Source organism: Taklimakanibacter albus, from assembly GCF_016595235.1.
Classification (GTDB): domain Bacteria; phylum Pseudomonadota; class Alphaproteobacteria; order Rhizobiales; family Aestuariivirgaceae; genus Taklimakanibacter; species Taklimakanibacter albus.
In genome coordinates, this window is the sequence record NZ_JAENHL010000004.1 from 483,867 (window position 1) to 598,559 (window position 114,693).

Annotated in this window: 107 protein-coding genes and 1 other RNA gene (2 of these 108 running past the window's edge); 41 read left to right on the forward strand and 67 right to left on the reverse strand. The window is 63.2% G+C overall.

All coding sequences use genetic code 11. The features are described 5' to 3' along the window. The 9 genes from ligA to JHL16_RS03715 form a co-directional block, all read right to left on the reverse strand. On the reverse strand, positions 1-2,080 hold the 5' portion of the coding sequence (ligA, locus tag JHL16_RS03675) for an NAD-dependent DNA ligase LigA (protein WP_200183528.1). It extends 20 nt beyond the left edge of the window; only the first 2,080 of its 2,100 coding nucleotides appear in the window; its start codon is at positions 2,078-2,080; its stop codon lies off the left edge, out of view. A gap of 116 nt (positions 2,081-2,196) precedes the next feature. Beyond that, positions 2,197-2,802: a PadR family transcriptional regulator gene (locus JHL16_RS03680; protein WP_200183529.1), complete on the reverse strand. Its 606-nt coding sequence runs from the start codon at positions 2,800-2,802 to the stop codon at positions 2,197-2,199. 184 nt (positions 2,803-2,986) lie between these two features. Beyond that, a complete protein-coding gene (locus JHL16_RS03685) occupies positions 2,987-3,994 on the reverse strand; it encodes an ABC transporter ATP-binding protein (RefSeq protein ID WP_200183530.1) in 1,008 nt (335 codons plus the stop codon). A gap of 5 nt (positions 3,995-3,999) precedes the next feature. Continuing rightward, positions 4,000-5,277 carry an amidohydrolase family protein gene (locus JHL16_RS03690; RefSeq protein WP_200183532.1) on the reverse strand — a complete coding sequence of 426 codons (1,278 nt, stop codon included), beginning with the start codon at positions 5,275-5,277 and terminating at the stop codon, positions 4,000-4,002. Further along, positions 5,267-6,094 carry a carbohydrate ABC transporter permease gene (locus JHL16_RS03695; protein WP_200183533.1) on the reverse strand — a complete coding sequence of 276 codons (828 nt, stop codon included), beginning with the start codon at positions 6,092-6,094 and terminating at the stop codon, positions 5,267-5,269. Before JHL16_RS03695 ends, JHL16_RS03690 begins: the two co-directional genes overlap by 11 nt. After that, on the reverse strand, positions 6,091-6,948 hold the full coding sequence (locus JHL16_RS03700) for a carbohydrate ABC transporter permease (RefSeq protein ID WP_200183534.1): 858 nt from the start codon (positions 6,946-6,948) through the stop codon (positions 6,091-6,093). Before JHL16_RS03700 ends, JHL16_RS03695 begins: the two co-directional genes overlap by 4 nt. Positions 6,949-7,005: 57 nt before the next feature. Next, positions 7,006-8,319 (reverse strand): ABC transporter substrate-binding protein, encoded by a 1,314-nt coding sequence (locus tag JHL16_RS03705; RefSeq protein ID WP_200183535.1) that lies wholly within the window; start codon positions 8,317-8,319, stop codon positions 7,006-7,008. A gap of 2 nt (positions 8,320-8,321) precedes the next feature. After that, positions 8,322-9,545, reverse strand: coding sequence for an adenosylhomocysteinase (locus JHL16_RS03710; protein WP_200183536.1), 1,224 nt, complete (start codon positions 9,543-9,545; stop codon positions 8,322-8,324). After that, on the reverse strand, positions 9,542-10,783 hold the full coding sequence (locus JHL16_RS03715; protein WP_200183537.1) for an adenosylhomocysteinase: 1,242 nt from the start codon (positions 10,781-10,783) through the stop codon (positions 9,542-9,544). Before JHL16_RS03715 ends, JHL16_RS03710 begins: the two co-directional genes overlap by 4 nt. Before the next feature lie 149 nt (positions 10,784-10,932). Here JHL16_RS03715 and JHL16_RS03720 point away from each other — a divergent pair, with 149 nt between their 5' ends. Next, on the forward strand, positions 10,933-11,916 hold the full coding sequence (locus JHL16_RS03720; RefSeq protein ID WP_200183538.1) for a LacI family DNA-binding transcriptional regulator: 984 nt from the start codon (positions 10,933-10,935) through the stop codon (positions 11,914-11,916). On the opposite strand, the gene JHL16_RS03725 is transcribed toward JHL16_RS03720, so the two are convergent. Then, positions 11,917-12,828, reverse strand: a complete 912-nt coding sequence (locus JHL16_RS03725) for a nucleoside hydrolase (RefSeq protein ID WP_200183539.1) — start codon at positions 12,826-12,828, stop codon at positions 11,917-11,919. Between the two features lie 98 nt (positions 12,829-12,926). On the opposite strand from JHL16_RS03725, the gene JHL16_RS03730 reads away from it, so the two are divergent. Next, positions 12,927-13,778: an MBL fold metallo-hydrolase gene (locus JHL16_RS03730; RefSeq protein WP_200183540.1), complete on the forward strand. Its 852-nt coding sequence runs from the start codon at positions 12,927-12,929 to the stop codon at positions 13,776-13,778. Between the two features lie 53 nt (positions 13,779-13,831). Here JHL16_RS03730 and JHL16_RS03735 read toward each other — a convergent pair whose 3' ends face one another. The 19 genes from JHL16_RS03735 to rnpB all read right to left on the reverse strand — a co-directional run bounded on the left by JHL16_RS03735 (position 13,832) and on the right by rnpB (position 36,055). Beyond that, complete coding sequence (locus JHL16_RS03735; protein WP_200183541.1) at positions 13,832-14,254, reverse strand: hypothetical protein; 423 nt, start codon at positions 14,252-14,254, stop codon at positions 13,832-13,834. A gap of 230 nt (positions 14,255-14,484) precedes the next feature. Further along, complete coding sequence (gene recN / locus JHL16_RS03740; protein WP_200183542.1) at positions 14,485-16,155, reverse strand: DNA repair protein RecN; 1,671 nt, start codon at positions 16,153-16,155, stop codon at positions 14,485-14,487. Between the two features lie 134 nt (positions 16,156-16,289). Further along, positions 16,290-17,171 carry an outer membrane protein assembly factor BamD gene (locus JHL16_RS03745; protein ID WP_246770752.1) on the reverse strand — a complete coding sequence of 294 codons (882 nt, stop codon included), beginning with the start codon at positions 17,169-17,171 and terminating at the stop codon, positions 16,290-16,292. Between the two features lie 190 nt (positions 17,172-17,361). Further along, the gene (ftsZ, locus tag JHL16_RS03750; RefSeq protein ID WP_200183544.1) at positions 17,362-18,930 is read right to left on the reverse strand and encodes a cell division protein FtsZ; all 1,569 of its coding nucleotides are present in this window, start codon (positions 18,928-18,930) and stop codon (positions 17,362-17,364) included. Between the two features lie 290 nt (positions 18,931-19,220). After that, the gene (gene ftsA / locus JHL16_RS03755; protein WP_200183545.1) at positions 19,221-20,543 is read right to left on the reverse strand and encodes a cell division protein FtsA; all 1,323 of its coding nucleotides are present in this window, start codon (positions 20,541-20,543) and stop codon (positions 19,221-19,223) included. Between the two features lie 31 nt (positions 20,544-20,574). Beyond that, positions 20,575-21,435: a cell division protein FtsQ/DivIB gene (locus JHL16_RS03760; protein ID WP_200183546.1), complete on the reverse strand. Its 861-nt coding sequence runs from the start codon at positions 21,433-21,435 to the stop codon at positions 20,575-20,577. After that, positions 21,432-22,370: a D-alanine--D-alanine ligase gene (locus JHL16_RS03765; RefSeq protein ID WP_137858352.1), complete on the reverse strand. Its 939-nt coding sequence runs from the start codon at positions 22,368-22,370 to the stop codon at positions 21,432-21,434. Before JHL16_RS03765 ends, JHL16_RS03760 begins: the two co-directional genes overlap by 4 nt. Further along, entirely contained in the window at positions 22,370-23,299 is a 930-nt protein-coding gene (murB, locus tag JHL16_RS03770; protein WP_420884510.1) for a UDP-N-acetylmuramate dehydrogenase, read from the reverse strand. The genes JHL16_RS03765 and murB overlap by 1 nt, the downstream gene beginning before the upstream one ends. Beyond that, a complete protein-coding gene (murC, locus tag JHL16_RS03775) occupies positions 23,296-24,717 on the reverse strand; it encodes a UDP-N-acetylmuramate--L-alanine ligase (RefSeq protein ID WP_200183547.1) in 1,422 nt (473 codons plus the stop codon). The genes murB and murC overlap by 4 nt, the downstream gene beginning before the upstream one ends. Continuing rightward, entirely contained in the window at positions 24,714-25,835 is a 1,122-nt protein-coding gene (murG, locus tag JHL16_RS03780; RefSeq protein WP_200183548.1) for an undecaprenyldiphospho-muramoylpentapeptide beta-N-acetylglucosaminyltransferase, read from the reverse strand. Before murG ends, murC begins: the two co-directional genes overlap by 4 nt. 8 nt (positions 25,836-25,843) lie before the next feature. Beyond that, positions 25,844-26,989: a putative lipid II flippase FtsW gene (ftsW, locus tag JHL16_RS03785; RefSeq protein ID WP_420884516.1), complete on the reverse strand. Its 1,146-nt coding sequence runs from the start codon at positions 26,987-26,989 to the stop codon at positions 25,844-25,846. Continuing rightward, entirely contained in the window at positions 26,973-28,394 is a 1,422-nt protein-coding gene (gene murD, locus JHL16_RS03790) for a UDP-N-acetylmuramoyl-L-alanine--D-glutamate ligase (RefSeq protein WP_200183550.1), read from the reverse strand. Before murD ends, ftsW begins: the two co-directional genes overlap by 17 nt. Before the next feature lie 7 nt (positions 28,395-28,401). Next, positions 28,402-29,490 (reverse strand): phospho-N-acetylmuramoyl-pentapeptide-transferase, encoded by a 1,089-nt coding sequence (mraY, locus tag JHL16_RS03795; protein WP_137858357.1) that lies wholly within the window; start codon positions 29,488-29,490, stop codon positions 28,402-28,404. Beyond that, complete coding sequence (locus JHL16_RS03800; protein ID WP_200183551.1) at positions 29,490-31,031, reverse strand: UDP-N-acetylmuramoylalanyl-D-glutamyl-2,6-diaminopimelate--D-alanyl-D-alanine ligase; 1,542 nt, start codon at positions 31,029-31,031, stop codon at positions 29,490-29,492. The genes mraY and JHL16_RS03800 overlap by 1 nt, the downstream gene beginning before the upstream one ends. Next, complete coding sequence (locus JHL16_RS03805; protein WP_200183552.1) at positions 31,024-32,490, reverse strand: UDP-N-acetylmuramoyl-L-alanyl-D-glutamate--2,6-diaminopimelate ligase; 1,467 nt, start codon at positions 32,488-32,490, stop codon at positions 31,024-31,026. The genes JHL16_RS03800 and JHL16_RS03805 overlap by 8 nt, the downstream gene beginning before the upstream one ends. Position 32,491: 1 nt before the next feature. Then, entirely contained in the window at positions 32,492-34,186 is a 1,695-nt protein-coding gene (locus JHL16_RS03810; protein WP_246770789.1) for a peptidoglycan D,D-transpeptidase FtsI family protein, read from the reverse strand. 6 nt (positions 34,187-34,192) lie between these two features. Then, the gene (gene ftsL / locus JHL16_RS03815; RefSeq protein WP_200183554.1) at positions 34,193-34,543 is read right to left on the reverse strand and encodes a cell division protein FtsL; all 351 of its coding nucleotides are present in this window, start codon (positions 34,541-34,543) and stop codon (positions 34,193-34,195) included. Next, entirely contained in the window at positions 34,543-35,559 is a 1,017-nt protein-coding gene (gene rsmH, locus JHL16_RS03820; protein ID WP_200183555.1) for a 16S rRNA (cytosine(1402)-N(4))-methyltransferase RsmH, read from the reverse strand. Before rsmH ends, ftsL begins: the two co-directional genes overlap by 1 nt. A 112-nt stretch (positions 35,560-35,671) precedes the next feature. Then, an RNA gene (gene rnpB / locus JHL16_RS03825) (RNase P RNA component class A) lies at positions 35,672-36,055 on the reverse strand. Between the two features lie 165 nt (positions 36,056-36,220). Between rnpB and JHL16_RS03830 the strand changes: the two genes are divergently transcribed. From JHL16_RS03830 to JHL16_RS03840, 3 genes are read left to right on the forward strand one after another with little or no spacing between them, the layout of a single operon-like run. Then, entirely contained in the window at positions 36,221-36,610 is a 390-nt protein-coding gene (locus JHL16_RS03830) for a DUF4112 domain-containing protein (protein WP_200183556.1), read from the forward strand. Then, a complete protein-coding gene (locus JHL16_RS03835) occupies positions 36,607-36,915 on the forward strand; it encodes a hypothetical protein (protein ID WP_200183557.1) in 309 nt (102 codons plus the stop codon). The genes JHL16_RS03830 and JHL16_RS03835 overlap by 4 nt, the downstream gene beginning before the upstream one ends. Before the next feature lie 58 nt (positions 36,916-36,973). Beyond that, complete coding sequence (locus JHL16_RS03840; protein WP_200183558.1) at positions 36,974-37,432, forward strand: hypothetical protein; 459 nt, start codon at positions 36,974-36,976, stop codon at positions 37,430-37,432. On the opposite strand, the gene JHL16_RS03845 is transcribed toward JHL16_RS03840, so the two are convergent. Then, positions 37,433-38,182 (reverse strand): N-acetylmuramoyl-L-alanine amidase, encoded by a 750-nt coding sequence (locus JHL16_RS03845; RefSeq protein WP_348647161.1) that lies wholly within the window; start codon positions 38,180-38,182, stop codon positions 37,433-37,435. Continuing rightward, a complete protein-coding gene (locus JHL16_RS03850) occupies positions 38,179-38,865 on the reverse strand; it encodes a molecular chaperone DjiA (RefSeq protein WP_200183559.1) in 687 nt (228 codons plus the stop codon). The genes JHL16_RS03845 and JHL16_RS03850 overlap by 4 nt, the downstream gene beginning before the upstream one ends. A gap of 244 nt (positions 38,866-39,109) precedes the next feature. Between JHL16_RS03850 and JHL16_RS03855 the strand changes: the two genes are divergently transcribed. Further along, positions 39,110-39,622 (forward strand): hypothetical protein, encoded by a 513-nt coding sequence (locus tag JHL16_RS03855; RefSeq protein ID WP_200183560.1) that lies wholly within the window; start codon positions 39,110-39,112, stop codon positions 39,620-39,622. Between the two features lie 117 nt (positions 39,623-39,739). On the opposite strand, the gene JHL16_RS03860 is transcribed toward JHL16_RS03855, so the two are convergent. Next, on the reverse strand, positions 39,740-41,731 hold the full coding sequence (locus JHL16_RS03860) for a BTAD domain-containing putative transcriptional regulator (protein ID WP_200183561.1): 1,992 nt from the start codon (positions 41,729-41,731) through the stop codon (positions 39,740-39,742). Between the two features lie 213 nt (positions 41,732-41,944). On the opposite strand from JHL16_RS03860, the gene JHL16_RS03865 reads away from it, so the two are divergent. From JHL16_RS03865 to JHL16_RS03875, 3 genes are read left to right on the forward strand one after another with little or no spacing between them, the layout of a single operon-like run. Further along, on the forward strand, positions 41,945-45,253 hold the full coding sequence (locus JHL16_RS03865; RefSeq protein WP_210345938.1) for a response regulator: 3,309 nt from the start codon (positions 41,945-41,947) through the stop codon (positions 45,251-45,253). Beyond that, the gene (locus JHL16_RS03870) at positions 45,250-45,615 is read left to right on the forward strand and encodes an Hpt domain-containing protein (protein ID WP_200183563.1); all 366 of its coding nucleotides are present in this window, start codon (positions 45,250-45,252) and stop codon (positions 45,613-45,615) included. Before JHL16_RS03865 ends, JHL16_RS03870 begins: the two co-directional genes overlap by 4 nt. Then, complete coding sequence (locus JHL16_RS03875) at positions 45,612-47,123, forward strand: response regulator (RefSeq protein WP_200183564.1); 1,512 nt, start codon at positions 45,612-45,614, stop codon at positions 47,121-47,123. Before JHL16_RS03870 ends, JHL16_RS03875 begins: the two co-directional genes overlap by 4 nt. Before the next feature lie 18 nt (positions 47,124-47,141). On the opposite strand, the gene JHL16_RS03880 is transcribed toward JHL16_RS03875, so the two are convergent. The 6 genes from JHL16_RS03880 to ybaL form a co-directional block, all read right to left on the reverse strand. Further along, positions 47,142-48,443 (reverse strand): HlyD family type I secretion periplasmic adaptor subunit, encoded by a 1,302-nt coding sequence (locus tag JHL16_RS03880; RefSeq protein ID WP_200183565.1) that lies wholly within the window; start codon positions 48,441-48,443, stop codon positions 47,142-47,144. Further along, positions 48,440-50,179 carry a type I secretion system permease/ATPase gene (locus tag JHL16_RS03885; protein WP_348647162.1) on the reverse strand — a complete coding sequence of 580 codons (1,740 nt, stop codon included), beginning with the start codon at positions 50,177-50,179 and terminating at the stop codon, positions 48,440-48,442. The genes JHL16_RS03880 and JHL16_RS03885 overlap by 4 nt, the downstream gene beginning before the upstream one ends. Before the next feature lie 3 nt (positions 50,180-50,182). Then, entirely contained in the window at positions 50,183-53,203 is a 3,021-nt protein-coding gene (locus JHL16_RS35200; RefSeq protein WP_200183567.1) for a choice-of-anchor Q domain-containing protein, read from the reverse strand. A gap of 162 nt (positions 53,204-53,365) precedes the next feature. Further along, entirely contained in the window at positions 53,366-53,782 is a 417-nt protein-coding gene (locus JHL16_RS03895; protein WP_348647163.1) for an HIT domain-containing protein, read from the reverse strand. Between the two features lie 10 nt (positions 53,783-53,792). Beyond that, entirely contained in the window at positions 53,793-54,125 is a 333-nt protein-coding gene (locus JHL16_RS03900; protein ID WP_200183569.1) for a hypothetical protein, read from the reverse strand. A gap of 37 nt (positions 54,126-54,162) precedes the next feature. Then, complete coding sequence (gene ybaL / locus JHL16_RS03905) at positions 54,163-55,893, reverse strand: YbaL family putative K(+) efflux transporter (protein WP_200183570.1); 1,731 nt, start codon at positions 55,891-55,893, stop codon at positions 54,163-54,165. Positions 55,894-56,071: 178 nt separating this feature from the next. Here ybaL and JHL16_RS03910 point away from each other — a divergent pair, with 178 nt between their 5' ends. Continuing rightward, the gene (locus tag JHL16_RS03910) at positions 56,072-56,572 is read left to right on the forward strand and encodes a hypothetical protein (protein WP_200183571.1); all 501 of its coding nucleotides are present in this window, start codon (positions 56,072-56,074) and stop codon (positions 56,570-56,572) included. 59 nt (positions 56,573-56,631) lie between these two features. Further along, on the forward strand, positions 56,632-57,249 hold the full coding sequence (locus JHL16_RS03915; protein ID WP_200183572.1) for a hypothetical protein: 618 nt from the start codon (positions 56,632-56,634) through the stop codon (positions 57,247-57,249). Positions 57,250-57,259: 10 nt separating this feature from the next. Here the strand turns inward: JHL16_RS03915 and JHL16_RS03920 are convergent, their stop codons facing one another. The 5 genes from JHL16_RS03920 to JHL16_RS03940 all read right to left on the reverse strand — a co-directional run bounded on the left by JHL16_RS03920 (position 57,260) and on the right by JHL16_RS03940 (position 61,008). Continuing rightward, positions 57,260-57,907, reverse strand: a complete 648-nt coding sequence (locus JHL16_RS03920) for an extensin-like domain-containing protein (RefSeq protein WP_246770754.1) — start codon at positions 57,905-57,907, stop codon at positions 57,260-57,262. A gap of 151 nt (positions 57,908-58,058) precedes the next feature. After that, positions 58,059-58,655: a Tgt2/MlaC family protein gene (locus JHL16_RS03925; RefSeq protein WP_200183573.1), complete on the reverse strand. Its 597-nt coding sequence runs from the start codon at positions 58,653-58,655 to the stop codon at positions 58,059-58,061. A 69-nt stretch (positions 58,656-58,724) separates the two neighbouring features. Continuing rightward, positions 58,725-59,336, reverse strand: coding sequence for a Tgt2/MlaC family protein (locus tag JHL16_RS03930; RefSeq protein WP_200183574.1), 612 nt, complete (start codon positions 59,334-59,336; stop codon positions 58,725-58,727). 100 nt (positions 59,337-59,436) lie between these two features. Beyond that, positions 59,437-60,015 carry an MlaC/ttg2D family ABC transporter substrate-binding protein gene (locus tag JHL16_RS03935; RefSeq protein ID WP_200183575.1) on the reverse strand — a complete coding sequence of 193 codons (579 nt, stop codon included), beginning with the start codon at positions 60,013-60,015 and terminating at the stop codon, positions 59,437-59,439. 12 nt (positions 60,016-60,027) lie between these two features. Then, a complete protein-coding gene (locus JHL16_RS03940) occupies positions 60,028-61,008 on the reverse strand; it encodes an MlaA family lipoprotein (protein ID WP_200183576.1) in 981 nt (326 codons plus the stop codon). Positions 61,009-61,217: 209 nt separating this feature from the next. Between JHL16_RS03940 and JHL16_RS03945 the strand changes: the two genes are divergently transcribed. Both JHL16_RS03945 and metF read left to right on the forward strand, forming a co-directional pair. Then, entirely contained in the window at positions 61,218-62,219 is a 1,002-nt protein-coding gene (locus JHL16_RS03945; protein WP_246770755.1) for an ArsR/SmtB family transcription factor, read from the forward strand. Beyond that, positions 62,219-63,085, forward strand: a complete 867-nt coding sequence (gene metF / locus JHL16_RS03950; RefSeq protein ID WP_200183577.1) for a methylenetetrahydrofolate reductase [NAD(P)H] — start codon at positions 62,219-62,221, stop codon at positions 63,083-63,085. Before JHL16_RS03945 ends, metF begins: the two co-directional genes overlap by 1 nt. Positions 63,086-63,098: 13 nt before the next feature. Here the strand turns inward: metF and JHL16_RS03955 are convergent, their stop codons facing one another. Beyond that, a complete protein-coding gene (locus JHL16_RS03955) occupies positions 63,099-63,737 on the reverse strand; it encodes a glutathione S-transferase family protein (protein ID WP_200183578.1) in 639 nt (212 codons plus the stop codon). A gap of 113 nt (positions 63,738-63,850) precedes the next feature. Here JHL16_RS03955 and JHL16_RS03960 point away from each other — a divergent pair, with 113 nt between their 5' ends. Further along, positions 63,851-64,333 carry a lysophospholipid acyltransferase family protein gene (locus tag JHL16_RS03960; protein ID WP_200183579.1) on the forward strand — a complete coding sequence of 161 codons (483 nt, stop codon included), beginning with the start codon at positions 63,851-63,853 and terminating at the stop codon, positions 64,331-64,333. On the opposite strand, the gene JHL16_RS03965 is transcribed toward JHL16_RS03960, so the two are convergent. Then, positions 64,330-64,578 carry a hypothetical protein gene (locus tag JHL16_RS03965; RefSeq protein ID WP_200183580.1) on the reverse strand — a complete coding sequence of 83 codons (249 nt, stop codon included), beginning with the start codon at positions 64,576-64,578 and terminating at the stop codon, positions 64,330-64,332. The genes JHL16_RS03960 and JHL16_RS03965 overlap by 4 nt on opposite strands. Positions 64,579-64,992: 414 nt before the next feature. Here JHL16_RS03965 and JHL16_RS03970 point away from each other — a divergent pair, with 414 nt between their 5' ends. Next, positions 64,993-65,730 (forward strand): YggS family pyridoxal phosphate-dependent enzyme, encoded by a 738-nt coding sequence (locus tag JHL16_RS03970; protein WP_200183581.1) that lies wholly within the window; start codon positions 64,993-64,995, stop codon positions 65,728-65,730. Here the strand turns inward: JHL16_RS03970 and tam are convergent. After that, positions 65,711-66,475, reverse strand: a complete 765-nt coding sequence (gene tam / locus JHL16_RS03975; RefSeq protein WP_200183582.1) for a trans-aconitate 2-methyltransferase — start codon at positions 66,473-66,475, stop codon at positions 65,711-65,713. The genes JHL16_RS03970 and tam overlap by 20 nt on opposite strands. 119 nt (positions 66,476-66,594) lie before the next feature. Beyond that, the gene (locus JHL16_RS03980) at positions 66,595-67,731 is read right to left on the reverse strand and encodes an acyl-CoA dehydrogenase family protein (protein ID WP_200183583.1); all 1,137 of its coding nucleotides are present in this window, start codon (positions 67,729-67,731) and stop codon (positions 66,595-66,597) included. A gap of 196 nt (positions 67,732-67,927) precedes the next feature. Here JHL16_RS03980 and JHL16_RS03985 point away from each other — a divergent pair, with 196 nt between their 5' ends. Beyond that, on the forward strand, positions 67,928-68,632 hold the full coding sequence (locus JHL16_RS03985; RefSeq protein ID WP_420884511.1) for a winged helix-turn-helix transcriptional regulator: 705 nt from the start codon (positions 67,928-67,930) through the stop codon (positions 68,630-68,632). On the opposite strand, the gene JHL16_RS03990 is transcribed toward JHL16_RS03985, so the two are convergent. Next, positions 68,633-69,262, reverse strand: a complete 630-nt coding sequence (locus JHL16_RS03990) for an FMN-binding negative transcriptional regulator (protein ID WP_200183584.1) — start codon at positions 69,260-69,262, stop codon at positions 68,633-68,635. 167 nt (positions 69,263-69,429) lie between these two features. Between JHL16_RS03990 and JHL16_RS03995 the strand changes: the two genes are divergently transcribed. The 4 genes from JHL16_RS03995 to cnbZ all read left to right on the forward strand — a co-directional run bounded on the left by JHL16_RS03995 (position 69,430) and on the right by cnbZ (position 74,043). Beyond that, the gene (locus JHL16_RS03995; protein ID WP_200183585.1) at positions 69,430-70,203 is read left to right on the forward strand and encodes a helix-turn-helix domain-containing protein; all 774 of its coding nucleotides are present in this window, start codon (positions 69,430-69,432) and stop codon (positions 70,201-70,203) included. Positions 70,204-70,306: 103 nt separating this feature from the next. Then, positions 70,307-72,244, forward strand: coding sequence for a 2Fe-2S iron-sulfur cluster-binding protein (locus JHL16_RS04000; RefSeq protein ID WP_200183586.1), 1,938 nt, complete (start codon positions 70,307-70,309; stop codon positions 72,242-72,244). A 21-nt stretch (positions 72,245-72,265) separates the two neighbouring features. Then, positions 72,266-73,291 (forward strand): histone deacetylase family protein, encoded by a 1,026-nt coding sequence (locus JHL16_RS04005; protein WP_200183587.1) that lies wholly within the window; start codon positions 72,266-72,268, stop codon positions 73,289-73,291. Then, on the forward strand, positions 73,288-74,043 hold the full coding sequence (gene cnbZ / locus JHL16_RS04010; RefSeq protein WP_200183588.1) for a 2-amino-5-chloromuconate deaminase CnbZ: 756 nt from the start codon (positions 73,288-73,290) through the stop codon (positions 74,041-74,043). The genes JHL16_RS04005 and cnbZ overlap by 4 nt, the downstream gene beginning before the upstream one ends. Positions 74,044-74,230: 187 nt before the next feature. On the opposite strand, the gene ettA is transcribed toward cnbZ, so the two are convergent. The 6 genes from ettA to JHL16_RS04040 all read right to left on the reverse strand — a co-directional run bounded on the left by ettA (position 74,231) and on the right by JHL16_RS04040 (position 80,612). Continuing rightward, complete coding sequence (gene ettA / locus JHL16_RS04015) at positions 74,231-75,886, reverse strand: energy-dependent translational throttle protein EttA (RefSeq protein WP_200183589.1); 1,656 nt, start codon at positions 75,884-75,886, stop codon at positions 74,231-74,233. Between the two features lie 154 nt (positions 75,887-76,040). Next, on the reverse strand, positions 76,041-76,826 hold the full coding sequence (locus JHL16_RS04020) for a TerC family protein (protein ID WP_200183590.1): 786 nt from the start codon (positions 76,824-76,826) through the stop codon (positions 76,041-76,043). Between the two features lie 66 nt (positions 76,827-76,892). Continuing rightward, entirely contained in the window at positions 76,893-77,273 is a 381-nt protein-coding gene (locus JHL16_RS04025) for a hypothetical protein (RefSeq protein ID WP_200183591.1), read from the reverse strand. An 80-nt stretch (positions 77,274-77,353) separates the two neighbouring features. Further along, complete coding sequence (locus JHL16_RS04030; RefSeq protein ID WP_200183592.1) at positions 77,354-77,491, reverse strand: hypothetical protein; 138 nt, start codon at positions 77,489-77,491, stop codon at positions 77,354-77,356. A gap of 156 nt (positions 77,492-77,647) precedes the next feature. Continuing rightward, the gene (locus tag JHL16_RS04035; RefSeq protein ID WP_200183593.1) at positions 77,648-78,547 is read right to left on the reverse strand and encodes a diacylglycerol kinase family protein; all 900 of its coding nucleotides are present in this window, start codon (positions 78,545-78,547) and stop codon (positions 77,648-77,650) included. A 64-nt stretch (positions 78,548-78,611) separates the two neighbouring features. Continuing rightward, entirely contained in the window at positions 78,612-80,612 is a 2,001-nt protein-coding gene (locus tag JHL16_RS04040; RefSeq protein WP_200183594.1) for a hydantoinase/oxoprolinase family protein, read from the reverse strand. 160 nt (positions 80,613-80,772) lie between these two features. Between JHL16_RS04040 and JHL16_RS04045 the strand changes: the two genes are divergently transcribed. Together JHL16_RS04045 and JHL16_RS04050 are read left to right on the forward strand one after the other, a co-directional pair. Continuing rightward, positions 80,773-81,366: a TetR/AcrR family transcriptional regulator gene (locus JHL16_RS04045; RefSeq protein WP_200183595.1), complete on the forward strand. Its 594-nt coding sequence runs from the start codon at positions 80,773-80,775 to the stop codon at positions 81,364-81,366. Positions 81,367-81,374: 8 nt separating this feature from the next. Further along, positions 81,375-82,067: a DUF4336 domain-containing protein gene (locus JHL16_RS04050; protein ID WP_200183596.1), complete on the forward strand. Its 693-nt coding sequence runs from the start codon at positions 81,375-81,377 to the stop codon at positions 82,065-82,067. Positions 82,068-82,258: 191 nt separating this feature from the next. Here JHL16_RS04050 and JHL16_RS04055 read toward each other — a convergent pair whose 3' ends face one another. Both JHL16_RS04055 and JHL16_RS04060 read right to left on the reverse strand, forming a co-directional pair. Further along, positions 82,259-82,906: a LysE family translocator gene (locus JHL16_RS04055; protein ID WP_200183597.1), complete on the reverse strand. Its 648-nt coding sequence runs from the start codon at positions 82,904-82,906 to the stop codon at positions 82,259-82,261. Continuing rightward, positions 82,906-84,444 carry a UxaA family hydrolase gene (locus JHL16_RS04060; RefSeq protein WP_200183598.1) on the reverse strand — a complete coding sequence of 513 codons (1,539 nt, stop codon included), beginning with the start codon at positions 84,442-84,444 and terminating at the stop codon, positions 82,906-82,908. The genes JHL16_RS04055 and JHL16_RS04060 overlap by 1 nt, the downstream gene beginning before the upstream one ends. 81 nt (positions 84,445-84,525) lie before the next feature. Here JHL16_RS04060 and JHL16_RS04065 point away from each other — a divergent pair, with 81 nt between their 5' ends. The 3 genes from JHL16_RS04065 (at position 84,526) to JHL16_RS04075 (ending at position 87,378) form a co-directional block, all read left to right on the forward strand. Beyond that, on the forward strand, positions 84,526-85,260 hold the full coding sequence (locus JHL16_RS04065) for a GntR family transcriptional regulator (protein WP_200183599.1): 735 nt from the start codon (positions 84,526-84,528) through the stop codon (positions 85,258-85,260). Then, positions 85,260-86,285: an aldo/keto reductase gene (locus tag JHL16_RS04070; protein WP_200183600.1), complete on the forward strand. Its 1,026-nt coding sequence runs from the start codon at positions 85,260-85,262 to the stop codon at positions 86,283-86,285. Before JHL16_RS04065 ends, JHL16_RS04070 begins: the two co-directional genes overlap by 1 nt. A gap of 268 nt (positions 86,286-86,553) precedes the next feature. Next, a complete protein-coding gene (locus tag JHL16_RS04075) occupies positions 86,554-87,378 on the forward strand; it encodes an amidohydrolase family protein (protein WP_200183601.1) in 825 nt (274 codons plus the stop codon). Between the two features lie 8 nt (positions 87,379-87,386). Here the strand turns inward: JHL16_RS04075 and JHL16_RS04080 are convergent, their stop codons facing one another. The 4 genes from JHL16_RS04080 to JHL16_RS04095 form a co-directional block, all read right to left on the reverse strand. Then, positions 87,387-87,917: a DedA family protein gene (locus JHL16_RS04080; RefSeq protein WP_200183602.1), complete on the reverse strand. Its 531-nt coding sequence runs from the start codon at positions 87,915-87,917 to the stop codon at positions 87,387-87,389. 92 nt (positions 87,918-88,009) lie between these two features. After that, positions 88,010-88,444, reverse strand: coding sequence for a hypothetical protein (locus JHL16_RS04085; RefSeq protein WP_200183603.1), 435 nt, complete (start codon positions 88,442-88,444; stop codon positions 88,010-88,012). Further along, on the reverse strand, positions 88,441-90,111 hold the full coding sequence (locus JHL16_RS04090; RefSeq protein ID WP_200183604.1) for a hydantoinase B/oxoprolinase family protein: 1,671 nt from the start codon (positions 90,109-90,111) through the stop codon (positions 88,441-88,443). Before JHL16_RS04090 ends, JHL16_RS04085 begins: the two co-directional genes overlap by 4 nt. After that, positions 90,111-92,201 (reverse strand): hydantoinase/oxoprolinase family protein, encoded by a 2,091-nt coding sequence (locus JHL16_RS04095; RefSeq protein WP_200183605.1) that lies wholly within the window; start codon positions 92,199-92,201, stop codon positions 90,111-90,113. The genes JHL16_RS04090 and JHL16_RS04095 overlap by 1 nt, the downstream gene beginning before the upstream one ends. An 84-nt stretch (positions 92,202-92,285) precedes the next feature. Here JHL16_RS04095 and JHL16_RS04100 point away from each other — a divergent pair, with 84 nt between their 5' ends. The 9 genes from JHL16_RS04100 (at position 92,286) to JHL16_RS04140 (ending at position 101,529) form a co-directional block, all read left to right on the forward strand. Further along, positions 92,286-93,527: an aminotransferase class V-fold PLP-dependent enzyme gene (locus tag JHL16_RS04100; protein WP_200183606.1), complete on the forward strand. Its 1,242-nt coding sequence runs from the start codon at positions 92,286-92,288 to the stop codon at positions 93,525-93,527. Next, positions 93,524-94,615: an LLM class flavin-dependent oxidoreductase gene (locus JHL16_RS04105; protein ID WP_200183607.1), complete on the forward strand. Its 1,092-nt coding sequence runs from the start codon at positions 93,524-93,526 to the stop codon at positions 94,613-94,615. Before JHL16_RS04100 ends, JHL16_RS04105 begins: the two co-directional genes overlap by 4 nt. A gap of 172 nt (positions 94,616-94,787) precedes the next feature. Beyond that, positions 94,788-95,873 carry a pyridoxal phosphate-dependent aminotransferase gene (locus JHL16_RS04110; protein WP_200183608.1) on the forward strand — a complete coding sequence of 362 codons (1,086 nt, stop codon included), beginning with the start codon at positions 94,788-94,790 and terminating at the stop codon, positions 95,871-95,873. A gap of 58 nt (positions 95,874-95,931) precedes the next feature. Next, on the forward strand, positions 95,932-97,134 hold the full coding sequence (locus tag JHL16_RS04115) for an ABC transporter substrate-binding protein (RefSeq protein ID WP_200183609.1): 1,203 nt from the start codon (positions 95,932-95,934) through the stop codon (positions 97,132-97,134). A 66-nt stretch (positions 97,135-97,200) separates the two neighbouring features. Continuing rightward, positions 97,201-97,974, forward strand: coding sequence for an ABC transporter ATP-binding protein (locus JHL16_RS04120; protein WP_348647164.1), 774 nt, complete (start codon positions 97,201-97,203; stop codon positions 97,972-97,974). Further along, positions 97,971-98,693 carry an ABC transporter ATP-binding protein gene (locus JHL16_RS04125; protein ID WP_200183610.1) on the forward strand — a complete coding sequence of 241 codons (723 nt, stop codon included), beginning with the start codon at positions 97,971-97,973 and terminating at the stop codon, positions 98,691-98,693. Before JHL16_RS04120 ends, JHL16_RS04125 begins: the two co-directional genes overlap by 4 nt. A gap of 214 nt (positions 98,694-98,907) precedes the next feature. Beyond that, entirely contained in the window at positions 98,908-99,798 is an 891-nt protein-coding gene (locus JHL16_RS04130; RefSeq protein ID WP_200183611.1) for a branched-chain amino acid ABC transporter permease, read from the forward strand. Beyond that, complete coding sequence (locus JHL16_RS04135) at positions 99,798-100,766, forward strand: branched-chain amino acid ABC transporter permease (RefSeq protein WP_200183612.1); 969 nt, start codon at positions 99,798-99,800, stop codon at positions 100,764-100,766. Before JHL16_RS04130 ends, JHL16_RS04135 begins: the two co-directional genes overlap by 1 nt. After that, entirely contained in the window at positions 100,759-101,529 is a 771-nt protein-coding gene (locus JHL16_RS04140; protein ID WP_200183613.1) for an SDR family NAD(P)-dependent oxidoreductase, read from the forward strand. The genes JHL16_RS04135 and JHL16_RS04140 overlap by 8 nt, the downstream gene beginning before the upstream one ends. Positions 101,530-101,577: 48 nt before the next feature. Here the strand turns inward: JHL16_RS04140 and JHL16_RS04145 are convergent, their stop codons facing one another. The 5 genes from JHL16_RS04145 to JHL16_RS04165 are packed head-to-tail and all read right to left on the reverse strand — an operon-like array spanning position 101,578 to position 106,348. After that, positions 101,578-102,048 carry a cyclophilin-like fold protein gene (locus JHL16_RS04145; protein ID WP_246770756.1) on the reverse strand — a complete coding sequence of 157 codons (471 nt, stop codon included), beginning with the start codon at positions 102,046-102,048 and terminating at the stop codon, positions 101,578-101,580. Next, complete coding sequence (locus JHL16_RS04150; protein ID WP_200183614.1) at positions 102,045-103,238, reverse strand: MFS transporter; 1,194 nt, start codon at positions 103,236-103,238, stop codon at positions 102,045-102,047. The genes JHL16_RS04145 and JHL16_RS04150 overlap by 4 nt, the downstream gene beginning before the upstream one ends. Positions 103,239-103,273: 35 nt before the next feature. Beyond that, positions 103,274-103,621, reverse strand: coding sequence for a c-type cytochrome (locus JHL16_RS04155; RefSeq protein ID WP_200183706.1), 348 nt, complete (start codon positions 103,619-103,621; stop codon positions 103,274-103,276). A 23-nt stretch (positions 103,622-103,644) separates the two neighbouring features. Next, on the reverse strand, positions 103,645-105,891 hold the full coding sequence (locus tag JHL16_RS04160; protein WP_200183615.1) for a xanthine dehydrogenase family protein molybdopterin-binding subunit: 2,247 nt from the start codon (positions 105,889-105,891) through the stop codon (positions 103,645-103,647). Positions 105,892-105,901: 10 nt separating this feature from the next. Then, complete coding sequence (locus tag JHL16_RS04165) at positions 105,902-106,348, reverse strand: (2Fe-2S)-binding protein (RefSeq protein ID WP_200183616.1); 447 nt, start codon at positions 106,346-106,348, stop codon at positions 105,902-105,904. A 155-nt stretch (positions 106,349-106,503) separates the two neighbouring features. Between JHL16_RS04165 and JHL16_RS04170 the strand changes: the two genes are divergently transcribed. Then, positions 106,504-107,400: a LysR family transcriptional regulator gene (locus JHL16_RS04170; RefSeq protein ID WP_200183617.1), complete on the forward strand. Its 897-nt coding sequence runs from the start codon at positions 106,504-106,506 to the stop codon at positions 107,398-107,400. A 55-nt stretch (positions 107,401-107,455) separates the two neighbouring features. After that, positions 107,456-108,790 carry an MFS transporter gene (locus tag JHL16_RS04175; RefSeq protein ID WP_200183618.1) on the forward strand — a complete coding sequence of 445 codons (1,335 nt, stop codon included), beginning with the start codon at positions 107,456-107,458 and terminating at the stop codon, positions 108,788-108,790. 8 nt (positions 108,791-108,798) lie between these two features. On the opposite strand, the gene JHL16_RS04180 is transcribed toward JHL16_RS04175, so the two are convergent. After that, positions 108,799-109,800: an SIS domain-containing protein gene (locus JHL16_RS04180; RefSeq protein WP_200183619.1), complete on the reverse strand. Its 1,002-nt coding sequence runs from the start codon at positions 109,798-109,800 to the stop codon at positions 108,799-108,801. Positions 109,801-109,871: 71 nt separating this feature from the next. Between JHL16_RS04180 and JHL16_RS04185 the strand changes: the two genes are divergently transcribed. Then, positions 109,872-110,729 carry a PfkB family carbohydrate kinase gene (locus JHL16_RS04185; RefSeq protein WP_200183620.1) on the forward strand — a complete coding sequence of 286 codons (858 nt, stop codon included), beginning with the start codon at positions 109,872-109,874 and terminating at the stop codon, positions 110,727-110,729. Here JHL16_RS04185 and JHL16_RS04190 read toward each other — a convergent pair. After that, positions 110,715-111,809 (reverse strand): LacI family DNA-binding transcriptional regulator, encoded by a 1,095-nt coding sequence (locus JHL16_RS04190; RefSeq protein ID WP_200183621.1) that lies wholly within the window; start codon positions 111,807-111,809, stop codon positions 110,715-110,717. The two genes, JHL16_RS04185 and JHL16_RS04190, sit on opposite strands and share 15 nt — an antisense overlap. Positions 111,810-112,047: 238 nt before the next feature. Here JHL16_RS04190 and JHL16_RS04195 point away from each other — a divergent pair, with 238 nt between their 5' ends. The 4 genes in view from JHL16_RS04195 to JHL16_RS04210 are tightly spaced (at most 40 nt apart) and all read left to right on the forward strand, a layout consistent with a single transcriptional unit that may run on beyond the window. Then, the gene (locus JHL16_RS04195; protein ID WP_246770757.1) at positions 112,048-112,926 is read left to right on the forward strand and encodes a transporter substrate-binding domain-containing protein; all 879 of its coding nucleotides are present in this window, start codon (positions 112,048-112,050) and stop codon (positions 112,924-112,926) included. Positions 112,927-112,966: 40 nt separating this feature from the next. Next, on the forward strand, positions 112,967-113,896 hold the full coding sequence (locus tag JHL16_RS04200; protein ID WP_200183622.1) for an amino acid ABC transporter permease: 930 nt from the start codon (positions 112,967-112,969) through the stop codon (positions 113,894-113,896). Further along, the gene (locus tag JHL16_RS04205; protein WP_348647166.1) at positions 113,893-114,663 is read left to right on the forward strand and encodes an amino acid ABC transporter ATP-binding protein; all 771 of its coding nucleotides are present in this window, start codon (positions 113,893-113,895) and stop codon (positions 114,661-114,663) included. The genes JHL16_RS04200 and JHL16_RS04205 overlap by 4 nt, the downstream gene beginning before the upstream one ends. Positions 114,664-114,675: 12 nt before the next feature. After that, positions 114,676-114,693: the 5' portion of an ornithine cyclodeaminase gene (locus JHL16_RS04210; protein WP_200183623.1), read on the forward strand. It continues 936 nt past the right edge of the window; only the first 18 of its 954 coding nucleotides appear in the window; the start codon lies at positions 114,676-114,678; its stop codon lies beyond the right edge, outside the window.

The following is a 114,693-nucleotide window of genomic DNA, read 5'->3' on the forward strand; positions in this document are numbered from 1 at the left end:
ACCACTCGTCCTCGTCGATCACCTCGACACCGTGCTTCTGCGCATCCTTGAGCTTCGAGCCGGCGCCCGGACCCGCGACTAGGAGATCGGTCTTCTTCGACACCGAGCCCGCCACCTTGGCGCCGAGGCGTTCCGCCATGGCTTTCGCCTCTTCGCGCGTCATCTTCTCCAACGCGCCGGTGAAAACGACGGTTTTGCCGGAGACCGGGCTCTGCTGCACCGCTTCGAGCGGCGTCGGCGTCACCTGGGCCAGAAGCTTGTCGAAGACCTCGACATTATGCGGCTCGCCGAAGAAATCGACCACCGCCTCGGCGACGATCGGGCCAATGCCGTCATGCGACAGGAGCTCCTGATAGGCCTCTTCCTCCTTGCCTTTCGACGCGGCGCGCATCGCATCGCGCAGGGCTTCCGCCGTGCCATAAGCGCGCGCCAGCAGCCTGGCATTGGTCTCGCCGATATGCGGAATGCCGAGGCCGAAAATGAAACGGTCTATTCCGACGGTCCGGCGCGCATTGATCGCGGCGAAGAGATTGCTGGCACTCGTCTCGCCCCAGCCTTCGAGCTCGTCGACCTTAACCTTGCGCTCTTCGAGCGTGAAGATGTCGGGCGGTGATGTGATGAAGCCGAGCGCCAGGAATTCATCGATCACCTTGTCGCCCATGCCTTCGATATCGTAGGCGTTGCGCGACACGAAATGCTTGAGGCGCTCGGCGCGCTGGGCGGCGCAGATGAGACCGCCGGTGCAGCGCCGCACCGCATCGACCTTGCCGGTCTTCTCATTGACCTCACGCACCGCATGGCTGCCGCAGACCGGACAGCTCGTCGGAAACTCATAGGCCTTGGCGCCCTTGGGTCGCTTGTCTTCGACGAAACCCAAAACCTGCGGGATGACGTCGCCGGCGCGCTGCACGATCACCGTGTCGCCGATCCGGATGTCCTTGCGCTGGATCTCGTCTTCATTGTGGAGCGTCGCATTGGAAACGACAACGCCGCCGACGGTGACGGGCTTGAGCCGCGCCACCGGCGTCATGGCGCCGGTGCGCCCGACCTGGATGTCGATACCTTCGAGGATGGTCATCGCCTTCTCGGCGGTGAATTTATGCGCGAGACCCCAGCGCGGCGCCCGGCTGACGAAGCCCAGCCTTTGCTGCCAGTCGAGCCGGTTCACCTTGTAGACGACACCGTCGATGTCATAGCCGAGATTGGCCCGGTCGGCCTCGATCTTGTGGTATTGGGCGAGAAGCTCGTCCGCCGAATGGCAGAGCTTCATCAGCGGATTGACCGGGAAGCCCCAGCGCTTGAAGGCCTGGATGACGTCCCATTGCGTGTCGCCCGGAAGCTTCGACACTTCGCCCCATGTATAGGCGAAGAAACGCAACGGCCGGCTGGCGGTGATCGCCGGATCGAGCTGGCGCAAGGAGCCCGCCGCGGCATTGCGTGGATTGGCGAAGACCTTCTCGCCGGCTTGAATCTGTTTCTCATTCATCCGGGCGAAATCCTTGTGGGACATATAGATTTCGCCCCTGACCTCGAACACGTCGGGGAAGTCCTTGGCCTCGATATGATTGGGGATATCCTTCACGGTGCGGACATTGAGGGTGACGTTTTCACCCTCCGTGCCGTCGCCCCGCGTGGCGCCCTGCACCAGCTTGCCCTTCTCGTAGCGCAGCGACAGCGACAGGCCGTCGATCTTGGGCTCGGCCGTCACATCGATGGGCGCATCATCGGCGAGATTCAAAAACCGCCGGATGCGACCCAGATATTCGAGCACGTCCTCGTCGGAGAAACCGTTGCCGAGCGACAGCATAGCCACGCGATGGCGGATCTTGCCGAATTTGGACTGCGGCGACGAGCCCACCCGCTTCGAAGGTGAATCTTCACGAACCAGGTCGGGGAAACGCGCCTCGATCGCATCATTACGCAGGCGCAGCGCATCGTAGTCGGCGTCGGAAATCTCCGGCGCATCCTGGCCGTGATACCGCTCATCATGATGGGCGATCTCGGCGGCGAGCCGCTGTAATTCGCTGGCGGCGTCCTTCTGGGTCAGCTTGTCGACTGTCTTCTTTTCGGCGGTGGGCATGGGTCCGAGGCTCGTTCCTTTCGGAATCGAATAGAGCAAAACCCGCCAAAGTTGAAGACTTTGGCGGGAGTGATCGACTCTAGGATAGGTGGCTCAAGACCCTGATCCTGTCAGGATCAATTCTCCGGACCGCCGACGATCTGGCGCGCCGTCGCCTCGATGAGCTTGCGCACCCGCTCCGCTTCTTCGGCGGTCCAGGGGCCACGGCGCATATGGAGCGACTGCTTCAGCGTCCTGATCGCCTCGCGCACCGATTCCGGCGTCGAATGCATGGCGAAGGCCTGAGCGGCGAGATCCATGCGCGCCTGTATGCCTTTGAGGGCGACGCTGTTCTCTTCCAGGAACTGCCGGCCCGTTTCGGTCACCTGATAGAGCTTCTTGGTGCCTTCCCGCGCTTCCGCAACGACATAGTCCTGCTCTTCGAGCAGCGTGAGGGTCGGATAGACAGCACCCGGGCTCGGCGCGTAATTGCCGCCGAATTTCTCCTCGATGGCGCGGATGAGCTCATAGCCGTGCCGCGGCTTCTCGGCGATCAGCGCCAGGAGCACGAGCCTGAGATCGCCGTGACCGAACATGCGCGACCCCCGGCCGCCGAAGAAGCCGCCGCGCCCAAAACCTTCATCGTCGTCGCCAGGGCGCCTGCCCCGGCCCCAGCGCCCGCCAGGGGCGCAGTCGTGATGCCGGTCGTGCCGGCCCCGATGTTCATGATGACGTCCAAACATGAGATATACCTTTCGATAGTTTGTAAGACTGATAATCAAGATATATCTTAAGAGTCATTCTTACAAGTCCTGAACCGCAAAAATTCACCGCGCCCCTCTTGGGGAACGGAGCCAAATCATTGTTATTTCGATATTTTTTAGAAGAAAGAGTCGTTAAATTCAGCCAAACTCGACGCCAATAACACTATTTCGGAACTGGCCGGCCTGCCTCGTCGAACAGATGGTATTCCTGGGCCTTGGGGGCGAGCGCGATTTCGGCGCCAGCGGCAAAGACCGACTTGCCGGGCTGGCGGACGACGACCGGCGCTTCGGCGCCGATATCGGCATAGATGAACGTGTCGGCGCCGAGATTCTCCGAATAGACGACCTTGCCCGACCAGACGCCGCCTGCACTGACGATGTCGAGATGCTCGGCCCTGACGCCCACCGTATGGGCCTTGAATTTCTCGGCGTGCCGGCCGGTGAAGAAATTCATCCGCGGCGAGCCGATGAAGCCCGCCACGAATTGCGACTGCGGGCGCTCATAGAGTTCGAGCGGCGTCCCCACCTGCTCCACTCTGCCGTCCTTCAGCACAACGATGCGCTGGGCCATGGTCATCGCCTCGACCTGGTCATGCGTCACATAGATCATGGTCGTGTTGGGAAGCTGGAGCTTGAGCTGGGCGATCTCCATGCGCATGCGCACCCTGAGCGCCGCATCGAGATTGGACAATGGCTCGTCGAACAGGAACACCTTGGGGTCGCGCACGATGGCGCGGCCGATGGCGACACGCTGGCGCTGGCCGCCGGAAAGCTGCGCCGGCAGGCGGTCGAGATAGGGCGTGAGCTGCAGCTTCTCCGCCGCCGCCTCCACTTTGCGCCTGATCTCGTCCTTGGCCAGACCCTGCATCTTCAACGAGAAGGCCATGTTGCCGAACACATCCATATGCGGATAGAGCGCATAATTCTGGAACACCATGGCGATGCCGCGCTGCGCCGGCTCGACATCGTCGATGACCTGGCCGTCGATCTCGATCGAGCCGGAGCTCGCCGCCTCGAGCCCCGAGATGCAGCGCAGCAAGGTCGACTTGCCGCAGCCCGACGGGCCGACGAAAACCACGAACTCGCCCGTGCGGATATCGAGATTGATGTCCTTCAGCACGTCGACCGCGCCGAAATGCTTGTGGAGTTTGCTGATCTTGAGATTGGACATGTTTCTCATCCCATCTGCTTGCGACTGTCATGCACGATGTGGCCTTGCGCGATGGTGAGGACGCATTGCCCCTCCCCTTGCTCGACCAATGCGCGCTCGACATTTCCGTCCGCCACGTCGATGGCGAAAAATGCGAGATCGGCCGGCCCGCCGGCGACGAGTGCGCCATACCCCTTCTCCGCCATGCCGAGCGCCCGGGCGCCGCCGCGTGTCGCCGCCTGCATCACGCGTCGCCACAGATCGTTTTCGCGATACCCCTGATCATGTGCGATCCGGGCCAGGGCCTTCACATCCGCCATCAGGTCGAGCGACGGCGTCGAGGCCAGTGAATCGGTGCCGACCGCGATGTCATGGCCTTCCGCGAGATAGGCCGCGACCGGCGCTTCGGCGAGGCCGATCACCGCATTGGAGCGCGGACAGAGCGCCACGCGTGTATTGCGCTCGCGCAGGAGATCGCGCTGGCATCTGTCGAAATAGACGCCATGGGCGATATGCGTGCATTCGCCGAGCAGTCCCACGCTGTCGGCATAGGCCGCCGTCTTGAGGCCCGAGCCCTTCTGCTGCACCAGGTGATACTCATCGCGCAGATCGCCATAGATGAACAGGACCGCCGGATCACCGGTGAGATAGAACGCCTCTTCGAGCGCCGATTCCCCCAGATGCGTATGGAGCCGCAGATCGCGTGACCGGGCGAGCTCGACCAGGTCGCCAACGACCGAAGGGTCGAGATTATAGGGCGCGTGCGGCGAGATGCCGGTGGCGATCGTCGCCCTGTCATCGAGCCAGTTGATCAGTTCCGCGCGTCCGCCATTCGCCCAGGAGCGCGTCGTCTCGGCGATGACCTCGAGATATTCGATGCCGCTCGCCTGCGCCGCGGCGATGGCGCCGCGCGCTTCATCGCTGGTGATGATCTCCGAGAATACCGTCGTCCCGCTGGCCAGACCGAGCTTGGCACCGCGCGCTGCCGCCTTGCCCCATTCCGAGGCGTCGCGGTCAGTATGATAATGCGCCTCGAAAGCGACGCTCCAATCCTCGAAGCCGCGATACTGTCCGCGCCCCAGCGCGTCGAAGCCGGTATATTGCAGATGCGTATGGGCGTTGACGAGACCGGGCGTGATGACGCCTTTGGTCCAGTCGATCTTCTCATCGCGCAGATGGCCCGGCAGCTGCGCCGCAGGGCCGACAAAGGCAATGCGGCCCGCTTCGATTGCCACCACCGCATCACGCAAAGGCGCGGAAGCGACCGGAACAACCCAGTCGGCGCCATAGATCTTACTTACCACTGCCGGCTCCAAATCCAGCGGCGAGCGAGCGCTGCGCCACCATGAACACCAGGAGCACCGGAATGAGCGACACGAGCGCGGCCGCGGCCTGGCCTTGTAGATTGACCTCCTCGCGCGTCGACAGCGTCGTTGCCGCGAGGGTGAGCGTATAAACCTGCGGATTGCCTTGCAGGAGCGTCGCCGCCATCAGGAGGTCGCCGAAGGTCCACACGAAGACGAGCGCCACGACCGAAGCGAGCGCTGGGCGCGACATCGGAATGGCGATGTACCAGAAGATCTTGAGGACGCGCGCACCGTCGAGGGCGGCGGCTTCGAGCAGCTCCGTCGTCAGCGCCTGGCGGAAGAAAGTGTGGATGAGATAGATCGCGAAAGGCAGGCTCGCCACCCCGGCGATGATGCCGGCGACCACGATATTGTTCACCAGCCGCGCATTCGCCAGCATCACGAAGACCGGGATCAGCCAGGCGACCATCGGAATGGCGTAGCTGGCGACCAGCAGCACATTGAGCCCGCGCGCCACGCGACCCTGATGAATACGGAACCAGAAGGCGCCGGCAAGCGCCGTCGAGGCGCAGACGATGCAGGCGATCACCGCCACGATCAGTGAAACGACAAGCGCCTGGCCGAGACCGGCTTGCGTCCACGCCCCCACGATATTGTCGAGGGTGAAGGAGCGCGGCAGCCCGCCGGGGCTCATCATGTAGTCCTGGCGCGTGCGGATCGCGGTGCCGATGAGGAACAGCAGCGGCAGGATGAAGGCAAGGCTGATCAGCGCCATGATGCCGGTGCGGAACTTGCTCGTGCTGCCCGCTTTCATGTGCGCCTCCGCTTGAAGCAGGTCTCGATCAGCGCCCGCGCCCCGTAGCCCAGCGCCGGAAACAGGACGATGGCGCCCACCAGCGCGATCGACTGCGCCGCAGCCGTCCCGTAGAAGCCGAAGCGCATGAATTGCTGATAGATGAAGAAATCCATGGTGGCGCTGGAGAGGCCCGGCCCGCCGCCGGTCAGCACATAGATCCAGCCGAACATGAAGAGGAAGATGCAGACGAGCTGGAACATCGCCCACAGGAACACCGTGCCGCGCACGCTCGGCACCGCGATATGCCAGAACTCGCTCCAGAAGCGGGCGCCGTCGAGCCGCGCCGCCTCGAAGATATTCTGCGGCACCGCCGCGAAGGCGGCCGAGAAGATGAGGACGCCGGTGCCGAAGCTCGCCCACAGAACGAGGAAGATGACGACCGGCTTCACATACGTAATGTCGGTGAGCCAGGGATGGGCGAGAAAGCCTAGGCCGCTGGTTTCCAGCACCGCATTCACCGGCCCATCGGTGGCGAGCAGCGTGCGGAAGACGAGCCCGACAATGGCGGGCGACATCACCGCGGGCAGGAAATAGATGGAACGGAAGAGACCTGGCCGCCACACGCCTTCGCGCAGTGCGAAGGCGACGACCAGCGGCGCGATCACCCAGAGCGGCAGTCCCAGCAGATAGAAGAGCTGGTTGCCGATGACCTGCCAGAATTCCGGGTCGGCGAGCAGATGCTCGTAGTTCTTGAAACCGATGAAGGTCGAGACGCTGCCCGGCTGCCAGTCATAGAGCGAGCGGTAGGCGACATAGACCAAGGGCAGGAAGAGGACGAGCGTTTCGAGCACGATCGCCGGAACGAGAAGCACAAGCCCCCCATCGAGCGCACGCCGCCATCCCCTCCTCTTCACTGCCTGCATGGTGGATCAGTTGGTCTTGGCGAAGGCCGAGTTTGCGCTCTCCATGAACTGCTGCACCGTCATCGTGCCGCCCATGAGCGGCGCCGCATTGCGCTCCATCACCGCCAGGACCGGCAGCGGGAAGGCGGCGAAGCCGGTATGGTTCTCGGGGTTGGCGAGCAGCGCCAGATAGGCGGCCTGCATGTCGTTCTGCGCCTGCGCCTGGAAGCCGGAAATATTGGACGGCACGCCGATCGCGGCCCAAAGCTTCTCCTGCGATTCCTTGCTGGCGATGAAGTTGACGAAGGCGGCGGAGGCTTCCGGGCTCTTCGTCCATTTGGTGACGCCCCAGCCGGCTTCGGCGCCAGCATCGACAAGATTCTTGTGCTTCGACGCCGGCACTTGCGGCAGCGCCATCGCCATCGTTTCCGGCTGGTCCTTCACCAGCTGCATGGCGCGGCTCAGCGCACCATTGACCAGCATGGCCGCGCCGCCCGTGGCATATTGCACATTCGTATCGTCGAACATGTTGCGCCCCAGCGCCTTGTCGTCGCCGAAGCAGCCGGCGGTCTTCATGTCCATGATGTAGTTGACGGCATCGGTGAACAGCTTGTCGTCGAGCTTGAGCTCGCCCTTGACCCATTTGGCGAGCGTCGGCTTGTCCATCATCTGGCTGGTGATCATGTAGAGATAGGTCTCGAACAGATATCCGTCCTTCCAGCCCGACGCCATCGGCTGGATGCCCTTCTCGGTCAGCGCCTTGCAGGTGGCGAGCATCGAATCCCAGCTGGCGAGCGCCGTCGCCGGATCGATCCCGGCCTTGGCGAAGATGGCGCGGTTGACCAGCATCACATAGCCATAGGAACCGGTCGGCAGGATGTAGAGATTGCCGTCGGCCGAATAATTCTCGTCCAGATATTTGATCTCTTTGCGCAAGGCCGGATCGATCGCGTCCTGCAGCGGATAGAGACCATTCTTGTAGCTGTAGGCCTGTGCCGAGCCATACATGGTGATGACATCGGGCCCGCTCTGCGCCACGACCGAATTGCGCACCTGGTCGAAATAGGTGCCATACGGCATGTCGATGATCTTCACCGTGATCTGCGGATGGGCCTTCTGGAAGTCGGCGGCGATCGCGTTATAGGCCTCCACCCCCTTCTCATAATTGCCGGGCAGGAACGACCACACGGTCAGCTCCGCCTTGGCCTCGGGGATCGGGCCGGTCTTGAGCTTGTCGCTCGCCGCCTGTTCCTCGCCACACGCCGCGAGCGCGAACAATGCCGTGGCCAGCGCCACGCCTGAAACGCCCTTGCGCAACCACTTCGAAACACCCATCGTCATAATCACCAGCTCCGTATTGCCGTTGCCAATTTTTCTGTCATCGGTTCGATCACGCCGCCTTCATGGCCGAGCCTGATCAATGCCACGTCACGTTCCGCCGCGTCCGAAATCGGATAGAGACCAGGCGCCTTGGGCGCCGCATCGCCCGCCAGCTCCTCGACCGCGATCGCCTGCAGCGCCAGCGACAGGTCCATCACCTCGATCGGGTTGCCTTCGCCGCCCGAGCAGTTGATGCAATGTCCATCGACCATCACCCGGATACGGGCGCCGCCGGGGAGCGTGTATTCCACGACGCCCTGACGCACATCCTTGTCAGCCTTGAGCGAGCGCAGATACTCCATCGGCAGCTCGAAATCACCGCCGCCCGCGGTGCACAGGAAGGCGCCATCGGGCAATTTCCGCACATGGTCTTCCGTTATCACGCCCGCGATGCCGGTCGAGGCGAAGACGACTTCCGTATTCGGCGCGGCGAGCGCCACGCTCTTGACCGCATAGCCGTCATGGATCGCCTGCAGCGCCTTCACCGGATCGAGCTCGGCGACCGTTATGCGGGCGCCCAGAGCCGCGGCATGAATGGCGACGCCTTTGCCCACCCAGCCATAGCCGATGACCAGTACCTCGCGTCCCGCGAGCTGGAGATTCGTCATGTCGAGAAAAGCCATCACGCAGGATTGCCCGGTCCCATAGACATTGTCGAAGAGATATTTCATGCGCGAATCATTGACCGCGATGACGGGAATGCGCAACGCGCCCTCCTCATGCATGGCGCGCAGCGGACGTATGCCGCTGGTGGTCTCTTCCGCAGCGCCTATCATACCTGCAACAAGATCGGGGAATTCGCGATGCGCCAACCGGATGAGGCTGGCGCCGTCATCGATCAGGATATCAGGCTTCGTCTTCAGGAAATCGCGGGCCAGCTCGAGATCACGCGCCGCCGTGGCGCCGGCCTCGGCGAAAACCGCGAGACCTTGCGCCCTGAGCGCATGGACGACCCGCGCCTCGGTCGAGCTGCCACCACAATAGACGCTGACCTGGGCGCCCGCCTGTTTCAGCGCCAGAGCGAGATTGGCGGTCTTGGGCTCGAGCACCAGCGAGACGCCGACCTTCTTGCCATGCAGACGCCCGCCGGCGGCGAGACGCGCCGCAATCGTGTTGAGCACCGGCATGCCGCGCCCGGCCCAGGCGATGCGCTCCGCCCCTTCTTGAGCGAGATTGGCTGTCGTCACTTGGGCATTCCTTCTATCCACTGGGCGATATCGTCTTCCTGCTCGGAGCGCGCCTCGCTCAAGGAGATCCCCATGCTTTTGAGCTTCGCCGCTGCGATCGCGTCGTCGAGCGCCTTCGGAATGATATGGACACCGGGTGCAAGCTTGGCGGAGACGAGGTGATGGGCGCCCAAGCCCTGCACCGCAAAGGTGAGGTCCATGATTTCGACCGGATGGCCGCTGCCGCCGGCGATATTGACCAGCGCGCCGCCCGAAAGGACATGCAGGTCGCGCTCCTGCACGCGGAAGGTGGTAATGCCGGGCCGCGTCTCTTTGCGGTCATTGGTCAGGCCCGCCAGCACGTCGACATCGATCTCGAGATCATGATGGCCGGCATTGGCGAGGAGGACATCGTGATCGAGATGGGCGAATTCGCTCATGCCGACGGCGCGCATGCCGCCCGTCGCCGCGATCACCATGGTGGCCCCCGGCAGCATGTCGGCGGCGGTGCCGACCTTGTGGCCGTCCATATGGGCTTCCAGCGCCCGCACCGGATCGGTCTCGACGACACGCGTATGGGCGCCCATCGCCTTGGCATAAAGGGCGATGCCACGGCCGACATAACCATAGCCGATCACCGCTACGCGGGCGCCGGCGATCTGCCGGTTGGTGAGGCGCAAAATCGCCTGCAGCGTCGTTTGCCCCGTCGCATAGCGGTTGTCGAAAAGATGTTTGCAGCGCGCGTCATTGGCAGTGAGCGCGGCGAAAGGCAGCTTGCCCGCCGCGCGCAACGCATGGAGCCGCGCCGTGCCGGTCGTCGTCTCTTCGGAGACGCCTTTGAGATTGGCATAGAGCTTGGGCCGGAACTTGCCCATCCGCAGGGTGAGCTCGGCGCCGTCATCGATGATATAATGCGGGGCCCAATCGGCGGCGGCGAGAAGCTCGCGCTCCCAGCTCGCATGATCGCCATCGGGCGCCGAGACGACGGTGAGGCCGCGGGCCTTCAGGGCCTCGACCACCGGCCCTCTCGTTGTGCGCGGATTGCTGCCCGCCACGACCACTTCAGCGCCGGCATCGGCCAGCACGGTGGCGAGAAAGGCGGTCTTGGCCTCGAGATGCACGACGACGGCGATGCGGGCGCCCTTGAGCGCCCCGTCTGATAGAGTCTCGCGCACGAAGCCGTTGAGCACCGGCGAATGGCGGCTCACCCATTCGATCTGGGCCTGCCCGATCTCGACATCACTTTTGTCGGTCGCCACCTGCGTCATACCCCTCGATTGCCCCCGAATCCGCCTTTGCCCCCGCCGAAGTGACGGTTTATGGCTTATCTAAGCGCTTAGCTTCTGCTATTGTCAATGTATCTTTGAAATGTCCGGGAGCGCTATGCACAAGCAGGAGGCGATTAGCCATGGCTGATAGAGCCCGCCGTCCTACCCTTGCCGATGTCGCCCGGCTCGCCGGTACGTCGACCGCGGTGGTGAGCTATGTGCTCAATGACGGCCCCCGCGCCGTGGCGCCCCAGACCAAGGCCAAGGTCGAGCAGGCCATCGCCGAGCTCGGCTATCGGCGCAATCCGCTCGCCAGCGCTTTGATGGCCGGCCGCTCCAATCTCGTCGGGCTCCTGGTGCCCGATTCCTCCAACGCCTTCTTCAGCGAGCTGGCACGCGAATTCGAGCGCGAGGGCAAAGCGCGGGGCTTCCTCACCCTCATCGGCAACACGGCTTACGACCCGGCGGTCGAGCTCGATTATGAGCGCGCTTTCGCCGATCTGCGCCCGCGCGGCATTTTCGTCACCAGCATCACCGGCGATGCCGAAAGCCTCGATGGCTGCCCGCGCATCTATGTCCATTCGGCACCCGCCGGCGCCTCCGATCCGTGTGTGCTTTTCGACGATGTCGGCGGCGGCATCGCCGCAACCCGTCATCTGATCGGGCAAGGTTATGAGGACATCCATTGCATCGCCGGGCCCGATGATTTCGGCCCTTCCGGCAAACGTGAGCGCGGCTGGCAAAAGGCCATGAGCGAAGCCGGTCTCACGACGGAAGGCCGGCTCCATCGTGTGTCCTTCGAAAGGCTGGGCGCCGAAAACGCGCTGCGCCCCTTGCTGGCGAAGCCTGGACGTCCCCGCGCGATCTTCGCCACCACCGACGAGCAGGCACTGGCCGCCCTGCGCGCCGCCGCCGAAGCACGGCTCACCGTGCCGAAGGATATCGCGATCGTCGGCTTCGACGGCATCCGCGAGGCGCTTAATGGCAGCAGCCGCCTCACCACTTTCGCGCTGCCGCTCGCCGAGCTGGCGCGGCGCGCCTTCGAGGTGCTCGACGGCTGGAATGCGGCCGACAATCCCTCGCATATCATTGCGGGGGCCCTGCAGCGCGGCGAGACGTCCTGATCAGCCGAGCGTGGCGATCCCGTCGAGAAACACTTCGACCACGCGATCATAGTCGGCGGCGACGCAAACGCGGGTCTTCTGGCCGTTGCGCGGCTTGAGCACCGTCTGGCCGAGCTTCTCGCCATCGAGCCCCACTTCGACATCACCTTCTTCGATGCGGAAGAGCTCGGGCCGGAGTGCGGCGATGACGGTCGCAGGGTCATGCAGGCTGCAGCCTTTGGCGCCGCGCCCCAGATAGACGTCGATATAGAAATCCGAGATCGCCGCGAGAAACCCGCCGAATTTCGGCGCCCGCCTGGCGAGTGCGGCGAAATTCTCCTTCGTCACCGAGGTTCGGTCGGTGACATCGAGACCGACCAGAAGGATCTCGGCGCCGGAATTGAACACGATCTGCGCCGCATCGGGATCGTTATAGATATTCGCTTCGGCGAAGGGCGTCACATTTCCGCGCGCATGGACGACGCCGCCCATGATGACGATCCGCGCGACATTCTTCGCAAACTCGGGATCGCGCTCGATCGCCGCGGCGATATTGGTCAACGGCCCGATCGGGAACACCACCAATTCGCCCTTGTGTCGCTTGGCCTGGTCGATGAGGAAATCGACCGCCGGACTGTCGACCGCGCGGCCTTTGGGAGCTGGCGCCGGCAAGGCGCCGAAGCCCTGCTCGCCATGAATCCAGTGCACCGGCTCCCAGTGCCGTCCGCGCAACGGCTTGGGCAATCCCTGCGCCACCGGGATCGGACGGTCGAGCATCTCGACCAGATGCAGCGCATTACGCGTCCCCATCTCGACCGGAATGTTCCCATAGACGGAGGTCAGGCCGATGAGCTCGATCTCCGGACAGGACGCCGCGTAAAAAATCGCCATCGCATCGTCGACGCCCGGATCCGTATCGATAATCGCTTTCATTTCAAGCCCCATCACTGCTCAGGGCTTCATACATGACCTTTCCACGAGCACAAGATACTCCCTTGGCTTCGCCCCGCCCGCCGGACATAGTGCCCTCCATGCCCTTGCGCCCCAGCGTCTACGCCTTCGATTTCGGCGGCTTCAGGATCGCCACCCTGCTCGATGCGACGGATATCCGTGGTGGACTTGCCGAGAGCTTCGCCTTGGGTGAGCCGGAAGACCGCGTGCGTGCGCTGGCGGTGGCGAATTTCATCGATCCCGACCGCTTCGAGCATCCCTTCATTCCGGTCTTCGTCGACACGGGCAAGGTGAAGCTCCTGTTCGACACTGGTCTCGGTGAACCCGAAAGCGCCCTTCTCCACGGCCTCAGCCAGCTGGGTGTGGCGGCGGAGGAGATCGACATCGTGGTCCTCACCCATGGCCATCCCGATCACATTGGCGGCCTGATGACGGATGGCGCGCCGACCTTCTCGCGCGCGCGTTACGTGTTTGGCGCGGCGGCATTCGAGTTCTGGCGGCGCGGCGAAAATGTGCGGGCGGCGCGCCGCGCCAATCGCGAGCTGTTCCTGCGTAATTGCGCGCCCCTCGCCGACCGCGCGACCTTCGTCAATCCGGGCGACGAGATCCTACCCGGCATTACGGCGGTCGACGCCGCCGGTCATTCACCGGGCCTCCTCGCCTGGCGGATAGAAAGTGCGGACAGACGCCTGTTGATCTGGTCGGACACGTGCCTCCATTACATCGTGTCCTTGCAGCGGCCGGACTGGCGGGCGAATGTCGATGACGACAAGGAAGAGGCGGCGCGCGCGCGTCGGCGTCTCCTCACCTCGGCAGCCGAAGAGCGGGTCGTCATCGCCGGCTATCACATGCCTTTTCCCGGCCTCGGCTTTGTCGAGCGCACAGGCGACACTTTCCGCTGGGTGCCGGTCAGCTACCAGCTGAATCTGTGACTCTCATCAAAATCCGCCCGCCCGGCAAGCCGAACGGGCGGCGATCGCGATCGTCAGCCGATATAGGCCGGCACGATCACGATCTCTTCCTTCTTCGCCGGCTCGCCGACAGGCGGCAGTTGCAGCACCGTGGCGCGCTGTCCCTTGCGCAGATGCGTCACCAGCACGATCTTGCCGTCGGGAAACTCGAGCGCATCGTGAAAGGCATGCGGTTGATCCATATTGATCTGGGTGAACCGGGCGACTTTGCCGTCAAGTTCCGCATACTCCACACCGAGGCCGCCGAGCGTGGCGTGATTGCTTTCCACGCCATTCTCGAAAGCAAGTTCCGTACCCGGACGAAGACACGCGGCCACATCGGCGTGATCGACGCCACAGAAGCCATGCGTAGCCGAGCCGTCGAAGGCAGACGTTACCAGCTTGTCACCGACTTTCGCGGGACGAGAGGCGACGTGATGCAGACTATAATCGCACATCAGGGAATCTCCTCTACTGTGAACAGCCAGGATGGTTGTCCTGATCAAAGGCAGCACATCAAGGCGGCCATCCTGTGTCCGCAACATTACGGCTCAAGGTCGTAATGTCTCCGTAGCGCTTCGCGCAAATCATGCTGCTAATTTGGGAAGCATTGAAGATATGGGTTGAGACGGCGCTTTGTTCCAGCGCGATCACGGCAATTCAGACATGTGATCTCGAAATGTTTTGATCAGGAACTGGCGCGGAGCAGCTGGTCAGCCTGGGCGCGGGCTTCTTCCGTCACTTTGGCGCCGGACAGCATGCGGGCGATTTCCTCGCGCCGGCTCGCGGCACTCAGATCCTGTACGCGCGTCACCATGCGTTTCTTGCCGACCTCTTCCATCTTGCTGATCAGCATGTGCTGGCCGGCCAGTGCGGCGACCTGCGGCGAATGCGTCACCGCCAGAACCTGGAGTCCCTTGGCCAGGCGCGCCAGCCTGACGCCGATTGCATCGGCGACCGCGCCACCGACGCCGGTATCGATTTCGTCGAAGACCAAAGTGGGCGCCGATCCTTTGGCGGCCAGGATGACCTTGAGCGCCAGCATGAAGCGCGCCAGCTCGCCGCCCGAGGCGACTTTCATGAGGGGCGATAGAGGCGTGCCCGGATTGGCGGCGACGAGGAACTCCACCTTGTCGAAACCATGGCTCCCGCCCCGCCCGCGATCGGCTTCGACGCGCGTCTCGAAACGGGCTTTATCGAGCTTCAAAGGCGCCAGTTCCTTCACCACCGCATCGTCGAGCTTGCGCGCCACCTTCTTGCGCTTGTCGCTCAGTTTCGACGCCGCCTCGTCGAAGGCATCGCCATGCGCCCTATAGGCTGCCTCGAGCCGCGCCAGCTCGACGCCGCCATCGGCGATCGCCTGGAGGTCGCCTTCCATCTTCTCGCGGACAGCCGCAAGAGCATCGACCGTACATTTGTATTTGCGCGCCGCGGCGCGTAGCGCGAAGAGCCGTTCCTCCGACTCTTCCAGTTCACGCGGATTGAAGGCGAAGGAGCGCAGGGCTTCCGCCGAGGCGCGATGCGCCTCCCCCATTTCCTGCAGCACCCGGTCGAGTGCCTCACAGATGCGGTCGAGCCGGCCCTGCGCCTGGTCCTTGCGCCGTTCGAGCTTGCGCAGCGCCGCATTGAGCCGCGCCTCGACGGCGCCGTCGCCATTGAGCGCGTCTTCGGCATCGCTCAGCGCGCTGGCGAACTGCTCGGCATTCATCATCAGCTGACGCTTCTCGGCAAGCCGCGTTTCCTCTTCCGGCTGCGGATCGAGCTTGCGCAGCTCATCCGCCGCATGGGTCAGATACTCGCGCTCGGCTTCCGAGCGGGCGAGCCGCGCTTTGTGTTCGGCAAGCTGTGTTTCCGCCGCGCTCAGCGTCTCCCACAGATCGCGCACCTTCTCCGCTTCGGCATCGAGCCCGCCAAAGGCGTCGAGCAGCCGCCGGTGATTGGCGGAATTGACCAGCGCCCGGTCGTCATGCTGGCCATGAATCTCGGTCAGCGTGCCGGCGATCTGGCGCAGCAGATTGAGACTGACCGGCTGGTCGTTGACGCTGGCGCGGCTCGGACCGTCGGCATTCTGGATGCGGCGGATGACGAGTTCGCCCTCGGCCTCGATATCCTGCGCCGCGAGAAGGTCGAAGGCGGCATGCGCCTTGGGCAGCGAGAAGGCAGCGGTGACGACGCCTTTCTCGGCGCCGTTGCGCACCAGGCTGCTGTCGCCGCGGGCGCCCAGCGCCAGCCCCAGCGCGTCGAGGAGGATGGATTTGCCCGCCCCCGTCTCACCGGTGAGCACGGTAAGGCCGCGCTCGAGCGTGAGGTCGAGCTTTTCGATGAGGACGATGTCGCGGATGGAAAGCGCCGTCAGCATGGCGCCCTTATAGCTGAGTCTCAGAGAATGAAGTAGAGCATCGGCCCGAGAAGTGCGCGCGGTTCTCGGGCAAGCCGATGCGCAAAATCAAAGAGATAGAGCGCCGTAGCGAGTGCAACGAAGCGCCCGGCGCTCTAGAACGGATTGACCGAGCTCACGGCCTTGCTGATCCACGATTCCTTGTTCTCGGCCGGCAGGATGCCGTCATTCTGCAGGAGCGCATAGGCGTCCTGGTACCACTGGCTCTTCGGATAGTTATAGCCGAGCACGGCCGCGGCGGTCTGCGCTTCCGATTTGACGCCGAGGGCAAGATAGCCTTCGGTCAGGCGGTAGAGCGCTTCCGGCGTGTGCGAGGTGTTCTGATATTCGGTGATCACCCGCTTGAAGCGGTTGATGCCGGCCAGATAGGAGCCCTTCTTCAGGTAATAGCGGCCGACTTCCATTTCCTTGCCGGCGAGATGGTCGCGCGCCAGCGTCGCCTTGGCGGCGGCGTCCTGCGCATAGGCGGTGCCCGGATAGCGCCGGCTCACCTCTTCCAGCGAGGCGAGCGCCTTTTGGGTATTGGTCTGGTCGCGGCGGACATCGATGATCTGCTCGTAATTGCTGAGCGCGATCAGATAATAGGCGTAAGCCGCATCCTTGTGGCCCGGATGCAGCGTCAGGAAGCGTTGTGCCGCATTGATCGCCTCGTCATAGGCGTTGCGCTGATATTGCGCATAGGCCTGCATCAGCTGCGCCTTGGTGGCCCAGGCCGAATAAGGATGCTGGCGCTCGACCTCGGCGAAAGTCTTGGCGGCGGTGCGGTACTCGCCCGACTGCATCTGCTCGAGGCCCTTATTATAGAGCGGGCCGACAGGCTCGGACTGCTCGGGTGTCGCCATGTCGGGCGCGATGCCGTCGCCGGAGCCGGACGAGGCCGCCTGCGTCGAGGTCGACGACCCGCGGTCGAGCAGATTGGACATGCTGGAACAGGCGCTGAGAGCCAGCGCGACGGCAACGACGGAGCCAAGGCGCAAGCCCGTTGCAAACCGAACGCCAGTCCTGAACAGAAGAGTCAACCGTCGAATTCCCGCTTGAGATATCAGATGGGGCCGCCTTTTACCCCTCCATAAACAGGGATTCCAGCTGCCCATCTCACTTAGATGCAGAAAACCCGGCGGAAGTGTGACCGCCGGGCTTTTTGTCAACTGCTATAGTAACTTAAGCCTAGTTGGCTTGGCGGCGCAGAAACGCCGGAATCTCAAGCTGATCATCGTCATAGGCCGGCTGCGCGGCGCTCGTCACCGGCATCTGGGCAACCTGCGGGCGCTGTGCTTCGGGCTGTATGCGCGGCTCCTGGCGGGCCTGCGGAGCGGGCTCGCCTGCCGGCATGTCGCCCTTGCGGGAGAGGCCCACACCGGCCAGGCGCTCGAACAGGCCGCGCTTCTTCTTGGCGGCATGCTCGGCGATGTTCTCGATGCGGTTCTGCTGCGCGGCGATCTGGCGTTGCGCGATGGGCGGGAAGTCCTCAGGCGCCGGCATGCGGGGAGCCGCCTGCTGGGCGCGCGCCTGGTGCACCGCCTGCTGCATCGTCGCTACGTCCTCGTGGTGGTCGTCTTCGACGTCGGCTTCAGCATGCTGCATGGGCTGCGCTTGCGGCAGCGGCTGCGGCGGGGCGACACGTCTCACCTGCGGCGCCGGAGCGGCGGGCGCCATCTGGATCGGCGTCGGCTTCTTCACCGGGATCGGCTGCTTGCCCGTATAGCCGAAGACCGGACGGGAGGGAGCTTCCTGCTCTTCGGCCGCCTCATCGCCCAGATGCTCGGCCTGCTCGATGGCAAGGCCGGTGGCCACGACCGAGACGCGCATCGTGCCTTCGAGCGAGTCGTCGAACGTGGCGCCGAGGATGATGTTGGCTTCCGAATCCACTTCCTCGCGGATGCGGGTGGCGGCCTCGTCGACTTCGTAAAGGGTGAGATCGGGTCCGCCGGTGATCGAGATCAGGAGGCCGCGGGCGCCGCGCATCGACACGTCGTCGAGGAGCGGGTTGGAGATCGCCGCTTCGGCTGCTTCGATGGCGCGCTTCTCGCCGGAAGCCTCGCCGGTGCCCATCATCGCCTTGCCCATCTCGCTCATGATCGCGCGGACGTCGGCGAAGTCGAGATTGATGAGGCCTTCCTTGGTCATCAGCTCGGTGATCGAGGCGACGCCGGAATAGAGGACCTGGTCGGCCATGGCAAAGGCGGCCGCGAAAGTGGTCTTCTCGTTGGCGACGCGGAACAGGTTCTGGTTGGGGATGACGATCAGCGTATCGACATTCTTGGCGAGGAGCTCGATGCCGCGCTCCGCCGTCTGCATGCGGCGCACGCCTTCGAAGTGGAAGGGCTTGGTCACCACGCCGACGGTGAGGATGCCCTGCTCTTTCGCCGCGCGGGCGATGACGGGCGCCGCACCGGTACCGGTGCCGCCGCCCATGCCAGCGGTGATGAAGCACATGTGAGCCCCGGCCAGGTGGTCCAGGATCTCCGGCAGCGCCTCTTCGGCGGCGGCGGCGCCGATCTGCGGCTGCGAGCCGGCGCCCAAGCCTTGCGTCAAGGCGGTGCCCATCTGGATGCGCCTTTCAGCGACATTCTGGGTGAGCGCCTGCGCGTCGGTATTGGCGACGACGAACTCGACCCCTTCGAGGCGGCTCTCGATCATGTTGTTGACGGCATTCCCGCCGGCGCCGCCCACGCCGAAAACGGTGATGCGTGGTTTAAGTTCGGCCAAGCTCGGCACGGTGAGATTTATCGTCATATGAAGCACCTGGAAGTGAAGTTTTCCCCAGTGGGAATCTTTCTTACCCATTCAATAACAAATGGTTAATAAACGCTAACCACCCCATATTTATTTGAATCAAAATTGACTCAGAACGGGGCATGGGAAGGGTATTTCCTTGACCATTGGCCGCGCACTTGCCGCGCGGAAGTTGAATCTCCTTCTCAAGAAGACTCGATAAATCTCTGAATTAAAAAGAATTTATCCCGCGAATAGAAAAAGGCGCCCCACTCTGAGGGACGCCTTCGAACTGGATTCAAAAATTACGTTCAGAAACTATCGGCGATCCACTTGCCGACCCGGCGCAGGTAACCCGCTTCGGCCTCTTTCATGGCCTGGCGGGCGATGGCCGCGGCATGGTGGATGTCGGGTTTGAGCGCATAGTTGAGAAGCCCATAGGCGGTGGCGAAGGCCGGCGAGCGCGCCGCCTCCGGCATGCCCGCGACCGGCAAGGGCGCCCCGAGCCTGATCTGCCGGTTGAGCCACTGGGCGGCGATCTCGCGCGCGCCCGTCAGCTCGCTCCCGCCCCCGGTCAGCACGACGCGCGAGCCGGCGAGCTTGGCGAAGCTCGCTTTGTCGAGGCGGTCGCGCACCATTTCGAGGATCTCTTCGAGCCTGGGCTTGATGATGCCGGTCAGCATCGACTTGGGCGCATGATAGATCGTATCGACACCGCGTTCGCCGAGCAGCGGCACCGCCACCGTCTCGCGATCGTCGAGCACCGTCGCCATGGCACTGCCCCACAGGGTCTTCATGCGCTCGGCATGGGCGATGGTGGTCGAGAGCCCGCGCGCAATGTCGTGGGTGATATGCATGCCGCCGATCGGAATGACGTCGGCGAAGACAAGGTGCCCGTCATGGAAGGAGGCGATGCCGGTGGTGGAGCCGCCCATGTCGATGAGCGTGACACCGAGCTTGATCTCGTCCTCGGCAAGGACCGAACGCGACGCGGCATAAGGGGCGACAACATAGTCGGCGACGGAGAGATGGCAGCGCTCGATCACCAGCGCCAGATTGCGCAAGGCGGCGGGCTCGGCCGAGACGACATTGACTTCGGCGGTAAGCGTCGTGCCGAACATGCCCACGGGCTCCATGACGCCGCGGGCATCATCGAGATGGAACTGCGCCAACGCCGTGTGCAGCGTGCGCCGGCCCGCCTGATGACCTTGCGCCAGCGCCGCGCGCGTTGCCGCTTCGACATCGCCAGGACTGACCTGGCCCGTCTCGGTCGGGATCGACGCCGCATAGGAATTGGATTGCGGCCGCCCGCCCGCCACATTGACGAAAACGGAGGTGATGGTGCGCTTCGCCATCTTCTCGGCGGCATCGACGGCGAGCCTTATGGCGCGCTCGGCCTGGTCGAGATCGACGATGGCGCCATTACGGGTGCCGCGCGAGGCCTGGCAGCCGAAGCCGAGCACACGCAGTGCTGCGGCTTCCTTGCCGTCGGCGCTGCGCCGGTTCTGGCTCACCACTTCGCCGATGAGGCAGCTGATCTTGGTGGCGCCGATATCGAGGGCCGCGACGACGCTGCCCTTGGCGGCGACCGGGGGCTTTGCATCTCCCTTCACAGGCAATTCAATGACGGTCATGCAAAAGTCCCTTCCCCACGCACGGACAAAACTACTGCTGCTGGCTTACCTTGAAGTTCTTAATATCTTTTTCAGGCGCGACCGCTTCCGGCAACTCGACGATCATTTCATTCGGCAGCCTGAGATCGATCGACTTGACGCCTTTGCTCAGGATCTTCTGGCTGCGGTCGAGCTGGGCAAGCGCTTCGAGCGCCTTGGCCGGATCCTTTTCGGGCAGCGCCACCGTCATGCCATTGTCGAGATAGAGCGTCCAGCGCCGCTCGCCGACGCGCGCGGCGGCGGTCACATGCCGCTTCACCTTGGGCACCTGATCGAGCTGGCCCACCAGTTCGGCTGCGGCGCGATGGGCGCCTTCGCCGGTGACGAGCAGCAGCGAGGCGAGCCGGCGCGGATCGAGCGTGCTCATCGCGGTGCCGGTCTGGTCGATCACATAATGCGCCCCGTCACGCTGCCAGATGGCGAATGGCTGTCGCTCGCTGACGACGATGTCGAGCCGGTTGGGATATTTGCGCATCACCCGCGCCGAGGCGACCCAGTCGAGATTTTCGAGGAGCGCGCGCGCCCTGGCCGCATCGAAGCCGACCAGCGAGCCACCGGGCTGAACGCCCAGCGCGTTGAGCAGCGTTTCCGGTTCCTGATGCACGAGACCGGTGATGCGGATATCGTCGGCGGCGAAACCGAGCGAGCTCGCGATCTGCCCCGGAAGCTTGCGCCACGGGCTGCCGTCGTAATCGAGATGACCGCCAATGACGAGGCCGTGCAGGATCGATCCGAACAGCAGCGTGCAGGCCCCGGCCCTGGCGATGAAGCGTGTCCGGAAGCTCGGCCCCTTGGGCGGCAGCCGGCGGAAGAACTGGAACGCGCGGCGGCGGATTTCCTGTGCGGGTTTCATCTGTTCACCGAGGCGTCATTGACCATCCAGGTCACCAGATCCTCGTAAGTGTGCCCGGCATGCGCCGCGAGCTCAGGGACGAGCGATGTGCCCGTCATGCCCGGCTGGGTATTGACCTCGAGGAGGATCAGTTCGCCGTCGCTGCCCGGCGTGTCGTCATAGCGGAAATCCGCCCGGCTCACGCCCTTGCAGCCGAGCGCCTGATGGGCGGCCAGCGCATATTGCTGCACCTTGCGATAGACATCGCGCGGGATCTCCGCCGGCAGCACATGGACCGATCCGCCCGGCGCATATTTCGCCTTGTAGTCGTAGAAGCCGACCGCCGGCAGGATGTCGATGACGCCGAGGGCGACATCGCCCATCACCGCGCAAGTGAGCTCCTTGCCGGGAATGAAGCGCTCTGCCAGCACCTGGTCGCCGAACAGCTCACGCTCTTCGAGGATCATCGCGGCGGGGCCATTGGAGCTGTGGTCGACGATATGGACGCCGACGCTCGAGCCTTGCGCCTGCGGCTTCAGCACATAGGGCAACGGCAAGGGATGCTGAGTGGCGGCCAATTCGAGATCGACGACGCGGCTCTCGGCGACCGGGACGCCGGCGGCGGCGAACAGGATCTTCGACTTCACCTTGTCCATCGCGATGGCCGAGGCGCGCACCCCCGAATGCGTATAGGGAATTTCCATGGTCTCGAGGATCGCCGCCATGCAGCCATCCTCGCCCCATTTGCCGTGCAGCGCATTGAAGGCGACATCGGGATTCAGATCGGCGAGAACTTCCGCGATATTGCGCTTCACGTCGATCGGTGTGACCTGGAAGCCGGCGCGGCGCAGCGCATCGGCGCAGCCCTCGCCGGTCGACAGCGAGACTTCGCGCTCGGCCGACCAGCCGCCCATCAGGACGGCGACATGAGTGAATTTCGGATCACGCACAGGCATCACGCGCCCTCCGCCGGAATGCCGATGCGCTTGATCTCCCAGTCGAGTTCGATGCCGGATGTCGTCTTCACGCGTTGCCTTATGGTTTCGCCGAGTTCCTCGATCTGGGCGGCAGTGGCGCCGCCTTCATTGATGAGGAAGTTGCAATGGAGTTCGGAGACTTTCGCCGGCCCGATGGCGAAGCCCCGCAGGCCCGCCTGGTCGATCAGCTGCCAGGATTTGTGCCCGGGCGGATTCTTGAAGGTCGAGCCGCCGGTGCGGCTCTTGATCGGCTGCGTCGCCTCGCGCCGCTCCGTCACTTCGTTCATGGCGCGCGCGATCTCGTCCTTATCTCCCGCAGCACCCTGTAGAAGCGCTTGCGTGAAGATGAAGTCCTCCGGCGCACCGCAATGACGGTACGTATACTGCATGTCGGCATTCGACAGCACGTGAAGCGATCCCCTCCGGTCAACGGCCCGCGCCTCGATAAGAACGTCCTTGGTCTCGCGACCATAGGCTCCACCATTCATCCGAAGCGCGCCGCCAATCGTGCCGGGTATACCTCTCAGAAAGGTTAATTCTCCGATACTATGATCGAGGGCAAAACGCGCCACCCTGACGTCAGGTACGGCCGTTCCAGTCCTGATCCGATGCCCCGGCTCGAGCGTCGTTTCGGCAAAGCCTTTGCCGAGCCGGATGACCATGCCCGGCACGCCGCCATCGCGCACCAGGAGGTTGGAGCCGACGCCGATCACATAGACCGGCACCTCGGCGGGCGTCGCCTTCAGCATCGAGGCGAGGTCGTCCTCGTCCGCCGGCGTGAACAGCACTTCCGCCGGACCGCCGACCCGGAACCAGGTCAGATCCGCCAGCGGCGCATTGGCTTCGATCCTGCCGCGCGGCTTGGGCAGCCGGGCCAGCAGTTTTTCCCCATCCAGTTTCGCCATCATGCCGCTCCGGCTTTGCCGTCGAGGACGGCGAGCTGACCCGGCAAGGCATAGGCCCATTGGGTGATCGTGCCGGCGCCGAGGCAGACGACGATGTCGCCCGGCCTCACCAGCGACTTCACCAGATCTGGCAATTGCTCCGGCGCGTCGATCTTGTGCACGCTGCGATGGCCGCGCGCGCGCAGCCCGTCGGCGAGCGCATCATGGCTCGCCCCCTCGATCGGCGCTTCGCCCGCCGAATAGACCGGCGCCACGACGACCGTGTCGGCATCGTTGAAGCACGAGCAGAATTCCTGAAACAGCGAGGAGAGCCTGGTATAGCGATGCGGTTGCATCACCGCGACGACCTTGCCTTGCGTGACGCCGCGCGCCGCGCGCAACACCGCCGCGATCTCGACCGGGTGGTGGCCGTAATCGTCGAACACCGCCACGCCATCATGCTCGCCGGTGCGGGTGAAGCGGCGCTTGACGCCGGCAAAGCTCTTGAAGCCCGCGCGGATCTGGTCATCGGAGATGCCGAGCTCGCGCGCCACCGCCAAGGCCGACGTGGCATTGAGCGCATTATGATCGCCCGGCATCGAGAGGCTTAAATTCATGATGTCGTGGACGGCCGAGTTGCGCCGGTCGGTGATACGAACCGAGAATTTCATCTCGCCATTGCTGTAATGCGTATCGACGAGGCGGATATCGGCCTGCGGGCTGCGCCCATAGGTAATGATGCGGCGGTCGCGCACCCGCCCGATCAGCGCCTGCACTTCCGGATGATCGATGCACATCACGGCGAAGCCGTAGAACGGAATGTTCTCGACGAAAGCGAGGAACGCCTCCTTGGCCTTGTCGAACGAGCCATAGTGGTCGAGATGCTCGGGATCGATATTGGTGACGATCACCACATCGGCCGGGAGCTTCACGAAGGTGCCGTCGGATTCATCCGACTCGACCACCATCCAGTCGCCCTTGCCGAGCCTGGCATTGGTGCCATAGGCATTGATGATGCCGCCATTGATGACGGTCGGATCGAGGCCGCCGGAATCGAGCAGCGCCGCGACCAGCGAGGTCGTCGTCGTCTTGCCATGCGTGCCGCCCACCGCCACGCAGGATTTGAAACGCATCAGCTCGGCCAGCATTTCGGCACGGCGCACGATCGGCAGGAAGCGCCGGCGCGCTTCGACCAGCTCGGGGTTTTCCGGTTTCACCGCCGAGGAGACGACCACCACCTGCGCCTCGCCCAGATTGGCGGCGTCATGGCCGATCGATACGGCGATGCCGTTCTTGCGCAGGCGCGCGGTATTGTAATTGTCGGTGAGGTCGGAGCCTTGCACCTTGTAGCCGAGCGTCGCCATCACCTCGGCGATACCGCTCATGCCGATGCCCCCAATCCCGATGAAATGGATCGGCCCGACGTCGCGCGGAAGTTTCATTTCTGTATCGTCTCCATGGTTGCGCGGGCGGCCAGGTCCTCGACCAGATCGGCGAGGCGCTCGGCGGCGTCCGGCATGCCTAGCGCCAGGGCAGCTCGCGCCGCCCCGGCCAGTTCGGCGTCTTGATACCTGAGCCGGGTCAGGAATGCAGCGAATTCTTGCGGCTCCAATTCGGCCTGTGGACGCACCCAGCCGCCGCCCTTTCCGGCAAAAAATTCCGCATTATGGAGCTGGTCGTTGTCTAGGGCATGCGGCAGCGGCACCATGACCGCTGGCCTGCCGATGACGCCAAGCTCAGCGATGGTCGAGGCGCCCGACCGGCAGACGATGAGCTGCGCGTCGGCAAAACGTTGCGGCATATCGGCGAAGAACGAGGCGAGCTCGAAGGCGATGTCGAGCGTGCCGTAAGCCGCCTTCACCCGCTCGATATCCTCGGGCCGGCACTGCTGCACGATCTTGAGGTGGCGCAACACCGCCTTGGGCAGGAGCTTCACCACTTGCGGCATGAATTCGGCGAAGAAGCGGGCCCCCTGGCTGCCGCCAAAGACCAGCAGATTGAACGGCTCGTCCGCGGCGGCGGCGTGAAAAGGCGCCCCCTGCTTTTCGAGCACGATGCCGCGCACCGGATTGCCGGTGTAGCGCAGCTTGTCCTTGGAGGCCGCCGGCAGGCGGCCGAGCGTCGGGAAAGACGAGGCGACCGCGTCGGCGAAACGCGACAGCACACGGTTGGCGCGGCCCATCACCGCATTCTGGTCGTGGATCAGTGACGGGATCTTGAGCCGCGAGGCGGCGATGACCGGCGGAAAGGACGGATAGCCGCCGAAACCCGCGACGGCAGCGGGCTTCAGGCGCTCGAGAACACCGCGCGCCGTCTGATACCCCTTGTAGAGGCGCATGAGCTGGCCCGGCAGCAGATGCGGCTTGCCCGGCGAGATCGTCGCCGCCGGCACCAGATGGGTTTCGAGTGCGGGAAAGGCGCGACCGTAGTCGCGCACCCGTTCATCCGTCATCAGATGAATGGCGTAGCCCCGCCGGACCAGCGCCTCGGCGAGCGCCTGGGCCGGGAAGAGATGGCCGCCGGTGCCGCCGGCGGCGAGAACGATGAGCCGCGACGTCATCGGATCGCTCAAGCCGTCGCCGCCGCCCGCCAGGCGGGATCGCTCTCGACCGCGAGGGTGCGCGAGCGCGCGAAGGCGAGCACGAGTCCCATGGCGAACGCCATGCCGATGAGTGACGAGCCGCCATAGGAGATGAAAGGCAAGGTCATGCCCTTGGCCGGCAGCAGCGAGACGTTCACGCCCATATTGATGACGGCCTGCAGGCCGAAGATCACCGCGAGCCCGCTCATCGACAGCGCCGCGAACGGATCGGGCTCCGTTTTGGCGCGGCCGAGAATGCGAATGACGATGAAGGCAAAGAGCAGGATCAGGCCCATGCAGGCGATGAAGCCGAATTCCTCGCCCACCACGGCGAAGGTGAAGTCGGTATGGGCGTCGGGCAGGATCTGCTTCGCCTCGCCGCCGCCGGGACCGGCGCCGAACAGGCCGCCATTCAGGAAGGCCTGCGTCGCGGTGTCGACCTGGAACGTGTCGCCCTTCTCCGGGTTGAGGAAGCGGTCGATGCGCGAGGCGACATGCGGGATCGCTTCATAAGCGAGGAATACGCCGGCGACGGCCAGCGCGCTGATGCCGAAAACCAGGATCCACGGAATGCCATAGATGAGCAGAAGTGCGATGAAGGTCAGCACGACCAGCGCCGACTGGCCGAAGTCCGGCTGCAGGATGAGCAGGCCGACAAAGCCGCCGCACAGGAGCAGCGCGATCGGCAGGCCCGGCATGCCGGGCTTGCGCGTCTGCTCGGCGAGGAACCACGCCACCATCACGATGAAGCCCGGCTTGGCGAGCTCGGAGGGCTGCAGATTGATCGGACCGATATCGATCCAGCGATGGGCGCCTTTAATCTCAGGCCCGTAGAACAGCGCCAGGACCATCAAGGCGAGCGAGCCGAAGAAGACCAGGAAGGCGACACGGCGCGCCTGTAAGGGCTCGAGCAGGCTGGTGGCGGTGAGGACGACGACCGCGATGCCCAGATAGAAGAGCTGGTTGCGGAAGAAGTGGAAGCTGTCGAGACCGAGCCTGGCGGCCACCGGCGGGCTGGCCGCCATGCTGATCAGCACGCCCGCCGCCATGAGCAGCAGCACGGCGCTCAGGAGCAAGCGATCGACGGTGAACCACCAGGAGGCGAAGAGCCCCCGGTCACTGCGGCTTATCAGCATGTCCGTTCCCCTTTACGGTCATCCGGATGCCTGGCAACGCGGCCACCGCCTTGCCGAAGGCATCCCCCCTCACTTCGAAATTCGGATAGTGGTCGAAGGACGCGCAGGCGGGCGACAGCAGCACCACCGCGTTCCTGTTGCCGTCCTTCGCCGCGTCTTGCGCGGCCGCCGCGACCGCTCTGTCGAGCGTGCCTGTCTTCACGAAAGGCGCCTGGTCCCCGATCGTACGGGCGAACTCGTCCGCCGCTTCGCCGATGAGATAGGCGCGTCTGATCTTCGGGAAGAACGAAGCCAAGGGCGTGATGCCGCCGGCCTTGGCGATGCCGCCGGCGATCCAATAGATGTCGTCGAAAGAGGCGAGCGCCTTGGCCGCCGCATCGGCGTTTGTCGCCTTGGAATCGTTGATGAAGGCGACGCCGTCGAGACGGCCGATCTCCTGCATCCGATGCGCCAGGCCGCCGAAGCTCATCAGGCCCTGACGGATCTCGTCGAGCGTAAGGCCGAGGGCGCGCCCCGCCCCATAGGCCATGGCGGCGTTCTGCCAATTGTGCCGGCCTTTGAGCGCCGGCAACTTCCTGAGATCGAGCGTCGCGATGTCCCGGCCGCCCTGGCGTTCAGTGAGAATGCCATCGGGCGCCGACAGGCCTTCGGCAAGCATCCGCTCGACCGAAACCGGAACCACGCGCGCGCCGGTCTTCATCGATTTGACGATGTCCTCGCCCCAATTTTCGTCGACGCCGACAATCGCGGTGTCCCCTGCCCCTTGGCGGGCGAACATCCGCGCTTTGACATCGACATAGTTCTCGATCGTGCCATGCCGGTCGAGATGGTCGGGGGTGATGTTGGTGAGGATGCCGGCATCGGGCTTGAGGCTCGGCATCAGATCGATCTGGAAGGACGACAGCTCCAGCACATAGATGCGGTCCTTGACCGGCTGGCGCAGCAGGAACACCGCCTTGCCGATATTGCCGCCGACATCGGCATCGCGGCCCGCCGATTGGAAGAGATGACCAGTGAGCGCCGTCGTCGTCGACTTGCCGTTGGTGCCGGTGATCGCCACAAGCTTGGCGCCGCTGCCTTTGAGCTCACGCTGAAAGACTTCCGTGTCGCCGATGATTTCGATGCCGGCGGCTTTCGCCTTCTCGACCGTCCAATGCGGCTTCGGATGAGTGAGCGGCACGCCGGGGCTCAACACCAGCGTATCGAGTGTCTTGAAGTCCAGCGCCTTGAGATCACCGACCGGCAGGCCGTCGGCTTTCGCCTTCTCGACCGATTGCGCCTGGTCGTCCCAGGCGAAGACCTCGGCACCACCCAGCCGCAAGGCCTCGGCGCAGGCCGTGCCCGAGCGGGCGAGACCGAAGACCCCGACCTTCCTGCCCGCGAATGTCTTGGCTGGAAACATCAGGCACCTAGCGCAGCTTGAGGGTCGAAAGCCCGATCAGCGCCAGCACGAAAGCGATGATCCAGAAGCGGATGACGATGGTCGGCTCCTTCCAGCCCTTCTGCTCGAAATGATGATGTAAGGGCGCCATGGCGAAGACGCGCTTGCCGGTGAGCTTGAAAGACGCCACCTGGACGATGACGGACGCGGTTTCGAGCACGAACAGGCCGCCGATGATGGCAAGCACGATCTCATGCTTGACCGCGACGGCGGTGGCGCCGAGCGCGCCGCCGAGCGACAGTGAGCCGGTATCGCCCATGAAGATCATGGCGGGCGGCGCATTGAACCACAGGAAGCCTAAGCCCGCGCCGACGATCGCGCCGCACAGCACCGCGAGCTCGCCGGTGCCCTTCACATTGTGGAGCTGCAGATATTCGGCGAAGACGGCATTGCCGACGAGATAGGCGATGAGGCCGTAGCTGCCGGCCGCTATCATCACCGGCACGATGGCGAGGCCGTCGAGGCCGTCGGTGATGTTCACCGCATTGCCGGCGCCGACGATGATGAACACACCGACCAGCATGAAGAAGAAGCCGAACTGGATGAGCACGTCCTTGAAGAACGGTACGGCGAGCGCGCTCGAGATCGTCTTGTCGCCGATGCCCATGAAGATGGCGACCGCCACCGCGGCGATGGCGACTTCGATCAGCAGCCGGATTTTTCCGGAGAAGCCATGCGTCGTCGATTTCGTCACTTTGAGGAAATCGTCATAGAAGCCGATGGCGCCGAAGCCCAGCGTCACGAACAGCACCGCCCAGACATAATAATTGGTGAGATCGGCCCACAGGAGCGTCGATACGAAGATCCCGGAAAGGATCATCAGCCCACCCATGGTCGGCGTGCCCTGCTTCTCGACGATATGGCGCTGCGGACCGTCGCTGCGGATCGGCTGGCCCCTGCCCTGCTTCACCTTGAGCAGCGAGATGATCGTCGGGCCGAACAGCCAGATGAACAGCAGCGCGGTCAGGATGGCCGAGCCCGTCCGGGTCGTCTGGTAGCGGAACACGTTCAGCACCGAGACTTCGTCGGTCAGGCTGACAAGCAGATGATAAAGCATTAGCGGCCGTCCTTATCGGGCGGAGCGGGGTGCGAAAAAGTGGATGCCGGTTTTTCGCGCAAACCCCGCTCCTTAACTTTAGAATCGATCACGTTCATGCCCTTGGATTGCTTCAATCCAAGGGCATCGTGATCTTCTTTGAACTGGCCTCTGATGGCGTCGACCAGCGGTCCCATGCGGCTGCCGAGTGATCCTTTGACCATCACGACATCGCCGGCCTTCAGCCCGCCGATGAGGGCTGCTGCAAGACCGTCCGATTTTTCGGCATAGGCCCCACGCCGGTGCGGCGGGGTCTTGTTCCAGAGGTGGGCCATGAGAGGCCCGCAGGCATATAGGACATCGACCTTGGTCTCGTCCAGCGGGCCGGCAAGCTCGGTATGGAGCTCGGCGGCCTGGTCGCCCAGCTCCAGCATGTCGCCCAAAACCGCGATCCGGCGGCCGTATTTGCCGGGCTCCGCCCGCTTGAGCAACGCCAGCGCCGCCCGGACCGAAACCGGATTGGCATTATAGCTCTCGTCGATGAGCAGGATGTTGCCGCCCGGCGCCTTGAGCGTTGTTTGCACGCCCCGCCCCTTGGCGGGCTGCGCAGCGGCCAGGGCCAGGCTGGCACGCGCCAGATCGGCGCCGGCGAGCTTCACGGCGGCGAGCGCCGCCAGGCTGTTGAGCACCATATGCTCGCCGGGGAGGCCGAGCTTATAGATCACCGGCTCGCCTTGGATGTTTGCCGTGATGCACGAGCAATCGGCATGCAGCACCGATCGTTCGAGATGGACATCCGAGCCGGGGCTCTTCCCGAAGCTCACGATATTGCCGATGCCGGCCTTGTGCGCGGCGGCGCCGAGGCGGTCGAAATATTCATTGTCGCGGTTGAGCACCGCATGGCCGCCGGGCTCGAGACCCAGAAAGATCTCGGCCTTGGCGTCGGCGATCTCGGCGACGGAGGAGAAATAGCCCAGATGGCTCGCCACCACGGTGGTGATCACCGCGATATGCGGGCGCACCATCTTGACCAGCGGCGTGATCTCGCCCGGATGGTTCATGCCGATCTCGAACACGCCATAGGCGGTATCGGCGGGCATGCGCGCCAGCGTCAGCGGCACCCCCCAATGATTGTTGAAGGAGGCGACGGACGCATGCGTGTAGCCTGACGCGGACAGCGCCAGCCTGAGCATTTCCTTGGTGCTGGTCTTGCCGACGCTGCCGGTCACCGCCACGATCTGCGCCTTGGAGCGCGCCCTGGCCGCGAGTCCGATCTTTTCGAGCGCTTTAAGGACATCATCGACGACGAGCAGCGGGCCGGCCGAGGCCATCGCCGCGCTCGGGCGCGACACGATCGCAAGTCCGGCGCCGGTCTTGAGCGCGTTCTCGGTATAATCATGGCCATCGACACGATCGCCCTTGATCGCGGCGAAGATATCTCCCTTCGCCACGCTGCGACTGTCGATTGAGACGCCGGTGAGCGGCACCGAGACGTCGCCGCGCAAGGCGCCGCCGGTGATGGCGATCAACTCTTCGATGGTCCACAGCGGGCGTTCAGCCATGATAATCCTGCCCGGCGACTGCCGCCTTCACCGCATCATGGTCGCTGAACGGCAACACTTTGCCGCCGACCGTCTGGCCAGGCTCATGTCCCTTGCCGGCGACGAGGAGAATGTCGCCCTCTTCCAGGGCCTCGACGGCGGTCCGGATGGCGAGGGCCCGATCGCCGATATCGATGCCGCCTGGGCACGCGGCCATGACCGCGGCACGGATGACGGCCGGATCCTCCGAACGCGGATTGTCGTCGGTCACATAGGGAATATCGGCGTGTTTCGCGGCGATGGCACCCATCTGCGGGCGCTTGCCCTTGTCGCGGTCGCCGCCGGCGCCGAACACAACGGCGAGCTTGCGCTTCACGTAAGGACGCAACGCCAGGATCGCCTTTTCGAGGGCGTCGGGCGTGTGGGCAAAATCGACGAAGATCGGCGCGCCTTTGGTGGAATGTGCCACCAGGTCGAGCCGGCCCTTGGCGCCTTTGAGCGATTCGAGCGCATGCAGGACGAGCGCTTCCTCGCCACCCGTGGCGATGACGAGACCGGCCGCGACGAGCGCATTGGACACCTGGAAGTCGCCGACCAGCGGCAGGTAGATCTCATGCTGGCCGCTGGCGGTGGCGAGCACCAGGCGCTGGCCGAAGCCGTCGCGCACGCAGGAGACGAGCTTGAGGTCATGCCCCTTCTCGCCGACGGTGAACAGTGTCAGGCCATGCGCCTTGGCGCGCGTTACGACATCGCGCGCGATATCGACATCGGCATTGACGACCGCCGGAGCACCTTGCGGCAGCAATTCCGAGAAGAGCCGCATCTTGGCGTCGAAATAATCCTCGATCGTCGCGTGATAATCGAGATGGTCGCGGGTGAGATTGGTGAAGCCGCCAGCCGCGAGGCGCACGCCATCGAGCCGGAACTGTGCAAGGCCATGGCTCGAGGCTTCCATGGCGAGATGCGTGACGTGATCCTGGGCGAGCTCCGCCAGCGCGTGATGGAGCTTGACCGGATCGGGCGTCGTATGGGCGAGATATTCCTCACCCTGCGGCCCGACGATGCCGATCGTGCCGATGCTCGCGGCGCGGAAACCCATCGACTGCCAGATCTCGCGCACGAAGGCGGCGACCGAGGTCTTGCCGTTGGTGCCGGTGACGGCGACGACGATATCGGGCTGGCTGCCGGCAAAGCGCGCCGCGATGCGCGCGAAGAGCTGATGCGGATTTCCGGATTTGATCAGGATCGAATTCGCCGGCGGCGCTGTGGTTTGGTCGCCGATGACCACCGCCGCCGCGCCGGCGGCGACCGCTTGCGGGATGAATTGCGCGCCGTCGACTTTCGTCCCCGGCAAAGCGGCAAAAAGAAAGCCCGGCTTCACCTGCCGGCTGTCGGCGGTGAGGCCGGAGATGGCTGCGTCCGCAACACCTTGCGGCAGCGCCACGTCATCGGCGAGAAGCCTGGAGAGAAGGACGCTCATCTCAGGTCTTGCCTTCCTTCGCCGCCTTCGCCTGCTGCTTGGCGATTTCCTTGCGCTCATCCTCGGTGAGCTCGGGCTGAATGCCGAGCAAGGGCGCGATGCGCGCGATGATGTAGCCGGCGGTCGGCACCGCGTTCCAGCCCGAGGTCGAGAAACCATAGGTCTCAGGGGTCGCCTGCGGTTCGTCCATCAGCACCATGACGACATATTGCGGATCCTCCATCGGGAAGGCGCCGGTGAAGACGGTCAGGTTCTTGCTCTTGTCATAGCGCCCGTTGACGACCTTTTCGGCCGTGCCGGTCTTGCCGCCGATGCGGTAACCGGGCGCCTTGGCATTGGCGCTGCGCGCGCTGCCTTCGAGCCCGTTGAGCCGGAACAGATAGCGCAGCGTCTTGCTGGTCTCGGGCTTCACCACGCGCTTCCCCATCGCCTGCGCGTCGGCCACGTCGCGTTTCAAGAACGTCACCGGAAGCATATTCCCACCATTGAGCAGACCCGCTACCACCTGGGCTCCTTGCAGGGGCTGTACGGCAAAACCGTGGCCAAAGGCGACCGTCGCCTGGACCAGGCGGCCCCAGCGCTTCGGCAGGATGGGCTTCGCATTTTCGGGCAATTCTGTGACCAGTCGGTCCATCAGGCCGACCCGGCGCAGGAACGCCTGGTGCCGCTCCTGGTCGACGGCCAGCACCATGCGGGCGGTGCCGATATTGGAGGAATTGGTGAACACCTCAGGCAGCGTCAGGATGCGCCTGGTCGGCTGGAAGTCGTGGATGGCGGCACGTCCGATGACCAGGGGGGCGCGGGCATCGAAGCGGCTTTCGAGATTGGCCGTGCCGTAGTCGAGCGCCATGGCGAAGGACACCGCCTTGATCACCGACCCCAGCTCGAAGACGCCGCTCGTCATCCGGTTGGCCTGGTCGAAGGTGAAGTTCTTGTTTTCCTGGTTGGGATTGAAATCAGGTAGCGAGACGAGGCCAAGCACTTCGCCGCTCTTGACATTGAGCACGATGGCGCCGCCCGCCTTGGCGCGGAACTTCGCGATGCCCTTGGCGAGTTCGTCGGCCAACGCATGCTGGACGCGGATGTCGATCGACAGCATCGCCGGCATGGCGCGCGTATTGTCCTCGCCGAGTGAAGCGGTATAGAGCGCGCCCTGGTCGTCGAGGAATTTCTCGATGCCGGCGATCCCCTTGGAATCGAGATCGACATAACCCAGCACATGGCTGGCGAGGCGGCCCATCGGATAGACGCGTTTCGTCTCGGCCCGGAAGCCGACGCCCGGAATGCCGAGATTGTGGATGGCCTCGCGCTCCGCCGGGCTCACTTCGCGCTTGAGCCACACGAAGGCGCGGTTGGGCTGCGACAGTTTCTGGCGCAGCGATTTGGCATCGAAGCCCGGCACCGTGGCGGTGAGGAGCTCGACCGCCTCATCGACATCGAGGATCTTGCGCGGATCGGCATAGAGCGAAAAGACCGAGACATCGGTCGCCAGCACCACGCCGTTGCGGTCGACGATGTCGGGCCTTGGCACCCGCTCGCTATATTCGATGACCGGCTTTTCCGGGCGCTGCTGCCACAGAGTGAGGTAACCGAGCTGCGTGCTGATCGCCAGGAAGAACATGATGAAGCCGAAGCTCACCAGGCGGAGGCGGTTGCGTCCGGCGAGGCTTCCATCCTGTTGCATTGAAAACAGCATCACGCCTCACTCCATCGCCTTGAGAATATCGCCGATCGCATCCTTGCCCTGCTCCTCGAGCTTCACCGGGGGCTCGTCCGGAATGCGCGCCGCGAGTTCGTTGAGCTTCACGAACTGCTCGGGCGAGATGCGCTTCAGCTTGAGATATTGCTCGGAGAGCCGCTGCAGCCTTTCGGGCCGGATCAGGCTCGACCACTCGGCATTGAGAAGTCCGATCGTTTCTTTCTCGTTCGCGATGGCCGAGTTGGAGCGCGATATCTGCCGCTCGATGCCGCGGATGGAATGCTCCAGCGAATAGAGCACATAGGCGGAGCACAGCACCGCCACGACCAGACATGCATTGAACGCTCTGAGCATCAGTTACGCCGCCCTTCGACCGATGGAACCGCAATATCTTCGAGATTGAGTGGCAGAGCCGGCGCCGCGGTGCGCTCGCCGGCGCGCAGCTTCGCCGAGCGGGCGCGCGGATTTTCCGCCGTCTCGGCTTCGCTCGCTTCCTGATGTCCCCGGAAGACGGGAATGAAACGGGCTTCTTCACCCTCCCCGCGCCCCGGCATGTGGCGCGAGGGAGACGGCAGCTTGCCGCTGCGTTCGGCGAAGAACCGCTTCACGATCCGGTCTTCGAGTGAATGGAAGGTGACGACCGCGAGGCGACCGCCCGGCTTGAGCAGGCGTTCCGCCGCCGCCAGCGCATAGCCCAGCTCTTCGAGTTCCCGGTTCACATAGATGCGCAACGCCTGGAAGGTGCGGGTCGCCGGATGGATGCGGTCCTGCGGACGCTGCCGTCCGATGGCGCGTTCGACGGCGCGCACCAGCGCGAATGTCGTGAGGATGGGCGCTTCGGCGCGCGCCTTCACGATCGCATGGGCGATGGGGCGCGCTTTGCGCTCCTCGCCCAGAATGCCGATGATGCGCGTCAGATGGTCGGCCTCCGCCTGATTGACGACATCCGCCGCCGAAGGTCCCGACTGTTCCATCCGCATGTCGAGCGGGCCGTCCTTGGCGAAGGAGAAACCACGCTCCGCCTCGTCGATCTGCATCGAGGAGACGCCGATATCGAGGGCGGCGCCGTCGATCATGGTGATGCCGGAGCCCTGGGCCAGGTCTTCCATGTCGCTGAAGCGGCCTTCGACCAGGGTCAGACGATCCGGAAAGGCGGCGGCGAGCGGCGCCCCGCCTCTGATCGCATCGGGGTCGCGGTCGATGGCCAATACCTTACAGTCGGCGGCGCCCAAAATCGCACGCGTATAGCCGCCGGCGCCGAAGGTGCCGTCGATATAAATACCGCCATCCCGCGGCGTAAGCGCCGACAGCACTTCCGCGAGCATCACCGGGCGGTGCCGGGCATCTGCGCTGGGCAAGGGCGAAGCCATATTCGGTACGGTGAACAGATTACTAATGAGATCCCGACAATGCTCCGCACCGCCTTAACAAATCGTTGCGTTGGCGGGGGTTAGCCACACAGAAGTAACTGCCGGTGAAGTAGGTGCCAGCTGGCCTGTAAGCCGGGTTCTGTCCACGCCCTTGCGGACGCTGGATGACCATTCATCTGGAGCGCATGTTGCCATGCGCTTCGCGCGACCAACCCGGGCGGCGGGTTGAAAATGCCCCTGGGCCGAAGCCCATGCCGCCCCTATTCGGTCTTGCTCCCGGTGGGGTTTACCGTGCCGCGCCCGTTGCCGGCCGCGCGGTGCGCTCTTGCCGCACCGTTTCACCCTTGCTTCGGACGGATCTGAAGCGGTCTGTTTTCTGTGGCACTTTCCCTGGGGTTACCCCCGCCGGGCGTTACCCGGCACCGTATTTCCATGGAGCCCGGACTTTCCTCCCGGAAGGCGACGAGGCCTTCCCGGCGGCCATCCGGCCAGCTGGCGAGGTGACAGGTAGGCGGCCCCAGCCCCCGCGTCAACCGCTTAAACAGATTGAAATGTCAGGCGCATTTACCATTTACAGCATCGGCCCGAAAAGTGTGCGCGGTTTTCGGGCAAGCCGATGCGCAAACAGAGAAGAGGCCGTTCCACACGGGACCTGGAGAAGATGACGACCTTCGCCTACGCCACCGTCGCCGATTTCGGCATTGACGACCACGCCCGCCGGCTGGCGCGGCTGAAGCGTCTGGCGCATGTGATGGATACGGCGCTGCGGATTCCAGGTACCCGCATCCGCTTCGGCGCTGATTCGGCCCTGGGCCTCATCCCCGGCGCCGGCGATGTCGTGGCCCTCGGCATATCGGCCTTCGCCCTCATGGAGGCGGTCAGGCTCGGGGCCCCGCCCCGCGTCATCGCCCGCATGATCGGCAATGTCGCCATCGATACCGGGCTCGGTGCCATTCCGGTGGCCGGAGATATTTTTGACTTATTATTCAAGTCGAATACGCGGAATCTGAAACTGCTGCTTGAGCATTTTGAACGGGAGACGAAAGCGTGAAGAGTATCGTGTGGGTCATCGCCTGGGTCTGCGTCGGCCTGTGGAGCGCGGTCATGGCGCTGGGCTACTGGCTCCTCAACGCGCTGACCGGTTTTGCCGCCAACAACGCAGACAAGGTGGGAGGCGACGCCGAGACGGTGGAACTCGTCAACTGGCTGGCTCTTTTCCTGCAGAATGTCGGCGAAGTTGCCGCAGTCATCATCTGGGCCATCGTCTCCCTCCTGATCCTCGCCATCGCCTGGGTGATCGGCAAGCTGACCGGCGGCAATGCCGGTACAAATTTCCAGCCTCCACTTAAGGGCTGAACGGGCTTATCGCTGTCCACCAACTCGGCTATGAGTCGGTTGGGGAAGTGAGGGTGAAATGTTGAGGCGTTATCTGCTGGCCGGCCTTTTGATCTGCGCCGCCGGTTCGGCTTGGGCTCAGGAACGCGAATGGCTCTTCGACACCGGCGACGAGGACGCCTATCTCGTCTTTGGCGTGCCCGAGACCGACGATGCCGGGGTGAGCTTCGGCTGCACCCTGCAATCGGGGGATATCCGCCTCTTCGTTCCCGAAACGGGCGAGGAGCTGAAGCCCGATCAGAAGATCACCGTGACCATCGTAGTCGAAGGCAAGACGTTCACTTTTGACGCCACTACCTCGCCCAACGAGATGTCGGGAACGACCAGCGCCGAGGCCGAGATTCCGGCGGGCGACGCGATCTTCGCCGATCTGCGCAAAGCCGACCGTTTCGAGGTCCGCGCCGGCACGGAAGACAACATCTTCCCGCTCGAGGGCGCCGATTTCGACAGCCTCGTGCGCGCCTGCACCAAGAGCTAGTCAAGCAGCCGGCAAGGTGTCGATGAGGCGTCGCAGCGTCTCGATGGTCGAGCGGTCGGCGATGCCGTCAATGCGGGCAGGACGGAAATGCCGCTGGAAGGCGCTGACCACGATCTGCGTGTCGGCGTCGAAATCACCGGTAATGTCGATGCCATAGCCATAAAGCGCCAGCATGGCCTGCAGCGCCTCGACCGCATCGCCGCTGTCGCCGAGTTGGAAGAACTGGCCACCGCCTAAAGGAAAAGGCGGCACCCAATGGCCGAGCCCCTGCTCATGAAGGCTTTTCCAATCGAACTTCTCGCCTGGATCGATCTTGCGTTTCGGTGCCACGTCCGAATGTCCGAGCACATGCTCCGGCGCTATCTTGTGACGGGCGACGATGTCGAGGCCGAGCGCCGTGACCGCCGCCATCTGCTCGAGCGGAAAATCGAGATAGCCGTTGTCATGGCCCGGATTCTCGATCTCGATGCCGATCGAGCAGGAATTGACGTCATGCTCGCCCTTCCACATCGACTGGCCGGCATGCCAGGCGCGCAGATCCTCATCGACCATCTGGGTGATCAGGCCGGCACGGTCGACGAGATAATGGCAGGACACCTTGGAGATGGGATTGCACAGCCAGGCGCAGGCGCGCTCGGCGTTTTCCATGCCGGTGTAGTGGAGTAGCAGGATACGCGCCGTCTTGCCATCCTGGCGCGGCTCGACATTGGGCGACGCGATCACGCGATGCGCAAGAGCCGTGCCCTTCACAGGCCACGCTCCCGGGCGACCACTTCATAGGCCGCGTTGATGCGGGCCAGGCGCTCGGTCGCCACCTCGATCATCTCGGCCGGCACGCCGGCGGCGATATGTTTGTCGGGATGATTGTCGCGCACCAGCTTGCGGTAATGCTTGCGCACCTCCTCATCGGTGGCGAAGGCCTCGATCCCCAGAATGACATAGGGATCGTCCTTGGTAGGCGCGAGGTGGCGCGCCTTGATGCGGACGAAGTCGCGCTTGCTGAAGCCGAAGATCTCGGCGACGCTTTCGAGATAGGCAAGTTCGCGTTCATGCACCGCGCCATCCGCCTTGGCGATGTGGAACAAGCTGTCGATGACGTCTTCCAGCACTTGTGGGCGGGTGGCGAAGAGCCTGGCCAGTTGGCGCGCATAGGCGTCGTAACCCGCCACATCCTGCTTGGCGAGATTGAACACCCGCGCGACGCCCGACAGCTCGCGCTCGGGCACCCGGAAGACCTGCTTGAAGGCGGCGATCTCATCGCCCGTCACCACGCCGTCGGCCTTCGCCATCTTGGCGCCGAGCGCGATGACGCCGATGGTGAAGGCGATCGACATTTCCGGACTCGGACGCGGGGCGGTGATCTTCGCAAGGAAGGCCGAAACCGAATCGCCGATGGCCGTGATCGCCTGACTTATGCGGGACCAGATGGACATATCGCGGCGCAGCATAGTGGATTCGGCGGCCGGTGCCAGCGGGGTCGATTGCCGCGAAACGCAGGCGCGGGATGCGAAAAAGTGGCCCCCGGTTTTTCGCAAGGATCCCGCGCCCAAATATAAGGACCGATCACGTTCATGAGTTTGGGTTGATTCAACCCAAACTCATCGTGATCTAGGTTACGAAATGTCTGAATTTGCCCGCAATTGACGTTAAGATTGCAAAGATGACAGGGATGGTATCATGAAATATCCAGCGATCGCCGCCGGTCTATTGGGTTTCGGGCTGTTTACGGCTCCTTTGCCTTCCATGGCGGCCGGCCAGTTCGAATGCGGCGGCCCTGAAAGTGCCGTCGTCGCCGAAGTCGTGAAACCCCTGATCGAAAAGGCCAAGCTATGCAAAGGCCTCAAGCAGAAAGTCGATGCCGGCCTGTTCAAGGTCAAGATCAAGATCGACCAGACCCGGGAGGTGCGCGTCGAAAAGCTCGATTACTGCACCTCGGAAACCAGCCGGAAGCTCGAGGCGACCGTCTATGTCGCCTGTGAGACGGATGAGGACGAGGAAGTACAGATCAGCGTCGACGAGAGCTTCGATGTGACGGTCGAAATCGCCAACAAGAATTGCGCCGTCACCGATTTCAAGGTTGAGCCGCGTGGCGATATCGGCAAGCTCATTGCCAAGAACAGCGACTTTGAAGACAAAGTGCGCAAGGCGGTCGAGCGCCAGATCGCCAAGGCTTGCGACAGCGCTTCCTAGCATGATCCGGAAAAGTGCGCAGCGGTTTTCCGGAAAGATCATGCGCAAACAAAAAGATAAAGCGTGACGGCGACTTTTCCCAAAGCCATCGCGCTTTAGATCCAATTCGGCCAGGCCCTACGCTTCCGGGAGGCCGGCGCGCGACAGCATGGTCAGAAGCTTGCTGTGAGTCTTGTCGCTGACATAACGCGGCACGAAGCCTGGCGACACATTGGCAACAGTGAGGTCCGGGATCTGGGAAAGACAGTGATGAACGGCGCGCGAGGCCTCCTCGCCATTGCCCATCGCCATTGCCGCCGCCGCCCAGTAAAGCGCGCCGGGAACGAATTCCGGCCTTGTGCGCACCACCTTGCGTGCGGCCTCCAAGGCCTCCTGATCGTCTCCATTGCCGAATTTGGCGACGACAATGCTGTGATGACGCCAAAACTCGGTTGATCCGAGGGGGCCCAGCCTGACGGACTCGTTTGTTTCGTTCAGAGCTTTTTCGGTCTGCCCCTGGAGAGCGTAGAGAACGGCGAGGTCGCCATGGGCATTTGCATAATTGGGATTGAGGGCGATCGCATGGCGTAATTCCACAACGGCTTCCTCGATGCGCCCTGCGCTTGAGAGAGCAAAAGCCAGGAAACAACGCGCCATTTCATCATCCGGCACGGCCTTGACGGCGCCCTGGGCGAGCAAAATGGCTCTGTCGATATGCTCCCGCGTGTTTGGCAGCGTCCCGAATCCCAGTCCCACGGTTATGACAACTGACACGGTCCGCATCGCGCGGGGGTTGTCCGGCTCGATTGCCAGGGCCTGCTCCGCCAAACCCATGGCGGCTTGTATGGATGACTTGGTCATTTCGTAGTATTTCGTGATCGCCTGATTCATCAGGCGCCGCACCTCCGGGCTGCCGGGTGGGCTTTTGTCGCGCACCTTCCAGCTGGTCAGCTGCAATTCGATGCCGAGAGCGATCGTGACAGCCTGCGCAATCCGGTCCTGGAACTCGAGGCCTTCCTGCGTGCGTCCGTCGAAACGCTCGGCCCAGACATTGTGCCCGTTCGCCGTGTCGATGAGCTGGACATTGACCCTGAGATTGTCGCCGACACGCTGCACGCTGCCATTCAGCAGATATTGCACATCGTAGGTCGTTGCGATGCGGCGGACATCCAGGCTTCCCGTCTCGGTCGTGAATGTCGGAAGCTCCGTAACGATCGTGTAATCCCGCCGCTGGGATAGAGCGGTGGCGATGTCCTGGACCAGGCCTTTGGCGAAATGGTCTTCGCTGCGCTCGGTGGTGAGGTTCACCAAGCCCAGAAGACCGACCGAGGGCTTTTTCCAGCTGGCGGCATCGGCCATGTTGCTCATCCTCCGTGTCGGAGATGAGATAGGTTCAGGGTCCGCGCCGACCAACAAGGATTGCCATAGCTTCCTTGTTTCGGGGCTGACTTCGACACCGAACTCCTTTTGCAGCATGGCGCGACAGGTTTCGAATATCCGGACGGCCCGGTCGCGCTGGCCGCTCATAGCGAGCAGCTCCATTTTCAGCCGATATGATGCCTCGCGCGTCGGGTCCAGGGCGAGAAGGCGCCGGGCGATCGCGAGTCCTTTCTCCGCATCCACCAGCCGCGCCAGCTTTTCGAGAGATCCGATGGCGATAGCGAGAAGTTTCTCGCGCTCGATGGCAGCCCAATCCTCGAAAGTGCTGCTGCCCGAGAAGAAGCCATCCAGAAACGGACCGGTGTAGACGGAGATCGCCTCCTCGAGCTGCCCTGCCGAACGGGCCGACTGCGACATTTCCAGGACATCCGCATCGCTGTCGATTGCGCCGAGGCCGATAGTGTCCTTGTTGCTGCGCAGGATGGTTGCGCCGAAGGACGAGAGATCCTGGCGCAGCACGCTCAAGGCCTGCCTCAGGCTGTTACGAGAATGCCCGCTGTCGCTGTCGCTCCATAGCAGATCGGCCAGTTTTTCCCGCGTGGCGCTCATCCCGGGGCATCGGGCGAGATAGGCGATGATCGCCGGGCCTTTCCGGCCGGTCAGCTCGAGTGGCTGGCCCTCGGCATCTTGGATGCGAAATCCCCTAAACAGAAGCAGCTTGAATCTTGCCTGGGAACTGTCGCGCGGCATTAAACATCCGAATTTCGTCGCCCTAACGCGATCCTAATTCAAAACTAACGCAAGGCAAGGTTTCTATGCCGGATTGGTAAGCGCTAAGCTGACGCAGCTTCACCTAGAATCCTCCGGAATCGAGGAAGGTGGAATTGCCGACAGGCATGACGTCCCCTCGCTGAAACAACTTTAGCTTGCGCCCGGATGGATGATTCCCGGCCGATGAGACGAATGAAGTCGATGGGAACAGAGCCTGGAGACGTCCCGGACCTTGCCGATCACGGCACACTGCAACTCCTTGAACTGCAGGATAGGGAGCGATGTTTTCGCGAGCTGTTCGAGGCAAGTCCGCACCCTCTATTTGCGGAAGATTGGTCGAAACTTAAGCGCTATGTCGACAAGCTGACAGCCGAAGGCGTCACCGACATCGTCGCTTTTTTCGCCGCTCATCCCGAAGAGCTGGCGAAGATCCCCCAGCTTGTCGAATGGGCTCACATCAACGAAGCGGCAGTCAGAGTCTACGGGCTGTCGTCCATGCGCGAACTCGTCGACTATTTCAAATCGGCCCCACAGGCCAGCTTTCATATGTACCCGCTGTGCATTCAGCGCTTCCTGTCAGGCGAGTCCTACGCCGAGATCGAGAATGTCGATGTCACGCCGGCGGGAAGAGAGATCCACCTCGTCGAGACGTTCCGTCTGCCGAGCGGCTATGCGGGTGACTGGTCACGCATCTTTGCGGGTGTGAAGGATATTTCAGCGCTGAAGAATGCCGAGATCGCACTCCGGGACCAGGAAAGACGCCTGAGGGAGGCGCTGGCGGAGTCCGACCAGCTTCTGAAAGCCAAGGACAAGCGCGCCCAGGAACTCGCGATACTGGTGAGTCTCAGCGAGGCCATGGCCATGTCGCTGAACGCCCAATCGCTGACCCGCATCGTCGGCGACAAAGTACGCGAGATTTTCGGCACTGAGATCACTGAAATCCTTCTCTATGACGAGAAGTCCCAGACGATCAGCGTCCCCTATTCCTACTATCGAGGTTACCAGTACTTCGAATCGTTTCCGTTCGGCGAGGGCCTTACGACAAAGATCATTCGGTCGCGCCAGCCATTGCTCCTAAAATCGCAGGCAGAGCAAGTCCAGGGGGGCTGGCTTGTGTTTTCGGAAGACGACAAAACCGAATCCTATCTGGGCGTGCCTCTGTTCGCCGGCGAGAAGACTGTGGGCGTGATCAGCGTGCAGTCCTATCATCAGAATACTTTCAACGAGCATCATCAGCGTCTTTTGCAGATACTGAGCACAGGTATCGGGGCGGCTCTCGAGAATGCCCGCTTGTTCGATGAAATGCAGGAACTGGTGCGGGAAACAAAGGCGCGGAACACCGAGCTCGCCTATGTGAACGGGCTGCAGGAAGCGCTCGCCTCGGGCCTTAAGCCCCAGGAAATCTATAATCTCATCGGTGAAAAGATTCATGAGGTCTTCGATGCTCATGTGTTGGATATCGGGCTGTTCGACGAGCAGGAGCAGATCCTGCATTTCCCCTATACGATCGAACGCGGCGTCCGCTTTCCCGACGCCCCGATGCCTTTGGTCGGTTATCGAAAATATGTGATGGAAACCGGCGAGCCTTTGCTGCTTGCCGGCGACATGGAAACCGCGCGGCAGAAATATGGAAACCCGACGGCGCGCCAGGGCGAGCCTCCCAAATGCTGTCTCTTCGTGCCGCTGATCTTCGAAGGCAAGTGCCGCGGCGTGATCTCGCTGCAGAATCTCGATCGTGAAAATGCCTTTGTCGAGTCCGACATCACGCTCCTGACCACCATCGTCAATGCCGCAAGCGTGGCGCTGGAAAGGTCCCGTTTGCTTGATGAGACCCAGCGCCTGCTCAAGATCACCACAAGCGACGTGGAGAAGCTGCGCGAGCTCGAGAAATCGCTTGTTGCCGCGAAGGAGTTCGCCGAAGCGGCGAATACCACGAAGAGCACCTTCCTCGCGACCATGAGCCATGAGATCCGCACGCCGATGAACGGCATCATCGGCATGACACATCTGCTTTCCGCGACCAGGCTCGATGCCGAGCAGACCGAATATTGCGACACGATCGCGCGCAGCGCCGCGGGCCTCCTCTCGATCATCAACGACATTCTCGACTTTTCCAAGATCGAGGCCGGCCGCCTCGATATCGAGGCGATTCCGTTCCATCTCGACCAATGCGTCGAGGAATCTCTCGACCTCGTCTCGTCGCGCGCCGCGGAGAAGAACCTCGAGCTCATCTACTGGATCGACCCGGAATTGCCCTGTCACGTGGTCTCGGACCCGACGCGGCTGCGTCAGGTCCTGCTCAATCTTCTCAACAACGCGGTCAAGTTCACCGAGAAGGGCGAGGTATTCCTGAAAGTGCGGCGCGCCGGCGCGAATAGCGACATCGTGCGCTTCAGCGTCGCCGACACCGGTATCGGGATCCCCGAAGATCGCCTCGGGACGCTGTTCCAATCGTTCAGCCAGGTTGATAGCTCGACCTCACGGCGCTACGGCGGGACCGGCCTCGGGCTCGCAATATCCAAACGGCTTGTCGAGATGCTGGGTGGCGACATATCGGTAAGCTCCGAGATCGGCCGCGGCGCCGTGTTCGAATTCACCATCAAGGTGGAATGGGCGGTTGGAGGCATCGTTTCCTTCGACACCGAGAGCGTGAAAGGCAAGCGCGTTCTGATCGTCGACGATAACGCCACCAATCGGCGGGTCCTCGAGCTGCATGCCAGGTCGTTCGGCATGGTGCCGACGCTGGTGACCGGCGGTGAGGAAGCCTTCTCCGTCCTCGGCCGCGGCGAGCCGACGGACGTAGTCATCCTCGACATGCAGATGCCGCATCTATCCGGGATCGATGTGGCCAAGCGGATCCATGATTTGCCTCATTGCCGGTCATTGCCGCTCATCCTCTATAGCTCGCTGCATATGAGCCGCGCCCAGATCGTGCAGATGGTCGGACCCAGGCTCTTCGCCGACATCCTGAGCAAACCGATCAAGCCATCGGCATTGCTGCAATCGATCATGGCGGCGATCCTCGCCGTTCCCAAGCTAGCGGCGCCGGCTGCCGTCAAGCCGGCGGTCGAACTCGACGGCAGCCTCGCGGGGGAATGCCCCCTCAATATTCTCGTGGTCGACGACCATCCGACAAACCGCAAATTCTGCTCGGCGCTGCTCAGGAAGCTGGGCTACGCACCACAACTGGCGGTGAGCGGCCGGGAGGCCGTCGACATGACCGCCACAGCCTCCTTCGACACCATTCTCATGGATATCGAGATGCCGGAAATGGACGGCATCGAAGCGATGAAGATCATTCGCAGCCTGCGCTCGGAGGTGATGCAGCCTTATTTCATCGCCCTCACCGCGAACGCCATTGCAGGTGACCGGGAGACCTATCTGAAAGCGGGCATGGACAATTATGTGAGCAAGCCCATCGAGCTTGCCGAGCTTGTCGGCGCTCTGCGTACCAGTTGGCAGGTGCGCGTCGCGCGCCGGGGAAATGGGAGAATACTATGAGCATCTCACATCAAGCGATCGAGCGCATGATGGAGCTCATCGGCGGCGACAAGACCGTCCTGGCGGAGATCCTGCAGAGCTTCATCGATGAGGCGGAGCCCTTGGCGGCGGCCGTCCTCGCCGCCGCCCGGGACGGTCGGCTCGACACGCTGGGCCGCGCCGCTCATACGATCAAATCCAGCGCGCGGGAATTCGGCGATGCCGAGCTCGCGGCACTCTGCGCCGCCATCGAATTTGGCAGCAAGCAAGGCGCGCTGGCCGATGCGATCGCAAGTTCGGAGAAGATTGCCCGGGGCTGCATCACGCTCAAGGACGAGCTCGCCGCCTATATCGGCCGGGAATTGAACGGGGAAACCGCATGAACGGACAAGGGCGGATACTGGTCGTGGATGATACGCGGCCCCTCAGGCTCAAGCTCGCCGCCGCGACGACCGCTCTCGGTCATCTATGCCATTCGGTAGCAAGCGGGCGCGAAGCGCTCGACCATATGCGGAACCATCCGGTGGATGCCGTGCTCCTCGACATCGTAATGCCCGAGATGGATGGATTCGAGGTTCTGAAGGCCATGAAAGGAGATCCCGCGCTCAAGGAAATTCCAGTCATCGTCATTTCCTCGCTCGATGACACGGAGAGCGCGGTCCAGGCCATCGAGCTTGGCGCTGAAGACTTCTTGCCCAAGAACTTCGATCCCGTGATTTTCAAGGCGCGCGTCAATACGCTTCTCCAGAAGAAGCGCGTGCGCGACGCCGAGGTGGACTACCTGAAGCAGGTGCAGAAACTGGCGCGGGCTGCGCAAGTCCTGAAGGTCGGCAATTACAATCCCGCCAAGCTCGGACTCCAGGAGATATCCGAGCGGCGCGATGCACTGGGCGATCTCGCACGCGTCTTTTCTGACGCCGCGCAGAAGGTCTATGAACGCGAGCGCCGCCTCAGGCAGTCCATCAAGACCTTGCGCGGCGGCTTCGGACTTATCCTGCTCGGCATCATCTGGGGCCTGGTCGCGCCACTTTCGCGCATGGCCTCCGGGCTCGATGCCCATCCTTTCGGGATGGCTTTCTGGGTGAGCCTGCTGAGCGGCCTTTGCTGCATCGGCTGGTCGGTGGCCAAGGGAACCATGCCGAGGCCACGTGAGATACCTTGGCGCTATTTCATAGCCTACGCGCTCCTCGGCGCCGTCGTCAGCGAATCCCTCGTGTTCTTTGTCGCGGGCAAGATCGAGGCGAGCATCATTTCCATCATCGTCGTTCTCGAAGGTTTCCTCGCCTTTGCCTTCGCCGCTTTCATGCGGATCGAGCAGCCAAGCCTGTCGCGATTTGCCGGCCTGCTCCTGGGCCTTCTCGGTGTGCTGGTCATTCTCTATGACAAGTTCACCGGGGCGAGCTCCAGCGCCCTGCTGTGGACGGTCGTCGCCCTCTCGATACCGGCCTGCTATGCGGCGGAAGGCATCATGCTGGCGGCGCGGCGGCCGGAGGGTATCGCGACCATCACGACGGTCGGCATCATGCAGCTCGTCGCCGCCGTCATCCTCCTGCCGATTGCGCTCGCGACCGGCCAGATGATCTATCCGGCCGCCACGCCTGGCGCGATGGAACTGACCATCATCCTGATCGCCGCGGCCTCGCTCTCCGCCAACGTCCTGTTTCTCCACCTCATCACCGGTCTCGGCTCTGTGTTCGCGGGCCAGGCCGCCTATTTCACCACCATGGCCGGGATCGGCTGGAGTGTCGTGCTCCTGGGCGAAAGCCTCAATGGCTGGATATGGGCGGCGCTGGGGCTGACGGCCGCCGGGCTCTTTCTCGTCGGACCGAAACATGAAGCGGAACCCGAGCCGCCAGCCGTGGGGGCCATGCACGAGGCGCCGCAAACGTGAGCGCGTCTTTCTCAGGCCTCACCCTTCGCGGAAGGTATGGGCGATCTGGTCGGTCAGGGGCTGCAGGAAATAGCTGAGGGGCGTGCGTTCGCGGGTCTGGATGAACGCCTCGGCTGGCATTCCGACTTTGAGCTTGTGGACGCCGAGCAGCTTGATCTGCTCCGCTCCGAGGCGGATACGCACCGCATAGAAAGGCAGCGAATCTGCTGATATGCGCGTCAGATCGGCCGCCACTTGCACGACCTCGCCATTGACCTCGGGTGTCGTGCGCTGGTCGAATGCGGGGAAGCGCACTTGTGCCGTTTGTCCGAGATTGACCTGATCGATGTCCTCCGGACGCACCTGGGTATCGATCACCAGCTCATCGAGTTCGGGAACGATCGCCATTATGTCCGCGCCGGGAGCGATCACGCCACCGATCGTATGCACGTTGAGCTGATGCACGACGCCGGCCCGCGGTGCGCGAATCTCCATGCGCGCCAGCTTGGCCTTGGCGGCGGTCAACCGCTCATCGGTCTCGGCAACCTTGGCTTCCGCTTCGCGCAAGTCGCTGAGCGAGCGGGTGCGCGCATCATCGGTGATCTGGATGATTTGCAGCTTGGTTTCGCTGATCCGCCCCTTGGCGGCGGCGATCTTGGCAACAAGTTCGCCCTCTTCTCCCTCCAGCCGTGCCCGCTCGCGATCGAGCGCATAGACCCGGCTCGCCTCGACCAGCCCCTGCTTCAGGAGCTTCTTGAGATTGGAGAGCTCCTCGCGCACGAGTGCCGTCTGTTCCCGTTTCGACTCATATTGCGCCGTAAGACCGGTAACTTCCTGCCCGAGCTGGCCGATCCGCTCGGTCAGCTGCTCGATACGCCCATCGAGCGCTGCTTTCTGCACGCTCAGCAACTTCCGCTGCCCGCTCAGGAGTTCGGCAATTCGCGGCTCGGACACCCTGGCAAGTAAAGTCGCGGGAAACCGGACTTCCCTCAGATCATCCCGCTCGGCGATGAGGCGGGCCCGCTTGGCGTTCACTTCATCGAAGGTTCCCTGCAGGATCGACAGCTCGGCGCGCGTATCCGTTTCGTCGAGCCTGACCAGGACTTGTCCGGCTTCGACCCAGTCGCCATCCTTGACCGCGATATCGGCGACGATGCCGCCGTCGCGGTGCTGAATACGCTTGAGATACGTTTCGACGACCGTGGTCCCCGTCGCGATGACCGCCCCCTGGATCGACGCCATTGCCGACCACAGTCCCATGCTGCCGATCAGCAAGCCCAGACCTGCAAATCCCGCCAATTGATAGCGGCGTAAGGTCTTGATGGTGGACGCGGACGTCATCCCCTCGCCTCGACAACGGTCAGGCCGCCGGGCCGGCCGGTGCCATCGACAGGACGCGCCAGTACCTTCGCAAGCACTTCATCCTTGGGCCCAAAGGCGAATACCCGGCCTTCCCGGAGCACCATCAGCCTGTCCAGTGAGGCGATGGCGCTTGGCCGGTGTGCAATGACGATGACCGTGCCGCCGCGGGCACGGACCGCGGCGATCGCTTTTACCAGGGCCACTTCGCCATCCGCGTCGAGATTGGCGTTGGGCTCGTCAAGCACCAGAAGAGCCGGATCGCCGTAGAGCGCCCGGGCGAGGCCAAGGCGCTGGCATTGGCCGGCCGAGAGCCGACGCCCCCCTTGGCCGATAATCGTATTGTAGCCGTCCGGCATCTGCAGGACGAGCTCGTGGATATCCGCCTGTTGGGCCGCCCCCACCACGGCCCGCGGATCGGGCGTGAGAGCAAAGCGCGAGATGTTCTCTGCCACCGTGCCGTCGAACAGCTCACCTTCCTGCGAGAGATAGCCGATCGACCTTCCAAGCACGTCGGCATCCCACTGATCCGGTGTCGCGCCATCCAATCTGACCGTACCGCGGGTCAAGGGCCAGGCGCCGACCAGCGCCTTTGCCAGGGTGGATTTGCCGGCGCCGGTCGGACCGATGATGCCCAGCCCGTCACCACGCTCGAGCGCGAACGACACACCTCCGATCAGAGGCATCTCCGTACCGGCGGCATAGGCGGTCAGATTGTCCACCGTCAGCCGGCCGGTCGGTTGCGGCAGGCCCATGCGCGGCCTGCGCACCGGCGTGTCGGCGAGGAAAGCACCCAACCGGCGCCACGACCGCACGAAGCCCTGGAATTGCGGCCATTGGCCGACCGCCATCTCGACCGGCGCCAGCGCCCGCGACATGATGATGCTGGCGGCGATCATCACGCCGGGCGAGACCTCACGGCGGATCGCGAGATAGGCGCCGAGGCCGAGAACGGCCGACTGGAACACCAGCCGCAGCGTACGCGACAGGCTCGCCAGCAGACCGCCGCGATCGCTGGCCAGCATGTGGCTTTCGAGCGCCTCATCCTGGGCGCCGGCCCAGCGCTGGCGCAGACGGCCGACCATGCCGAGGATCGTGGCCGCTTCGATGTTGCCGCGACATTGATCGGCCAGTGAATTCGCCTGCATGAGCGCTCGGTGAGTCACGATGGCGTGCTTGCGGGTCGTTCGCTCGGTGAGAATGGCGATCACCGTCAGCAGGACGGCCGCGAGAACCGCCATGTAGCCGAGCAGATTGTGCATCAGGAAGATGACCGCCAGATAGATCGGCGCCCACGGCATGTCGAGAAACGCCAGGGGACCGTTGCCTTGCAGATATTGCCGGATCGTCTGAAGGTCGCCCAGCGCCTCGTTGCGCGCGCCTCCTCCGTCCCTGAGCGCCCGCATGGCCATCGCGTCGAATACCCTCTCGCGCAGCGTTTCATCGACGATCCGTCCGACCCGGACGAGAAGCCGCGAGCGGATGAACTCCAGAAAGCCGTAGAGCGCATAAAGAACGGCGGTCAGCAGGGCCAGGGCCACCAGGGTGGAAACGCTGCTGCTGGTCAGGACCCGGTCATAGACTTGCAGCATGAAAAGCGGGCCGGTGAGCATCAGCAGGTTGGCGAACATGCTGAACACAACCAGCGACAAGAACCCGGATCGGCACGTCGCCAGTGCCACAGACAATTCAGAAACTGCGGAGCTTTTCCTGATCACGCACTAGGCCAGGATGTCGAAGTCTGTCGCCGCGAGTGCGGGTATCGCGCCGGCGAACGTGGCGACCAGCCGACTGCCGCCGGCATGATTTCCATTCGCGTCATAGAACAGTTCATGCGTGGCGAAGTTGAATATGAACCGGTCATTTGCATCTGCCGCCAGGCCGGTGCTGTTGGACAGGAATTGTGACGGATCGAGCGGCCCAGCGGTGAGACCGCCACCGAACAGCGATGCGGAGATCGCCAATCTGTCACCGGCTTCGAAATTCTGGATGATATCGCGGTCGGCAAAGGCCGGCGTCAGCACGAATGTGTCGGATCCTGCAGCGCCGTTGAGCGTATCAATTCCGGCGCCGCCGATCAGCCGATCATCGCCGCCGCCACCATTGAGCGTATCGCTTCCTTTGCCACCCGTCAGTGTATTGGCTGCGTCATTGCCGGTCAGACTATCACTCTGGTCGGTTCCGATGACATTCTCGAAGTTGGCGATCTTGTCGGCGCCGGCATCGCCGCCCTTGGCTGCATTCGTGGCCAGGTTCACGGTAACCCCTTTCAGTGAACCTGCATAAGAGAGCGTGTCGTGAGATCCATTGCCGCCATCCAGCCTGTCCCCACCGGCGCCGCCGATGATCGTGTCATTGCCGTCGCCCCCCTTGATCTGGTCGTTCCCCTCTCCCCCGATGAGCGTATCGTTGCCGTTGTCACCGTTGATCGTATCATTTCCCTTGCCCCCGTCGATGACATCGTCGCCATGGAGTCCCGACAGGATGTCATTTCCGGCGAGGCCATAAATGGTGTCGAAGCCCTTGCCGCCGGTAAACGTATCGACGCCTTTCGTGCCGCCGAAATCCATCGCGGCGAAGCGAGAATAATAGTCATGCGCGATGGCCTCGAAATAGGCCGGATCGATCTGGACTCCTTGCCAGCGCGCAATGATCTCGCCGGTGGCGCCATCCATGACAATGTAGTCCGGAAAGGCGGGCGTCTGCGTGCCCCGCACAAAATCCATCAGGACGTCGACGTCACCATTGGTCGTTATGACGGATGATGTGAGATCGAAGTTGTTATGCCATTTCAGCGCATCCTTTGTTGTGGCCATCCGGCTGTTCACGTTCTCAACCAATACCTCGAGGAAATTGAAGTCGCTTCCCAGTTCGGCCGAGAGATTTTCCACATTCGAGGAATAGAAAGCGCAAGGCCCGCACCAGACCGCGCAGACGGACATGACCACCAGATTGTCGCCATAGCTCAGCAGCGACTGGGCATTTCCGTTCTGGTCGGTGAAGACGAGGTCCGGCACGAATTCGCCGACCTCGTCAAATTGCCCGAGACTGGTCGTGGCGTTGGGTGAAGAGGTCAAGTGCGTGGCGAGGTCGACAGCCGGGCTGCCGCTGGCATTCAGCGCGGTTTCGAGCGGCTCATCCACGGTCGTGTATTCGATGTTCCCGGCCATGTAAGCGCCGAAGTCCAGCGCTTTGACGAGATCAATCGAATCCGTTGCGGGCGGGCGGTGGAACGCAAACGCTCCCATCGGCCATCCGTAGAACTCGAAGGGCGGAAGGAATGAAGCCACGAGGACATCTCGCGCCTCGTATCCGGACGGATCGTTATTGTCGACATGGAAGACGCCGACCAACGGTGAAACCCCGTCGAGCGGCTCGGAATAACCATCAAGCACGACGATGCGCACATCCAGCGAGCGCCCGGCGGCGCTTGCCGCCGCGGCGAGCTCATTGGCTTGCGCGATTTCCGCCAGTGCGAGCGACGTCAATTCACCGCCCGGAGTCAGCGTATCTTTGATCACGAAGACGACGGTTTCAGCGTCGCCATTGAAAAGTGAATCGGCCGTCGCCGCATTGCCCGCCGCGTCCTTCAGCGGCAGCCCGTCGAGGGCGGTGAAAAGGTCCGTCGGCACCACCGGGTAGAACTCGCCGGCGCCGATATCGACTCCCGAACCGAGGACGCGATACGCTCCCCGACCATCGATTGGCAGGGCCTCGCTTGTGTTTCCGTCCTGGTCGAGGTCATGAATATCGGCAGGGAGCAGCGCGGCGCTGCCGGCATCGATCAGGACACTGCCGGACCCCGGCGCGAAGGCCACCAAGGCCCCATTATTGTCGTATACTGCGCCCAGGCCGACATCGCCGACATTTACCAGATTGTTCGTGGAGCCGGCGCCAAGCGCGACATTGGTGCTGAATGCACTGTTGGTCGCGACGTCGATCGTCCCGCGCACGTCATTGTTGGCGGCGGGTACAAGGTCAGGCTCATATGAAAGCAGGCCCGAATAGTTGTTGCCGATGACCGTATTGGTGGCGGTGATCGATCCTCCGGATTCCTGGAAAATGCCGCCGCCCTCGTCCGTGTTGGTGCCGCTCGCACCGGCCAGATTGGCGGTGATCGTGGCGCTTTGCAGGACGAGAGTCGAATTCCAGGCGCTGATGCCGCCACCCTTGCCAAGTGCATCATTGATGCCGATGGTCGAGTTGGTGATCATCACATTGCTGTCTTTGGCGTAGATGCCGCCGCCCTCCTCTGCCGTGTAATTATACGCCACCAGCGAATTGGTGATCGTCAGGTCGGTCTGATCGACGGCGATGCCGCCGCCCTTGCTTGCGGCGCCGTTGTGCTCGATGGTCGTATTGAGAATGTCGAGCGTGCCGGCATCGGAGGCGAGAATGGCCCCGCCCTCGCCTGAGCTCGTGCCGTCACTGAGCCTCAGGCTGGTGAGCGCTACGTCGGTAGACGATCCGGTTATGTTGAAGATGCGATGGGCATTGTTGCCCGAAATCGTCACATCCGCCTTATCGTCGCCATTGATATCGCCAAGGATCGTGACGTCGCTGGTGAGCGCCAGTTCGTCGTTGAGGACGATGGCCTTGCCGCCGAGCGCCGGCGCGAAAGTGATGGTATCCGCATCGGGATCGGCATTGGCCAGCGCGATGGCTTCTCGCAGCGACAAATCGTTGGCCGAAATGTTGCCGTCATTCTCATCGGCGAGAACGGTGACTACGAAATTTGCCATGACGGGTCCTTCTGCTGGGTTACGCTCATAAGGCTCTCGGAGGGAGCCATAGAACATCGCGCGTTAGGACTGCGCTTGGCCCACGACCTCGGGCCCCTTCCTTTGCGTTAGGTCTGCGTCAGAAATACCGTTATGAGCAAAATTCCACGGACCGGTGAATGGCTACGGCCTCGGGTCCAATCGCGCCTTGAGATCGCCGCACAGGCGCTCGCGCGCCGCGGCCTCATACGGAAGCCGCGCGCCCTGCCCCCAGACCGGACCCGGCCAGGCGGCGTCCGTCTCGAAACGGGCGATGACATGCACATGCATCTGGCGCACGATATTGCCGAGCGCGCCGATATTGACTTTGGTCGGCTTGTAGAGCTGCGTCAGCGCCTCGCCGGCGCGCGCGATCTCATCCGATAATTGATGCGCGTCGGCGCGGGTGAGTTCGGTCCACTCTTCGAGCCCGGCGCGCCGCGGCACCAGGATGAGCCAGGGGAAACGCTGGTCGTCCATCAGCCGCACTTGGCTGAGCGGCCAATCCGTCACGAAGACGCTGTCGGCCTCGAGGCGTGGCGAAAGAGAGAAACCGGTCACCGGCGTGGGGTCAGCGCTTCTTCCAGTAATAGAAGGCCTGGAACACCGGGCGGTCGACGTCGCGGCCGTTTTCGAGCAGCTGCTCGACATGCCAGGCGCGACCGGCGATCCAGATGGTCGACCAGATGACCGGGAAGAGACCCAGCACCATCAGGCCGTACATGACGAAATCCGGCAGGCCCATAAGCTGCGACAACGCCCAGATGATGGCGGCGAAGGCCGCGCCGAGCTTGGTCACCGACAAGAGCACCACCCCTGCCGCCGACAGGAAGCTGTGAAAAATACCCATCGAATGAGAGGTTGGCGTGGGCGGGGCCTTGGGCGTGATGATTTCCTGTTCCATCCGGGGAGAGATAGTCCGCCTCGGTCAAAAATGCAAATCAGGCCGCGTCGGGCAGGCCGGGGCTGGGAGCCTCGGGTTTGGCCGGTTCCCCCAACGCCGCGATCATGCCGCGGGCGATCTCGCGCTCGCCCATGATGACCGTGTCGGCCCCGAGCTTGCTGAGATAGTCCACTTCCTCGTCCGAATGGGCCCGGGCGATGATCCTGATTCCCGGATTGACCGCGCGGGCGAGCTCGACCACCCGGCCCGCCTCGAAGCCATTGGGAATGGCGAGGATGGCCAGCCTGGCGCCGGCGATATTGGCGGCGGCCAGCGTCTCGGCCTTGGCCGCATGGGCCGGGATGACCTCGATATTCTTGTCCCGCAACGCCTGGACCCGGGCGCTCGCATCCTCGATGACGAGAAACGGCCGGCCCGCCTCGCTCAGCGCCTGGGCGACGAGGCCGCCGACCCGGCCATAACCCGCCAGCACGACATGATCGCTGAGCGTGGTCGTGGGCAGGGCGTCCTCGACTTCCACACTGGCCGCCACCTCCCCGCCTATCTTGCGCTCCACCTTCGCTTTGACCAGATCGATGGCGGCGAAAGCCAGCGGATTGAGCAGGATCGACAGGATGGCGCCCGCCAGGATGAGATCGCGTGCCTCTTTCGGGATGAGCCCGAGCCCCAGGCCGACATCGGCGAGGATGAACGAGAATTCGCCGATCTGGGCGAGGCTCGCCGAGATGGTGAGCGCCGTCGATGTCGGATGGCGGAAGGCCCGCACGATGAGGAAGGCGGCGAGCGACTTGCCGATCAGGATGACGAACAAGGTCGCGATGACCGGCAAGGGATCGCGCACCAGGCTCATCGGGTCGAACAGCATGCCGGCCGAGACGAAGAACAGCACCGCGAAGGCATCGCGCAAGGGCAGCGATTCCTCGGCCGCCCGATGGCTGAGCTGTGATTCGCTCAACACCATGCCGGCGAAGAAGGCGCCGAGCGCCAGCGACACGCCGAATAATTTGGCGGCGCCGAAAGCGACGCCGAGCGCGATCGCCAGCACCGCCAGGCGGAACAATTCGCGCGAGCCCGTATGGGCGACATAGTGCAGGAGCCATGGAATGACCTTACGCCCGACGATCAGCATGAGAGCGACGAACAGGGTCACCTTGATGAAGGTGATGACCAGCACCCCAGTGAGGCCTGGGCCCACATAAACCGCCAGAGGATCGACATGCGGGGTGTCGTCGCCCTTGAGCTGGAGGAACTGGGCGAGAGCCGGCAGCAGCACCAGCGCCAATACCATGGCGAGATCCTCGACGATCAGCCAGCCGACCGCGATGCGGCCGCGCTCGGTCTCGAGGATGCGCCGTTCCTGCAGCGCCTTGAGCAGCACCACCGTGCTCGCCACCGACAGCGCCAGCCCGAAGACGAGGCCCGCCGCCGGCGTCCAGCCGAGATACCAGGCGATGCCATACCCCATGAGGGTGGCGATGGCGATCTGGACCACCGCGCCCGGCACCGCGATCGCCCTCACCGACAGGAGGTCCTTGAGCGAGAAATGCAGGCCCACGCCGAACATGAGCAGAATGACGCCGATCTCCGCCAGTTGCGGCGCCAAAGACTGGTCGGCGACGAAACCGGGAGTGAACGGCCCCACCACGACACCGGCCAGGAGGTAGCCGACCAGAGGGGGCACCTTGAACCGATTGGCGATGGCGCCGAGGACGAAGGCTAGGCCCAGGCCGATGACGATCGTGGCGATGAGCGGCGTTTCATGCGGCATACTGGGCGTTTTCTCCTTGTTCCGGGTGGCGATACCGGATTATGGCCGTCCTGCCCATGGGGGAACAAGCAAACTATTGCGTCATGACAAGGAGTTGTGTGAAAAGCCCGGAAAGCCGCGGCGATGCCACATTCACGCGGTTAGAGTGGATGCCTACCCAAACAACCCGGCCCTCCTCATGAAGCTCACAAAGCTTGCCAGTCTTCTTTGTCTTGTCGCCACGGCAGGCCTTGCCCATGCGGCCGATTTGCCCGCATCGGCCGAGGATCTCAAGGATTATGCGGGTAAATACCCCTTCGACGTGATCGGCGGCTATTCCTTCTTCGAGAACCCCAAGGTGATCGAGGCCTTGGACAATGCGGCGGGTTCCGGAACCGCCGACTGGATCGACAATCTCGATGTCGGCACCCCGATCACCCGCCAGGAGGACGGACTCATCGCCGCCGTCTGCGAGGCGCATAATTGCGCCGGCAACAATGCGGCGCTGGCGATCGCGGAATCGGGCCGGCTCATCGCCCTCTGCCTGTACTCGAAAGCCGGCGACCTCAATATCGTTCCCGGCCAGGTGCGCTGGATCGGTCTCAATCTCGACCGCTATGTCGACCCGCCCGACGAAGGCGGCGGCTGCCCGCGCGACGCCGATGAATTTCTCGATGCCTATACGAAGGTGCTCAAATAGGCTGAATCGATTTCTGAACCGCTCCAGCCAAGACCATGATTTGCCTCAGGGAGTTGCCGGTGAAGTGTTTGCCGAAATGGATGTGTGCAGCCGCCTTCCTTCTCGCTCCGCTGAGTGTCGCGGCCCAGACCGGCACCGAGGATTCGGGCGCGGTTCTGCTCCCCGGTTGCGAATGGAAGGAGCAGACCGTCTTCATCCACGGCAAGCCCAATCAGCAGCTGAGCTTCCGCTATCAGGCCTGTACGGGCAAAGACCTGCCCAAGGTGATCTACGCCCTCAATGAGCGCGAGGAGCTCATTCAATCCTGGGGCGGCGACCATGGCGGACCGATCGCGCGCTTCTGGGCGCTGGGCTCTGAGAAACCCTCGGAGCTGATCCACAAGATCGCCGCTCCTACCATCGAGGATAAGGAGATCGGCCGCTGCGTCGTCCATCTCGATTTCGCCGCCGGCACGTATAACTACGAGCCGAATGCCGCCTATATGGAGGAGCTGCTGGCGACGGACGAGGTTTTCTCCGCTTGCGGCGACTACGGCACGACCAATGACGCGATCCAGTATTTCGTCGTCATCGACAAGGTGCTGCTGGCCTATGTCTGGCTCGGCCAGGACACGCCCTTCTTCGACCCGGCGAGCTTCAAATATGTGAACAGCGAGAAGCCAGGAGTTGTCGAGTAACCCGCAACGATTATTTGCAATAGGCCTTGCCGCTGCGCCGGCTGGCGAGATCGAGATGGAAGTGATCACCATGATAGCGGTCGGACCCCGGCCCCAGCACGGTCATGAACTCGCCGCAGGCATCCTGGCGGATCTGGCGCAGGAATTCCCGCTCATCGCCCTCGCCGCGCCAGCCCTGCTTGACGGTGATCTTGCGCCCATCGGCAAGTGTGAAGCTCGATATGTCGATGGCATTGCCGAAGCCATGCTCGCTCATCTTTGCCCCGCGCTTGTTGTTGCGGGCCCGGCAGGAATAGGAAGCGGCGACCGTAATGCCCGTCACTTGTGAGCCGAAGGCCTGCTCCGCCGCTGGCTGGACGGTGCCGCTCATCCAGTCATGCAGCGGCTGGGTCACGCTGCAATTGAGCGTCGCCGGCTGGCTGAACTGGACACCGGCCACCGAATACATCTTCCACGGATTCGGCACCTGACAGCCATTGCCCTCATCGATCGGATCGAGCTTTTCCGCCTCGCCCAGGATGCGCGGATCGGTCAGGCAATGGATGGGCGGCGCGATGAGGCCTTCGGTGGTGAACTGCTTGGAACCGTCGCCGCAGGCGGAGAGCATGGCGAGGATGGCCCCGCTGATGGCGAGCCCCGCAAGCTTGTGGAAACGCATGACCAACTCCGGAACACAACCGACCCGTCCCGGACGTTAGAATTTTAAGATTAATGGAGGCTTATGACGCATCAGCCCGAAAAGTGCGAAGCGGTTTTCGGGCAAGCTGATGCGCGTTAGATTCCACGCATCAGCTGACGCGCCAGGAACCCTACCCTTCCAGCGCCGTCATCAGCTGGAACAGGTCGCCTTTGCGCTTCGACAGGTAAGACGTGAAGATGCCGCGCTGCATATAGATCATCGAGAAGCCGAGCACCTTGGCATCGGCCACCTTGTAGCTCTTGTTGCGCCAGACGAGCCGCCAGTTGACGGTATAGGTCTGGCCCGACATCAGGAAGATCCGGCTCGATACCGTCACATCCTTGCCGTCGGTGGTCGCCTCGCCCACTTCGTATTTGGCGATCGGATATTCGCGCGACTGATCGGCGAAATAGCGCGACATGAACACCGCCACGCCACGGAAATAACGCGGCCGCTGGGCCGCGCCGAGATTGGCCTTGTATTGGCCGAGCGAATAGAGCGCGATCTCCGGAACATCGGCATAACGCTGGATGACGTTCAGGAAGGCATTGACGGTTCCCTGGCGATGCGCCTCGAGCAGGTCCTTGCCCACCTTTCGCATGAAGGCGACAGAGGGGTGATCCTTTTCGCCGGCTACGGCCGCACTGCCGCCGATCGCCGCGGTGGCGACCACGGCACCCGCCTTGATGAAGGCGCGCCGCGACAGGCTCTTCGGAAATGTCGTCATGATTCGCCTTGATTAGCCTTCAAGCGCCAAGACCTAACGGAACCGGCGGCGGGTCGTCAACTGCAGCCCCTACCAGCTTTCAGCGCTCTTCAACTCGTCGAAGAGAGCGTTGAAATCGCCCTTCGAGCGCTTCAGCACGTCGGTGAAGCGCTTCTTGAGCTGCAGCGACAGCCATACGCCACGCACATTGATGTCGCCGATCTGGCCGGCCCCGAGGATACGCCAGCGTACCTGGCTCGTCGAGCCGTTCTTGAACCGCACCAGAGAGTTGACGATCGTCGTGTTGCCCTGCTTCGCCGACGATTCGATCTCGATATTCGAGCCCTGGAACTCGTCGACATAATAGACGAAGAAGGCCGCCATATAGAATGAGACCAGCTTGACGAACTCGCCCGCCATGTTGGGCGGCAGGTCCTTGCGATAGGGTCCGAGCGCCACGAGGCCGACCGAACGCACATTGGTGTGCTGGTTGATGAGGCCGGAGAAGCGCTGTCTGAGCGCGGCTTTGCCGCCGCCGCTATTGGCGAGCTTGATGACGCTCGTGCCGACGCTGGTCACATATTTTTCCGCGGGGCTGGCGGCGAGTACCTCGCGGCCGGCGAGCGTGGTGGTGAGAAGCAGCGCCGAAAGCCCCATGAAGCCACGGCGGGTCAAGCGGTTGGGGAAACGTGTCGAGCTCATCCTTGTTCCATCAAATTGATGCCAGCCCTCTCAAGGCGGGAGTCCTGCCAGAGGTGACGGGGTTTGTGCAAGCTGAGACTTGGTGAAGATCCTGTGACGGCTACTTCCGCAAATAGTCGAGGAGCGCTGACATCTGGCCGTTATTCTTCTTCAGGACCGACACGAAATTGGTCTTCTGTGTCGAAGCCAGCCAGATGCCGTCGACATTGACATCGAAGATGCGGAAGCCGCCGCCGCGCTTGACGAGGCGCCAGGTCACCGGCATGGAGCCGCCGCCACCCATTTTGAGGACGCTCTTCACCAGCACGCTGTCGCCGGCGTCCTTGGTGCCCTTCACTTCGAGGCCTTGCCCGGCGAGCTTCTTGGCGTTCTGCTGGAACACCTTGGCAATGTAGGCCTCGACCAGGCTGTAATACTCAGCCTTGACGTCGTTGGTCAGGCTCTTGCGATAGGGCCCAAGCGAATAGATCGCGATCGCGGCGATATCGGCATTGGACCGGAGCAGCGAGCGGAACTGGCTGACCGAATTTGCCCGTGCCGCGGCGATCACGCCGTTGCCGACCGACGCGACATAGCTTTCCGCCGGCGAGGCGGCGAAAGCGAGCGACGGAGCTAATGCCGCCGACAGGCCCAGGGACACGAAAAGGCGACGGCTAAGAGGCCGGACAATGTCAGTCATCGTGGAGAGTCCTCAATAGGGGTTGAGGGTTTGCGGGACCGTTGTTGGCGGCAAGCTGGACACGCCGGAGGCGGTGTCATACCCGGCTGTCTCATTGTTGATCTCGCTTTGCCGCTTCTGTGCATAGAGGTCGCGCACGGTGGCGTACAAATCGGGCGAATTTTTGCGCAAGTTGTCGTAATCGTCGAGCAACGCCTCGCGGCCTGAGATGATTTCCGTGCCGATCGGGATGGAACGCTCCCACAGGGGCGCGTCATAGAGCACCCAGGTCATCGGGTTGACCGCCGTATCGACGACCACGCCGCCGATGTCGCGCGGGTTGGACGGGCCGATGACCGGCAGTACGATATAAGGACCAGGCCCCATGCCCCAGGTTCCGAGCGTCTGGCCGAAATCCTCGCGATGCAAAGGTTCGCCAAGGCCCGTGGCGTGATCGAAGATGCCACCCAGCCCCAGCGTGCTGTTCACCATGAAGCGCTTCATGGTGTTCGCTGCAGCTTCCGGATTGCCTTGCAGAATGTCATTGGCGAGCGTGATCGGGCTCGCGAGATTGGTCAGCACGTTCGACACGCCGCGACGTACCGGCGGTGGAATCACGGCGCGGTAGATGCGGGCCGACGGCTCGAGGACCAGCCGGTCGACGACTTGGTTGAAGCCGAAAACAACGCGGTTGACGCCTTCCAGGGGATCGGGCTGCTCGGCCACGAGATCGCCCGGCACCTGGCTGTCATCCGTCGTCTCATTGAGATCGCCGGGAACCTGCACGCCATCGACCACATCCACCCCCGGCACGGCGGCGGCGGGCTCGATGATCACGCGCTCTTCCGGCTTGGGCTTATAGGCGTGGGGTTTTTTCTTGCGTTCGTCGGCTGGCTTGACCGTAAGCGGGGTGCCTTTGAAGCCGGATTTGTCGGACTGGCGCTCGGCCGAAGCCGGTCCTGCCGTCAGAGCAAAAAGCGCGACCATGCCGACGCATGCCATCATGCGTCGCATATGAACGCTCTTTACTCCGCTATTCGCCCGGCTCATCTGGACTCCCCTGCTCTGCATACTTTAGCGCATTTTTTCCAAAGTACGACCAGAAAATAGGTGACTGTTCATTGCAGCATAGGTCCGACTAAGGCCTTTTTTAGGTTAATGCCAGCCTAACGTTGATTTTGACATAAAGATATGTTTATGTGAGCATGTCAATGGAACAGCCTATGGACGAACTTCTAGCCGGAATGCGGGCCATCGCCGAGACGACGCGGCTCAGGCTGCTTTTCGTCCTGTCGCATGGCGAATTCAATGTCAGCGAATTGACGCAGATTCTCGGCCAAAGCCAGCCACGCGTCAGCCGCCACCTCAAACTGATGGCGGAGGCGGGCCTTTTGTCCCGTTACAAGGAGGGCAGCTGGGTCCTGTTCCGCCTGAGCGAGCAGACCCGGGGCGCCGCCCTCGCCCGCGCCATCGTCGACCTCCTCCCCGGCTCTGATTCGGTGCTGGTCAGCGACATTGCCCGGCTCGAGGAGATCCGCCGTCAGCGCGCCGAGGCCGCCGCCCTCTATTTCGGCACCAATGCCGCGAATTGGGAGAAGCTGCGCTCACTTTATGTCAGCGAGGGTGATGTCGAGGCTGCCATGGTCGACTTGGCCGGGGCCGGTGATCTCGGCAATTACCTTGATCTCGGCACCGGGACCGGGCGCATCCTGTCGCTCTTCGCCGGCCGCGCCGCGCAAGCGATCGGCATCGACCAGAGCCGCGAGATGCTGGGCGTGGCGCGCGCCAATCTGGAGGCGGCGGGCTTGCGCCAGGCGCAGGTGCGCCAGGGCGACATCTACGCTTTGCCGCTGCCCAATGCCGCCGCCGATTTCATCACCATCCATCAGGTGCTCCATTATCTCGACGACCCGGCCCGCGCTTTGACCGAGGCGGCGCGCGTGCTCAAGCCGGGCGGCCGCCTGCTGATCGTCGATTTCGCCCCGCATGAGCTTGAGCATCTGCGCGACCAGCACGCCCATCGCCGCCTCGGCATCGCGCCCGACGCCATCGCTTCCTGGCTGAAGCGCGCCGATCTCCGTCTCGTCCGCGAAAGAACCTTGCCACCGCCCCGGACCAATGGCTCCGGGCTCACCGTTTCGCTGTGGCTGGCCGAGCGCCCGGCCGCGATTGTTGCACAAAAAGAACAGGCCGCGAGGAATCGCGTAGAAGGAAATTTGGCGTGATGAGTAAGCCCGAACTCAAAGTATCATTCGAATTCTTCCCTCCCAAGCAAGAGGCCTCGGATAATTTCTGGAAGGTCATCACCAAGCTCGAGGAGATGAAGCCGCATTTCGTCTCGGTGACCTATGGCGCCGGCGGCACGACGCAGGAGCGCACGCTCGGCACCGTGAACGCGATCCGCGAGCGCACCTCGCTCATTCCCGCCGCTCATCTCACTTGCGTCGGCGCCCCGCGTGAAGACGTCGATAAGGTCGTGCGCGGCTATTGGGAGGCCGGCATCCGCCATATCGTGGCGCTGCGCGGCGATCCGCCGGGCGGTGTCGGCGGCCGTTTCGTGCCGCATCCGGAAGGCTATCGCAACGCCGCCGATCTGGTGCGCGGCATCCGCGAGATCGCGCCCTTCGAGATCTCGGTCTCGGCCTATCCGGAAAAACATCCCGAAGCCGTGTCGATCGAGGAAGATCTGGCCTTCCTCGCCGACAAGGCCGAGCACGGCGCCACCCGGGCGCTGTCGCAGTTCTTCTTCAACAATGCCGCCTTCCTGCGTTTCCGCGACCGCGTCTTCGCGAGGGGCATCGATATCGAGCTGGTGCCCGGCATCCTGCCGATCACCAATTTCGCGCGGGTCAAGGAATTCGCCGCTAAATGCGGCGCCTTCCTGCCACCCGCCCTCGCCCAGCGTTTCCACGGCCTCGATCAGGATCCCGAGACGCGCAATCTGGTAGCCGCCATGGTGGCGGCCGAGCAGGTCGATTTCCTGCGCCGCGAAGGCGTCAACAGCTTCCATTTCTATACGCTGAACCGGGCCGATCTCGTTTATGCGATCTGCCGGGTCGTGGGTCTCGGTGAACAGGCAGAAGCCGCTTGAAGCGCGAAGAAGATTAGTTCTTCCAATCCTCCATCTCGTTGCGTCCCCAGGCCCGGGCGATGGCGGGATTGGCGGTCACGCGATCATACATGGCGCGCACATTGGGGTGCTTCTTGAAGAAGCTGGGGACGTCGAGATTCCAGGTGGCGAGCATCGCCGCATAGACATCCGCCACGCACATCTTGTCGCCGAGGATAAAAGGCTTGTCGCCGAGCGCCGCGGCATAGACGTCCCATTCCTGCGCCATGCGGGCGAGTGCCGCCGCCTTGACGCATTTGCCGCCATTCTGGTCGGACGTATAGCGGTCGGGATAATAGGCGCGCAGATCCGTCATATAAATATTGGTGGCGAGAAAGACGAGCCAGCGCAGATAGGCCGGGCGCTCGGCCGCATCGGGCGCCGGCGCCAGGTTGGCCTTGGGATACTTGTCAGCGAGGTAGAGCGAGATCGCCGCCGATTCGGTCATGACTGTGCCGTTGGGGAGGGTCAGCGCCGGCACCTGCCCCAAGGGATTGACGCGCGCCAGCTTTTCCGGGACACGGCCATCCTGCGACCGCTCGATGATCTCGACCTCGTAAGGCGCTTCCGCCGCCTCGAGGACCGCCTCGACCACTACCGAACCCGAACCCGGGCGCCCATAAAGCCTGTACATGCGAACTCCCCTGTTTTGTTGTCGCGGAGCTAGTTTTCCACCCTCCCGCTGGAAAAGTCACTTGCTTGTGATGCATGGGCGTTTGAAATTGGCGCGGGGGACCTGGCGGACCAATGAGCAAACGCAGCAGCACGGAAAAGAACCGGCCCGACGGCGACCGGCCGGTCAGATTCACCTATTCGACCGCCGACCAGCCCCTTCTCCAGCGCACCGTCATCCAGGCGATCGAGAAGATCGGCGGCCAGGCCAAGCTCAAGAAGCTCTATGACCGCCGCAATGAGCGCGAGCCCGGCGAGAGCTTCTTCGGCACCGCCCTCAGGCTCTTGAAGATCAATATCGAGATCGATCGCGCCGCCCTCGATCTCTGCCCCAAGGAAGGCCCTGTCGTCTTCATCGCCAACCACCCCTATGGCGTCCTCGACGGCATCAGCCTCGCCTGGGCCGCGATGCTGGTCCGGCCCGACACCAAGGTGCTGGCCAATTCGGTGCTCTGCCACATCCCGGAAGCGCGCGACAATCTTCTGCCCGTCGACTTCGCCGGCACCCGCATGGCGCGCGAGACCAATGTGCGCTCGCGGCTGACCGCGATGTCCTAGCTGCGGTCCGGCCATTCCATCGGCATATTTCCGGGCGGCGGGGTTTCGACCAGCGAGCGTCCGCATAAGGGGCCGGCGATCGAGCTCCCCTGGGCGCCGTTCACCGCCAAGCTGATCCGCGCCTCCGGCGCCACCATCATTCCGATTTTCTTCGTCGGCCAGAACAGCCGGCTGTTCCATCTGGCGAGCCATGTCAGCGACACGCTGAGAGCCTCGCTGGTCTTCCGCGAGACGGCGCGCCGCATCGGCACGAGCCTCATTCTCAGGGTCGGTGCTCCCATCACCTGTAACGAGCTCGCTCATATCGAGGATCGCGTCCAATTGGTGAAGGACCTGCGCCGGCGCACTTTCGCGCTGGCCAAACCCGGCGACATCAAGGGCGCCAAGCCCGATCATCATCTGCGCGATTTCACGCGTTGGGTGCCGAAGGACGAGGACTGACTGGGCGCCTTCGCCGCCGCGCGATCATCCGGTCTGCATCATTTTTGAGAAACTGGCTCTTCTCAACAAGTCCGAGTGCACCTATGCACGGCCCTAGCGCGTGATCAGGAAAAGTGGACACCGGTTTTCCGTCCGATCACGCGCTAAATATAAGATTCCGATCACGATCACTTTAGGTCGGAACGACCTAAAGTGATCGTGATCTAGGAGAACAGCCCATGACCGAAATTGCCGCCAAACTCGCCCGCCTGCACAACCGGATCGCCGCGGCCGCGGCACGATCGGGACGAATAGCGGATGCGGTGCGGCTCGTGCTCGTCACCAAAACAGTTGCCCCCGACCGCGTGCGCGAAGCCATCCACGCCGGCCAGACCGATCTCGGCGAGAACAAGGTCCAGGAAGGCGGCAAGAAAGCCGAAGCGCTCGCCGGCGAGCCTGTCAGCTGGTCGATGATCGGCCACCTGCAGAGCAACAAGGTCAAGGACGTCCTGAAATTCGCCGCTGAAGTGCAATCGCTCGACCGCCTCTCATTGGCGGCCGCGCTCAACAAGCGGCTCCAGTTTCTGGGGAGGAACCTCGACGTGCTCGTCCAGGTGAACACGTCTAACGAGGCCAGCAAATATGGTCTCACGCCCGAAGCCGTACCGGCCTTTCTCAAAGAGTTGACTGCCTTCGAGACACTCCGTCCGCAAGGCTTCATGACGCTCGCGCGTTTCACGCCCGACGAGACGGAAGTGCGCCGCTGCTTCCGCGTGCTGCGCGAGATCCGTGACCGCGCGCTGAATGACGCGCCACAAGGCGAGGCGCTGCACCATCTCTCCATGGGCATGTCGGGCGACTATGAGACGGCGATCGAGGAAGGCGCCACCATCGTGCGGGTCGGCCAGGCCGTCTTCGGGCCGCGACCTTTGCCCGATTCCCATTACTGGCCGGATGCTACTTCACACACAGGATGAAGAGACGCGGAAAACGCAGAAGCGCCTTGCCGTCATCGGCCAACGGATAGGCCTTGGCGATCCTCGCTTCATAGGCGGCGAGAAAATCCCGGCGCTCGGCCGCATCGAGAGGATCGATATAGGGCCTGAGCCCCGTGCCCTTCACCCATTCGACAATGCCTTTGGCGCCGTCGATCGGATGATTGTAGTTGGTGTGCCAGATATCGACGCGCGCCGCATGCGGCTTGAGCGCATTGTAATAGACCATCGGCGTCGGCAGGTGCGCGCGCCCGACTTTTTTGATCTTATCCGCCCAAGGACCCGACGCCGCCGTTTCGCGCATCGCCACATGCGAGGGCTCATCGAGATTGTCCGGCATCTGCACGGCGAGCACGCCGCCTGTCGGCAGTGCCGTCATGAGGCACTGCAGTACTTTCAAATGCTCCGGCACCCATTGGAACAAGGCATTGGCGAAGAGAAGATCGGCGCCCTCTTCCGGCGACCAGTCGCTGAGATCACCTTCGACGAAATGCGCCTGCGGATACGCCTTGCGCGCTTCTTCCAGCATGCTCGGTGATGAATCGACACCGATGACTTCCGCCGCAGGGAATCGCTCGATCAGGAGCGCGGTCGAATTACCGGGCCCGCAGCCCAGATCATAGACCTTGCGCGCTTGCGCGAGCGGGACCTGCGCCAGGAGATCGCGCGCCGCGCGCGTGCGCTCATCGGCGAATTTGAGATATTGCGTCGGAGACCAGTCAGCCATGCCACGACTATGGCATGGCTGATCCGGACCAAAGAAGCGGCGAGATCACACAAGCGCGGGATGCGAAAAAGTGGACACCGGTTTTTCGCGGCAATCCCGCGCTAATAGACAAGAATCAATCAGAATATCGTATCGATCGGCAGGCCGAGCGCCATGGCGCCGGCATATTCCGCCTGCGGACCACTTTGCAGCGGGTGATAACGCGCGCCCTGGATGTCGCGGAAGCGCCGCTCCAGGCCTTGCGCGCGGTAGAAGCCGGCGCCGCCCGAAGCTTCCATGGCGAGTTCCACCGCGCGGATCGCATTCTGCCCGACGAGCTGACGCCCCATCATCACCTCATTGATGCTCTCGGCCGACGGCGCGTTGCGCGCCACCGCCTCCAGCATCGACCGGCGCGCCAGCTGAGCCGCCCGCAAGGCGGTGTCCATCTCGCCGACGAGCTTGAGCACGTGGCTGTCCGGTTTCCGCTTCTTGGCCAGTCCCACGGCAATGTCGCGGGCGCTTTCGGCGACGCCCAGATAGACCGAATAGACAAGCGGGAAAGCGATGGTCGCGATGATCTGGAACAGCGGATGCCACTGCCCGGCCTTGCGCCGAAGCGCAATCGCTGCGTCCGGCACCACATGGCCGTCGATCATGACGTCATGCGAGCCGGTGCCGCGCATGCCGAGCGTATGCCAGGTGTCGAGCACCTTCACATGCGGCGAGTTCATCGGAAGGCCGAAATGCAGCACCTCGTTCGTGGCCTCATCGACCGCCCCCGTCATCAGGAGATCGCCGATCGGCGCCGCCGAGGTGAAGACCTTGCGCGCCGTGATACGGTAGCCGCCGTCGACCTTCTCGGCTTTGCCCGAGCCCGCGATCCAGTCGGAGCCGCCGCTCGACAGAAGGATGATGCGCTCATTGGCGATCCGTTTGAGCAGCGGCTCGACTGCGGCGACCTTTTGATGGGTGAAGCGCCAGGCCGGGATCGCCACCTGATGCGTGTGCATCGAGAAAGCGAGCGCCGTCGAGCCGCAATGACGCGCCAGCACGCGCAGCATTTCGGCAAGCTCATCGATCGTGGCGCCGCCGCCGCCCAGTTCGACAGGTACGCCGGCCTCGACGAGCCCGGCCTCTTTCAGGGCTTTGATATTGTCGGCAACGAAATGATCTTCGTCCTCGAGCGAAGTCGCGGCGAAGCGCTGGCCCAGCCTGTCGGCGATCTCGACAATATTCTCTTGCTTCATGGAACGAAGATTCTGCGGCTGGTCCATGTCTATCTCCACTGCAATATGCGCGCCCGTGATTATCTTTCCACGGATATTGTCCGCGGCTCCAGTCACAGAAGTGTACCGGACCGGCGACGGAAGCGTGGGAACAGCTTTCTCGCAGCTTGCAAAACTGTACTGGACTTGGCCCGATCCTTTGGCGTAGCTTCCGCGCCCGAGGGCCTGGCCACAGGAGATTAGCGTGGAGCAAGGCAGTTACGGGCAGTTCTGTCCGGTCGCGATGGCGGCGGAAGTTTTTTGTACACGGTGGACGGCGCTGGTTCTGCGCGAAGTCCTATGCGGCAGCACGAGGTTCAACGACATAAGGCGCGGTGTGCCGCGCATGTCGCCGACCCTCCTGTCCAAGCGTCTGAAGGAGCTTAAGAAAGCGGGCATCATCTATACGCGCCCGTCGCAGCAGTCGAGCGGCGTCGATTATGTCCTGACCAGCGCCGGCGAGGATCTGCGGCCCTTGGTGATGTCGCTTGGCAATTGGGGGCAGCGCTGGGTCGAATCGAGCCTGTCGCTCAAGAATCTCGACCCCTCGCTTTTGATGTGGGACATGCGCCGGCATCTCGACCCGACGCCCCTGCCCGAGAAGCGCTGCACCATACAGTTCGAATATCCCGAGCTTGAAGCCGCACGGCAGCGCTGGTGGCTGGTCATCGACAAAGGCATGGTCGATCTCTGCCTCGTCGATCCTGGTCATGAGATCGATCTCGCCGTTACCGGATCGCTGCGCGCCATGACGGCGATCTGGATGGGTCTCTCGACCGTGGCGAAGGAAGTGGAGGCGGGCGCCCTCGATCTCGCCGGCGATCCGGTGATCGCGCGCTCCATGCAGATATGGCTGGGCCTCAGCCCCTTCGCCAAGGAAAAGAGCCGGGCCGACGCGCAGGCCGCCTGATCAGTCCATTGTGGGGATGAGACCGGCCACGAGCCGGTCCGTCGCCTTGTCGCTGTCGGCCAACCCCTCGGCGACGCCGATGCGGTCGGCGGCGCTGCGGTTCTGGCTCATCTTGCGCTTGCCTTCGAGCCGGGTGATCGGCAGGCGCAGGCCGACAATGCCGCGCAGCTGCGACTTGATATAGGCCTCGGGCGCATCGCTCACCTGCCAGGGCGTCGTACGCGGTCCCTCGTGCAATTCGGTAACACGTTTGACCACCGCGAGAAGCCGTGTCTCGTCCTCGAAGAATTCGATCGGCCCATAGGCATGCACCGCCACATAATTCCAGGTCGGCACGACTTTGCCGTGCTCGGCCTTCGCCGCATACCAGGACGGCGTCACATAGGCATCCGGCCCCATGAAGAGGGCGAGCGCCTCGCCGATCACCGGCGTCTTCCATTGCATATTGGCCTTGGCGAGATGGCCGTAGAGCACACCCTGCTCGCCTTCATCAGCGGCGAGCACCAGCGGCAGCGGCGTGGCGATCGGGCCATCCGCCGTCGCCGTCACCAGATTGGCGAGTCCCGTCCCGCGCATCAGCTCGCGCAGGATCGCAGGGTCGTCTTCACGGAAGGCGGGCGGGATATACATCGGAAAGATCCTCGTGTTTGCTGGATATCTACCGCGAAAGTGGACCGCTTGAACTCTCCAGTTCCAGAAAATTAGCGCAGTCCACTTAATCGCCGATCTCCTTGATTTTCCTTGTAACCTGAGGATGATGCGCTTGAGATGCCATCAATCTCCGTGAGGACTGGCCCGTGCATCGTGGCACCACTACCGCCGATCATCAGACCGTGGCGCGCCCGGTTGCCGCCATGGCGCTCGACTACAAGGCCAGCACCTTCGAGCCGCCGCATGCGCATCCGCGCGCCCAGTTGCTCCACGCCACCAGCGGGGTCATGCAGATCACCACCGCCGCCGCCAGTTGGATCATCCCGCCTGGCCGCGCTTTGTGGCTGCCGGCTTTCACCGTCCATGATGTGCGCTGCCGGGGCGATGTGTCCTTCCGCACTCTTTATATAGATGAGGCGACGGCCGGTGTGGCGCTACCAAAACAGGCGCAGGTCATCGCCGTGTCCGACCTGCTCACCGAGCTCATTCTCGAGGCGACCGCGCTTCCACTCGAATATGACCGGGAGGGCCGCGATGGCCGCGTCATGACACTGATCCTGGACGAGCTACAGCGCATGCCGGTCCTGCCTCTGAGCCTGGTGATGCCGGCCGATCCGCGGTTGCGCCGCATCTGCGCCGCCTTGCTCGAACACCCTGGTGACCAGAGCGATCTCGATCGATGGGCGCGCCGGGCCGGCATGGCGCGCCGCACACTCACCCGCCGCTTCCGCGCCGAAACCGGATTGGGCTTCGGTGAATGGCGACAGCAATTGCGGCTGCTGGAAGGGCTTTCCCGCATCGTCACCGGTCAATCCGTCACCGGAGCGGCGCTTGACGCCGGCTATCACAGTCCCAGCGCCTTTACCGCCGCCTTCGCCAGCACTCTCGGGGCGCCCCCCTCGAAATACCGGTCGCGCTGATTGTTTGGCCCGAATTCGATGTAACTTGGCCATCTCACGAATGCAGGCCATAACGCCTCTTGCCAGTGTCAGGCCGTAACGCCACCGACCTCGGGACCTCAACGTGCTCAGCCCGGAAGCCCTGGATTTCGTCAGGACCTCGCCCTTTCTGTTCATCGCCAGCCGGGCCGGCGGCGACCGGATCGACGTGTCGCCACGCGGTGACCTGCCTTGGGTCCTCGCCGTCGTCTCGCCCGATACGCTGATCCTGCCGGACCGGCCGGGCAACAACCGCCTGGACACCGTCGGCAACATGCTGGCCGAGCCGAAGGTCTGTCTCGCCGTGCTCAATCCCGGCGAAGACCGCTTCCTGCGCATCCGGGCCACATCGGCCATCTCGGTGGCACCCGAAGACCTGGCGCCCTTCGACATCCGTGGTCAGGCGCCGCTCAGCGTCGCCAGGCTGACCATCACCTGCGCCGACTTCATCGCCACCGACGCTTTCCGGAACGCGCAATTCTGGTCGCCCGCCGCCACCAATCTGATGCCGCTCGATCTCTTCGCCATGATCAAGGATCAGCTGGTCTATCATGCGGATCGGGGCGTCGCGCCCGAGCCGCAGCAGCCCTCGGCACAGACCATTCTCGAAGGCAGCGGCCTCTCCAACGCCTACAAGCCCCCGAGCCACTATGTGCGCCGCAAGGCTTTTGCCACTTTCGATCCGCATACATCGGCTTTCCTGGCGGCGACCCGCTTCGCCGTTCTGGCCTATTGCCGCGATGACGATGAGCTGGACATCACCTTGCTCGGCGGCGAGACAGGCTTTGCAGGCCAATGCGATGAACGCCACCTTCTGGCGTGCGCTGACGCATCACCGCGCGGCGCCGTCGGCGGCCTGTTCGTCCGTCCGGGAATGCCGGAATCGCTCCGTCTCAACGGCTTTGTCGGTGAACCCGAAGATCGGCAGATCCGCATCGAGACCCGCGAGATGTTTCTCCATTGCTCGAATTCCTTCGTGCGCTCGCGCATCTGGCGCCCGCGCCTCGCCTGGAACGGCAAGCGCGACTTCGTCTGCCGCGAGAGGCACGACGAGGCGCAGGGCGTCGTGTCCTTCCTGCTGGCGCCGGCCGATGATGCACCGTTGGAAAGTTTCCAGGCCGGGCAATATGTCACCGTGTCGGGGCCCGAAGTGAAGGGCCGTGCGCTCGAGCGCTGTTATTCCCTTTCCAGCGCCCCGACGGGAGATATTTTTCGCATCACCGTCAAGCGCCATGGCCGGGGCGCCGTCTCCCGCTGGCTTCATGATGAAGTAAAGCCGGGAGCGCTGCTGCTGCTCGGTGCGCCGCGGGGCCGATTCCGCCTCGACGATCAGTCTTCACGGCCCGTCGCCTTGATCAGCGTCGGCGTAGGTGTCACGCCGATGATGTCGATGCTGCTTCACCTGAAGTCGACGGCGCCGGATCGCCCCGTCTGGTTCTTTCACGGCGTGCGTGACGGTCGCACACATCCACTGCGCAATGAGTTGCGCGCCCTGGCGCATCCGCGCCTGCACACCCATATCGCCTATTCGCAACCCCGCTTGCAGGACCGGCCCGGCCACGACTACGACCAGCATGGCCGCATCGACATCGCGACGCTGGAAAAACGGCTCGATCTGCCCGGCACCGATTTCTATCTCTGCGGTCCCAACGACTTCATGATGACGCTCAAACGCCAGCTCATCGCACGAGGCGTGCCGGACAATCAGATAAAGCTGGAAATCTTTGGGGCCTCGGGCGGCACAGGCGCACACCGCTCCGATGCGCCGCCTACCACCGTGACGCTTGCCCGCACCGGCACAAAACTCGCCTGGACGCCCGCCGACGGCCCATTGCTCGACCTTATTCTGAGTAAAGGCATCGACACGCCCCATGTCTGCCGCCAGGGCGATTGCCAGTCCTGCGCCCAGCGCCTCATCTCCGGCGACGTGGCCTATCCGCCCGATATCGACGTCGAGCCTGCGCAAGGTTATGTGCTCTTGTGCCAGGCCACGCCTTTGGGCGATGTCTCCATTGAACTCTGAGTCGCAACCGGACAGGATCTGATGAAAGTCATCTTCAGCGAGAAGCAGAACGCGCATTCGCCGACCCGTTATTTGCGTTACGGCGCTTTGGTCGACTACCCCGAAAGCCCGGAGCGGGTCCGCCGCCTGATCGCCGGTGCATTGAAGGCAGAGCTTGAGCTCAGCGAGCCGCGCATGTTCGATGCCCGTCATTTCGAGGGTATTCACCCTAAGCGTTATCTCGATTTCCTCGAAAACGGCCATGCCGAATGGATGAAGCTGCCCGGCGCATTCCCTGAGATCATGCCGAGCATCCGCCCGGTCGAAGAGCCGTCGGCCTATCCGTCTCACATTCTGGGCCGTGCCGGCTGGCACATCATGGATTTCGCCGGCGCCGTCACCGCGCAAACCTGGGACACGGTGTTTTCCTCGGCGATGAGCGCCCTCACCGCCGCCGATATTGTCGCAACGGGCGCGGACTCGGCCTATGCGCTCTGCCGCCCGCCCGGCCATCATGCCTATGGCGAGCGCGCCGGCGGCTTCTGCTATCTCAACAATTCGGCGCTCGCCGCGCAGTATCTGCGCCGCAGCCATGACCGGGTGGCGATCCTCGATATCGACGTCCATCACGGCAACGGCACGCAGTCGATCTTCTATGGCCGCGCCGATGTGCTGACCGTCTCGGTTCATGCCGATCCGGCCACTTACTATCCTTTCTATTACGGCTACGCCGAGCAGCAAGGTGACGACGAAGGCGAAGGCTTCAATCTCAACTTGCCGGTGCCGGTCAAGGGCAATGACCGCGTGTGGCTCTCAGGCCTCGAAAAAGCGATCCAGCGTATCGCCGATTTCAAGCCCGGTGCTCTCGTTCTGGCCCTCGGTCTCGACGCGCATGAGGCCGACCCGCTCAATGGTGGCGCCGTCACCACCGAAGGTTTCACCATCATGGCGCGCCTCATCGCCGAAATCGGCCTGCCGACCGTGCTTGTCCAGGAAGGGGGCTATCTCACGCCGATGCTCGGCGATAATCTCGCCGCCTTCCTCACCGCATTCAGGAAAGCCAGATGACCCCTCAGGACACCACGCTCTTCGCGCCCGGCGGCTATCGCTATGTTCCGGGCGTCTTCCAATATTCGGCGGGCGTGATCGCGGCACCGGGCTTCGATCTGGTGCGGGCGCGCTTTCGCGACAACCTGCCGCTCGCCGAAGGCTTCGCGCGGATCGAGGCCTTCCTGAAACAGCAAGGCCGGCCCCTCACCTCTTTCTGCGCTTGCGAATTACGCTCGCCGGCGCCCTTCGATGAAGCAGGCTTCCGCGCCTTCAACCGGCTCTATGTCGAAACCCTGAAGCGCTGGGGCATTACCGACGGCGAGATCAATCCGGTGGCGCGCACCAATGTCTGCCCGGAAATCGATCCGCCGGCCGAACCTTCCTTCCACGCTTTCACCTTCACCGTGGAGCGCCCCGCCGAGCGGCCGGGCTTCGTCGTCGCCGGCAGCGGCGAAAGCGTCGAGGGCAAGGCCAATTATCGCGACCATACGGTGCGCCTCGGCGACCTCAGCCCGGACGGCATGCGCGAGAAGGCGCACTATGTGCTGGGCGAGATGGAGCGCCGCTTGTCGCGCCTCGGCGTTTCCTGGACGGGGACGAGCGCGGTCCAGGCCTACACCATCCACGATATCCATCCCTTCCTTGCCGATGAGGTCGTCCGTCGCGGCGCGGCGCGCTCGGGGCTCACCTGGCATTACACGCGTCCGCCGATCGTCGATCTCGAATTCGAGATGGACTGCCGCGGCGTCGCGCTGGAGATGCTGGTCTAAAAACGCATTGAGGCCGAGGCCCAGCCACCAACCTCACCCTGAGGTGCCCGCCGAAGGCGGGCCTCGAAGGGTGGCCACCGGCAAGGCCTCTGTACCTGGATGATGCTTCGAGGCTCGCTACGCTCGCACCTCAGCATGAGGGCATATTCACCCGTTCCGTCTCAACAGAACGGGTGATTGTCGTTCGTCAGCGCGTGAACTGCTTGTATTTGATGCGCTTCGGCATCACCGAATCCTCGCCGAGGCGGCGCTTCTTGTCTTCCTCATAATCCTGGAAGTTACCTTCGAACCATTCGACATGGCTGTCGCCCTCGAAGGCCAGCATATGGGTGGCGAGCCGGTCGAGGAACATGCGGTCGTGGCTGATGATCACGGCGCAGCCCGCGAAATCTTCCAGCGCCTCTTCGAGCGCCGCCAGCGTTTCGGTGTCGAGATCATTGGTCGGCTCGTCGAGGAGCAGCACATTGGCGCCCGATTTGAGCATCTTGGCCAGATGCACGCGGTTGCGCTGACCACCCGACAGGGTGCCCACTTTCTGCTGCTGGTCGGCGCCCTTGAAGTTGAAGGCGCCGGTATAGGCGCGGGAATTAAATTCACGCTTCCCCAAGTAAATGATGTCGTTGCCGCCCGAGATCTCTTCCCACACGGTCTTGTTGGGATCGAGCGCGTCGCGGCTCTGATCGACATAGCCCAGATGAACGCTTTCGCCGATCTTGATCAGGCCCGCATCGGGCTGTTCCTGGCCGGTCAGCATGCGGAACAAGGTGGTCTTGCCCGCGCCGTTCGGGCCGATCACGCCGACAATGCCGCCGGGCGGCAGCTTGATGGTGAGATCGTCGATGAGAAGCGTGTCGCCATAACCCTTGGACACGCCCTCGAGATCGATGACATTGCCGCCGAGCCTCTCGCCGGGCGGAATGATGATCTGCGCCGTCGTCGATTTGAGACGGTTCTCGTTCGCCGTGACCAGCTCGTCATAGGCCTTGAAGCGGGCCTTGGACTTGGCCTGCCGCGCCTTGGGCGATGAGGCGATCCATTCCTGCTCGCGCTCCAGCACCTTCTGGCGCGCCGCGTCCTCGCGCGCTTCCTGCGCGAAGCGCTTGGCCTTCTGGCCGAGATAGGCCGAGTAGTTGCCCTCATAGGGAATGCTGCGGCCGCGATCGAGCTCGAGGATCCAGCCCGTCACATTGTCGAGGAAGTAGCGGTCATGGGTGACGATCAGGATGGCGCCCGGATAATCGCGCAAATGATGCTCGAGCCAGTTGACGCTTTCGGCGTCGAGATGGTTGGTCGGCTCGTCGAGGAGCAGGAGATCCGGCTTGGCCAGCAGCAGCTGGGTCAGGGCCACGCGGCGGCGCTCACCGCCCGAGAGATTATCGATCATGACATCGCCGGGCGGGCAGCGCATGGCGTCCATCGCCTGCTCAACCTGGCTTTCGAGGTCCCAAAGATTCTGGGCGTCAATCTGGTCCTGCAGCGCCGCGGCCTTCTCGGCATTCTCATCCGAGTAGTCGGCCATCAGGGCGTTGTATTCATCGAGGATCGCCTTCTTGGCGGCGACCCCTTCCATGACATTGCCCAGCACATTGAGCTGCGGGTCGAGCTGGGGCTCCTGCTGGAGATAGCCGACGGTGGCGCCCTCGGCGACCCAGGCTTCCCCGCTGAATTCGGTGTCGAGACCGGCCATCACCCGCAAAAGTGTCGATTTGCCCGAGCCATTGGGGCCGAGCACGCCGATCTTGGCGTCCGGGTAGAAGGACAGGTTGACATTGTCGAGGACCTTCTTGCCGCCCGCATAGGCTTTGGAAAGGCCGTGCATATGATAGATGAACTGACGCGCCATCTCTTTCCGTCTTGTCGATGAATGGAGTTGGGCCGGCTTCTAACCGATCACGCCGGTTCTTGCAATGAGGACGTCCCCTTACGCGGGAGCACCCCAACTGCTCCCTCCCCGCTTTTGCGGGGAGGGTGGCGCGCAGCGCCGGGTGGGGTGAGCCTCAGTGATCCCCCTTCTCCGCCAGGAGCTTCTTCTGATAGCGCCCCTGGATGATGTCGACGATGACCAGGGCGATCACCACGAAATAGAAGGTGCTCTTGGCCATCGGCTCGATCGGATAGCCGAAGAAGCTGAGATGCGCGATATGGCCGCCCTCCGCCGTCAGCATGACGCCCACCAGCAGCAGCACGAACAGGCCCAGCACCTCATACATGCGGTTTTTGGCGAGGAAGCTCGCCACCCGCTCGGCCAGCATCACCATCAGCACGCCCGAGATGATGATGGCGAGCGCCATTACCCAGAAATTCTTGGTGAGCGCCACCGCCGACAGCACCGTGTCGAAGGAGAAGACGATGTTCATGATCAGGATCCACATCAGCGCCGAGGCGACGCTGCGCATGGCGCGGCCATTCTGCTGACCGTGGCCGAGCTCGGGCGCCGCCAGCATATGATAGATCTCCTTGAGCGCCGTATAGAGCAGGAACAGGCCGCCCAGGAGCACGATGACGCTGTGGCCGTTGACTGACCCCGCCGCCACCGGCGAGAGGTCGAAGCTGAACAGCGGATCCTGGAAGGCGCTGATGAGCTGGAGGACGACGAAAAGCAGCGCGATACGCAAGCCTATGGCCAGCACGATGCCGACCTGGCGCACATATTTCTGCCGGTCGGGCGCGACCTTCTTGGCTTCGATCGAAATGTAAAGGAGGTTGTCGAAGCCCAACACCGTTTCCAGCGCGGTCAGCACCAGAAACGTCATCAGATTCTCGGGCGTGAAGAATTCGGCCATCTGCATTCCCCCAACTGGACTGGCGTCTAGTTGCCAGCCCGGCAGGGAGCGCGCAAGGGTGGAAAATCAGCCGGCGCGACTGAAGGCCGGCCGGGCGATCCAGACGAACAACAGGAAGCAGGCGAAGAACGCCATGGACGCGATGCCCGCCACCGGCTCGACAACCGGATTGCCTGCAAACAGGAAGTACAACGACACAAGCAGGATGATGCCGCTGGCCGCGGTCAGCCAGAAATGCACCGTCGCCAGGCGCGATTGACCGATCGCCGGGAAGAAATGATAGAAGAAGGCGAAGAAACCCGACATCAGCCAGCCCAGCACCATGGCATGGGCATGCACCGGCATCTGGCTGTGGTCCTGCGACAATCCCATATAAAGTCCGAGCAGCATCCCGGCGATGCCGTAAAGAAGTGCCAGGATGAAGAAATTGCGTGCCGCGCCCGTCATCGGATTCTCCTAGTTCTGAGCGCCCCCTCGAATGCGCTCAGAGACAGCAGAAAAGCGATTCTGTAAAGAGAATGCGCCTGTCAGAACCAGGCCCAGGCGAGAAGCACGGCGGCTCCGGCGCCCAGCAAACCAAATCCTAGAACGAAGCGCATACGGTGGAGCTCGATGCCTGAGCGGACCCGCTCGGTTTCGACTTCCATTTCATCATCTTGGGTCATGACAAGTCCTCCAGCTTGAGGGAGGGCACGGCACGAATGCCGGCTTATCGCCGCCGCCAGAAGCTCCGCACGGTCCCCTGGCGGCGGCCAGGAGGGCCTCCTACCTGACCACGTAACGGATGGGCGACGGAAAAGTTTCGCAACTGGGAACCTTTTTTAGCCGGACGTCGCCTCGGCAGGTGCCGGACACAGGACCCAGAGCGATCCGGGCAGAATCCTGGCCTTCAGCGGCGTGGCAAGATGAATGAGTTCGCCATCGACAGAGGCCAGAAGTTTCCGGCGTTTGGCGTGGAGGGTGATCTGGCGTCCCTCCAGGAAGTCGAGCCTGCTGTTGCTTTCCCATTTGCCCATGCTCGCCTGGGCCGACATGGCGAACAGCTCCTTCCAGTCGCGGGTCTGCGCCGCATAGATGGCAAGCTTGCCCTGGTCGGGGACTTCGCTATGCGGCAGGCCACCCAGTTTTTCGACGAAGGGGTTGTTGGCGATGATCAGCGATGCGGTTCTAAGGCTGAGGCGTTCCTTATCGATCTCGAGCCTGAGCCGCAGGCGCGGCGCCTGGCGCACCAGCTTCCACCAGGTCCTTAAACCCGCAAGTTTCTTGCCGAGCCGCGAGCGGTAGCTTTGCTTCTCGCGCCCCGCCACGATGCGTGGATGCAGGCCCAGCGTCACATGATGGACGAAGATCTCGCCATTCACCTCGCCGACATCGATCAGCCGTTTTTCACCGGTCGCGAGAGCCGCGACCGCATCCTCGAGCTTGAGCGGAATGGCGAGCGCGCGGGCGAACAGATTCATCGTGCCGAGCGGCAGGATACCGAGCGCCGTCTTGTGGCCGGCAAAGACCGCGGCCGCGGTGGAGACGGTCCCATCGCCGCCGCCGACCAGTACGGCATCATGGCTTTCGCGCGCCGTCTCGAGCGCCGCCTGGATCTCTGATCCGCCGACCAGCTTCACATCTGGACTGTGGTGATGACTGCGGATGATCTCGGCGATGGTCTCCGCCATCTTGTCGGCATCGCCATCCCGGAGCGTGCCGCTGTCGCGATTGAGAACCACGCCGATTTTCAGGATGCCGCCCTCCGTTTCGTGAGGGGTAACCCGGAATCGTCCGAAAAGTTCCCTACCTCGTTTCCGGCCGTCCGATGGCTTCGGCGGTGATCTCGGCTTTGAGCAGACCATTGTCGTCGACGGCGTCCGGCAGATAGCTCTTGGCGATGCTGACTTTCACCTCCGCTTTGCCCGCCCCCATCTGTGTGACGGCGGTGAGCGCCGCCTGGCGAGCCAGGGCTTCGCCCTCCGCGAGCGCCTGCGTACCGGAAGTGAGGCTCCTGGTGCCTTCCGGCCCATGCAGGCGGAAGAGCCCGCTGCCGTCGCCTTCAAGCGTCACCGTCACGGCGCGCGACACGACGCCGGTCGCAGCACCCACCGCATTGGCGACATCGCAGAATTCCGGAAAGACGATCTCGGCGCCAAGCCGCTTGCCCACTTCGCCATAATAGATCTTCACCGGCCCGCCGACCGCCACCACCGGCACGGTGGGGCTCAGTCCGATGCGGGTGAGACCGATGCCGCCGCGTCCTGAGCAGACCGCATCGAGCAAGGTGTCGCCGCCGGTCTTCTGGCCGAGCGCCGTGTCGAGGATGACGCGCCCGGTGAGCCGCACCACATCCGACCACACTTCCTCGCAGAAGCCCTTCACCCGTTCGGGCGACGGCATCTTCATCTCGCGGAAACGCACCAGGAGCTGCGCCGCCTTCTCGGCCGCGGGCTTCGACCAGTTGGCCTGGAGATCGAGCACATGGGCGGCGTCCGACGGCGTGAAGCCGCATATCTGCACGAGGCCTTTCCGTTTGAGCGCCGCCAGCGCGCGCTGGGCGCCCGACGACACCGCCACTTTGCGCACCGGCTTCGGCCGGTCGGTGACGAGATCGAGTATTTCCTTCTCGCGAGCCGAGAGGTCGGTCGCCGCGAGCCGGTTGGCGGCGCCGAAGGGATGCACCACGAAGCGGCCATGCATCGACCCGCCTTCGGTGTCGGCGAGATCGCTGTCGAGCATTGCCAGCACTTCCGGGAAGCGCTGGGCGATCAGCGACACCGGCACGATGCGCTGCGGCCCGACGCTGAGCCCGCCATTGGCTTCGAAATGGATCTCGGAATCGCCGCCGAGCCCGATGGTGCGCACATCGATGGCTTTCACCATGGTGCGCCAGCCACCGACTTCCGCCCCCTCCTCGGTGACGCGCGGACGTCCGTCCTTGAGGACGCCCAGATCGGTGGTGGTGCCGCCCATGTCGGACATGATGAAGTCGCTGAGGCCAGACAGCCAGCGGGCGCCGACGAGGCTCGCCGCCGGTCCCGACAGCACCGTCTCGATCGGCCGCATCGCCACCGTCTCGGCCAGCGCCAGTGTGCCGTCGCCCTTCACGATCATCAGGGGACAGACGATCTTGAGGCCGGTCATGGCGCGGCTCACCGCCTCGATCAGGAAGGAGATGCGCGAGATGAGCCTGGCATTGAGAGAGGCGGTGAGCGCCCGGCGCGGCGCGTCGAGCGACGATGAAAGCTCGGTCGACAGTGTCACCGGCTTGCCCGTCCGGGCGGTGATGATCTCGCGGATCTTGTGCTCATGCGCCGGATTGCGCACCGCGAAGGCGGAAGCGACGGCGAAGGCGTCGCATTTGCCGCCGATCCGGCCGAGCACCGCCTCGAGGCCGGCGATATCGAGCGCCGTCTTCTCATCGCCATTGTGGTCATGTCCGCCGGCGATCATCTCCACCGGCATGCCCGGAAACGCCTTGGCGATGCCGGTCCGCTCGACCATTTGCGCATCGAAGCCCGAGAGAACGACACCGACGGCGCTGCCATGGCCCTCGACCACCGCATTGGTGGCGAGCGTGGTCGACACCGAGACGAGCGAGATGTCCTCCGGCTTGAGCCCCCGCGGCAGGCTCGCCACCGCCTTGGTGATGGCTTCGGTCACGCCGATGGCGAGATCACCCTTGGTGGTGATCGCTTTCGCCGAGGCGATGACACGATGATTGGCGGCTTCGATGACCGCGGCATCGGTATAGGTGCCGCCGGTATCGACACCGATGAAATAGGACTCTGGCGCTTGCGACATGATGAGAGGCCGCTAACAAGCGGGCCCCGCCCTGTCAATGCACGCCGCCGCACGGCTCGGATGCGACTTCAGCAAACGGCTGCAAGTGATTCAACCGATTCAGAATTCTGCAAACACGGCATTACTTCACATATGAGTAATTTTATACTACTGTATAAAAATGATACCCTTGAAGCGAACAGAGCGATCGCGAAATCTCATTCTCCTCGCCGCCGACAAGGCGTTCCGAGAACTGGGTTTCGCCCATACATCGGTCGAGGAAATCGCGACGCGGGCGGGGCTGACGCGCAAGACGGTCTACAATCTGTTCAGCTCGAAGGAAGACATCGCGTTGCGCCTCATCGCCCAGGTCGAGGCCGGAGACGAGATATATCGCGTGCGCATGAGGGCGAATGAAGACGTCCTGGTCCTTCTGGAAAAAGTCTTTCTCGATAGCGCGGGCTGGTGCCTGGCCAATCCCACGCTCGCGCGGCTCGCCCTTGCGCCGGCCGAACGGCCGTCCCTCGAGCCACCGTCCGACCGCCCTTCCTTTCAGCGGCTCGTCCGGGACCTTCTCGTCCTCGGCCAACGGCAAGGTGTGATCCGCACGGATGACGATCCCAATTTCATGGCTCTCGTCCTGCTTGGAATCTATGGCCAGGCCATGCTCACCGCCCTCTCCGACGGACCGTTCAGCGCCGACGGCATCAGGCACCTGATTCGTATCGTTATTGAAGGCATCGGCGCGCAACCACGGCCCCGGCCGACCAAATGACATCAGTCATGCTGAAACAATTTGGCCGTGAGATCTGGACCGCGGAAGGCACCGAGGTCGCAGCCATGTTGGGATTCCGCTATCCGACGCGGATGACTGTCATCAGATTGCCCGGCGATGACCTGTTCGTATGGTCGCCTGTCGCACTGACGGAAGGCCTGCGCACCGAGGTCGATGCGCTCGGCAAGGTTCGCCATCTGATCGCGCCGAACACATTGCATCACCTGTTCATCGCCGAGTGGAAACAGGCCTATCCGGACGCACTCCTCTATGCCCCTCCCGGCCTTCGCGGCAAACGCCCGGACCTCACATTTGACGACGCGCTGGACTCGGCGCCAATTCCGGCTTGGTCGGGAGGGATCGAGCATGTTGTGATGAAGGGCAACGTCATAACGAGCGAGGTGGTGTTCTTTCACCGCGCGAGCAGCACCGTGATTTTCACCGATCTCATACAGCAATTTCCCACCGGCTGGTTCTCCGGCTGGCGGGCGATTGTCGCGAAGTGGGACCTCATGCTCGGCCCGGAGCCATCCGTGCCGCGCAAATTTCGAGTAGCCTTTAAAGACCGTCGCGCCGCGCGGGCTTCCGTTGAACGCATTCTCTCATGGCCTATTGAAACGGTGCTGATGGCGCACGGAATGCCCGTGACCACTGGCGGCCAAGCATTTTTACGCCGCGCTTTCAGATGGCTGATCGCGTGAAGGCCGTTTGACGATCTAAGAGTAACCTTACAACGGCTTTCCCGGCGTCGGCTGCGGATTGGGATTGGGCACCGGATCATGCGGCGGGATGGGCGCCGGCTCGGGTGGCGGCGGTTCGGGCTGGGGAGGTGTCGGTATGGTAGCCATGGAAGACAAACGCCCGGCAGGCGGATGAGTTCCGCGTCAGAATTTCAGCTCCATAGCCGATGCGCCCTTGCCGTCTCATAGATGAGCCTGAGCCCCAGGCCACCAATTACAAACGCCGTCACCCGGTCGATCCAGGCTTTGGCCCTGACATAGGCCCGGCGCGGGCGTTGCGAGGAGAAGACGAAAGAGACCGTCGCATACCACGATGTTTCGACGACGAAGATCATCGGCGGCAGCGCGAGGATCATCCAGCCCGGCACCTGCGGCGGCAGCAGGGCCGCGAAGATGCTGGCATAGGAGACCGCCGTCTTGGGGTTGCTGAGCTGGGTCATCAGCGCCACCGAGAAGGAGCGCCGGAGCGTCTTCGACTGGAAGGCGGCCGATTGCGGGATGGCCAGCGGCTCACGCGCGCCGCGCCAGATGCGGAACGCCAGATAAGCGAGATAAGCGCCGCCCGCGAGCTTGAGCACCATATAAAGCCAGTCGACCTGTGCGAGCAGTGCCGTCAGGCCGAGAAGCGCCAGCGTGCCGAACAAGGCGCCGCCGAGCCCCATGCCGACGGCGGCGGCGAGTCCGTCGCGGCGCGACAAAGCGATCGAGGTGCGCAGCACCATCACGAAGCTCGGGCCGGGGCTGATGGCGCCGATCAGCACGGTGACGAGAATGGCCGTTATGATCGCGAATTCACTCATCACATCGTCGCCCCGATCTGCCACGGCACATATTCATTATCGCCATAGCCGAGGAGCTCCGACTTCGAGCGCTCACCGGAGGCGACATCGAGGATCTTGGCGAAGATCTCCTTGCCCTTCGCCTCGATCGCGACGCCGTCGAGGATGTCGCCGCAATTGATGTCCATATCATCGATCATGCGCTCATAGATCGGCGTGTTGGTGGCGAGTTTGATCGATGGCGTCGGCTTGCAGCCATAGGCCGAGCCGCGCCCGGTGGTGAAGGCGAGGATATTGGCGCCGCCCGCCACCTGCCCCGTCGCCGAGACCGGGTCGTAGCCCGGCGTGTCCATGAACACGAACCCCTTGGCGGTGACGGGCTCGGCATAACGATAGACCGCGGTCATCGTCGTCGAGCCACCTTTGGCGGCGGCGCCCAGGGACTTCTCCAGAATGGTGGTGAGCCCGCCCAGCTTGTTGCCGGGCGACGGGTTGTTGTTCATCTCCATCTGGTTGCGCTTGGTATAGTCCTCCCACCAATGGATGATGTCGACGAGCTTCTCGCCGACCTCGCGATTGGCGGCGCGCCGCGTGAGCAGATGCTCGGCGCCATAGATTTCCGGCGTCTCGGAGAGGATCGCCGTGCCGCCATGGCGGACCAGAATGTCGACTGCCGCCCCCAACGCCGGATTGGCGGTGATGCCCGAATAGCCGTCCGAGCCGCCGCATTGCAGCGCCAGCAGCAGCTCCGAAGCCGGAATGGTTTCGCGCTTCACATTATTGACGATGGGCAGCATGTCCCGGATCGCGGCGACACCGGCATCGACCGTCTTCTTGGTGCCGCCGGTCTCCTGGATCGTCATGGTGCGGAAGGTGTCGCTCTCGGTGACGTTGTAAGCCTCCTTGAAGCGCGGGATCTGAAAACCTTCGCAGCCCAGGCCCACCATCACCACGCCGCCCATATTGGGGTTGGTCGCATAACCCCAGCTGGTGCGTTTCAGCGTATCGAAGATGACCCCCCGATAATCGATGACACAGCCATTGGCCTGGGTCAGCGCCACGACGCCGTCGATATTAGGATAATCCTTGAGGATGCCAGAGCGGTTGATTTCTTCGGCCATGAATTTCGATGCTGAGGCCGAGCAGTTCACGCTGGTCAATATGCCGACATAGTTGCGCGTGCCGGCCTTGCCATTGGCGCGGCGATAGCCCTCGAAGGTCGCCTGCTGGCTCAAGGGCAGGATCGTTTCCGGCTTCGCATCGGCACAATAGGCGTAGTCGCGGGCGAACTCATGCATCTCGACATTATGCTCATGCACCCAGTCGCCGGGTCCGATCGGCGCCTTGGCGAAACCGATGATCTGGCCAAATTTGCGGATCGGCTCGCCTTGCGCGATCGCCTGCGCCGCCATCTTGTGGCCGCGCGGCACACGCGCCGTGGCGATGACGCCATGCGCCTCCTTGCCCTTCTCGACATTGTCGACGGCAACGACAATATTGTCGGCGGAATTGAGTCGGATGACGCGGGGATTTTTAGCTGAGGTTTCGACGATCTTCATGGCCGGCAATTCTCAATCAGATAACGTGTGGTTTGAAAAGGCTTTGACTTACCGTTTCCACCGCCATACTAACATGTTAGCATGATAGCCAAAGGAAAATCCTACGATTTTCTGGAGAATATCCGGGGCGAGAAGCGTGGCGGGGCCACCGCCCGGGTCGTCGATGTGCTGCGCAACGCCATCGTGATGCACGCATTCGAACCGGGAGCGCCGCTCGACAAGGCCAGGTTGTGCGAAAAGCTCGGCGTATCGCGTTTTCCGGTCTCGGAAGCCCTCGCCCGCCTGCAGGACCAGGGCCTGGTCGATATCCAGCCGCAGCGCGGCACCACGGTTTCCCTCATCCGGCTGGCGGATGCCCGCGAGAACATGTTCCTGCGCAAGGCGCTGGAGACGGAAGCGGTGCGGGCGCTGGCCGGCGCCACCGACGATCATATTCTCTCTGACCTCAAGGCCAATCTCGCCGCCCAGGAACTGGCGGTGGCGGCCGGCGACAAGCCCGCCTTCCACAAGCTCGATCTCGCCTTCCACGATATATTGCTCACGGCGCTCGGCTTTTCGCGCGTCCGCGCGGTGGTCGAATCGGCGCGTCTCGCCCTCGACCGGGTGCGCGTCCTCCTCGCTTCGCCTTTGCGCCGCGCCCAGACCGTCGAGGAGCATGAGCGCATCGTCGCCGCCCTCGAGCACCGCGACGGTACCGAAGCCGCCCGCGCCATGGGCGATCACCTCGACCAGGTCATGAAGGAGCTCATGTCCTTCGCCAGGCGCGAGCCCGAGCTTTTCACCGACTGGCAAGACTGGAAAACGGACAGGATGTGATGAAGACCAACACCTTCAAGGCGCCTTCGGGGGCGACGATCAAATTCACCGAAATGGGCTTCGGCACCGCGCCCCTCGGCAATCTTCTCGGCACCGTCACGGAGAAAGCGGCGCAGGACACGCTGGAAGCGGCCTGGAAGACCGGCATGCGCTATTACGACACGGCGCCGCTTTATGGCGCCGGCCTTTCCGAGACGCGCCTCAATCACTTTCTGCGCGGCAAGAAGCGCGGCGACTATATCGTCTCGACCAAGATCGGCCGCCTGCTCCAGGTCTGCAAGCCCTCCGAGCGGCTCGGCATCGGCAAATTCTTCGACATCCCATCGCGCCGCGAGATTTATGACTACTCCTATGACGGCGTGATGCGCTCGCTCGACTTCTCGCTGGAGCGGCTCGGCATCGATTCGGTCGAGATCCTCTTCGTGCACGACATCGACATCTTCAATCACGGCACCGCCGCGGCGCGCGACGCGCATGTCGAGACGCTGATGAAGTCGGGCTACAAGGCTTTGGTGAAACTGCGCGACGAGAAGGTGATCAAGGCCTTCGGCGGCGGCGTCAATGAATGGGAAGTCTGCGAGATCTTGGCGAAGCGCGGCGACTTCGACCTGTTCCTGCTCGCCGGCCGCTACACCTTGCTCGAGCAGAAGGCGCTCGACAGCTTCCTGCCGCTCTGCGAGGAGCGCGGCATCGGCATCGTGCTGGGCGGGCCCTATAATTCCGGCATCCTGGCGACCGGCGCCAAGGCCGACGCCGTCTACAACTACAGCAAGGCGCCCAAGAGCATTCTCGACCGGGTGCGCCGCATCGAGGCGGTGTGCAAGCGCCACAAGGTGAAGCTCCCCGAAGCCGCTTTGCGCTTCCCCCTCGCCCATCCCTCCGTCGTCTCGGTCATCCCGGGCGGCGTCACGCCGGACCAGGTCAAGCTCAACGTGAAGACGCTGGCCGCGAAGATCCCCAAGGCCCTGTGGCGCGACCTCAAGGCCGAAGGCCTCCTCGATGCGCGCGCACCGGCGCCGAAATAGCCCGTGCATATTTCCGCGCCAACCTATCTCCGTCATCCCGGCGAACATCCCCTCGCCCCACGCGAGCGGGGAGAGGGAGGGGCTCAACGCGCCAGCGTTGGGAGGGTGAGGGGCATCCCTGTTACCCCTCTTTCAGACCCAACCCAATATCGTCATCCCGGCGAAAGCCGGGATCCAATAAATTCTCACAAAACTGTTGGCGCTGCTCGCCACGCACCCATTCAATGGATCCCGGCTTTCGCCGGGATGACGGACTGAGGCAAACGTCATGATCGTCGATTCACATCAGCATTTCTGGGCCCCGGCGCGCGGCGATTATGACTGGATGGGCACCGGCGATGCGCTCAAGCCCTTGCGCCGCGATTTCCACCCGCAGCATTTCGAGGCCTTCCGCGCCAGGCACGGCATCGACAAGACCGTGCTCGTCCAGGCGGCAGCGACCGTCAACGAAACCGAATATATGCTGGGCCTGGCGGACGCCACCGACTGGATCGGCAAGGTCGTCGGCTGGGTCGACTTCGAGAACCCGTCACACCGGAAGCCTCTCGAACGCCTCGCCCGGCACAGAAAATTCGCCGGCGTCCGGCCGATGATCCAGGATATTCCCGACACGGACTGGATGTTTCGCCCCGATGTGCAATGGGGCTACCAGTCGCTCATCGATCTCGATCTCACTTTCGATGCGCTGGGTTACCCTATCCATCTCGACAACTTCCTGAAGCTTTTCACCCGTTATCCGAAATTGCGCGTCGTCGTCGACCACTGCATGAAGCCGCGCATACGCGACGACGCTTTCGACGACTGGGCGAAGGGCATCGCGAAGATCGCACACGAGACGCAGGCCTTCTGCAAGCTTTCGGGCCTGGCAACGGAAGCCAAGCCTGGCTGGACGGTCGCAACGCTGAAACCCTATGCCGAGCATGTCATCGACGTCTTCGGCCCCGAACGTGTGATGTGGGGCTCCGACTGGCCCGTCCTCGAGCTCAACGGCACCTATGACTCATGGCGCGAGGCGGCCCTGACGATCGTCGGCGACCGCCCCGGCAAGGACACGATCTTCGGCGGGACCGCGGCGAAGTTCTATCGTTTATGAGTAAGGACCTACCCTAGCCACCCTTCCAGCCATCTGACGCCGAAAGCGCCCGGCGCCAAGATCGCGAAGGCCCAGATCAGCGCCGACAGCAGATTGCCGATCATGAAGGGCAGCCGCGGCATCAGGCAGATGCCGGCGATGAGCGGAACAATGGCCCGCAGCGGTCCGAAGAAGCGGCCGATGAAGATGCTCCACACACCCCAGCGCTCGAAGAAGTCATGGCCGTTCATGACGATCTCGGGCCGCCGCCGCAGCGGCCAGAGCCGGACGATGCGCCAGCCGAGCTTCTGGCCGATGACATAGGACAGCCAGTCGCCGAAAAAGGCACCAATCGATGCGGCCAGCCAGACCGGCCAGAAGGCAACGCCGCCGGCGCCGATCAGCGCGCCGATGCCGAGCAGGATCGCCGTCGCCGGCAAAAGCAGCGAGACCACCGCCAGCGATTCACCAAAGGCCAGGAGCCCGACGATGAGAACCGCCCATTGCTGGTTTTCCCGGGTGAAGGCAACGATGATTTGTATTGTCTCGGCCAAGCTCATGATGGGCCGACCCGTAATGACCTTGACGCTGTGACGTCAAAGCAAGCAAAAGTGAAATCGCGTTTCCGGATCGTGATCGCATGCAAGCGGGATCAGAACTGCCCGCTTTCGATCATCGCCTTGATCAGCACCACTTCCATCTCATGCGAGGCAGTGAGACGGCGCCAGCGATCGTCGTCCATCGCCTCCGCGCGCCAGGCGATGAAAGTCAGCACTGACTGTCCGCCATCGAGCCCGACATGCTCGCCCGGCACCACGCGCAGCTGGATGCGCGGCACCAGTTTCTGGGGATCGACGCCCAGATGGTAATCGATGATGAGGCGCTTCTCGTCCGTCTCGATGCGCAGGTGAATGCTGTTGCCGTCGAACAGGCTCGTGCCGCGCACCAGCCCGTCGGCGGCGATCTCGGTCTTCCAGGTGCCGAAGGACCAGCGATGCAGATTCTTTTCATCCGCCATGCGGGCGAAGACGCTGCGGGCTTCAGCCTTCACCACCGCCGAGGTGATATGCGACTGTCCCGCTCTCACGACGCCAGCCCGTAATCCTTCTCGGCCGCCTCGTCGCTGACGAGGCCCGCCGCGATATCGGCCTTGATCGCCGCTTCGCTCCTGGCCTGCGGCCGGCCGAAGCCGCCGCCACCCGGCAGTTCGACCACCAGGCTGTCCTGCGCCGGCACCACATGGTTGCCCTTGTCCTTGAGCTTGGGTCCGCTGCCGAGATAAGCGTTGCCCTTGCGCCCCGGGCTGCCGCCCTCGCGGCCCTGTGCCGGATTATGGATGCGGTCAAAGGTCGCCGCCGAGATGATGAAGGGCTTGTCCTCGCGATTGGCGATCTCGATGATCTGGCCGAGGCCACCGCGATATTCGCCGGCCCCGCCTGAATCGGGCAGATACTGCTTGCGCTTGAAATAGAGCGGGCATTGCGCCTCGGTGATTTCGACCGGGATGGCACCGATGCCCGACGGGAAAGCCGTGGTCGACAACCCATCCTTGTCGGGCCTGCCGCCGATGCCGCCCAGGCCGACATTGGTCACCTGGAAACGCTGCGCCCCCTGCGTCTCCTTGGCCGAGACCTGCTCATGCGCGCTCGACAGCGACAGGATCCAGATGCTGCCGGCGCTTTCCGCCTGCACCTTGCCGGGCAGCGCCTGCGCCAGGCAGCCGAAGGTCGCGTCCGCCAGCATCTGGCCGATGACATGGCGCGCCGTGACCGGGCTCGGCCGGGTCGGATCAACGCAAGTGCCGGCTTCGGTGACGAGGTCGAAACAGGAGAGCGAGCCGATATTATTCGGCACATGCGGCGCGATCACAGCCTTCAGACCGAAGACCGAATAGGCATGTGTATAGGTGCGCGGGCTGTTGATGCCGCGCGTCGAGGCGGGCGATGAGCCGGTGAAGTCGATCGTGATCTTGCCACCCTTGACGGTGACCTTCGACTTGATGACGATCGGCGCCTCATAACCGTCGAGCGGCATCTCATAGGACCATTCGCCTTGCGGCAGCGCTTTTATCGCCTCGCGCGTCGCCTTCTCCGATTGCGTGAGAATATGCTCGGCGAGCTTGTCGATGTCTTTCAGGCCGAATTCCGTCATCATGTCGATGAGACGGCGGGCGCCCGTGTCATTGGCGCTCACCAGCGACAGGAGATCGCCTCGGACCTCGATCGGGTTGCGCGAATTGGCGAGGATGACCGAGAGCAGCTCCTCATTGATCTCACCTTCCTTGCGCAATTTGAGATGCGGAATGAGGGTGCCTTCCTCGAACGACGAGTAAGCACGCGCCGACATGCCGACGCCGCCGACATCGATGACATGACAGGTCGACGCAAAGATCGCCACCGGCTTCTTGCCCAGGAAAACCGGCGTCATCACCACATAGTCGAAGAGATGGCCGGTGCCGAGCCACGGGTCGTTGGTGATGAACACATCACCCGGCCTCATGTCCCTCACCGGATACCACTGGAAGAAATGCTCGACCGCCGTCGCCATGGTGTTCACATGGCCGGGCGTGCCGGTCATCGCCTGGGCCAGCATGCGGCCCTTGGTGTCATAGACGCCGGCGGAGAGATCGCCGGCCTCGCGCGTGATAGTGCCGAAGGCGGTGCGCAGGAGCGACTGCGCCTGCTCCTCGACCACCGCGATGAGCCGGTTCCACATCACCTGGGTGCGGATCGCGGCGAGGGCCTGTTTGGACATCAGCGGCCTCCCTTCACTTTTTCGAGGACGATGTAGCCGAGGCTGTCGAGCTGCGCCTGGAAATGGGCACCGACGAGCGTCGAGGTCTCGTTCTCGGCGATGATCGCCGGGCCCTTGATGCGGGCGCCGGGTTTCATGTCGAAGCGCCAATAGACCGGCATCGAGACGGTCTTGCCGAGCGCCTGGTCATAGACTTGGCGCTGCTTGCGTGGGCTAGGTGCCTTGGCGGCTTTGGGTTTACCGGCGCGCGCCACTTTCGGTGGCGTGGACGCGACCGTCACCGACCAGGTCACCGCCTCGATCTCCATATTGGGGATGATCAGGCCGTACAGCACCTTGTAGAGCTTTTCGAAAGCCTGGCGCAGCTTCGGCCCGTCGGAGGCTTTCAGCGCGCCATCGGGCAGCGTCACGCGGATCTCATGGCCCTGCCCGACATACCGGAAATCGGCGATGCGGATGACGCGCAGCTTTTCTTTTCCGATCGCAGGCGTGACGACGGCACGTGCATCACGCTCCATTGCCTTCAGCAGCGCATTGGCCTTGGCCGCATCGAACTTTTCGACATTGAGCGCCGCGCTGCGGGTGATCTCATAAGCGATCGGCGCCTGCAGGAAGCCGATGGCCGACCCGACGCCGGCACCGCTCGGCACGATAATACGCGAGACGCCGAGCTTCTCCGCCAGCGGACAGGCGTGCAAGGGCGCCGCCCCACCGAACGCGATCATCGTGCAGGCGCCGATATCCTTGCCGCGCTCGATGGCATGGACGCGCGCCGCATTCGCCATGTTCTCTTCGACGATCTCGGTGACGCCCGCCGCCGGCCAGATGCCGTCGAGCTTGAGCGGATCGCCGATCGCCTTCTGCAAGGCGGCCTTGGCGCCCGCCTCGTCGAGCGCCATCTTGCCGCCGGCGAAATAAGCCGGATCGATCTTGCCCAGCGCCACATTGGCATCGGTCACCGCGGGCTCACTGCCGCCGCGGCCATAACAGACGGGGCCTGGCGTCGAACCGGCGCTGTCGGGGCCGACGGTGATGCGGCCGAGCTTGTCGACGCGCGCGATCGAGCCGCCGCCGGCGCCGATCTCCACCATCTCGATGACCGGAATACGCACCGGCCAGCCTGATCCCTTCATGTCGCGATAGGCGCGCGCGATCTCGAATTTGCGCGCCCGTTCCGGCTCGCCATCGGACAAGAGGCAGATCTTGGCGGTGGTGCCGCCCATATCGAAGGAGAGCACCTCATCGAGCGCCAGCTGCCGCGCGATGGTGCTGGCGAGAATGGCGCCGCCCGCCGGTCCCGATTCGACGAGACGGATCGGGAAACGCGCCGCGGTTTCGAGCGTGGTGAGGCCGCCGCCCGACATCATGAGGAAGAGCGGCGCCCTGAATCCACGCCGCGACAGCTCATCGCGCAGGCGCATCAGATAGCCCGCCATCAGCGGCCGCACATAGGCATTGGCGCAGGTCGTCGAGAAACGTTCATATTCGCGGATCTCGGGCGTCACCTCGCTCGACAGACAGATGGTGACGTCACCCAGATGCGGCTGCAGCAGATCGCGCACCCGCTTCTCATGCGCGTCATGCGCATAGGCATGCAGGAAGCCGATGGCGACAGCGCCGACCTGATCCGCCTTCAGCTGCTTCACCAAGGCCGGGATGGCGCTTTCATCGAGCGGCACCAGCACATCGCCATTGGCGGCCAGCCTCTCGCGCAGCATGTAGCGGCGCGTGCGCGGCACCAGAGGCGCCGGCTTGTCGATCATCAGATCGTAATGGTCGAAGCGCTTTTCATAACCGGTCTCCAGCACGTCGCGGAAACCTTCCGTGGTGATGAAGGCTGTCTTGGCGCCCTTGCGCTCGATCAGCGCATTGGTGGCGAGCGTCGTGCCATGGATGAAGACATCGACCGCCTTGGGCTCGAGCTTCGCGTCGGCGAGCACGATGCCGATGCCGTCCAGAACGCCGAGTTCCGGGCTGGCGGTCGTCGTCAGCACCTTGCAGCTGTAGCGGCGTCCCGGTGTTTCCAGGACGATGTCGGTGAACGTGCCCCCGATATCGGCGGCAAGTCGAATATCTTGTTTTGCGGCCATGAAGCTTCCCTAGCTCGGGCCTGAAGATTTCCGCAAGAGCAAATCCCCGTTGCCGCATTATTTTAGATATGAAATAATCCTGCTATGCTCGCCAAGCCGCTCACCGCGAAGGATGCCCAGGCCCTCGATGCCGCCGATCCTCTGGCCGGCATTGCCGGTCTGTTCGAGGCAAAACCCGGCGTCATCTTCATGGACGCCAATTCGATCGGGCCGATGCCCAAGACGGTGCGCGCTTCAGCCGAAGGCCTGCTCGACGACTGGGTCAATTTGCGCCGGCGCGGCTGGAGCAGCCGCGACTGGCTCGACATGCCCTCGAAGCTCGGCGACGCTATCGCGCCCATGATCGGCGCCGATCCGGGCAGCGTGGTCGTGTGCGATTCGACCACCATCAACCAGTTCAAGGCGGTGAGCCACTGCTTAGGGATCAATGCCGCGCGGTCCGTCATTCTGAGCCAGAACGGCAATTTCCCGACCGATGTGCATGTCATCCAGGCCTTGGTCGAAGCTTCCGCGGGCCGCCTCTCCTTGCGTTTCATCGACACCGAGGACGAAGCCGTCGCCGCCATGGGCGACACGATCGCCGTCGCCGCCTTGAGCCATGTCGATTACCGTTCGGGTGAGCGCTGGGACATGAAGCGGGTCACCGGCGCCGCCCATGCCAAGGGCGTGCTGACGGTGTGGGACACGTCGCATTCCGCCGGCGCCGTGCCGGTCGATCTCAAAGGAAGTGGCACCGACATGGCGATCGGCTGCGGCTATAAATATCTCTGCACCGGACCCGGCGGCCCCGCTTATATTTACGCCCGCAACGAGATCGCCGATGCCGTGTGGCCGAGGCTCGCCGGCTGGATGGGCCATGCCGACGTCTTCGGCTTCACGCGCGATTACGTGCCGCATCCGGGCGTCAAGCGCTTCATCGCCGGCACGCCGGCGGTCGCCGCCAATGAGCTGGCCAAGCCGATCCTCGATATCTGGCCGAAGATCGATCCGCAGAAGCTCTGGGCCAGGCACCGCTCGCTGACCGATTTCCTCATTGCTCTCTTGGAGCAGGAATGCGGCCCCTTGGGCGTCGAGGTCACTTCGCCCCGTGATCATGGCCGGCGCGGCGGCAATGTCTCCTTCCGCTCGCCGGGCGCCGGCTCCGTCGTCGAGGCGCTGATTGATCTGGGCGTTGTCTCCTCTTTCCGCAAGCCCGACGCTATCCGCTTCGGGGTCAGCCCTCTTGTCATCTCGCATGCCGACATTCATGAAGCGGTCATGCGTTTGAAGCGCATTCTGAGCGAAAACATCTGGCTTCAGCCCAAATACAAGAAAGTTTCCGTGTGAGCCCACATCCGGTCTACGGACCCAATCCCTTCAAGCTCGGCATCTTCTCGGCCAATGCCGATGGCGGCCTGACGCTCACCACCGTTCCTGAGCGCTGGCAGGCGCGCTGGAGCGACATCACCAGGCTCTGCCGCATGGCGGATGATGCCGGCTTCGAATTCTTCCTGCCGATCGCGCGCTGGAAGGGTTTCGGCGGCACCACCAATTCGCGCGAGCATTCCTTCGAGACTTTCACTTTCGCCTCCGCCCTCGCCGCGATCACCACCAAGATCGGCATCTTCTCGACCGTTCACGTGCCGATGGTTCATCCTGTTTATGCCGCCAAGGCGCTCGCCACCGTCGATCATGTGAGCAACGGCCGCGCCGGCCTCAATATCGTCGCCGGCTGGAACCCCGACGAATTCGCCATGTTCGGCATCACCGCCGAGGCCGAGCGTTATGCCCAGGCGCTCGAATGGTATCAGATCATCAGCAAGATCTATCTCGAGGACAAACCCTTCGACTTCGCCGGCAAATATTATCAGCTGAAGAATGTCTCCGGGAAACCGAAGCCGGTGCAGGGCCCGCGCCCGGTGATGTTCAACGCCGCTTTCGGCCCGCCGGGCCGTGATTTCGCCGCCCAGGCGAGCGACTTCCTGCTCACCACCTTCTCCGACATCGATGCCGGCAAGAGCCACATCACCGACATCACGGCGCGCGCCGAAAAGCTCGGCCACAGCCTCGGCGTCTTCGCCACGGCCCATGTCGTGTGCCGCGCCAGCCAGGACGAGGCGGAAGCCTATTACGAGCGTTACGCGGTGACCGAAGCCGACAAGGGCGCCGTCGATTATCACATGACGCAGAAGCAGAAATTCGCGGGCTCCCATGACGAGGCGACCTTCCGCCTTCATGCCAAACGTTTCGCCGGCGGCGCCGGCACTTATCCGCTCATCGGCACGCCGCGCAAGATCGTCGATGAAATGATCCGCATGCACGAAGCGGGCTTCGCCGGCACCACGGTGTCCTTCGTGAATTACATCGACGAGCTGCCCTTCTTCACCAAGGAAGTGCTGCCTCTGCTGCGCGAGGCGGGGCTCAGGGTGAAGTGATGCGAACACGGGCTGATATCCCCTCTCCCCCTGCGGAGGAGAGGGTTAGGGTGAGGGGGAACCGGCAGGACAGACATGTCGCTTCTAACGCCCGTTCCCCCTCACCTTCCCATTGCTGCGCAATGGGTCCCTCCCTCTCCCCCGTTGGGGGCGAGGGGATGAGAGCAGCGGCATGACCCTCCCCCACGCTTATTTCAACCCGCCGCGCCGGTTGCCCTTCGTGCTGCCGACACCGCCCGCGGGCAAGAAGCTCATTTCGCTCGCCATCAATGAGAGCCCCTATGGCTGCTCGCGCAAGGCCTGGGCCGCGGCCGAAGCGCGGTTTGGCGATCCCAACCGGTATCCCGATCCCTCGAGCGCCGATCTGCGCCGCGCCATCGGCGAGCAATTCGATCTCGACCCCGAACATCTCGTCTGCGGCAATGGCTCGGAAGAGCTTCTCGATGTCGTGGGCCGCATGTTCGTGCGCCAGGGCGATGAGATCATCATGTCGCAATCGGGCTTCTTCCAGTTCGCCGTGGTGGCGGCCCGCCTCGGCGCCGACTTGCGGCGCGCGCCCGAACGCGATTACGTCACCGATGTCGACGCGCTTCTGGCGCTGGTGAGCGAGAAGACCAAGCTCATCTTCCTCGCGGTGCCCAACAACCCGACCGGCGTGCTCCTGCCCGTCGACGAGGTCGTGCGCCTGCACCAGAAACTGCCGCCGACCGTCGTCCTCCTTCTCGATCTGGCCTATGGCGAATATCTCGACAAGGCCGATCTTACCCGCCTGATGCGCTATGGCGCAGAGCACGCCAATATCGTCGTCACCCGCACCTTCTCGAAGGCCTATGGGCTGGCGGCTCTCCGGGTCGGCTGGGCGCTGGCGCCCGACTGGATGACGCCCGGCCTCAACCTCATCCGCGGGGTGGGCAATATCAACGCCATCGCCCAGGCGGCGGCCGCCGCCGCCGTCACCGACCAGGTCTTCGTCGACCGGGTGGTCGCCGAGACCACGGCGGAGCGGGCTTTCATGGCCAGGCACTACACCCGCCTGGGCCTCCATTTCGTGCCCGGTTTCGGCAATTTCCTGTTGACCCGCTTTCCCGACGAAGAAAGCCGGTCAGCCGCCAAATTCATTGACTTCGTCATGCGGGAGGCCGGCATATGGCTGCGTCCGGTGGGTGAGCCGGGTTTTCCCAATTGGAGCCGTATAGGCCTCGGCAACCGGGTCGAAAACGAGCTTCTGATCGGGCTCTTCGAGAGGTTCCTGAAATGAGCTAGCAGGCTCATCGGGGCCAAAGTAATATGGGCAACTTAAAACCAGGGAGGAAATAATGAAGAAATCTATCGTAATGGCGGCTGTGGCGGGTTTGCTCGCCTCGACCGCCATGGCGCAGGCGGAGGACGTCAAGGTCGGCGCGCTCATGGACGTGACCGGCCCCTTGGCGAGCTTCATCCCGCCATTGATGAATGCCGCCAATTTCGCCATCAAACATGTGAATGATGGCGGCGGCCTGCTCACCGGCAAGGCCGTGCTCGTCGTCGGCGACAGCCAGGCCGCCTCGCAGCCGGCGGTCGACGCCGCCAACAAGCTGGTCAATGTGGAGAACGTGCCGATCATCATGGGCGCGCTCGCTTCCGGTTCGACCATCGCCGCCGCCACCGCGGTGACGATCCCGGCCGGCGTCGTGCAGATTTCGCCGACCGCCACGTCCCCTTCCATGACCGACATGAAGGACGGTGATCATCTCTTCCGTCTCGTGCCGAGCGACAACTACCAGGGCGAAGTCCTGACCAAGATCGTGCTCGCCGAAGGCATCAAGAAGGTCGCCATCACCTATGTGAACAACGACTATGGCGTCGGCATCGCCACCACTTTCAACGAAGCCTTCAAGAAGGCGGGCGGTGAGGTGACAGCCTTCGAGAAGCATGAGGACAAGAAGAACTCTTACCGCTCCGAGATCGCCACCCTCTCCAAGGGCAAGCCGGAAGCGCTCGTCGTCATCGCCTATGCCTCTGGCTCGGGTTCGAAAATCGTCAAGCAGGCGATCGAAGGCGGCTTCTTCTCGCGCTTCATCGGCACCGACGGCCTGCGCGACGACCAGCTCATCAAGGAAGTGGGCGCCGACGCGCTGAAGGATTCCTTCTTCTCGGCGCCGACCTCGCCCGACAAGAACGACGCCTCGGCGAAGCTGCATGAGATGTTCAACGCCGAATACAAGGAAGGCGCCGACAAGCCTTTCGTCGATCAGACCTATGACGCGACCTTCCTGGCAGCGCTCGCCGTCGAAAAGGCGGGCTCGACCGACCGCACCAAGATGAGCCAGGCTCTGCGCGATGTCGCCTCGGCCCCCGGCGAGGTCATCGGCCCCGGCGAATGGGCCAAGGCCAAGGAGCTGATCAAGGCCGGCAAGGATATCAACTATGAAGGTGCCGGCGGCTCTTACGAGTTCGACGCCAATGGCGACGTGACCGGCTATATCGGCAAGTTCGTCGTCGATGGCGAGACCTATAAGCAGATCGCCATTTTCCAGTAATTGCACATCAGCGCCGAAGGGCTCCGCCAAAGCGGGGCCCTTCGCCTTTCTGTAGACAGACGGCTTGTGATCACGCTCGAAAACATCGTCATGCGCTTCGGCGGCCTCGCGGCCGTCGATGATGTCAGCTTTGCCATCGGCAAGGGCATCATCACCGGGCTCATCGGCCCCAATGGCGCCGGCAAGACGACGCTGTTCAACATCATCGCCGGCAGGCTCTTCCCGACATCCGGCCGCGTGCTGCTCGAAGGTGATGACATCACCCGGCTGCCTCCGCATGAGCGCAGCCACAAGGGCCTCGCCCGCACCTTCCAGATCCCGCATGAATTCGGCGCCTTGACCGTGCTCGAAAATCTGATGGTCGCCGGCGATACATCGCGCGGCGAGAACGCCTTCAACGCCGTGCTGCGCCGGGGCCTGTTCCTGCGCGAGGAGCGCGCCGTTTATGAGCGCGCCCGCGACACGCTCGACTTCCTCGAGCTTTCCCATGTGAAGAGCGAAAAGGCCGGCAATCTCTCGGGCGGCCAGAAGAAGCTGCTCGAGCTCGGCCGCAGCCTGATGCGCGAGCCGCGCCTCATTCTGCTCGACGAGATCGGCGCCGGCATCAACCGCACGCTCCTCGGCAAGATCGCCGAGAAGATCAAGCGCCTCAATGAAGAGCGCGGCTTCACCTTCTGTCTCATCGAGCACGATCTCGATTACGTCTCTAAGCTCTGCTCGGATGTCATCGTGATGGCGCAGGGCAAGGTCCTCACCCGCGGCACCATTGACGAGGTGCGCCACGACGAGCGGGTCATCGAGGCTTATTTCGGCGGCGGCAAATATGAGGTCGGCACATGAGCCCCCTCCTCGCCATCGACGGTCTCACCGCCGGCTATGGCGGCCTGCCGATCATCGACAACATCAATCTCCTGGTGGCGCAGAAGGAGATCATCGTCGTCATCGGCCCGAATGGCGCCGGCAAATCGACGGTGCTCAAATCGGTCTTCGCCCTCACCAGCATCCTTTCAGGCTCGATCCGTTTTGCCGATCAGGAGATTGCGGGCATCGCCACCCAGAAGCTGGTGCCGATGGGTATCTGCGCCGTGCCGCAGACGCGCAATATCTTTCCCTCGCTAACCGTCAGGGAGAATCTCGATATCGGCACCTACGCCGCTCCGCCGCGCAACCGGGCCCAGGTCGAGGAAGGCGTGCTCACCCTTTTCCCCGACCTGAAGCAGAAGCTCGACCAGCCCGCCGGTGAACTATCGGGCGGCCAGCGCCAGATGGTGACCTTGGGCCGCGCCCTCATGAGCGAGCCCAAATTGCTGCTGCTCGATGAGCCGACCGCTGGCCTCTCACCCGCTTATCTCGAGCGCATCTTCGATCTGATCCTCGCCATCCGCCAGACCGGCATCACCATTTTGATGGTCGAGCAGAATGCCAGGCAGGCGCTCAGCATCGCCGACCGCGCTTATGTGCTGGTCAATGGCCGCAACTTCGCCTCCGACACCGGCGCCAACCTCCTCGCCAATGACGAGATCCGCCGCTCTTTCCTGGGAGGCAGCCGCCCGTCATGATGAAGGACTTCGCGAAGCTCACACAGAATTTCCCGTTCTCCCGTCCGAAGGATGGGAGAAGGTGGCCGACAGGCCGGATGAGGGCTCTTTCGCGTCATCAAACTAATCTCAAAGAGTATGTCTTGCAAAACCAAAGAGCCCTCACCCGCCCTTCGGGCACCCTCTCCCATTGCTTCGCAACGGGAGAAGGGGAAAAACGGGGATCGCTCCCATTATGATGGAGTTCATCAACTTCTATCTCATCCCCGGACTGGCGCTCGGGTCGATCTATGCCTTGGGCGCCATCGGTATCTCGATGATCTTCGGCATCTTGCGCTTCGCCCATTTCGCCCATGGCGATGTGATGACGCTCGGCGCCTATGGCACGCTGACCGCCGTCTGGACCTTGGGGCTTCATCCGCTGCTGGCGCTCCCTGTCGGCATCGTATTTGCCGTGTTGTCCGTGCTCGCCGTAGACAAGGTCTTCTACAAGCCGCTGCGCGAACTGCCGACCATCTATACCGTGATCGCCTCTTTCGGCGTGGCGCTGATCTTCCGCTCGCTCATTCAACTCGTCTGGGGCTCGCAGAACGAGGTGTTCATCCGCGGTGTGCAGAAACCTGTCGTTCTCTTTGATTTATTGAGGGTTTCACTGCTCCATCTGGAAGCCATTGCGATCATCGTCGGGGTCGCGATCGCCCTCCATTATTTCCTCTCGCGCACCCAGACCGGTCGTTCGATGCGCGCGGTCTCCGACAATGCCGAGCTCGCCCGCGTCGCCGGCCTCGACACTGAGAAAGTCGTGCGGGCCACCTGGATCATCGGCGGCAGCCTCGCCGCCATCGCCGGCGTGCTCGCCGGCCTCGACACCAACATCCAGCCTAATCTCGGCTGGAATCTGATCCTGCCGATGTTCGCCGCCGCCATATTGGGCGGCATCGGCAAACCCATGGGCGCGCTTTTGGGCGGCATGGTCATCGGGCTGGTCGAGGAGCTCTCGTCCTATCCCTGGCTCACCGACGAGCCCTTGATCAATCCGAGCTACAAGACGGCGACCGCCTTCCTGATGATGGTGATCCTGCTCATCTTCCGCCCGCAAGGCCTGCTCAAGGGGAGGCTCTTCTGATGGATCCGGTAGGTCTTCTTTTCTTCCTCGTCGGCTTCCTCATCATGGCCGGCATCTATGCTATTCTCTGCCTCGCCCTCAATGTGCAATGGGGCTATGGCGGCTTGTTCAATGCCGGCATTGCCGGCTTCTTCGCCGTCGGCGCTTATACATCGGCCCTCCTCACCGCCGCCCCGGCGCCGACGCATCTCGGCGGCTTCGAGCTTCCCGTCCTGGTCGGCATCATCGCCGCCGCCGTGACTGCCGGCCTCACCGGCTGGGCCGTCGCCAAGATCTGCATCAGGCTCAAGAGCGATTATCTCGCCATGGCGTCGATCGGCATCGCCGAGATCCTGCGCATGGTGATCGTCAATGAGGACTGGCTGACCAATGGCAGCCTCGGCATCACCAATATCCCGCGGCCCTTCGACGGCCTGCTTCAGGGCCGCGAGGCGGATATTCTTTTCCTGGCTTTCGTGTGGGTGATCGTCGCCATCGTCTATCTCGTCTGCAACCGGCTTTATGACAGCCCGTGGGGCCGCACTTTACGTGCGGTGCGCGACAATGAAGACGCGGCGCGCGCCGTCGGCAAGGATGTCGACTCTTTCCGGCTGCAGACTTTCGTCATCGGCGCGGCACTCATGGGCGTCGCCGGCGCCCTCAGTGCCCATTACTTCCGCTTCCTCTCGCCCGAGGCGACCGAGCCTCTCCTCATCACCTTCCTGGTCTGGGTGATGCTGATGGCGGGCGGCAGCGGCAACAACAAGGGCGCCATCATCGGCGCGCTGTCAGTATGGGCCATCTGGTCGTTGACCGAGATCGTCACCAACCGCCTGCCGGCCGAGTTCGCCACACGTTCGTCCTATATCCGCATGTTGCTGATCGGCTTATTATTGCAATTCGTTCTGCAGAAATACCGCTCAGGACTCCTGCCCGAACGTTCGCCCGGCATCGCTTTCGACAAGGACAAAGACAAGACTCATGGCTGACTGGATCAAACGCTTCTCGCTCACCGGCAAGGTCGCTCTCGTCACCGGCGCCACCAAGGGCATCGGCTTCGATGTCTGTAAAGTGCTGGCCGATGCCGGCGCCGATATCGCCGCCGTCGGGCGCGATGCGGCCGGCCTCGCCGAGGTGAAGCAGGCGGTCGAAGCGCTGGGGCGCAAATGCGTCACCATCGACGCCGATCTCGCCAGCACCGAAGGACCGGTCGCGGCGGCACGCACCGCACTGCAGAGCTTCGGCACCATCGACATCCTGGTCAACAATGCCGGCATTGCCCTGATCGACAATCTGCTCGAGGCCTCGATCGAGGACTGGGACAAGACCATGGCGGTCAATCTCCGCGCCCCCTTCCTTCTCGCGAGGGAACTGGCGCCCAAGATGATCGCCCAGCGTTCCGGCAAGATCATCAACATCTCGTCGCAGGCCGGCGTCGTCGCCCTCGACGGGCATGCCGCCTACTCCTCATCGAAGGGCGGCCTCAACATGCTGACCAAGACGATGACCTGCGAATGGGCGAAGCACAACATCCAGTCCAACGCCATCTGCCCGACCGTCATCCTGACGCCGATGGGCGAGCAGGTCTGGGGCGACCCGGCCAAGGGCAAGCCGATGCTCGACAAGCTGCCGCTCGGCCGTTTCGGCAAGCCGCAGGAAGTGGCCGACCTCGTGCTTTATCTCGCCTCCCCGGCGTCCGACCTCATCTGCGGTGAGACGATCCTGATCGATGGCGGGTTCACCGCGCTTTAGGGTGCAGCGCGTTTGGTCCGATCTATGGAGCGCGCCCAGCGGAAAGCATCAACGGATGAGTTTGATGCTGAGAGGAAATTTGCCGCGCGCCTGCAGAGGTTTGAAGCTGCCGTCGATACGGCCGAGCCGGATCAGCCCTTGCGACCAGCGGTAGCCGGCGTAAAAGAGCGCGAGATTGCCCCACGGCGCATAATAACAGACATCACCGGGCCGTTCGCTGTCGAACGGACCGCTGCCGTCTTCGGTGAGCTTACGCGGCAGATAGCTGATCTTCTCATTGTTCGCATAGTTGTCGATCGTCAGATCATCTAACGGCAGCATTGCCGCGAAGTCTCGCGCGGATGGATTGTCCTCCAGCGTCGCCGACATTGTAAGATTATTGAACGATAGGCGAATCTTCATGGCGCCCGATCCTTGTGCGTAGCTGCGCCCAATCTGGACGAGACTGAACGGCGTGGTCACGGCGGCTAGGATAGTGACCTGGAATGCCGTCCGGCGCGTGATGAGGCCAGAAGTCATTTTACCCCCTTCCGGCTATCCTGCGCCGCGGCGGCTGCCGCAAGCCCTGCCCCCACCAAGAGGACAGCACTGAGCGCCGACGGACTCCACCATCCGATATGGTCGAACAGGAGGCCCCCTATCGCCGCACCGAGCGTGATCGCCAGCTGAATGATGGCGACCTGCAAACCGCCTCCGGCTTCGGCATCGTCGCTGAGCGTGCGGCTGAGCCAGATACCCCAGCCAACCGGAGCAGCGGTTCCAAAGAAACCCCAGCCGAACAGCAGGATCGCGACGGGGATCGGCATCGATCCCAGCACCATCAGTGCGCTCGCCAAGAGAGCCATGACCAGGGGTATGGCGATGACGATACTGTAGAGCCGTGTCTTGAGGAGATGGCCGACGACCCAGGTACCGGCGACGCCCGCGATCCCCATCAGAAGCAGGATCGCCGAAAGCGCCGAAATGCTGACTCCGGTGACGGTTTCAAGGACCGGACGCAAATAGGTGAACAGTGCAAATTGCCCCATGAAGAGCATGAGGATCGAAGCCATGCCGAGTGCCACCTGACGGCGCGCGAGCAGTTTGAACACATTGCCAGACGTCCTGCGCCCTCGCGGCGGCAGCGAAGGCATGCCGATCCATTGCCAGACCAGCCCGAGCAGCGCCAATGGCACCACCAGGAAAAACGCGCCGCGCCAGCCGACATAATCGCCGAGCAGGCTTCCCAATGGAGCCGAGATGGTTGCGGCGATGGCGTTGCCGGCATTGATCATGGCAAGCCCCTTGGGCACCGCGTCCTCAGGCACGAGGCGCATGACGATCGCGGTGGACATTGACCAGAAGCCGCCAATGGCGACCCCGAGCAGGGCACGACCGATCATCAGCACAGCATGATTGGGCGCGAATGTCACGGTGAGACCGGAAATCACGAGAAGGAGAGAAAACGAAGCCAGCACGAGCTTGCGGTCGACGCTCCGCGCGAGATCGGCGACGAACACGCTGGTGACCATCGCGAAGATGCCGGAGATCGAGATCGCCTGACCGGCCTGGCCTTCCGAGATTCCGAGATCCGTGGCAATCGGCGTCAGGAGACTGACCGGCATGAATTCGGACGCGATGAGGACGGCCACGCAGAGCGCCATCGAGAACACCGCTCCCCAGGCGGCGCCTCGATCAGCCGCGGTCTTCTCGTCGTACGTTGTATGCATAATTCACTTTCGCAGCAGGGCGGCCGTATGGCCTCTCAATGAGTGGCCAGGAACTCGATGATGGCCCGTCGTTCCGCCGCATTGGTGAAGCGCTGTGTCATGCGCGTGCCACGGATCATCGCGGTCGGATTGGCGAGATAGGCGTCAAGTTTCTCGTCGTTCCAGGTTATGCCGGACGCGCGGAGAGCCGGCGAATAGTTGAAGCCTTCAATGCTGCCGGCTGCGCGGCCGTGAATGGCCTGCAGATGAGGCCCGACACCATTGCGGGCTGCGCCGATCTGGTGGCAGGCGCCGCAACGTTGCTGAAAAAGCCTCTGGCCGGCGGTCACATCCACCTCCTGTGCAAAAGTCACACCCGCTCCCGCGACGCCAAGAGCCAGCATGAACAATCCGACAAATCCCCTCCTCACCCTTGCATCTCCTTGAAATCGATCTTGGACAGAGGCAGGCTCCGTATCCGTTGGCCGGTCAGCGCCGAAACCGCATTGACCACTGCGGGTGGAACACCCGGCAGGCCCGGTTCGCCGACGCCGCCCATGGGGGCGCCGCTTTCCACGATCCGAACATGCACGCGGGGCATCCGTTCAGGCGTCAGAATGGAATATCCGTCATAGTTTCGCGCCCGCGGTATACCGTCGATGTAAACGACCTCCTCGAGCAAGGCGGATGAAAGGCCAAGCGCGGCGGCCGAGGCCACCTGCGCTTCGATGATGGCGGGATTGACGATGCTGCCGGGATCGATCGCCACCCAGACATCGTGAACCACGACCTCTCCATCCCTGATCGACACTTCCGCGATCGTCGCCACCTCGCTGCCGAAAGGCGAAGCCATGGCGACGCCGCGTGAGCGCCGTGTGCCGTCCTCCGCCGTGAACGGCCCGCGCCGCCACCCGCCCGAAAGATCGGCGACGGCCTCCAGTAGATTTTTATGGCGCGGACTGTCGGCAAGCAGCAACCGGCGCAGCTCATAGGGATCCTGCTGTCCGGCATCGGCCATCTCGTCGAAGAAGGTCTCGTAGAAGAAGTCGTTCATCGAGTGGCCGACCGAACGCCAGAAGCCGATGATCGCCGGATCATCGACATGAACTTGGCCGATGCGCCGATTGGGGATCGCGTAAACTTTTCCGGCAATGCCTTCGACCGCGGAACTGTCGACCTTGTCGGGCTGACGGCCGAACCAGCGGCCAGTCGGGCCTTCACCCACCGCCACCGCGTCCAACGCCGCCGGCAATCCATTGGCCTCGAGACTCGCGCGAAATCGGACAGCCCCCATCGGTCTCAGCGTGTCGCGCAGGAATTCCTCCTCACGGCTCCAGACCAGTTTGACGGGCCGCCCCGCCGCCTTGGCAAGCAGGATCGCCTGCGGAAACGGGTTGGCCGTCTGATAGAGGAAATGCCGGCCGAAGAAACCACCGAGTATGGGCGAATGTATGAAGACTTTTTCCGGCGCGATGCCGGCCACTTTGGCAGCCTCGGCCTGGAACATCTCCGGTGCCTGGTTTGGAACCCACAGCTCCAGCGAACCATCGGCGTTCCAGCGGGCCAGCGCTGACGGCGGCTCCAGCTGGCCATGCACCAGATAAGGAGCGTCATATGTCGCTTCGATCACATGCTGGGCGCCGGCGAGCACGCCCGCCGCGTCTCCGAACGTCTCGAAAACCACTCCTTCTCCCGGCGTCGCCTTCAGCTTCGCCATATGGGCATCGGATGAAAATGCCGCCGGCATCGCATGCGCGGTTCCGGCAGCGGGCTCGGTCCAGGTCACTTGCAATGCTTCGACGGCGCGGCGCGCCCGCCACCAGCTATTGGCCAATATCGCGACAGCGCCGGGCAGCCGGTGAAGGGAATGAACCCCAGGCATCGCGCGGACTTCCGCTTCATTCGCCAGCAGGCCCGGCTCGCCGCCGAGACGCGGACTGTGCTGGACAGCTCCATGCAGCATGCCGTCGACCTCGAGGTCGACGGCATAACGCGCCTTGCCGGTCGATTTGTCGCGAACATCCAATCGGGCGACCGGTTTCCCGATCCAGCGGAAATCGGAACGGGCGCGCAGCGCGACATCATTCGGCACCGGCAGTCGAGCAGCCGCATCGGCGATCTCGCCATATGAGACCGTCCGGCCCGACGAACCATGCACGACACGCCCCTGATCTGTTGAAAGCTCAGCCACGGGCAGATTGAGCCGGGTAGCCGCCGCCTGGAGCAGCATCAGGCGCGCCGACGCGCCGAGCTTGCGCATTGTCTCGTAGCTCATGCGCACGGACATGCTGCCGCCTGTAAAGCGCCCACCGCCGATCAGCAGATAATCGGGACCGGGAGGAGCACCTTCGACCACGAATTGCGTGGGATCGACATCCAGCTCCTCACCGACGATCTGCGCCATGGCGGTGAAGATGCCTTGTCCCCCTTCGATGAAGGGGCTGCGGAAGAGCACTGTGCTGTCGGGGCGGATTTCCAGAAAGGCGCGAATACGTGTGCCGGGCGCGATTGAGGCATCGGCTGCCTGCGCCCTGGCGCGTGCAGCGGGAAGCGAGACGCCGAGCAGCAACGCGCCGAGCGACACGCCGAGGAAACCGCGCCTGGACAGATTCAAAGGCCGTCCATGCTGGTCGTCGTCAAGGACGTCCGCGGAGAGAGGAGTCATGTCGTTCATCGCGTCCCCCTCAAGCCTGGCTGGCGTGCCGGACGCCGGCAGCGATTGCATTGTAGGTCCCGCAGCGGCAGAGATTGACCATCGCACCGGCGATGTCCTCATCGCTCGGCTGCGGATTCTGCTTCAGCAGCGCCGTCGCCGCCATGACCTGGCCTGACTGGCAGTAGCCGCATTGCGGTACCTGATTGGACACCCATGCTTCGACGACCTTGCGGCCTACCGGATCCTCGGCAATCGCTTCGATCGTCATGATCGAAGCGCCCACAACGCTTTCGACCGGCGTGACGCAGGACCGTGTGGCCTGGCCGTCGATCAGCACGGTGCAGGCGCCGCACTGCGCCAGTCCGCATCCGTATTTGGTGCCGGTCATTCCGAGCTCGTCGCGCAGGACCCAGAGCAGCGGCGTATCCGCCTCGATGTCGACCTGATGTTGGGAACCGTTGATCGTCAGATCCATGGCGTCTCCTCCTGGTTTGCTGGTGCAAGCATGGCCAGCGGCGTGGCCATGGTCCGGAAGATAGTCAGGGGAGGTTGAGTGGATTAGTGGCCATAATTCACTTGCATTAATCGATATGAGCCATAAATCATGGTGGCCGCCTGCGAGGAGTGCCCATGGCGAAGGAAGACTTCAACAGCCTGTTGTGGTTCCTGGCTGTTGCCGAGGAGCGCAGTTTTACCAAGGCGGCCGCCAGGCTCGGAATCACACAGTCGACACTCAGCCACACCATCAAGCGCCTGGAAACGACGATGGGAATCAGGCTCCTGGCGCGGACGACGAGAAATGTCGCGCCGACGGAGGCGGGAGAACGCCTTAGCCGATCACTGGCGCCGCGTGTGGCTGAGATAGAGGCGGAAATCGCGGCCCTCATGGAGTTTCGCGACAGGCCCGCCGGAAATATCAAGATCACCCTGTCTGACCATGCTCTGAACACCGTCGTGTGGCCAAGGCTGCGGCCGGTCCTCACCGCCTATCCGGATATCAAGCTCGAGCTCAGCGTCGATAACGGCCTGCGCAACATCGTCGAGGATGGATTCGACGCCGGCATACGGCTTGGCGAGAGCGTCCAGAAGGACATGGTCGCGGTCAAAATTGGTCCGGACTGGCGTATGGTGGCGGTCGCTTCGCCGCATTATTTTGCGGCACATCCGCTGCCGGCGCATCCGCAAGATCTGATTGGACACAATTGCATCAACATGCGCCAGGCCACCGCCGGAGGTTTGTACGCATGGGAATTTGCAAAGAACGGCCAGGATCTCCGCGTGAGGGTCGATGGTCAACTGACCTTCAATACCTCATACGCAATGATCGATGCAGCCCTCAAAGGCTACGGCATTGCCTTTATGCCGGAAGACCTCGTTGATCGGCACATCGCGTCGGGAGAGCTCATTCTGGCGCTGGACGACTGGTCACCCAAATTTGCCGGCTATTACATTTATTATCCGAGCAGACGGCAAAACCTGCCGGCATTCAAAGTAATCGTTGACGCGCTCCGTTATCAGCAAGCTTGATCGATACACGCACCGATTTTGGATTTTCCCCTGGCGGGCGTTACAGTCTCCGGCCATGCCTCGTCTGCGCGCTTCCACCGACGCCCTGATCATCGCCGCCGCCATTATGGGGAGCAGCGTCGTCATGCTGGGCGAGAGCGTGGTGTCCCTGGCGCTGCCGAGTATTGGCAAGAGCCTCGGAGTGCCGTTCACCAGCCTGCAATGGGTGGCGGACGGCTATAACCTCACCCTCGCCTCCTGCATTCTCTTCGGCGGAGCACTCGGCGATGCATTGGGTCTGAAACGCGTCTATCTGTGGAGCGCCTGGGCCTTTCTCGCTTTGTCGGTCGTCTGCGCCCTGGCTTGGAGCGGGCTCACGCTCATTCTCTTCCGCGCCGTGCTGGGCGTAGCCGGGGCGCTGCTCACGCCGGTGAGCCTCGCCGTCCTCAATGCGCAACTGCCGAAGGCGCTGCGCATGCGCGCCATCGCCTATTGGACGGCGGCGACCTCGATCGTCCTGGCGGCAGGCCCTTTGGTCGGCGGCTATCTCGTCGACATGTTCTCCTGGCGCGCGATTTTTCTGTTCAACCTGCCGCTGGCCCTGATCGCGATCGCACTGGGGCATGCCGCCTTGAAGGAACAGCCGGTACGGAGCCGCCTCGACATCGACTGGCTGGGCGCGCTCCTCGCCTTCCTGTTTCTGGGCGGGCTGACATTCGGGCTCATCGAGGGCCCGGCGAACAACTGGCCGCCCATGATGATCGCGGCCGTGGTCGCGGGACTAGCATGCTTCGTCGCCTTTGTCTGGTGGGAGCGGCGCCTATCATCTCCGCTCGTCGATCTCGCCCTCTTCAAAAACCGGAATTTCGCCGCCACCAATAGTGCGACGCTCTTCCTCTACGCCGCTTTCGGCGGCTTCGGGTTTCTCTTCTCGTATTTCCTGCAGACCGTCTCCGGGTTTTCAGCGACGGCCGCGGGCGCGGCATTCCTGCCCGTCTCGGTGATGCTGGGGATCGCCTCCGGCCAGGTCGGGGAATATGCCAGCAGATTTGGCCCACGCTGGTTCATGGGGACAGGGCCTCTCTTCTGCGCCGCGGGCATGTTGACCCTTCTGCCGCTCGGAGCTCAGACGACCTATCTCACCGGCGTCCTGCCGGGTGTCGTGCTGTTCGGCATTGGGCTCACCTTGACTGTGGCGCCGCTCACGGCCACGGCGCTGAATTCGGCGCCGGATGAAAAATCCGGCATCGCCTCCGCCATCAATAACGGACTCGCATCCGCCGGGCCCCTCATCGCCATCGCCTTGCTCGGTCTTGGTGGGATCGAGCACGCATATATCCTCGGCGTGTGGACATGCGCAGTGCTGGCCGTGCTCGCCGGCGCGCTATCATTTGCCTTCGTCAAGACATAAGCCCGACCTCAGTAGCCGGTGATCTTCTTCATATAGCGGCGGCCTTCGAGCATCGGCCGGCCGCGCAGATCCGCCAACCGGTAGGCGAATTTCCACAACGTGTCGAAGAAGACGAGCGGCAGCAGATAGGTCTGGAAGCGCCGATCGATGGCGGTGAGATCGAGCTCGTCGCTGTCGAGGACGAGAATGTTGTCGCGCGAACCGAAGCGTAGCAGGAAATCACGCGCCCGTTCACTGAGGCGGCGCGTCTCGTCGCTGCCGACGAGCACGATAAAGGCAGCGTTCTCGTCAACGACTTCGAACGGCCCGTGGAAGAATTCATTCGCGTGGATGGCCTGCGAATCGTACCACTGCATCTCCATGAGCACGCATGTCGAAAAGGAATAGGCGGCCCCATAGGCGGGGCCGCTGGCCAGCGCGTAGATGGCGGACTTGTCCCTGAAGCGCGGCGCGAAGGACGCGAAACGGCCGGCAAAAACCTGATGCGCCCTGTAGATCGCCGGCTGAAGAGCCGAGAGGCTCGTGAGCAGCGGCCCAGTCAGGTCGACGCCGTCGGTGATGCGCAGCAGGCCGGCCAGCAGCATATAGAGAACCGCATAGTTGCTGTCGGCCGCGTCGATGGCGATGCCGGTCGTGTAGGAGGCCTGATAGGCGAGTGTGAATTCGCAGGCTTTCGCCAGCGGCGAGACCGGATCGAGCGTCATCGCAATGGTCAGCGCGCCCTTGCCGCGCGCATGCTCGGCCGCGCGCACCGTCTCGCTTGTCGTTCCGGTCTGCGAGCACAGGATCACGAGGGCGTCCGGGCCGAGCCTTTTCGGGTCGCGGCAGACGAATTCATCGGCGTTGAAGAGGTCCGAGGACAATTTCGCCGAATGGCGGTCGATGAAATATTTCCCGCCCTGCATGATCGACAGAGAGCCGCCGCAGGCGACGAGAAACACATGCGAGATGGCGCGGCCGGACAGCGGCCGCAGGGCGCTTTCGACATCCGGGTTCAGGGCAGTTTTCATCTTCTCACTCGATTGACAGGCTGAAATCAATGTGCGAACGTTCTCACATATTGTCAATGTAAAAGTCCTTCATGATCAAAATTGCCGCGCTGGGAGATAATGTCGTCGATTGTTATTTGTCGCGGGACGAAATGTACCCAGGCGGCAATTGCCTGAATGTCTCGGTCTTCTCCCGCCGCTTCGGCGCGCTGTCCGCCTATATCGGCGCCATCGGCAGAGATCGCGCCGGTGATGTCATCCAACAGGCGCTGGAGGCCGAGGATATCGATGTCAGCCATCTGCGCCGGCTCGATGGACCGACCGCCTATTGCGTGATCGGCCACCGCAACGCCGAGCGTCTGTTCCTGAGTTTCGACCTCGGCGTGTCGATGTTCGCGCCCGATGACGATGATCTGGCCTTCCTCGAAACCTTTTCGGCGGTGCATGTCGGTCAGTCGAGCGGCCTCGATGCGCATCTGGGGGCCATCGCGAAGCGGGCTCTCCTCTCCTATGATTTTTCGATCCGCCGCGAGCGCGAACATCGCCGCGCCATCGCCCCCTTCTGTCTGCTCGCCTCGGTGTCGGGCGGCGATCTTTCCGATGACGAGGTTGCGGCGGTCAGTGGAGAGCTCATTGACGGCGGCGCGCAATGGGTGCTGGTGACCCGCGGGCGACAGGGCGCGATGCTCGCCCATGACGCCGAGCGCTGGCACGTCGCGGCCCATCCCATCGAAGCCGTCGACACGTTGGGCGCCGGCGATACCTTCATTGCCCGCACGCTTTATGGCCTCCTCGCCGGGGAAGACCCGCGGGAGATCCTTTCATCGGCGGCCCGTGCCGCCGCCGATACATGCCGCTATTTCGGCGCGGTGGGCCATGGCGCGCCGATCGCCATTGCCGCCGATATCGACGCCCTGAAGCGCAAGATATCGTCATCAAGCAGGCTTTGAAACCGACCCGCGACGGGTGAGCGCCAGCTCGAGCGTGACGTGACGGGGCGGACTGTCGCTGCCGGCGATCCTTTCAAGCATCAGGCGTGCCGCTGTCTGGCCCATCGCGGTCACCGGCTGCACCACCGCCGTGATCTGGGGCTTGAGAAAGCTCATCCAGTCGAGATCGTCGAACCCGATCATCGAAAGCTGGTCGGGGATCTGCACACCCAGCGAGGTGATGGCGTCGACCGCCCCTGCCGTCATCAGCCCATCGGCGGTGAACAAGCCGGTGGGCCGGTCGGGAAGCCGCAACAGATGCAAGGCCTGCAGGCGCGCCGCCTCCAGCGAATAGGCGCCGACACGTCCGATGAGCGCGCGATCGAGGTCGATCCCGGCCGAAAGATGCGCCTCGACATAACCGAAGAGACGCTGCCAGCTTGGGAACAGCGTGGTGGGCTCGATGCTGCGTGCGGTCACGCGGGCGATGAAGGAAGAGATGTCGCCCGAATCCCAGCGCTCCAGCTCGGCGAGGATGGCGATACGCCGATGACCGGCATCGATCAGGCTCGATATTGCCTCGCGCGAGGCCTTGCGGTTGTCGACGGTGACAGCGTCGGCGCCGAGTCCCTTGACCATGCGGTCGAACTGCACGATCGGGCAGCCCCCCTTCAGCGCCCTTCGCAAGTGATCGGAACGTTCGGTATCGCAGGGCGCCACGATCAGGCCGTCGACCTGCTTTTCGAGCAGCAATTGCACCGCCTCGAGTTCGCGCGCCAGGAGCTCGTCGCTATTCGTCAGCAATACGCCGAAGCCTTCGGCGCGCGCCACATCGGCGATACCGCGCAGGATGCTGGAATAAAACGGGCTCTGGATGTCACCGGCGACGACGCCGATCGTCCTGGTCTTGCCGGTGATGAGGCCACGGGCCAGGAGATTGGGACGATAGCCCAACCGCTCGGCTGAGGCTTTTACCCGTTTCTTGATCTCTTCGCTCGCATAGCCATAGCCGCCCAGCACCCGCCCCGCGGTCGCGGTTGAGACGCCGGCGAGGAGCGCGACTTCGGTAATGGTCACTTTGTCGGTGCGTTTCTCAGCCATGGCTCATTGGTGTCTTCAAGATCAGCGGAGCTTTTCATCTAGCGTGGACAGAGGCGGCTGCAAACCACGGGAACGGCCTCGCCCACGTCTGAGAACATTCTCCATTTCAGGCTTGACGACATGGCAGGGCCTATGTTTGTATTGTGAGAACGTTCGCACATCGAGCCTCAGTGAGCAATAGTCTCGTACCGGCTCCTGTCCGGCGCGAAAGAACAAGCTCAAGCAGAGGGAGAACGTCATGACCTACGGCATGCAGACCTTGCGCAACTGCGGCAGCGCCATGCTCGCCGCCGGCGCCATCATCGCCATCGCAACCACCGCGGCGGTGGCCGGCGGCGTCGACCAGAAACTGCACGACGCCCTGCCCGACCAGTACAAGACCAATGGCGTCAATGTCGCCGTCTTCAATGACTGGCCTCCGGACGAATTCGTCGAGAATGGTGAGCTCAAGGGCTGGAGCGTCGACATGGCCAAGGCCATGTCCGAAAAGCTCGGCGTCCCCTTCAAATTCGAGGCGACGAGCTTCGAGATCATCATTCCGGGCCTCGTCAGCAAGCGCTTCGATGCCGGCTTCTCGTCCTTCGGCGTCACCGAGGAGCGCCTGCAGTCGCTCGATTTCGTGCCCCAGCGCCGGGAGGGCACGGCCTATGCCTCGCTCAAGGGCAAGAACTTCAACATCCAGAACGAGAAGGATCTGTGCGGCCACAGTGTCGCCGTGCTGACCGGGGCCTGGGACTTCCAGTATCTGACGAAGGTGAGCGCCGAGACCTGCCAGGGGGCCAAGCCCATCGACCTGCAGCAATTCACGACACAGAACGCAGCCGAGCTCGCGGTTTCCTCGGGGCGCGTCGAACTCGTCGCCGCCGGTTCCGCCAAGTTGCAATACATGGCCAAGCAGACCGGCACCTTCGAGGTTTCCACCTTTGTCAGCAATGCCGTCTACAACGGCATCGGCGTGCGCCGCGGCGATCCGATCGGACCTGTTCTGAGGGATGCGCTTCAGTCTATGATGGATGATGGAAGCTACAAGCAGCTGATGGCCAAGTGGGGCGTCGACGGCAGCGGGATGCTGGACAAGGCCGTCCTTGTCGACCAGGCTCATCCCGATCCGAAGTAACACCGGCCTTCCGCAAGGTCCATCCAGCCCGGAGTGCCGCATGGGCCAATCATCACCGTCGTCCCGCCCCGATATCCACGCCACCAGGCCGGTACCGGTCCGGCATCCGGCACGCTGGATCGGCGGGGCGGCGCTCTTCCTCTTCGTCTTTCTCTTTGTGCGCCTCCTCGTCACCAATGAGAATCTGCAATGGCCGGTGGTGGCGCATTACATGCTGAGCCCCGAGATCCTCAAGGGCCTCGGGCGCACGCTGCTGCTCACATTCCTCGCCATGATCTTCGGGCTCGCCATCGGCGTCGTGCTGGCGGTCATGCGGCTTTCGAGCAATCCGGTCTTCCGGGCGGCGAGCTGGCTGTGGATATGGTTCTTCCGCGGCGTGCCGCCTCTGGTCCAGCTTGTCTTCTGGTACAATCTCGCCCTCCTCATCCCGACCGTCTCCATCGGTATTCCCTTCGGCCCGCAATTCTGGGAGGCCAGCACCAACCAGCTGATCACGCCCTTCAGTGCCGCGATCCTCGGTCTCGCCCTCACCGAAAGCGCCTATGCCTCCGAGATGATCCGCGCCGGCATCCAGGCGATCAGTGTCGGCCAGACCGAGGCGGCGGCAACACTCGGCATGACGCGCGCGCAGATCCTGCGGCGCATCGTCCTGCCGCAGGCGCTTCGGATCCTCATCCCGCCGATCGGCAATGACACGATCTCGATGCTGAAATTCACTTCGCTGGTCAGCGTGCTGGCGCTGCCCGATCTTCTCTATTCGGCGCAGATGATCTATTCCCGGACCTATCAGACCATTCCGCTCCTCATCGTCGCCACCATCTGGTACCTGATCCTCTCCACCGTGCTGACTTTCGCCGAGCATTATATCGAACATCGCCTCAATGGCCGGCCGCTGGCCCTGAGCGCTGTCCTGAGTTCGCTCTTCAAGAGCAAGTTCTGGTCACTGCGCCGGCATGAGGCCCGCTCGTGACCGCGGCCACGCCCCTGCTCAAGGTGGAGCGGCTGTCGAAGAGCTTCGGCACCCACCAGGTGTTGCGCAATATCGACCTCGCGATCGAGGCCGGCGAGGTCATGTGCATCGTCGGTCCTTCCGGCTCGGGCAAGAGCACGCTGCTGCGCTGCCTCAATTATCTCGAGACGCCGGATTCAGGCGCCGTTTTTCTCGCCGGCGAGCCGGTCGGGGTCAGATGGCGGGGCGCGACGCTCTATGAGATGTCCTTCAACGAGCTTGCGGTGCAGCGCCAGCGCATGGGCATGGTGTTCCAGAGCTTCAACCTGTTCCCGCACAAGACCGCGCTCGAGAACGTCATCGAAGCGCCGATCGTGGTGAAGCGTAAGAAGAAGGCCGAGGCGATCACCGAGGCAGAAGCGCTTCTCGAAAAGGTCGGGCTGGCGGACCGGGCGCATTATTATCCGAGGCAGCTTTCCGGCGGCCAGCAGCAGCGCGTCGCCATCGCCCGCTCGCTCGCCATGCAGCCGGCGCTGATGCTCTTCGACGAGCCGACCTCGGCGCTCGACCCCGAGCTCGTCGGCGAAGTGCTGGCGGTGATGCGCGCGCTCGCCGAGGACGGCATGACCATGGTGGTGGTCACCCACGAGATGAGCTTCGCCCGCGACGTCGCCGATCATCTGGTCTTCATGGATCAGGGTGTCATCGTCGAGGAAGGCCATCCCAGGGACGTGCTCAGACATCCGCGGCACAGCCGTACCAAGGCCTTTCTCGCCCGTGTCATCTGAACTGGATACGCCATGATGCATGCCGATGCC

Coding starts and splice junctions, on each gene's coding strand:
- JHL16_RS03680 (WP_200183529.1), bottom strand. CDS start 2,802: ATGTTTGGACGTCATCATGAACATCGGGGCCGGCACGACCGGCATCAC.
- JHL16_RS03685 (WP_200183530.1), bottom strand. CDS start 3,994: ATGTCCAATCTCAAGATCAGCAAACTCCACAAGCATTTCGGCGCGGTC.
- JHL16_RS03695 (WP_200183533.1), bottom strand. CDS start 6,094: ATGAAAGCGGGCAGCACGAGCAAGTTCCGCACCGGCATCATGGCGCTG.
- JHL16_RS03705 (WP_200183535.1), bottom strand. CDS start 8,319: ATGACGATGGGTGTTTCGAAGTGGTTGCGCAAGGGCGTTTCAGGCGTG.
- JHL16_RS03720 (WP_200183538.1), top strand. CDS start 10,933: ATGGCTGATAGAGCCCGCCGTCCTACCCTTGCCGATGTCGCCCGGCTC.
- JHL16_RS03725 (WP_200183539.1), bottom strand. CDS start 12,828: ATGAAAGCGATTATCGATACGGATCCGGGCGTCGACGATGCGATGGCG.
- JHL16_RS03730 (WP_200183540.1), top strand. CDS start 12,927: ATGCCCTTGCGCCCCAGCGTCTACGCCTTCGATTTCGGCGGCTTCAGG.
- JHL16_RS03735 (WP_200183541.1), bottom strand. CDS start 14,254: ATGTGCGATTATAGTCTGCATCACGTCGCCTCTCGTCCCGCGAAAGTC.
- recN (WP_200183542.1), bottom strand. CDS start 16,155: ATGCTGACGGCGCTTTCCATCCGCGACATCGTCCTCATCGAAAAGCTC.
- ftsZ (WP_200183544.1), bottom strand. CDS start 18,930: ATGACGATAAATCTCACCGTGCCGAGCTTGGCCGAACTTAAACCACGC.
- ftsA (WP_200183545.1), bottom strand. CDS start 20,543: ATGACCGTCATTGAATTGCCTGTGAAGGGAGATGCAAAGCCCCCGGTC.
- JHL16_RS03760 (WP_200183546.1), bottom strand. CDS start 21,435: ATGAAACCCGCACAGGAAATCCGCCGCCGCGCGTTCCAGTTCTTCCGC.
- JHL16_RS03765 (WP_137858352.1), bottom strand. CDS start 22,370: ATGCCTGTGCGTGATCCGAAATTCACTCATGTCGCCGTCCTGATGGGC.
- murB (WP_420884510.1), bottom strand. CDS start 23,299: ATGATGGCGAAACTGGATGGGGAAAAACTGCTGGCCCGGCTGCCCAAG.
- murC (WP_200183547.1), bottom strand. CDS start 24,717: ATGAAACTTCCGCGCGACGTCGGGCCGATCCATTTCATCGGGATTGGG.
- murG (WP_200183548.1), bottom strand. CDS start 25,835: ATGACGTCGCGGCTCATCGTTCTCGCCGCCGGCGGCACCGGCGGCCAT.
- murD (WP_200183550.1), bottom strand. CDS start 28,394: ATGTTTCCAGCCAAGACATTCGCGGGCAGGAAGGTCGGGGTCTTCGGT.
- mraY (WP_137858357.1), bottom strand. CDS start 29,490: ATGCTTTATCATCTGCTTGTCAGCCTGACCGACGAAGTCTCGGTGCTG.
- JHL16_RS03800 (WP_200183551.1), bottom strand. CDS start 31,031: ATGGCTGAACGCCCGCTGTGGACCATCGAAGAGTTGATCGCCATCACC.
- JHL16_RS03805 (WP_200183552.1), bottom strand. CDS start 32,490: ATGAGCGTCCTTCTCTCCAGGCTTCTCGCCGATGACGTGGCGCTGCCG.
- JHL16_RS03810 (WP_246770789.1), bottom strand. CDS start 34,186: ATGCTGTTTTCAATGCAACAGGATGGAAGCCTCGCCGGACGCAACCGC.
- ftsL (WP_200183554.1), bottom strand. CDS start 34,543: ATGCTCAGAGCGTTCAATGCATGTCTGGTCGTGGCGGTGCTGTGCTCC.
- rsmH (WP_200183555.1), bottom strand. CDS start 35,559: ATGGCTTCGCCCTTGCCCAGCGCAGATGCCCGGCACCGCCCGGTGATG.
- JHL16_RS03830 (WP_200183556.1), top strand. CDS start 36,221: ATGACGACCTTCGCCTACGCCACCGTCGCCGATTTCGGCATTGACGAC.
- JHL16_RS03840 (WP_200183558.1), top strand. CDS start 36,974: ATGTTGAGGCGTTATCTGCTGGCCGGCCTTTTGATCTGCGCCGCCGGT.
- JHL16_RS03850 (WP_200183559.1), bottom strand. CDS start 38,865: ATGTCCATCTGGTCCCGCATAAGTCAGGCGATCACGGCCATCGGCGAT.
- JHL16_RS03855 (WP_200183560.1), top strand. CDS start 39,110: ATGAAATATCCAGCGATCGCCGCCGGTCTATTGGGTTTCGGGCTGTTT.
- JHL16_RS03860 (WP_200183561.1), bottom strand. CDS start 41,731: ATGCCGCGCGACAGTTCCCAGGCAAGATTCAAGCTGCTTCTGTTTAGG.
- JHL16_RS03865 (WP_210345938.1), top strand. CDS start 41,945: ATGAAGTCGATGGGAACAGAGCCTGGAGACGTCCCGGACCTTGCCGAT.
- JHL16_RS03870 (WP_200183563.1), top strand. CDS start 45,250: ATGAGCATCTCACATCAAGCGATCGAGCGCATGATGGAGCTCATCGGC.
- JHL16_RS03875 (WP_200183564.1), top strand. CDS start 45,612: ATGAACGGACAAGGGCGGATACTGGTCGTGGATGATACGCGGCCCCTC.
- JHL16_RS03880 (WP_200183565.1), bottom strand. CDS start 48,443: ATGACGTCCGCGTCCACCATCAAGACCTTACGCCGCTATCAATTGGCG.
- JHL16_RS35200 (WP_200183567.1), bottom strand. CDS start 53,203: ATGGCAAATTTCGTAGTCACCGTTCTCGCCGATGAGAATGACGGCAAC.
- JHL16_RS03900 (WP_200183569.1), bottom strand. CDS start 54,125: ATGGAACAGGAAATCATCACGCCCAAGGCCCCGCCCACGCCAACCTCT.
- ybaL (WP_200183570.1), bottom strand. CDS start 55,893: ATGCCGCATGAAACGCCGCTCATCGCCACGATCGTCATCGGCCTGGGC.
- JHL16_RS03910 (WP_200183571.1), top strand. CDS start 56,072: ATGAAGCTCACAAAGCTTGCCAGTCTTCTTTGTCTTGTCGCCACGGCA.
- JHL16_RS03920 (WP_246770754.1), bottom strand. CDS start 57,907: ATGCGTTTCCACAAGCTTGCGGGGCTCGCCATCAGCGGGGCCATCCTC.
- JHL16_RS03925 (WP_200183573.1), bottom strand. CDS start 58,655: ATGACGACATTTCCGAAGAGCCTGTCGCGGCGCGCCTTCATCAAGGCG.
- JHL16_RS03930 (WP_200183574.1), bottom strand. CDS start 59,336: ATGAGCTCGACACGTTTCCCCAACCGCTTGACCCGCCGTGGCTTCATG.
- JHL16_RS03935 (WP_200183575.1), bottom strand. CDS start 60,015: ATGACTGACATTGTCCGGCCTCTTAGCCGTCGCCTTTTCGTGTCCCTG.
- JHL16_RS03940 (WP_200183576.1), bottom strand. CDS start 61,008: ATGCGACGCATGATGGCATGCGTCGGCATGGTCGCGCTTTTTGCTCTG.
- JHL16_RS03945 (WP_246770755.1), top strand. CDS start 61,218: ATGGACGAACTTCTAGCCGGAATGCGGGCCATCGCCGAGACGACGCGG.
- metF (WP_200183577.1), top strand. CDS start 62,219: ATGAGTAAGCCCGAACTCAAAGTATCATTCGAATTCTTCCCTCCCAAG.
- JHL16_RS03955 (WP_200183578.1), bottom strand. CDS start 63,737: ATGTACAGGCTTTATGGGCGCCCGGGTTCGGGTTCGGTAGTGGTCGAG.
- JHL16_RS03960 (WP_200183579.1), top strand. CDS start 63,851: ATGAGCAAACGCAGCAGCACGGAAAAGAACCGGCCCGACGGCGACCGG.
- JHL16_RS03965 (WP_200183580.1), bottom strand. CDS start 64,578: ATGCGGCGCGCCGTCTCGCGGAAGACCAGCGAGGCTCTCAGCGTGTCG.
- JHL16_RS03970 (WP_200183581.1), top strand. CDS start 64,993: ATGACCGAAATTGCCGCCAAACTCGCCCGCCTGCACAACCGGATCGCC.
- tam (WP_200183582.1), bottom strand. CDS start 66,475: ATGGCTGACTGGTCTCCGACGCAATATCTCAAATTCGCCGATGAGCGC.
- JHL16_RS03980 (WP_200183583.1), bottom strand. CDS start 67,731: ATGGACCAGCCGCAGAATCTTCGTTCCATGAAGCAAGAGAATATTGTC.
- JHL16_RS03990 (WP_200183584.1), bottom strand. CDS start 69,262: ATGTATATCCCGCCCGCCTTCCGTGAAGACGACCCTGCGATCCTGCGC.
- JHL16_RS04005 (WP_200183587.1), top strand. CDS start 72,266: ATGAAAGTCATCTTCAGCGAGAAGCAGAACGCGCATTCGCCGACCCGT.
- cnbZ (WP_200183588.1), top strand. CDS start 73,288: ATGACCCCTCAGGACACCACGCTCTTCGCGCCCGGCGGCTATCGCTAT.
- ettA (WP_200183589.1), bottom strand. CDS start 75,886: ATGGCGCGTCAGTTCATCTATCATATGCACGGCCTTTCCAAAGCCTAT.
- JHL16_RS04020 (WP_200183590.1), bottom strand. CDS start 76,826: ATGGCCGAATTCTTCACGCCCGAGAATCTGATGACGTTTCTGGTGCTG.
- JHL16_RS04025 (WP_200183591.1), bottom strand. CDS start 77,273: ATGACGGGCGCGGCACGCAATTTCTTCATCCTGGCACTTCTTTACGGC.
- JHL16_RS04030 (WP_200183592.1), bottom strand. CDS start 77,491: ATGACCCAAGATGATGAAATGGAAGTCGAAACCGAGCGGGTCCGCTCA.
- JHL16_RS04040 (WP_200183594.1), bottom strand. CDS start 80,612: ATGTCGCAAGCGCCAGAGTCCTATTTCATCGGTGTCGATACCGGCGGC.
- JHL16_RS04045 (WP_200183595.1), top strand. CDS start 80,773: ATGATACCCTTGAAGCGAACAGAGCGATCGCGAAATCTCATTCTCCTC.
- JHL16_RS04050 (WP_200183596.1), top strand. CDS start 81,375: ATGCTGAAACAATTTGGCCGTGAGATCTGGACCGCGGAAGGCACCGAG.
- JHL16_RS04055 (WP_200183597.1), bottom strand. CDS start 82,906: ATGAGTGAATTCGCGATCATAACGGCCATTCTCGTCACCGTGCTGATC.
- JHL16_RS04060 (WP_200183598.1), bottom strand. CDS start 84,444: ATGAAGATCGTCGAAACCTCAGCTAAAAATCCCCGCGTCATCCGACTC.
- JHL16_RS04065 (WP_200183599.1), top strand. CDS start 84,526: ATGATAGCCAAAGGAAAATCCTACGATTTTCTGGAGAATATCCGGGGC.
- JHL16_RS04070 (WP_200183600.1), top strand. CDS start 85,260: ATGAAGACCAACACCTTCAAGGCGCCTTCGGGGGCGACGATCAAATTC.
- JHL16_RS04075 (WP_200183601.1), top strand. CDS start 86,554: ATGATCGTCGATTCACATCAGCATTTCTGGGCCCCGGCGCGCGGCGAT.
- JHL16_RS04080 (WP_200183602.1), bottom strand. CDS start 87,917: ATGAGCTTGGCCGAGACAATACAAATCATCGTTGCCTTCACCCGGGAA.
- JHL16_RS04090 (WP_200183604.1), bottom strand. CDS start 90,111: ATGTCCAAACAGGCCCTCGCCGCGATCCGCACCCAGGTGATGTGGAAC.
- JHL16_RS04095 (WP_200183605.1), bottom strand. CDS start 92,201: ATGGCCGCAAAACAAGATATTCGACTTGCCGCCGATATCGGGGGCACG.
- JHL16_RS04100 (WP_200183606.1), top strand. CDS start 92,286: ATGCTCGCCAAGCCGCTCACCGCGAAGGATGCCCAGGCCCTCGATGCC.
- JHL16_RS04110 (WP_200183608.1), top strand. CDS start 94,788: ATGACCCTCCCCCACGCTTATTTCAACCCGCCGCGCCGGTTGCCCTTC.
- JHL16_RS04115 (WP_200183609.1), top strand. CDS start 95,932: ATGAAGAAATCTATCGTAATGGCGGCTGTGGCGGGTTTGCTCGCCTCG.
- JHL16_RS04125 (WP_200183610.1), top strand. CDS start 97,971: ATGAGCCCCCTCCTCGCCATCGACGGTCTCACCGCCGGCTATGGCGGC.
- JHL16_RS04130 (WP_200183611.1), top strand. CDS start 98,908: ATGATGGAGTTCATCAACTTCTATCTCATCCCCGGACTGGCGCTCGGG.
- JHL16_RS04135 (WP_200183612.1), top strand. CDS start 99,798: ATGGATCCGGTAGGTCTTCTTTTCTTCCTCGTCGGCTTCCTCATCATG.
- JHL16_RS04140 (WP_200183613.1), top strand. CDS start 100,759: ATGGCTGACTGGATCAAACGCTTCTCGCTCACCGGCAAGGTCGCTCTC.
- JHL16_RS04145 (WP_246770756.1), bottom strand. CDS start 102,048: ATGACTTCTGGCCTCATCACGCGCCGGACGGCATTCCAGGTCACTATC.
- JHL16_RS04150 (WP_200183614.1), bottom strand. CDS start 103,238: ATGCATACAACGTACGACGAGAAGACCGCGGCTGATCGAGGCGCCGCC.
- JHL16_RS04155 (WP_200183706.1), bottom strand. CDS start 103,621: ATGCTGGCTCTTGGCGTCGCGGGAGCGGGTGTGACTTTTGCACAGGAG.
- JHL16_RS04160 (WP_200183615.1), bottom strand. CDS start 105,891: ATGAACGACATGACTCCTCTCTCCGCGGACGTCCTTGACGACGACCAG.
- JHL16_RS04165 (WP_200183616.1), bottom strand. CDS start 106,348: ATGGATCTGACGATCAACGGTTCCCAACATCAGGTCGACATCGAGGCG.
- JHL16_RS04170 (WP_200183617.1), top strand. CDS start 106,504: ATGGCGAAGGAAGACTTCAACAGCCTGTTGTGGTTCCTGGCTGTTGCC.
- JHL16_RS04175 (WP_200183618.1), top strand. CDS start 107,456: ATGCCTCGTCTGCGCGCTTCCACCGACGCCCTGATCATCGCCGCCGCC.
- JHL16_RS04180 (WP_200183619.1), bottom strand. CDS start 109,800: ATGAAAACTGCCCTGAACCCGGATGTCGAAAGCGCCCTGCGGCCGCTG.
- JHL16_RS04185 (WP_200183620.1), top strand. CDS start 109,872: ATGATCAAAATTGCCGCGCTGGGAGATAATGTCGTCGATTGTTATTTG.
- JHL16_RS04190 (WP_200183621.1), bottom strand. CDS start 111,809: ATGGCTGAGAAACGCACCGACAAAGTGACCATTACCGAAGTCGCGCTC.
- JHL16_RS04195 (WP_246770757.1), top strand. CDS start 112,048: ATGACCTACGGCATGCAGACCTTGCGCAACTGCGGCAGCGCCATGCTC.
- JHL16_RS04200 (WP_200183622.1), top strand. CDS start 112,967: ATGGGCCAATCATCACCGTCGTCCCGCCCCGATATCCACGCCACCAGG.